Below are 115343 nucleotides of genomic sequence, written 5' to 3'. Positions count from 1 at the left end.
CGCGACTGCTGATAACCGGCAGGCGATCCGGTTTTCGGTGGGGGAGGCGACCGAAAGATTCGAGCTGGACCTCTTCGAGCTGGAGCGTGCCGTAGGAAAAAAGCAGGATGTTTCTCGATTCAGACATGATTCTCCCGAGCGTCTAGGCGGTGCACTGGCCGGTGTCTTGCTCCAGTGTAGGGGCGCCGGGTTTCAGTGCTGAATCCGGCAAGAGAGAGGGGGAATCGCTTGCGAGAAAACGCGCCAGTTCGTTCTCCGCGGAGATGATCGCGTGTGCGGGGGCGGCCCCTATCTGCTGATCATGCAGCGAGAGGATGCGCTCGAAGGGCGGATAACCTTCATCGTCAAGCATCCACCTCCTGGTCTCCATGCCACGCAGGTCGGCTTTTTCCGCCTGCTGCTCAGCCGTGTGGTAATCAGACAGTTCGAGGCTTCCGTAGCCGGCACGCTGGAGGAACCAGACGATGTACATCAGGTTCGCAAGATGGACGAGGTGCTCTGGTGCCCCGAATCCCATCTGCATTGCTGTCAGGCTGGAGTGGAATCTCAGCGAGCGATTGCACACCGATGCGGGCGGCAGCGGAAGCAGCATCTGACGGGAGAAGTGCGGCCGGGAATGACGATGGCGTGGCGAGCGGGGCATATGGTAGATAGTGGGGACGCAGTGGCGAGAAAAGTAGAATTCAACGTTCGATCTGGGATGCAAAATTGAGGCGATATTGCTGTGGTGTCACACCCCGCCTGCGTTTGAACGCCATACGCAGATGATCCGTGTCTCGCAGGCCGCATCGATAGGCGACGGTCTTGAGCGGGATCGTGCTGTTTTCCAGCATGACTCTGGCTGCATCGATGCGTGCGCTTTCCACAAATTCTGCCGGCGTGATGTGGGTATCCCGGACAAAGGTGCGTGAAAAGTTGCGCTTGCTCATCCTGGCCACCGCCGCCAGCGTCTCGATACTGAGGTCATCGCCTATGTGTCCGAGTACGTATTGCTGTATCTGCGCGATGGGGGATGATGCTTCGGCATAGGGCGTCAGGTAGGGACTGAACTGTGACTGGCCGCCTGCGCGCTGGAGGAACACGACCAGCCGTTTTGCGACGTTCAGCGCGATCTCCGGGCCGTGGTCCTGGGCGAGCAGGTATAGCGAAAGATCGATGCCGGCCGTCACGCCGGCCGAGGTGTAGAGATTGCCATCCTGGATGAAGATCCGGTCGGACTCGACCCGGGCTGTCGGACACAGTGCGGCCAGTACTGCCGCGTCGTTCCAGTGTGTGGTGACGACGCGGCCGTCGAGGAGTCCAGCCCGCGCGAGTGTCAGCGCGCCATTACAGATTGATCCGAAGCGTCGCGCGCGACGGCTCGCTTCCCTGAGCCACGCATGCACGGCCTCGTCGAGGGCTTCCTGCACGAGGGCCGGCCCGCCCATGACGAGCAGCAGGTCATATTCGTCCTCCACGTCGCCGAAATATCGGTCGGGGTGAATCCGCAGGCCGTTGGAGCAGCGCAGTACCTCTCGTTCCGTGGAGATCAATTCGAGCTGGTAGTGCGCATCGGGCAGAAGAAAGCGGTTCGCCTCGGCGAAGACATCCGAAGGGCCGAACACGTCGAGTGCCTGGACGCCAGGAAAAACGAGTAGGGCAACGTTGTACATCGGTCAAGAAGGGAGACATAGTCGTTGACGCTGGATGCGTATCTATAACACGCGCGGCGGATGTCGCCGTGCATCGGTTGTTGATGCACGTTTCCGCTCAGGCATGTGCCGGTTGTACGCTGATCTGCTTGAGCAACGCCTGGGCACGCGCCGATGACGACGTCCCGCTGAGCGAGAATCCGGAGATGCTGCCCTCGTTGTTCCAGAAGACGAGATGGCTGTTCTCGCCATCGGACTCGGAGATCCAGGCGCCGACTATTCCGGCCTCGGGAGGCAGGGCGACCACAGGATGGAGCGGCGTTTTTACGGTAACCGGTAGCGTGGGAAGGACGATGGGCGTCGGCGTGTCAAGGAGCGTGGCCGCCATGGCCTTCGCTGCAACCAGGATGGGACGCACGAACGGATGGAGTCCATCAGGGTACTCCGCACAGTCTCCAATGGCATAGATATCCGGATGACTGCTGCAACCGTAATTGTCCACGACAATGCCGCGATTGACGCGCAGGCCGGCGGCCCGGGCGAGTTGAGTCCGTGGTCGCAGGCCGATGGCAGACAGGACTGCATCGACCTTGACGATTTCTCCGTTGTCGAGGGTCACTGCATAACCAGGATTTGCTGCCGTGATCGATTGCACCGTCTTTCCGAAGTGCCACTGGACACCGCCGGCTTCGAGCGCACGCTGTAGTGCGAGGCCAGTCTCGGAGGGGACGAGCGAAGCCAGCGGACGAGGGCCGGGATCGACGACAATGGGCGTGATATTGGCGTGGAGCAGATCGTTGGCGAATTCGCAGCCGATCAAGCCTGCACCGATCAGCAGAACGCGCTGCGCACCTTCGACAACTTCACGGAAGCGGGTGTAGTCGTCGAGGTCGTTGACGACCAGTACATCCTGAGCGGCGTCGCCGGCAACGGGCGGTCTGGCCGGTTCGGCACCGGTCGCAAGGACAAGCGCGTCGTAGTCGAGATGGGCCGCCGATGTTTCGACACGCCGGTTCGCGACATCAATGGAGACGACCTGTTCCCGGCTCTTCAAGGTCAGGTTCAGACGTGCTGCCATCGCCTCGGATGAGGATGTGATCCATTGCGCGGCCGGTCGCTGCTGTGCGATCGCATTCGACAGCATGGGCTTCGAATAGCTGGCGCCGGCTTCTCCGGTGACAAGGACGATGTTCAGGTTGTCGTCCCGCTTTCGCAGTTCCTGAGCGATGGAATAACCGCCCAGTCCACTGCCGACAATGACAATCCGCCTGTTTTTCATAAGACCGTGACTTTCCTTGCTGGAATGGGGTGAAAGAACTGCGGTGCCTGCCTTCGTACTGGACCGGTACTGGCAGGCGCTGCTGTCTGGTCGTGCTGCCTAGCTGTAGAACTCGTCGTCGAGCAGCATGTCTTCGAAGAAAGCACCGAACCGCTTCTGCGGATCACGGAGATGAATCTCCAGAATCCAGCGCATGGCAGACGGCGTAGCGTCGAGGTCTGCGAGCGATCCGGTATAGATCGTGGCATGCGGGAAATCCGATACCCGGTGGCCTGGCAGATCGAAGTTCAGTTCCCAACCCATCGAGCGTGCCGTCTCGTCGGCATAGGCGTACAGTGCCTGGCCGGTCAGCTTCTTGTTTTCCCAGACACCACGAACTTCATGGAACAGGCGCTCCGCATCACGCGCACAGCGCTCATAGGTCTCGTTGTGCCCGATGACGAACGATGCGCCGCCGTCGCCTTCCCAGGACTCGACGCGGGGGGCGATATCGACGAAGAAGATATCGTTTTCCTGGAGGACGACACCGGGAACTGACGCCTGCTTCATCGGCTTGATCGTGTTGCTGCCGAAGCGCACACGAGTCGGATGCCAGCTCAGGGCCAGGCCGGACCCGACGAGAACACTCTTGGCCATTTCCACTGCATCTTCCTCGACCATGCCGGGCTTGACGTTTGCCGCGATCTGGCGAATGGCTTCGCGGGTCTTCTGGCGTGCCAGCAGCATGCCATCGACGGAAAACGCTGGGCCGACACGCTCGGCCGATGCAAGAATTTCGCTCATCTTCGAACTCTCCGTTGCATACGTGGGCGGAAGTGCCTCACGACTGACGAAATTCTGAATGCCTGACGTCGATGAGGAAATGATTTCGAGACGCGGCTGACGGACAGATTGACGTGTTTTCGTGCCATCCGCAGGACGATAAGGTCTATAAGGTCTGTTCACCACGATCGGGTTCGCGCACGAGTCGTCGTAGTTGCAGGATCCCGTGCTTGAGTCGCTAAGGGCGGTCTTCACGCAGGCGTTTCTGGAAATCCACCGTTGCGACGGGCGGATTTCAGGGTTGCCGCCACGCGCATCGCCGGGTGAACTCAGGCAGCTATGGATGAATGCAGGCAGGGTGTCCGTTGTGGGCGCATGTATTTCAGCATCATCACTGGCCGGTTGGGCAGATATTCCCCGTAGCAGAATCCGTCATGGATGCAGCGAACAGGCCGGCGTGTGTCCCGATGCTGTGGCGATGGCTAAAGTGGGTTGTGTCCATCGGGCATATCCGGCTTTCCGCGACAGGTTAACTTTTCAATTCCGCGATGGCCCAAATGTCGTCGCGACGTGGCCCAAAATTAAGCGAAGAAAAAAATAAGACGCAGGACAATCGTTGCTTCCAATAAATGCAGACCGTCAGAAAAGGGGACAACCATGCGTCGACGTGTTTTATTCAAATGTGCAGTTGCAGCAGCGCTGCTTACTTCTATCTCTCCCTCTGTCTTCGCGCAGCAAGACGAAGTGGTTGTCGGCTGCAACACTTCGTTTCTTCCGTTTGAATTCAAACAGGGCAATCAGTATGTCGGTTTTGACATCGATCTGTGGACCGAGATAGCCAGGGGACTCGGTATCAAGTGGCGGTTGCAGCCCATGGACTTCAGCGGTTTGATCCCGGCACTCGAAACCCGAAACGTCGATGTCGTGCTGGCCGGGCTGTATATCCGGGACGAACGGAAGAAGGTGATCGACTTCTCGGATCCCTATTACCAGAGCGGATACAGCGCGGTTGTGCGTGTCGATACCAGGGGCCTCAATACTGCGGCTGATCTTCAGGGGAAATCCGTCGGTGCCGAGACCGGTACAGCTACCGTCGACTATCTCGAGCACTCGCTCAAGAACGTCGACATCCACCAGTATCCGAACATTGTCAATGCGCTGCTCGAACTGCAGACGGGCCGGGTCGATGCCGTGGTGCATGACACACCGAACCTGCTTTACTACGCCAACACGGAAGGCAAGGGAAAGGTCCGTCTGATCGAGCCACCGCTCGAGAATGGTTACGCATACGGTATCGGTTTTCAGAAGGGCAGCAAGCTTGTGGCCCCCGTCGACGCGGAGCTCGCAAGGATGAAGGCTGATGGCCGGTATAAACAGATTTACAGGAAGTGGTTCGGCAAGGATCCCTCGTGAGTCTGGCCCAACCCATATCAAGCATGGAGAAGACACTATGAACTTTGACTGGGGCGCGGTCGCGTCTGCTCTGCCCGATCTGGGCGGTGGTCTGAAATTGACCATTCTGATTGCCCTGTGCGGCATCTGTGGTGGTCTGGTTATCGGTGCGGTAGCCGGTGCGGTGTTGAGCTATAGCCGTTTCCTCACTCCGGTAGCCAATGCCTATGTCGGGTTGATCCGCGGCACGCCAATTGTTGTGCAGGTGATGTTCATTTACTTTGCCTTGCCGATGATGGCCGACATCAAGATGAGCGGATTCGCTGCTGCCAGCCTGACGATAGCTGTGAATTCAGGCGCCTTTTTTGCCGAGATATTCCGGGGCGCCCTGCAGAGCGTGCCCCGCGGCATGTACGAGGCAGCACTTGCAATGGGCCTGCCGTTCTGGCGCATCCTGACCTACGTCCTCGCGCCGCTTGCGCTTCGTCGCGCAATTCCGCCACTCGGCAACCAGGTGATCGCGAGCGTCAAGGACACCTCGATATTTCTCGTGATTGGCGTGGCTGAACTGACCCGCGAAGGGCAGGCGATTATGGCCTCCAATTTCAAGGCAATTGAGATCTGGAGTACGGTCGCCGTTATCTATCTACTGCTGATCACCTGTATCGCTGCGATGCTGCGTCTGGTTGAGAGAGGTATTGCCACGCCATGATTTCGTTTCAGAAAACAGTTAAGCGATTTGGAGACGTCACGATTCTTGATCGTATCGATCTGCAGATCGGGCAAGGGGAGGTTGCGGTCGTGATCGGGCCATCCGGCTCGGGCAAGTCGACCATGCTCAGATGCATCAACGGACTGGAGCAGATATCCGACGGCGACCTGTTCGTGGACGGGCTGAGTGTGCGAGGTTCGTCGCGCGACTTGCGGCAGATACGCCTTGAAGCAGGCATGGTCTTTCAGCAGTTCAATCTTTTTCCGCATATGACGGCGCTGGAGAATGTCATGTTCGGTCCGATTCGTGCGCGAGGCCAGTCGAAGGCTGAAGCTGCCGAAATTGCCGGGCACCTGCTCGAGAAAGTAGGCATGAGCCAGCGCCGCGATCACTATCCGTCCCAGTTGTCGGGTGGACAGCAGCAGCGTGTCGCTATCGCGCGTTCGCTGGCAGTGCAGCCGAAGTTGATGCTCTTCGACGAGCCGACCTCGGCACTTGATCCTGAGTTGCGTCACGAGGTACTGCGCGTTATGCAGGCACTGGCTGCGGACGGCATGACGATGGTCGTGGTAACGCACGAAATCGAATTTGCACGGCGCGTCGGCACACGGCTGCTGTTTACCGACGCGGGACGAATTGCTCACGATGGCACGCCCGAATTGCTTTCTCATCCGCCGAGCCAGCGGTTCAAGGATTTTCTGCGACACATTCATTGACTGATCCGTTTGTCAGGTGGCAATCCGGTATTCAAACCGCGAGCGACCGCCGGATCCATCCCTGTACGAAGTGATTCTGGAGTAAAGAGCATGAAAGCATGGGCTGTATGCGAATGCGGGCAACCGCTACGTTCGATCACGATGCCGACCCCTGAGCCGACGGGAACACAGGTGTTGCTGGAAGTGACACATTGTGGTGTCTGCCACTCGGATTTACATATCTGGGAAGGCTATTACGACCTTGGCGGCGGCAAGCGTCTGAGCATGGTGGAACGTGGCATGACGCTGCCGCTCGCCATGGGGCATGAGATCGTCGGGCGCGTGGTTAAACTTGGCCCGGAAGCGGAAGGTGTCGAGGTCGGTGACACCCGGATTGTCTACCCTTGGGTCGGGTGTGGCTTATGCGAGGCATGTACCTCGGAGCACGACAACATGTGCCAGACGCCTCGCAGCATCGGGGTTTATCAGCATGGGGGCTATGGTTCTCACGTCGTTGCACCGCACCCGCGCCATCTGGTCGATCCCGGTTCGCTCGATCCAGCTGTCGCCGCGACCTATGCCTGTTCGGGCATTACGGTTTACTCGGCGGCAAGCAAGGTCATGCCGATGTCGCCTGACGCACCGCTGGTGCTGGTGGGTGCGGGTGGGCTGGGCCTGAACGCGATTGCGGTATTGCGCGCGATGGGTCATCGCAATCTGGTGGTCGCAGACATCTCCGCAGAAAAGCGGGCAGCCGCGCTCGAGGCCGGTGCAACCACAGTGGTGGACAGCTCCGGCGAGAAGGTGGCGCAGCGCATCATCGAGGCTTGTGGTGGCCCGGTCGCTGCGGTTATCGATTTCGTCAACGGATCGGCTACTGCGCGTTTTTCGTTCGATGCCCTGCGCAAGGGTGGCAAACTGATCCAGGTGGGTCTGTTTGGCGGTGAAATCACGCTCGCGCTTCCGGTGATGGCGACGCGTGCGATGACCGTGCAGGGAAGTTTCGTGGGCTCTCCGGACGATTTGCGCGCGCTGGTGGCACTTGCTCAAGCCGGCAAACTCGCGCCGATTCCGATCGAACTGGTACCTCAGGACGAAGCCAATGCTGCGCTGATGCGCCTGCGCGACGGCAAGGTTACAGGACGTCTGGTGCTCAGGACGGACGCGGCCTGAACGACGCGCGTTCATTGTTTCGAATGAGGTCGGCGTGCATCAGTGCGCCGACCGCGTAATGCATCCCTCCGCGGGAATCAGGAAGGTAATCCATGAACTATCCCAATACGCAGCTTTACATCGACGGCCATTGGCGAGCTGGCTCGACAGGTGCCACGTTGCCTGTCACGAATCCCGCAACGGGTGTGGTGATCGGCACCGTTTCGAGTGCGACCACGACGGATCTCGAAGACGCGCTGAGTGCCGCCGAGCGGGGTTTTGACATCTGGCGTCGCACGCCCGCACGTGAGCGTGCGCGGATCATGTATACGGTTGCTGGACTGCTGCGCGAGCGTATCGAGGCAATTGCAACGCTGATGACGCTCGAGCAGGGAAAACCCTTGACGGAATCGCGTCTGGAAACACTGGTGGCTGCCGATGTTGTCGAATGGTTTGCGGGAGAAGCGATGCGCGCATATGGCCGCGTGATTCCTCCGAGATCAACCTTCGTCTCACAAAATGTACTGCGTGAGCCGGTCGGTGTGGTGGCGGCATTTTCGCCCTGGAATTTCCCGATCAATCAGCTGGTCCGGAAAATCTCGGCCGCACTGGCTGCAGGATGTTCGATTATCGCCAAAGGGCCGGAAGAAACACCTGCCTCGCCGGCCGCGCTGGTACAGGCATTTGCCGATGGCGGTGTGCCGCCAGGCGTGATCGCGCTGGTGTTCGGCGATCCGGCACAGATGTCCACGCATCTTATTGCGCATCCTGTGGTGCGCAAGATCACGTTTACGGGCTCCACCGCTGTCGGCAAGCAGCTCGCTGCCCAGGCGGGTGCGCATATGAAGCGTATGACGATGGAACTGGGTGGCCACGCTCCGGTCCTCGTATGTGAGGACGCCGACATCAGCAACGCGGCGCGTATATTGGCCGCAGGCAAGTTCCGCAATGCCGGCCAGGTTTGCATATCGCCGACCCGCTTTCTGGTGCATGAACGTGTCTACGCGCAGTTCGTCGAGGAGTTTTCTGTGGTTGCCAGGGCACTTCGCGTAGGCGATGGACTTGACGAGACTACGGGCATGGGCCCGCTTGCGAATCGTCGGCGCGTGGATGCGATGGAGCGCCTGCTGGCGGATGCGCTTGCACGGGGTGCGCGACTTGTGACAGGCGGTACGCAGATCGACCGGGCGGGGTATTTTTTCACACCGACGGTAATTGGCGAAGTACCGGTTGAAGCGCAGGTAATGAATGAAGAGCCGTTCGGGCCGATCGCACCGATACTGCCGTTCTCCGATCTGGACGCCGCGATAAAGGAAGCGAACCGTCTCCCTGTGGGTCTCGCTGCGTACGCGTTTACGCGTTCCCTCGCTTCGGCCCACCGGATCTCGAACGGGCTGGAGAGCGGCATGATCTCGATCAATCATGCTGGTCTGGCTCTGCCCGAGACACCCAATGGCGGCTTGAAGGAATCTGGTTACGGCGCGGAGGGCGGCTCCGAAGCGATCGAAAGCTATCTGGTCACGAAGTTCGTTACTCAGATGAATGTCTGACGCCCAGAGTGAACAGGTTGATCCCATGGGCCACGCTACACCCGAATCACGGCTGGAGGCCGCGGGGTTTCGGCTGCCTGGTGCGCCGAAACCCAAAGGGACTTACGCACCTTATTGCACCGCTCGAATAGGTGAGTCCCAATTCATTTCGGTCAGCGGTCAGACATGCCGCGTAGATGGCGTCGCATGGGCCGGTATCTGCACACGGGAAACCGGGCTGGATGTACCGCGTGACGCCGCCCGCATCGCGATACTTAACAGCCTGGCAGCGCTACGGGATGCCTGTGGCGGAAATCTGCAGGCGGTGGCGCAGGTGACCCGGTTACGGGGTTTCGTGCGATCAACCGACGACTTCGGATCGCATACAGCAGTACTGGATGCGGCTTCGGAATTGCTACGAATTGCTTTTCCGGATCATCGATTACCTGCGCGTTCGGCTATCGGGGTGAACAGCCTGCCGGATGGCGCGTGGGTGGAAATCGAGCTGGACGCGGTCGTCCGGTGAGGGTGGGGCGGACAGAAGGTTACGTGCTCCGCCCCAACGACCTGATTTCCAGCACGCTTCGGGTTTACGCGTGATCCAGCGTCGTCAGTTCGACCGGACCGCTCATCCAGCATCCCGCGCGGACATTGCGTGGTTCACGGAATGAGACAGAAATACGCGAAGGCCTGCCCATGGCGAATCCCTGGTAAACCGTAATGCCCGTGGCCTCGGGTGACAGCAGGTCATAATATTTCGCGCCATACAGTAGCGCAGCCGCAGCGATGCCCGTTGCGGCATCTTCCGGATATCCGGAGGAACGGGGAAACTGCCGGGCGTGCAGGGATAGCGGACGTTCGCTGTCGAGCGCAAATGGATAAAGCCCGGTCGAATCGAGCGCTTCGCAAAGATGCTGTACTGCTTCAAGCCTTGGCCGGATTGTGTTCAGGCGCTCGGCCGACTTGACCGCAACAAGTGTCTTTGCCCGACTGGTCGTGGCGTTGACGATGACAGGATGCAGCAGATCCCGGTGTTCCAGTCCGAGGACGTCGAGGGCTGCCTCGACGAGCGAGGGGTTGTCGACGGTCCTGATAATGCCGTTGGGTTGGCTGACTGCGATGACCTGTGTTGTTTGATCGAAGCGGGCCTCAACAAGGCCGCTCTTGGTCTCGATGATCGCCTGACCGGAGGTCCATCGGCCCAGGCGACGAAGCAGCCACAGCGCCCCCAGCGTGGCATGCCCGCACATCTCCATTTCGTGATTGGGTACAAAAAACCGGAAACAAAAGGTGTGGCTGGGGTCAACCGGCTCGGACACGAAAGCGCTCTCGTGCCCATATTTCTGGGCAATTGACTTCATGTCTACATCCGAAAGAGCATCGGCATGAAGCACGATGGGTGCCGGGTTTCCGCCTTGCGGTCCCGCAGCAAAGACGTTGACGAAGTAGAGTTCATTGCTTTTCATTGCGTTTGCGTTCATGTAATCGTGCAGGTCAATAGAACCGTCGCTGTAGTCGAATAATGGAAAGGCCGACGTGGTCGAGAGGCGTGATTGCGAGTCCCGGCGAAGCCGAGTCACAAGCATGCCGTCATCGATGTTTTTTTTCGCTTTCGATTGGGCCGGGTGACAAGTACGATCGGGTCATGTAGTTGTGCGACTGGGAATGCGTGGGCAGCGAACCGGTATTCCTGTGGCGCTTGTCCGAAAATGGTGCCGAAATCATGAAAAGCTATCCGACGAAATCTACCCATGTTCCCGCTGATCGGGTATCGACCGTCCGGCGCGTATCCATCTCCGATTACAGCACGCGCATGCATGAACATGAGGAATACATGTTTTTGCTGCCGCGCGTGGGGCTGCTCATGCTCGACATCGAAACCCATGGCAGGTCAATCAGGATTGCACCGTGGTCCTTTACTGCCATTCCGCCAAACCGCATGCATCAGACGCATGCAGGTCACGGGGCGCAGGAGCACATCGCGGTCTATGTCGAGAGCGATTTCGTCACCTTCTGTGAAAAGAAGGCACGCAGAAGGATGGTGACGGACCGGGTTACCGTGTCGCCGGCGCCGGGGTCTTTACTGAGTGCAGTTCGCCTCAGATATCTGGAAAGGGCCAATCCTGATGGCGATCTCGCGAGCTATCGGGTTGATCTGCTGGATCGTGTGGTGGCAACCGCCTGTATCGAAGCGACCTTGCGCGAGCAGGAGGGCCGGCGACCCCGTGCCGATGTGCGACGCAATCTGGTTGCCGATATCAAGGAGTTTCTCGACGCGACTCTCTCGGAACGTATTGATATTGACCGTGTTGCCTGTGAGTTCGGCGTCTCGAGACGTCACCTCACCCGGATTTTTCGGGACACGGTTGGGGAGTCCATAGTCGAATATCGGTCACGACAACGTGTACTTCGCGCCGCCTCGCTATTGGAATTGCCTGGCATGACGGTGATTGGTGCTGCAACCGCGGTCGGCATTGACTCACCCTCTTATCTGGCCCGACTCTTCGATAAGTACGGGAAACCATTGCCAGGTACGTTCAAGAGATAGTTGTGCGTATGTGTCCGTCCGACCGGTCCTTCATGAGTGCATTATCGGCGCGGGTCGTCTGATTCTGGCTATGCCGGTCAAGCAGGCTGCCCGTCGCGAACCTTGCCAGCTACTCCACCTGTGCCATGTGTCGTTTCCGGTACTCCGCGGGGGTCACCCCCACGTGTTTCTGGAAGGTTCGACGCAGCGTATCGACGTTGGAAAACCCGCATTTGGCGGCCACCAGCTTGGGGGTGTCGTGTCCATTTTCCAGTAGATTGCGGGCAGCAGCTACACGTGCCGCTTCGACCCAGGCTGCCGGCGTAATGCCCACTTCCGCATGGAACAGGCGTGCAAAATGCCGGGGACTGAGTCCCGCGTGCTCTGCCATGCCGGTTATGCTGTGATCGAGTTCGGGGTGGGCGGCGACCCAGCGCTGAACCTCCTGCAGGGCCGCTCGCCCCACCGGACGCGTTTCCCCTTTGCGGCTGAACTGCAATTGTCCGCCTGGTCGCTTGAAATACATGACCAGTTGCCCGGCGACGCGCCTTGCTATGTCGCGGCCCAGATCTTCCTCGACCAGCGCCAGGGCAAGATCCAGTCCCGCCGTCACACCTGCGGCGGTCCGCAACTTTCCGTCGCGTACGTAGAGGGCGTCTTCGTCGATTCGTAGCGATGGATAGGTATGGGCCAAGGCATCGACTGCGGCCCAATGGGTGGTGATATGGCGGCCATCGAGTAATCCCGTTGCTGCAAGGATAAATGCTCCCGTGCAAACCGAGCCATAACGTCGGCTACGGGTGGCCGTTGTCCGGAGCCACTTCAGGATCCTTGGTGGGAGATCGATCTTTCCTGCGTTGGGCGCACCTGCCACCAGCAACGTGTCCAGACGCGTGCCCCCTTCAGGGGCGACTGTATCGGGTAGCAGTCGCGCACCCGAGGAACTGCGGATAGGACCGGCTTCGCAGGCGATGATCCGCAGTGTGTAGATCTCTTTGCCTGCTTCGACGTTCGCCTGGGCGAACACATCGAGCGGGCCCGAAACGTCCAGTAACTGCACACCCGGAAGGGCCAGCACACCGATTACCCGGCTCATTTCAACAATACTCCTTGTGCGTACACGCGCGACGCAGATATTTTTCTGTTACCTGACTGAGCGATAGGTTTCGTTACGCTGAGCGTGGGTCAGCACGAGTTGCCAGAGCTGACCTTGCCGGGACCGGAAAAATCCGGCGCAGCACAGCAGATAATATTTCCACATGAGGTAGAAGCGCCTGCTGTAGCTTGACGCGAGGCGCGGCCATGCCTGGTTGAAGCGATCCCACCATGCCATCAAGGTACGATCGTAATCCTGACCAAAGTTATGCCAGTCCTCGATGATGAAACGCCCTTCAACGGCGTCGGTAATCTCGCGGGCTGAAGGAAGCTTTCCATTCGGGAAGATGTACTTGTCGATCCACGGATCGGTTCCCTGGCTGCTCGAGGCGAGGCCGATCGAATGGAGCAGGAACAGACCGTCCGGTGCCAGCAGACGCTTGACGGTATCGAAATAGGTCTCGTAATTCCTGGGCCCGACATGCTCGAACATGCCAACGGAAACGATCTTGTCGAATCGCCCCTGCAGATCGCGATAATCCTGAAGGATCAGGTTGACTGGCCATCCTTTGCAACGTTCCCGGGCCAGCACCAGTTGTTCCTTCGAGACCGTGACGCCAGTGACCTTGACGCCGTATCGTTCAGCGGCGAACCTGGCAAGTCCGCCCCAGCCACAGCCGATGTCCAGGAGCGTTTCTCCGGCGTGAAGTTCCAGCTTGCGACAGATCATGTCCAGCTTGTCGAACTGCGCCTGCTCCAGATCCGTTGCATTTGCCCAGTAGCCGCATGAATAGATCATGCGACTGTCCAGCATGGCCTCGAATACGTCATTGCCTGCGTCGTAGTGTTGCTCGCCTACCTGGAATGCGCGGTCTTTCGATTGAAGATTAAACCAGCGGTGGCGGATGTGCTCGTAGGCGAGCCGGAACTTCGCGGTCCCGACAGCGGCTGAGTCGATATCGGTGCGGAGCAACCTCGTGAACAGCTCGTCGAGTTGTTCGCAATCCCACTGGCCATCCACATATGATTCGCCAAGGCCAAGCGACCAGCTCGAGAAGACTTGTTTATAGACATCCCGATTGAAAACCCGGATGTCCCAGGCGTTGTCACCATTGATTGTTACGCCTGCCTTCCCGAGCAGTGTCGTCAGAATCGCTGGTGCGTGATCGGCCTGGTTGGAAATGTCATATTCAGTCGGGTTAGCGGGGCGTTGTTCACGCTTCATATTTGTTCCAGTCACACGGGTAGTGCCTGCCGTTAGAGCCTTTGGTCGGCGACCGGCTTTGGGGTCGGACTATGGCCGAAACTACCGTACTTGTGAAATTTAATATTCACATTGATTCAATAGCCTCAGTCCAGATAATGCCCCTTGCACTGTTGCTCCCAGGGAGCCGTGTGTGAGTGTGCCATCAAGAATGTCTCCGACGTTTCCGAACATTGGCGTTGTGTCCGTGAATCGCGCGAAATGGCGGGATTTGTCGCATCACGTCTATTGAAGACAGCTATCGGATCAAGCAGAATTGATGGTGTTGTCAATGGAGGTCAATCATGACTATGAATGTTGCCGGAATCGCCGTCCCCGATAGCCAACTCGCACGCGAAGTCACGGAACTGGTCCGTGATACCGAGTCGCCTCTCCTGTTCCATCATTCCAGCCGCGTGTATTACTTCGGTGCACTGGCAGGCAAGCACCGTGGCCTGAAATTCGATCCCGAGCTGCTCTATTGTGGTTGCATGTTCCACGACATGGGCCTGACCCACAAGCACAGCAGCGCATGCGAGCGCTTCGAGGTGGACGGCGCCAATGCCGCCCGCGATTTCCTGAAGAGCCACGGAATCAGCCGGCAGGACATCGATACCGTGTGGACGGCGATCGCGCTGCATACCACGCCGGGTATTCCGCAGCACATGCATCCCGTCGTCGCGCTCGTCACCGCAGGCGTGGAAATGGACGTGCTGGGTCTGACCTATCCCGAGTACAGCGATGTCGAACGAGAGGCTGTCGTCCAGGCGCATCCGCGCGGCGACAATTTCAAGGAGAACATCATCCAGACGTTCTACGAAGGCATCAAGCACAAGCCGGATACCACCTTCGGCAACGTCAAGGCCGACGTGATCGCTGACAAGGATCCGCACTTCCACGCCGGCAATTTCTGCAGCGTGATCCGCGGCTCGGCCTGGGCCGCCTGAGCGGTTTCTACACCAATGCAGTCAGCCTGGGCCAGATGCCTCTGGCCAGGCTCCGTGACTAACCCTTCAGGAGCACAACTATGACCGGGAAGTCGAATCCGCCGAGTCTGACGCATGCAACCGGCGCGCCGGTCAGCGACAACGTGAACATCCAGACCGCGGGGCCGCGCGGCCCCGCTCTGCTACAGGACGTATGGCTGATCGAGAAACTGGCGCACTTCGGCCGCGAGGTGATTCCCGAGCGCCGTATGCATGCCAAGGGCGCCGGCGCGCACGGGACGTTCACTGTGACCCATGACATCACGCGCTACACGAAGGCGAAGATCTTCTCCGAGATCGGCAAGCAGACGCCGATGTTCGCGCGCTTCTCATCGGTTGCGGGCGAGCGCGGCGCGGCCGACGCCGAGCGCGACATCCGCGGTTTCGCGTTGAAGTTCTATACGGAGGAGGGTAACTGGGATGTGGTGGGGAACAATACCCCCGTCTTCTTCTTCCGCGACCCACTTCGGTTCCCCGATCTGAATCATGCGATCAAGCGCGATCCGCGCACCGGCATGCGCAGCGCCGACAGCAACTGGGACTTCTGGTCGTTGCTGCCCGAAGCGCTGCATCAGGTCACGATCGTTATGAGCGAGCGCGGGATTCCGCGCACGTTCCGTCACATGCATGGTTTCGGGAGCCACACCTACAGTTTTCTGAATGCGGCGAACGAGCGAACCTGGGTGAAGTTCCATTTCCGCACGCAGCAGGGTATCGAGAACCTGTCGGATGCCGAGGCCGAGGCGCTGGTCGGCAAGGACCGCGAGACCCATCATCGCGATCTTTACGACAGCATCGAGGCGGGTCATTTCCCGCGCTGGACGCTGTTCATTCAGGTCATGGCGGATGCGCAGGCCAAGGCCTTTCCGTTCAATCCGTTCGACCTGACCAAGATTTGGCCGAAGGCGGATTTCCCGCTGATCGAGGTCGGCTATTTCGAGCTGAACCGGAATCCGGAGAACTTCTTTGCGGAAACCGAGCAGGCGGCTTTCTCGCCGGCCAACATCGTGCCCGGGATCAGCTATTCGCCGGACAAGATGCTGCAGGCGCGGCTGTTCTCCTATGCCGACGCGCAGCGCTACCGCCTTGGTGTGAACTTCAACCATATTCCGGTCAACGCGCCGAAGTGCCCATTCCACAGCTATCACCGCGACGGTGCGATGCGCACGGACGGCAACCTGGGCGGCACGCCGTCCTACTGGCCGAATAGCAAGGGCGTCTGGACCGATCAGCCTGAGCTTAACGAGCCGCCGCTGGAAATCGACGGTGCTGCGGCCCACTGGGATCATCGTGTCGACGACGATCACTACCAGCAGCCGGGCAATCTGTTCCGGAAGATGAGTGCGGCACAGCGTCAGACGCTCTTCGACAACACGGCGCGCGCGATGGGCGATGCCAGGGCTGAAGTAAAGCAGCGTCACATTGACAACTGCGCGAAGGCTGATCCCGAGTATGGCGCAGGTGTTGCCGCTGCATTGGCGCGGTTGGCGGCTGGTTCGCTGTAGAGCAGGGACTGCAGGGCAGGAAGGGGAGCCGCCACGCCGGCGCGGCTCCTGTCTGAATGAACGGTGAAGGAGCATGTTTTGATACCCGAGGCTGCAACCACGGAGGCGGTGGATACCGTTCTGCGTGAGATCCGTATCGGAAAGATCGCCAGGCTCGGCAGTAGCGATATCCTGTCGGGCATGGCGAAATCGCCTTGCGTGGGCACCGTTCATATTGCCCGGGAACGTATCGCGGACGACGAATACGGTGCGCCCCACCTCCATGGCGGGGTAGAGCAGGTGATACTGCAATACCCGGAAGAACACTATGCGCTGTGGCGGGACGAGTTTCCGCAAAGTGCGGAGCGTTTCTGTGCCGGGGGCTTCGGCGAAAACTTTGTTGCTACCGGATTCAACGAATCCAATATATGCATTGGCGATGTCGTCGAGGTGGGCGAGGCACGGCTTCAGGTTTCCATGCCCAGGCAACCCTGCTTTCGCCTGAACCATCGTTTTGACCAACCCGGGATGGCGCAGCGTGTCCAGCAGACACGCCGCACGGGCTGGTATTACAGGGTACTGCGGCCAGGGAACGTGCAGGCGGGCGATACCTTGCGCGTCGTCGAACGTCCGCACCGTGACTGGACGATCTCCTGGATTCAGCATTTCCTGTACGTTGAAACGGGCAATCGGGATGCCATGGCAGAGATTGTGGCGCTCGATGCATTGGCGCCACTTATCCGCGATCTCTTCAGGAAACGGCTGCAATCGCCGGGTGTCGAAGACTGGAGTTCAAGACTGGTTGAGTCGTCTGCCACGCCTTCGTCATCGGCGGAAACCACATCCGCCGACGATGGCTGGATGCGCCTGCGTGTCAGAAGCGTCACCCTGGAATCGAGCCGGGTACGGTCGTTTATTCTCGCTCCGGAGAAAGGCAGTCGATTACCGGTTTCGCAGCCCGGTGCACATGTCAGACTGAAATTGCCGAACGGATTGGAACGCCAATACTCCCTGTGCGAAAACTCGGACGGCCGGTACTACAAGATCGCGGTCGCCCTGGATCAGAACAGTCGCGGTGGTTCCCGCTGGATGCATACGGAGCCCGGGCTGGGCGACATCCTGTTGGTCTCGCCACCATCGAACAGTTTTTCCGTCGTGCCGGACGCCGATCATCACCTCATGATTGCCGGTGGGATCGGCATCACGCCGTTCCTGTCGATGATTCAGCACTTTCGCGCGATCGGCGCACGCTTCAGGCTCGTCTATCTCGGGCGCTCGGAAACGGACGCGCCGTTTGTCGAGGAACTGGGAAACCTGCGCGCGAGCGAAGTCCGCTTCCATTTCAATGATGGTGACGCGACTCGTCGCTTCGATCTGCAGGGGCTGCTTGAATCGCTCGACGAATCGACTCATGTGTATTGCTGCGGTCCGAACGCCTTGATGGATGCGGTCAGGCACGCAAAGACGAAGCTGCCAGCGTCTCACTTCCATTTCGAAGCCTTCGCGTCGACGGCGGAACCCGGTAGCGCGCAGCCGTTTATCGCGCACCTTGCGAAATCGGGCCGGTCGATTGCCGCTCCGGCCAACCAGACCTTGCTGGAAGCACTTCGCAAGAATGGTGTCGAGGTGCCTTCGTCCTGCGAGACCGGGTCTTGCGGCACATGCGTCATTGGCTACAGCAAGGGGCGCGTCGAGCATAACGACATCTGCCTGCATCAGAGCTCGCGAGATAGCCTGTTGGCAGTCTGTGTGTCGCGCGCGACGTCTGGAGAAATCACGCTCGATCTCTGAAGGATCGAGTGCTGGCTCGACGGAGATTTATCCCCTACCTAATTCGCGAGGCACGAATTTCCGTCTGCAATCTCGCGAATCCTTCGCTCAGATAATCGGCCAGGGGGCGCTTGCCTTTGCCCTCGCGCCAGTCTTCCATGGCCAGCCGCATCGTCCCGATGGCTACCATCGCAACTGTACGCAGTGCCGCCCGACGTTCCTGGTCTGGCCACATCTCGCACAAGGCCTCGAATACGGTCGTTTCCATCTCGACAAAGATCGCCTGCTTGCGGGCGCGCAGTGTTTCCGTCGAGCGCATGAGATTGTCCACGACGATGGACCGCTTGTTCTCGTGGCGAGAGACTAATTCGATCAGGCAATGACGTACGGCGGTGAGCGGCACCTGCCTGGGAGAAATGGCTAGCAGGGACGGGCGCAGCGCTTCGAGGAAGCCGTCGCCCTGCCAGTACCTCAGAATGTCTTCCTTGCTCTTGAAGTAGTAGAAGAACGTCCGCGCGGAGATACCGGCCTCGGCCGCGATGGCCTCCAGTGTCGTGCCGTCGTAGCCATTTTCCACGAATAGCCGCAGGCCGGTTTCAGCGATACGTTCCAGCGTTTCGCGCCGCTTGCGTTCGCGCAGTCCTTCTTTCTTCTCTTCCTTATCCGTCACGGATGGCACTTCCAGTCGAAATCAGTGCTTGCAATTTTACAGTAAATGCGATAATTTATTTTTACAGTAACTGTAAATTTATGAGGAAGCCATGAGAGCAATCGTTATCGGGAGCGGTACGGTCGGCGCCGCCGTGAAGGCCGCGCTGCAGGAAAAGGGTCACGAGGTCGTGTCTGTCTCTCGTTCTTCCGGGGATTTCCGGGCAGACCTTTCGGATATGGCCAGCCTGAAAACCCTCTTCAGCACGGTCGGTCATTTCGATGCGGTGGCGTGCGCGGCGGGGGACGTTTTCCCTGCGCCGCTTGAACTGACGACGGACGAGCAATGGGCCGATTCGATCAAGGCGAAGGGCATGGGGCAGATCAATCTGGTACGGGCGGCGCTTCCGTATATCGCGGACAAGGGTTCATTCACGCTGATTTCGGGCGTGCTGACGGATGAATATCTGGCCGGCGGTTCTATCGGTACCGTTGTCAATCACATGGTCGAGGGCTTCACGAAGTCGGCTGCCGTCGAACTACCGCGCGGTGTTCGGATCAACTGCGTGAGTCCCACCGTGCTGACGGAGTCTGTTGCCTATCATCCGTATTTCCCGGGTTTCATTCCTGTTGACGCCTGGCAGGTCGGGCAAGCCTATCTTCGTGCGATGTCCAATCCGTTTACCGGGCGCGTTCTCAAGCTCTACAAGACGGATTGCTGAGTCGGACAGCCTCGAATCGGACGGCTGAGGATTTCGCTGTCGCAGCCATGTCGGCGCGCCGGGAATGACTCAACTGAGGTGACGGCAATTGCGATTGCAGGCGCGATGCAGACGAAAAAGACCAGTCCGATTGGTAACGGCGAGTGCCGGGTACGGGACAGCTATATCCTAAACTCTGACCCTATGAAGCCGTAAACAAATGGAGTGGTTCTCGGTGTGAAGATCGCATACGAGAGTACTGCGCCTGTATCCAGCATCCCTATCGGAGAGTATTCATGGCCTTGTCGTCCATTGGTTCCAATCCCGGAGAAAACGTTTATTCCCAGGCGGGAAAGGGGCAGTCGTCTCCTGCGGCATCGTCGGCACTCGACGCGAGCGCGGGCGTTGCCGCCGCTTCATCGCAGGCTTCGCCCGCGGATGCGGCCCCTCAGCCGTCGACGCAGGTCACGCTTAGTCCGGAAGCAAAATCACTTGCAGCACTCTCGTCAGACGATGTCACGATGACTCAGGGCAGCATCGCCGGACTGGGTCTGCCGTCGTTCTCGTCGGTACGGGATAACCCGGCAGATCTCGCCAGCTATTTTCGAACGCTCAACTCGGAAACCGTCGCACCTCCGACCAACGCTGAAGGTAAGCAGGACGGGCAGATCAGCGAGGCGGCGTTCGAACAGGTCGTCGAGCAGTTCGGTGGCAGTAAGACTCAGGCCGACCAGCTTTTCGGCGCGCTTGGCGTGGACGACAGCAATCCCCTTACGAATACCGAACTGCTGCAGGGACTTGCGGCGACGGCCACGGACAGCAGTAGCGCCAGCTCGCAATCGCTGCTGACGTTGATGGATCAGAACGGCGACGGAAGCGTGAGCCAGACGGAATTTCTCACGCTTGAAACGGCGCTTGTGGCAGCGGAAAAGGCACCCAAGTCGTCGTCCTGATCGCCGGCGCGTGGAGAGCCGCTCAAAGCCGAGGGAAACATCCTCGCGACCCGAATGACCAATTCCGTTACGGGGCGAATCGGTCATTCACAATCTCTTCGCCGTTTGCGGGATTCAGTCACGCATCCAGCGCGTAGCCTGCCCGATTTGCACTTCGTCTGGAATCAGGGCACCAGGGCGCCTATCTGGTGCCCTGGTGCCCGAGTACCACGCGTCGATGCTGGATGCAGCCTGGCGGCACTTCAGCTTTCAGAGCATGGCTTTATTCCCGGACGTAGCACGGGTATTCCAGCTTTCGCTGGCGGGTCTCGGCCAGATCAATGGTGGCGATGACCAACGGGTCGTCGTCAGAGGTTTGATGCAGTGGTCGACCATCCGGCGAAATTGCAAACCCGACTCCCCCAAACTCCTGCCCCGATGCGCTCGCACCGCGGCGATTCGCACTGGTGAAGTAGGCCCCGGAAACTGTGGCTGCCATTGCACCTGCGGTCTTCCAGTGCTGTGTTGATGTGCCTGCTGCTCTGGGAGTGACTATAACGTCTGCGCCATCACGACCGTAACGCCGTGCATACTCGTTGAAGAAAAGTTCTGTGCAGAGTAGGACACCAACCTTGACCGGGCCAATCTGATGGCACTCGAATCCGTCGCGACCTCGGACAAACCACGTTTCCTCGAAAAAACCCGCTTCCTGCGGGAAGTACTTCTTGTGATGAATGTAGCGATATTCGCCGTTTTCCAGCACAAATGCCTCGTTGACCAACCGGTTCCCCAGTATCGCGGGGCGCGATGAGATGACCGCACCGGCCTGCAGTGAGGCGAGCGCATCCAGCGCTTCTTCATGCAACTCCGCACTACGCTTCGCGCTGTCTTCTTCGAACTCGGGACTTTCCGCGAGCCACGGACCAAAGGGCATTTCGTTCGTCACCAGAATGTCGGCTCGTGCTGCATCTACGGTCCGGCAAATTCCTCCCATGCAGCACCCTTCGGTGTCAGGGCATGGGGCCATTGAACGTAAGCAATTCTGACGGTATCCATAATCATTCGGCGGGAGGTAAGGTGCCGGAGCATTCGGGTCAGTTCACTGTCCGGACAGGATGCACGCGGGCAGTATGTAACGAACTAGTGGGCGTTGGCAACGGCTACCGGGCACGGGTTCGCTCGGACAGAAAAAATCGCCGACGTGGTCGTCGTGCGTCCGTAGCCCTGGTTGCGGGCCGATAATTATCCGGCATATCGACAGGATGTTGTATCCGACTTAGGACGACGCTCCTGATGTCGACGGTATTGTTGTGCGCGCTCCTGATCTGAATACCGCAGTACATGGGCTGATGGCGCCCGCGAGTCGTGACTGGTAGGGCGCCGTAGAGGGAGAGCGTCATTACGACATCAGACGGGAGCTTTCTGCATGGCTTCCACCGCTGCTTTACTCGTCATATTCACGGCTGCGTTTGGCGCAATACGCCCCAGCAGCTTGAGTACGTTGGCGAGGCCTGGCCTGATTTCCGTCTGACCGTTTTCCATGCCGCGAATGGCTTTCTCGACCATCGTTTCGACTGACATCGGTTTGACACCGCCTGTATCTACCTTGTTGAAATCGCCGTAAAAAAGCGGGGTATCGGTAGCCGGCGGCGCCAGCTCGACCACGCGGATGCGCGTGTTCTTCAGTTGTAGCCGAAGGCTTTGCGTATAGGCATGCAATCCGGCCTTGGCTGCGGAATAGATCGGCGCAACGGCCATCGGCACGAACGCGAGGCCGGACGAAACGTTCACGAGCATAGCTTCGGGCATCGCCCGCAGATGATCGAGGAAAGCCAGGTTTGTCCAGATCGTGCCGTTGAGATTCGTCTCAATCTCGCGTGTCACGTCGAGGAAGTCCGTGGTCTTCCGCAGATCCAGTTTGCGCATGAGGCCGGCGCACTGAATGACAACGTCGAGAGCCGGATGATCACGCAACACGGTTTCGCGTAGCGCCCGGATTGCATCGGGGTTCGATGAATCACTGCTGACGGTCTGCAAGCCGGAAAGCTTCGAGCGTGCCTCAGCGAGCGCTGTCTCGCGACGGCCTGTAACGATGACGGTATTTCCCCGGGCCAGCAACTGGCGGGCAAATTCAAGACCAATTCCCGAACTGCCGCCGGTAATGAGTATGGTTCGACCATTCATCTTCATCGTAGTGTCCTTGACGGTGGGTAGTTTTACACTGGCGTTGCATCATGCCGGTATGACATATTTATCGAAAGTGTCAATATGTATAGTGCTATGATTGACACTCCATGTCAATGTGTAAATCATGGCTACTGCACTATCGAATGGCGCTGACGCATCTTCCCGGCGGCAGCGCATTGTCCAGGCCGCGTCGGAAACGTTCCTGCGTTATGGCTATGCACGCACGACCATGGCCGATCTGGCGAGAGCGGCGGGCGTCTCCCGTCCGCTGCTGTATCTGGAGTTTCAGGACAAGGCGGATGTGTTCCGGGCGGTCACTGAGCAGGTGGCGCAACGGCTCGAAAACCGGATCAGGGCGGAACTGGACGCATTGCCCGATCTGCGCGCACAACTGAATCTGGCGTGTGAAGTGTGGATCGGAGAAACGTTCGATCTGATCGACACGCATCCCGACGCGCGGGATTTTTTCGATCTCGGGCCGGAACTGCTGGGCCAGAGTTACGACGCCTTCGAGGTTTTGATTTCCGATATCCTGAACCAGGCCGGTGCAAAGCAGACGCGCGCGCTTGCGAGACTGCTGGCCAATGCGTCAAAGGGTTTCAAGGCGTCGGCGAGCGATGGCAAGGATCTGCGCAAGCTGTTAAGGCTGCAGGTTGACGTGCTTGTCTGCTACGTGAAGCACGGCCCACATTCACAGACAACAACAGTGTCAGTGCGCAATCGTGGCTAACGCTGATGGATCACCGCGGTGACGGAAGCGCGAGTCAGACGGAATTTCTCAAACTTGAGACTGCATCTGTTGCAGTGGAAAAGGCCATCGAGTCGTCGTGGATGATGTGTACGCGGTTGGCGGTCCCGAGTCGATTCGGCTATGGCCACAATCGTTTGTTCATATTCGCGACGCAGACGAGCATCTGGCGGTAATCCTTGCGTTCGACGGGGTGCGGAGGTGGCCTGCGTCCGACGTTGGTGCCTGGCAGGTACAGGCGGTAGTGCTCAGGCTGGCGAGGCGAGGTTGGGTCCAAGCGCGACGGCAAGTTCGCGTGCTGAGGACACGGTTTGCACGGCAGGATGGAAGCGGCGTGCGGCGTCTTCGCTCGCCGGTTCGGCGGGCCAGCCGAGCACGCGCATTCCGGCCGCGATAGCGGCGCTTGCGCCAGTCGGGCTGTCTTCCACAACGATCGCTTCGTGTGCAGCGATGCCCAGTAGGTAGGCTGCGCGCTCGTACGCCTCAGGGTCAGGCTTGCCCCGACGCACGTCGTTGGCGCTGATCGAAACCAGTTGCGGTTCCTGCAGGCTCAGGGCTCGGAGATTGGCCTCGAGCAGCATCCGCGACGCATTCGAGACGATGGCCTGAGGCATGCCTCTTGCCTGAACCATTCGATATACCTCGAGCGCACCGGGGCGGGCTTGAATATCGGGTGCTTCGCCCAGATAGCGGTGCGCACGATATTTCGCCCATGTCGAATAGTCGGTCTCGATGCCGAACCGATCGCGGCATATTGCGTAAACCTCGCGGCCGGTCTTGCCGAAGATCAGTGGATGCAGTTCTTCACCAGCAGTGATGCCGTGATGCTCCAGGGCTGCCAGCAAGGTCCTGAGATGAAGCATTTCGCTGTCTGCCAGCGTGCCGTCCATATCCCAGAGGACGGCTTTGATGGGATGGGTCAATTGTGCTCTCCGGTGCGATCCACGGTCTTATCAGGCGCTCGCAGGCGCGTTCTCGTAAAAGACGTGACGCACGTTGGCCCTGCAACAGGCGGTTTCGGCATTGCAGACACGCCGCTTGACAGGGCATTCGAAAGGCGTCACGATTTGTCCATATTATAGTAATTAAGTCCATAATATGGACAATAGAGATGGAATGCAAGCCTCTGCTGCTGACGCTCTGACGCCTTATCAACTCCCCAATCCTCCGGAAGCGCTGCGCGACATTGTGATTGAATCCGCAATTCCGCAGGACGAACGGCTCTGGGTGCCTCAAGCTGAAAACGTCTGGTTCCGGCCCCTGTGCCTGAATGTTTCGACGGGATACTGGATGAATCTGCTGCGCGTGCGTCGGTCGGGCGTGCTGAGTCGACACCGGCATCCGGGTGCCGTACATGGGATGGTGCTGAAGGGGTGCTGGCGCTATCTTGAACATGACTGGATCGCCACGCAGGGCAGTTATGTCTTCGAGCCGCCGGGTGAAACGCACACGCTGTACGTCCCGGAAGACGTCGAGGAAATGATTACGTATTTCCAGGTGAACGGCGTGATGTACTACTGCGATCCGTATGGCAATCACATTGGCTATGAGGACGTCTTCACCAAGCTGGACATGTGCCGCAGGCACTTCGGGCAGGTGGGTCTTGGGGTCGATTACGTCGATCAGTTCGTTCGCTAGTCCGTGCTACGTCCGGCTTCCGGTTGCTGTGATTCGTCTCTTTCCGATCGGTCCAACATGACTTTTCAACCTGATCTCCTGAAAGGAAAAACTGCCGTCGTAACTGGTGGCACACAGGGCATCGGCGCCGGCATAGTGCGACAGCTGGCGGTGCTTGGCGCCCGTGTGCTGGCTGCGGGTTTGGCGCCGACGGACGGTCAGCGTCGCGAATTGGCTGGCATCGAAGTGGTCGATCTCGATGTCAGCCAGAATGACAGCGTCGTAGGTCTTTTCGCGCCATTAGCATCTCTGGATGTGCTGGTGAACTGCGCCGGCATGATCCGGCGGGGCGCGGAACACGAGCTGGACGTATTCGCGCGGGTGATCGACGTCAACCTGACTGGTACGATGCGGGCGTGTTCGGCCGCAAGGCCGCTGCTGCGGGCGAGCGGCGGTGCGATCGTCAATACCGCGTCGATGCTGAGCTTCTTTGGCGGCGGGTTGGTGCCGGCGTACAGCGCGAGCAAGGGCGGCGTGGCCCAGTTAACGAAGTCGCTGGCTATCGCGTACGCAGGGGACGGGATTCGGGTGAATGCGGTCGCGCCAGGCTGGATCGCGACGCCGCTTACCCGCGCCTTGCAGGAAGACGACAAGCGGTCGGGCGCCATCCTGGAGCGCACGCCGCTCGGGCGTTGGGGCACTCCCGAGGATGTCGCGCAGGCTGTCGCATTTCTCTGTTCGCCGGGCGCTTCGTTTATCACGGGCTGCATCGTGCCGGTCGATGGCGGTTATCTCGTCGCCTGAGAGAGGATGAGGGGCGGCAGGGCAGGTCACTATAATTGCGACGTGCATACCGTGACGGTCCGGATTTGGCAGAGGCGCTTTTTGCCGAACGAGAAGGACGTTACCCGAGGCAACCCTTTTACCTTTCCCGCTGATGTCCAAGTCCAACTTTTCTGATGCCGCTGAGGCTGCAAAGGCTTCCGGAACTGCCGCGTTTTCTAAGTTTATCGTCGTAATGCAGTTGATTGGCGACGCCGACGAGCCATTGAGCGCGACGCAACTGGCCGCACAGTGCGGATATCCGAGACCGACGGTATACCGGATTATCGGGGCCCTGCTTGCGGAGGGGCTGGTAGTCGAAAGCTTGCGCGGAGGCGCTTACCAGTTGGGTCCGAGGTTGATGTCGCTGGCCAGTCGCAGCTGGGAGCGTTCGGATCTACGCGTTGTGGCAATCGATTCCTTGCAATCACTGCGCGATGCCACGCAGGAGACCGTTCACCTGGCCGTGCGCAGCGGGACGGAGATGGTTTATATCGACAAGCTGGAAAGCCCGCATGCAGTGCGGATGGCGTCGCGCATCGGTACTCGCGTCACACTGTATTCGAGTTCGGTTGGTAAAGCGTATCTGGCCGCGCTCGATCCGACCGCGCGCGATGCGCTACTGCGCGGTGTGCGCTTCGAACGGCTTACACCCAATACGATCGTCGAACGCCATGCATTGCTTGATGAACTCGCTGCGACGCAGAAGCGTGGCTATGCAGACGATCGTGAAGAGAACGAGCCGCAGATTTTCTGCTATGGAAGTGCCATCACAGGTCCTGATGGCCAGCCGGTCGCATGCATCAGCATCAGCATTCCGCTTTTCCGGAAAAGCAAGGAGGCCCGGGAAATGTACATCGAGCCCCTGAAGGCGGCTTGCCAGGCGATCGCTGAAAAAATTGGACCCACTCCGCGCAATGCGTGATAGCCATCGGTACGATGCGTTGTCGAATTTCGCTTCATGTATGGCCGGCATCTATCGGCGTTCCATCATGCTCGCCAGCAGGCGTTACGCGATGTTCGATGACGGCGTGGGCTTCTCGCCGGTGCCATGGAAGCCGGTGATCGAGCAGGGACTGGCGCAGCATGTCGTCGCGACGATGGTGTGTCGTGGGATGCGGCTGGAAGGCAACGCGGCCCGCAACTTTAGCCCTCTATTGCTCTGGGACGGGTGTCAGCTTTTCTCGATATTCACGAGGCGAGCATTTCATGCTGCTCCAGCGATAGCGACCGGCCGCCAACCGAGTCATGCCTGCTTCGCGCGCGTTTTTGCGTTCGCAGAAACTTGGTGCGTCGCGTGTAGTGGGCACGGTGCGCACGAGCAAGCTCAATGCGGCGGCGAACACGAAGCTGCCGTATGACCGGATCGTCGATTCCAACGAATTGCCAGGAATTTTCGGCGACGAGAAATTCGACGTCGTCATCGACCCTGTCGGCGGCACCGTCCGCAGCCACAGCTTCGCGTTGATGAAGCCAGGCAGTCGACTCATCGTCGCCGGTAATGCCAGCGGTGATTGGGAACATCAGGTAAAGACCAACGACCTCTGGCTGGGCAACGCAACCGTGTCCGGGTTCAATGCCGGCGCCTAAGCGCGCAGTCGTCCCTCGGCGAGGTCGCGTTCCGCTGTCACGAGGCGCAGGGAGCTGCGTAACTCCTTGCGCTCCGACTGAAGGGCGTTGTGCTCCTCACGGATCGCGAGGAGCACTTTGAGTTCGTCGGGTCGATGGTCACGCTGATCGGCACACCGCACATCCCGACGCGAGGGATTTTTTCGATCTCGGCTCGGAACTGCCGGGCCAAAGCTACGGCGCCTTCGAGGTTCTGATCTCCGACGTTCTGAACCAAGGCTGGTGCAAAGCAGCCGCGCGCGCTTGCGAGACTGCTGGCCAGTGTTTCCAAGGGTTTCAAGGCGTCGGCGAGCGATGGCAAGGATCTGCGCAAGCTGTTAAGGCTGCAGGTCGACACGCTTGTCCGCTACGTCGAACATGATGCACACACCGCGGCTGAGGTCGATGAGGCGGGTGTGAGGAAGGCCGGGCGTCGATAGCAGGCTGTGCGGAGAGGATATCCGTCTGTCGGGCAGGAGGCGTCGTGGTCTCTCTTTCAGGCTCGACGGCTGGGGGTCTGGGGCTCGCTGCCGCGAGTCTGCGGTATCCGCCGGCCTGTGACGATGTCAGAACTCCGTGTGCAAGCCAATCCGTACAACACTCTGTGCGTCGTTGCCCGACGCGTCGCCCGGATCGTTAAGGCCGTTGATCTGTGCGTCGGCGCCCGCGTTTGCACGCTGGTAAAGCCCGAGCAGATAGACCTGCGTCCGTTTCGACAACGCATACGTCACGTTTGCAGCGACCTGATTCGCATGGTTGTTGTTCAGTACCGCATTGCCCTTCATATACATGTATGCGGCACCGCTACTCAGTGCTGGCGTAATCTGATAATGCGCTCCGATGGAGCCCTCATAGACAGACGCACCGTTCAACGAATTGTGAACCGTGGTAAAGAGCACCGCCGCAGCCCATCTGTTTTCCTGATAATGTGCACCGATGCCCCAGTTCCGAATGCTTACGTCGGGACTCCCGGCCTCCACATACTTGAGATTCGTATAGGCCGCGTTTGCGCCAAAATTCTTTTGCGCGTAGTTCAAGGCGTAACTCACGCCGTTTCCTTCTCCGGCTGATCCCGCGATACCACCGAAGCGATACATTGCACCCGCACTGAACCCGCCTGCTATCGGGGTGACATACTTCACCGAATTACTGACGACTTCACCCGCCATCCGGTCCCAGTCGAATGCGCCAGTCGGATTGTTGGGAATATCGAGTTTCTGGAAAGGCCCCGCCCGGAACGCGTACAGATGGCCCGACAGGTCGGCTGGATCGTCGCCGCCGAAGAACAGTGCGTCCGTCATAAAGTCATACTGGTTACCGAATTTGAGCGTGCCCAAATTTTCGCTTGTCAGGCCCACTGTCGACGTTCGACTAAACAAACTCTCGTTCGGCATGAAGCTGCCAGAATCCAGTTCAAACTGATCGACCAGCTCAAACGTGGCATAGGTTCCGCCACCCAAATCCTCCTTGCCGCTCAACCCCCATATATTAGGCTCGTCGATCCCGTCGTCCATCTTGACGTTGTGTTTCCCGGATTCGTTGCTCACGTACGAGATTCCGGTATCTATCAAACCCCAGAGCGTGACACTGCTTTGCGCGAAAACCGGGGAAAAACTTGCCATCCCCGCTACCAATGCCAGAACATTGATATAGCGTTTTATGCTCTTCATGATTCCGCCTCCTACTTATATATTTATCAATTAACATACTAATACTTAGTAAAACTAATTATTTTAAATGAATCATCTGTATATTTATTTCGCCTCCATCGTCCCTAAGGATGATTGGCAGAAGTCATTCTGCCAATCGTCAGATCCCTTACACCGGCTCCATCCCGAATGCCCGCTTCACTTCGCTGGTCGCCTCCGATGCCAGAAAAGAAAGAAGGTCCTGGGCGGCGTCAACTCGCCTGGAAACCGTGCAGATCGCGGCAGAAAAAACCGTGGTCAATTGGACATCTTCCGGCAGCGGACCCAGTACCACGATATCCGGGAGATTTATCAGTTCAGTCATCTGCTGAAAACCCAGCGCAACCTTGCCTTCGGCAATCAGCCGACCGACAGGCACGCCGGGCGGAGCCTGAACGAGTCGCGCGACCATTTTTTCTGCGATGCCCCAATCGGCAAACAGCTTCATCAGGTGGTCACCACTCGGGCCAGTCGAATAGCCAATCCGCGAGGCTCCCAGCACAGCTTCGCGTAGCGCAGCCGACGAGGTGATGTCCGGACGCGGCCCGTCGTTCGCCACCGCAACGGCCATCCTCGATCGCGCAACATCCGTCCGACCGGCCACGAGATGCCCAGTCTCGATCAGGCGGTCAATCGCGCCGGACGCCAGAACTGCGAAGTCGAATGCTTCACCTGTCTGTACGCGCCTGGCTGCCTCGATGCCGCCGATCGACGTCATACTTACGTGGCAGCCCAGCTCACGCTGATACCGCTCAGCCAGCTGTGCCAGCAGTTGCCGCGTCGCCATCGAGCCAATGCCGGCCACTTCAATACCGACGTACCGTTCGCCTGACATTGCCGGTATCTCGTCAGTCGATGTAACGCAGCCCGGCCTGGCGCAGTGGCTCGCGCATGTTGTACATGTCGAGTCCCAGCACACCCGAAGCAAGCCTGGCACGCTTCTCCGTCTCGTTGTGCTCACGCGCCTTGGCCTTCTCAAGCACCTGCTCCGCGACCGCCGCCGGAACGACGGCCACACCGTCCGAGTCAGCCACGATCACATCGCCGGGATGGACCAGTTCTCCCGCGCAAACGACCGGGATATTGACGGAGCCCAGCGTCGCCTTGATGGTTCCCTTCGACGAAATCGCCTTGCTCCACACCGGGAAATGCATGGCTTCGAGCACCTCGACATCACGCGCGCCAGCGTCGATGATCAAGGCATGTGCGCCACGCGCCTTGAAGCTCGTGGCCAGCAGATCGCCGAAGTATCCGTCAGTGCATTCCGCCGTCACTGCGGCTACCACCACGTCACCCGGCTGAAGCTGCTCGGCGGCCACGTGCATCATCCAGTTGTCGCCGGGATGCAGCAACACGGTCACAGCTGTGCCGGATGCACGCGCATGCGGATAGATCGGCCGTATATAAGGTTTGAGCAGTCCACTTCGGCCCATTGCTTCGTGCACGGTCGCCGAACCCAATTCGCCAAGCTGCGCGGCAACGTCCTTGTCCGCACGTTTGATATTGCGATACACCACCCCCATTTCGTACATGGTCAGAGTCCTTTGGCGTTGAGTTGCGCATCGAGGCGCGGATAGACACGGCGAGCATTGCCCTCGTAGATCCTGTCGCGATCCTCTTCCGCGATGTCGGCGGCTTCGATATAGCGTTTCGTGTCGTCGAAGTAATGTCCCGTTTCGAGATCGATACCACGCACCGCACCGATCATTTCGCTCGCAAACAGGATGTTGTCTACGGGAATCACACGCGTGAGTAGATCGATGCCGGGCTGGTGATAGACGCAGGTATCGAAGAACACGTTGTTCAGCAGATGGTCCTTCAGCAGCGGTTTTTTCAGCTCCTGCGCCAAGCCGCGGAAGCGGCCCCAGTGATAGGGCACAGCACCGCCGCCGTGCGGAATCACAAAACGCAGTGTCGGGAAGTCCTTGAACAGATCCGACGTCAGGCACTGCATGAACGCTGTCGTGTCCGCGTTCAGGTAATGCGCACCCGTCGTATGGAAGCAGCCGTTACAACTCGTGCTCACATGGATCATGGCGGGGATGTCGTACTCCACCATCTTTTCGTAGACCGGATACCAGTGGCGATCCGACAACGGCGGGCTGGTCCAATGCCCGCCCGATGGATCGGGATTCAGGTTGATCGCGACGTTGCCGTATTGCTCGACGCACTTGACCAGCTCCGGAATGCAGGTCGCCGGATCGACGCCGGGGTTCTGTGGCAGCATCGCAGCCGGCACAAAATTGTGCGGAAACAACTGGCCGACCCGATAGCAGAGTTCGTTGCAGATCGCAGCCCACGTGCTTGACACCTGGAAATCGCCAATGTGATGCGCCATGAAACTCGCACGCGGGCTGAAGATCGTGAGATCAAGGCCGCGCTCACGCATCAGCTTCAACTGGTTTAGCTCGATCGACTCGCGCAACTCATCGTCGCTGATCTGCAGCCCGGATGCCTTCGGCATCTCCGACGGGCTGTTGATGGCTGCGACCTGACGGTTGCGCCACGCCTCCAGCGCCTTGGGCGCCGTAGTGTAGTGACCGTGAATATCGATAATCATTGACTCTCCTGCTCTTGATAAGTCACCTGGGGCACGGCAGTGCCTGCCCGCCGGGTGGTGAAGATTGCTGCTGCTGCGAGTACGGCGGGCAAGGCGAGCATCGACAGAATCGCCCCGAACCTCCAGCCAAGTCCGAGCAATGCGCCACCGATCGCCGATCCGAAAATGCTGCCGAAGCGCCCCATACCGAGCATCCAGCTCACACCCGTCGCACGCGCCGCCGTCGGATAGCGGCCCGGCGCATAGGCATTGAGCCCCGTCTGCGCGCCGCTCATACAAAAACCCACGGCAAAGACCAGCCAGGTCAACACCGAGGAGAGCGCCCCCGCCCAGGCCAGCAATGCCACACACAGCGCGCCGCACAGATAGGCGATAGCAATCACGGGCGCCGGCCGCACACGATCCATGATCCAGCCGACGACGATGGCCCCGATCGTTCCACCGACCTGGAACATCGCGGTCACCTCGGCCGCGGTGCTCACAGACAGGCCTGCATCCTTGATCAGGGTCGGTAACCAGCCGGTCAGCAGATAGATGACAAGCAGGCCCATGAAATACGTCACCCACAACGCCACGGTCACCTGTCCGTATCCTTGCGAGAACAGCACGCCGATGGGCTTGCTCGTCGGCAACGGCGGTTCGTTAGAGACGAATGTCTCCTCGCCCGAGAAGGCCGTGCTGCATACCCGGTTCAGCAAGGCGCCGATGCGGGCCGGCGATGCACGGCGCACGGCCAGCAGGCGTGCCGATTCAGGCAGCAGCCATAGCTGTAGCGGAATCAACACGAGTGGCAGTGCCCCGCCGAACAGCAACACGGCACGCCAGCCATGGACTGGAATCAGCCAGGCCGCGACGAAGCCGATCAACGCGGAACCAAGATTGAAGCCCGTGAACATGATCGTGATCATCAGCGCACGCATGCGCTGCGGCGCATATTCCGAAAGCAGCGTCGTGGTGTTTGGCATCGCGGCGCCCAGACCGATACCCGTCAACAGGCGCAGCACCGCCATTTCCACCGGGGAACCCGTCTGCGATGTGAGAATCGTAAAAATCCCAAACAGGAAAACCGACGTAATCAACACCTTCTTGCGACCAAAACGGTCGGCACTGGGGCCGGCCACCAAAGCGCCAATCACCAGCCCGATTGGTGCCGCACTCATCACGAGCCCGAAGGCCGGGCGCGAAATCGTCCACTCATGAATGATCGACGGCGCCACGAACCCCATGATCGCGACATCCATACCGTCCGCTACTACAATCAGGCAGCAGAGCACCACCAACAACCACTGATAGGGCGACACCGGCCGCGCGTCGATCAGCGCCTTGATGTCAATCGCCTTGCTTCCCACCAGACTTCTCCTGTGTCTCCGGATAACATTCAATTAGTTATCCTTTTTATATGATGTCAATCCAGATTCTCATTGCGACGTAGCGGTACCAGCCCGGCTTACCGCGTGCGTCAGCCTTGATGTTTACTTAGCCTGTGCGGCGTCTGCCTTCCTGTCCCAGGCCAGCGCGTTGGTATCCTTACCCGCGACCGAATACAGTGCGCCGGGCGCGTTACGTGTGCGCTGGAAATCCTCCAGTGTCTGACCGCGCATTGCCGCATAGATATGCAGGTTCGATACGCCCGTGACGGCACCCAGTTTTTCGAGCAGGAAAAAGATGACGCCGTAGCGCAACAGGCCAGGCCAGTCGCGGCGGTGGATCAGATTACGCTCCTCGCTGCTGAGTCCGGCGGCCTCGAAACTCGTTTCCGGATCGCTCAGGAACCGCGCCCGGTGTCCGGGCTCAACCATCCTGTGCAGATAATCGTTGATCCGATAGGCCTTAACTGCCGCCCTGATCGAGAACGGGTAGGTTCCCTGCAGCTTTTCCACGCCGGCCAGTTGTTCTGCCATGCGCGCCCGGTGCCGTTCGACCACTGCAGGATTCGGTACATCGTCCGTTGCACTCTCGTAGATTGCGGTAGCGATACCCGTCATCGACGGCAGATAGTAACTACGATGCTTGCAGACGATATTCGACGGCAACGCGCCACGCATCGCGAGCCACATGATGACTTCGGCCCCCTCGAAGCCGCCGAGCGTCGCGTATTCCGCGATCGTCATTTCTGCCAGTTGCTCAGGATCGTTCTGGAACAGATCGAGGAAACGCTGATCCCATTCTGGATTGTTGAAACCGGAACGTTCGCCATGTACCTGATGTGACAGGCCGCCGGTTGCCACGATGGCAACACGCAGGTCTTCTGGATAGCTCTCGATGGCGCGGCGCAGCGCCTGACCGAGTCGATAGAAGCGGCGGGCGCTGGGAATCGGCATCTGCAGCACGCCCATTTGCAGCGGGATCAGCCTCGTCGGCCATGCGGGCTCGTGGGGGCACAGCACCGACAGCGGCGAGAAGCAGCCATGGTCGAGCGGCTTGTTTTGAAAGAACGACAGATCGAACTCGTCGGTCATCAATGACTGGCCGATATGCTCAGCGAGTTGCGGGTGACCGTCGATCGGAGGCAAGTCACGCGCGCCGCCGCCTTCGTCGGCCGGTTGCCATTGCTTCCCCACCCCGAGCGAAAACGCCGAATAGTGATCAAAGAAAAACGACGTGACGTGATCGTTGAAGATGTAGAGCAGCACATCCGGGCGCTTCTCGGCAAGCCATGCTGACAGCGGTGCGAAATTCTCGAAGATCGGTGCCCATACCGGATCGTCCTGCTTGTTCTTGTCGACGGCGAAGCCGATCGTGGGTGTGTGGGAGGCTGCAATCCCCCCGATGATGCGTGCCATGCAATGCCTCCTTTGATGCCCGGAAATCCCGCGCCACGTGATAAATGCACACGGTTTTCGTCGCTCGCGTGCCGCTGCCGGATCTGGTTCGATTTGACGATACGAATACCGTACCTTTGAGCAGTAGTTAGGGCTATCCCCTGGACATCGTGGAAAATGCTCGGGCTTGAGGATTACATGCTTGCGTCAACTGCCCGAGAGCCTGCCAGATTCCTTTGTCTGTAAGGCTTTGCGGCCAACCGAACGAAAAGGTCGGCCTCAATTCTGACCTTTTCCATTTACAATCCATATAAATAAAACAGATGGCTGGAAAAGCACGAAGCAAACCATTCCATGAAATCATAGCCATCTCTGGACACAACCGCACATGGAAACCACCGAATACCTCAGCCTCTCGAACCTCTACGCCGTTCAGCGCGTCGCGGAATCGGGTAGCGTGAGCCGCGCAGCCAAGGCCCTGTTTCGCGCACAGTCGGCTGTTACACGCGCCGTACAGGAAGTCGAAAGTGCATTGGGTGAGATGCTCTTCGAACGCAAATCGTCCGGCATGCTGCCAACGCAGGCCGGACACACCGTGCTCAAGCGCGGCGAGCGCGTCTGTGCGGAACTCAGCGAACTCGCGCGCTGGTGCTCGCTACGCCAGGGCCGGCGACATTTGCTGACCGACGCCGGGCTGCCAGCGTATCTGCTCAACACGCGACGTCTCCGGTTATTCACGATACTAGCCCACCGCCGTCATATGGCGAGTGCCGCGCATAGCCTAGGTATCACTCAGCCCGCTGTCAGCAGCGCGATCCGGATACTCGAGAACGGTGCCGGGTTTGCGCTGTTCCATCGCGATCCACGCGGCCTGCAACTGACTACCGATGGCGAGAGCTTTCTGCTGCATGTGCGCCGCGCACTTAACGAACTGCGCCATATTTCCGATGACATTGCCGCGCTGCGCGGCAGCATCCAGGGAACGGTGACCGTGGGGGCGTTGCCTCTCGGACGCACGCTGATCCTGCCCACCGCCGTTGCGCGTGTGGTCACCCGGTATCCGAAAGTCCGCGTCATCACCGACGAAAGCGCGTACGAACTGCTCGTCGCCGGCGTACGGGCCGGTGACATCGACTTCGTGCTCGGCGCGCTTCGCCCCGACGACGCGGCCACCGGCCTCTATAGCGAACGGCTCATCACCGAAGACCTGGCCATCCTGGCACGGCGCGACCATCCGCTAGCCGCCCGGCGTGAACTCGCGCTCAAGGATCTTGCCGGCATGCAATGGATTCTGCCGCGCGCTCACTCCCCATCTCGCGCGCGGCTCGATGCCCTGTTTCGCCGCAAGAGGCTCAAGCCGCCTCAGCCGACTGTCGAAACAGCCGATCTAGCCGTCATCCGCGGCCTGCTGCTGCGCACTGACATGATCGCGCTGCTGTCCCTGCAGCAGCTGCACTACGAGCGCGGCTCTGGCGCACTGACCGAACTCGATGTATCCGTTCCCGGCACGCGACGCGACATCGGACTAACGCTGCGGGCCGGCAGCCCTCCATCACCAGCAGCTCGCGAGCTCATCGACGCAATCCGGCTCGTCACCACAGAAATGACGCACAGGGAAAGCCGTGGCAGGACACCTAGTGGCTGTTCCGCTGTGTAGAGACCTCGCATACGCGAATGTTTCAACCGATGGTCAACCTCATCGGGGCAGGGATGTCGAGCGGTGCGCGCCGTTGATCCTGTCGATAGTGACGGGTCTCTGGGTCTACCGCTTCATACTGCCGTTGAAAACGATGAAGGCCCCGGTCGATTTGCATACCAGCCGTCAGGTAGCTGTCCGGACTCAACTACTGAGCTCGGAAGTTGCTCGGTGGAGCGAGGCCTCCGTCAGCGATGCCTGTTACCCAGAAACGTGCCAGAAATTCCCTGAAACGTGCATTAAGCGAGCCATCGCGTCCTTCTATACTGGACCGAACGCAGAGATGCCGGACATATCGTGTGCTTGCACTCTGCAAATAGATTCATAACACGGAGACAGTTCGATGTTGCACGCGTCACTACTCATTGAAAACCACGACCGCCAAGCATCCGATGGGGCCGTCTTTGAGCGAAGTAATCCGATTACCGGTGAGGTGTGTACGCGGGCGGCCGCCGCGACCCTCGCAGACGCGCTGGACGCCGCGAACAGCGCGGCTGCGGCGTTTACGTCGTGGTCGGCGAGCACGCCTGCTGTTCGGCGTGCGATCTTCAACCGGGCGGCCGACCTTATCATCGAATGGCGCGACCGGTTTGCCGAAGCGATGGCCGCCGAAACCGGAGCGGCTGCCAGCTGGGTCCATTTCAACTGCCGCATCGCGGCGGACATGTTGCGCGAAGCCGCGTCGATGACTACCCAGATTACGGGTGAAGTCATTCCCTCGAACCAGATCGGCACCACCTCGATGGCGGTCCGGCAGGCGGCTGGTGTTGTGCTTAGCATCGCGCCGTGGAATGCGCCGGTCATCCTGGGTATCCGCGCATTGGCGATGCCGCTTGCGTGCGGCAATACCGTGGTTTTGAAGGGCTCGGAGTTGTGTCCGATGACTCACCGTCTGCTTGGCGACGTGCTCCGCGAAGCGGGGCTTCCGGCTGGCGCGCTCAATGTCATTTTCAACGCGCCGGAAGCAGCGGCGGATGTCGTGCAGGCGCTGATCGCGCATCGGGCGGTACGGCGCATCAATTTCACCGGTTCGACGCGCATCGGCAAGCTGATTGCCGAGACCGGTGCCCGTCACCTCAAACCCTGTCTGCTCGAACTGGGCGGTAAGGCGCCGTTCGTCGTACTGGACGATGCGGATCTCGACGAAGCGGTGAAAGCGGCAGCGTTCGGCGCGTTCTTCAATCAGGGGCAGATCTGCATGTCGACGGAGCGCATCGTCGTGGACGAGACAGTTGCCAATCTCTTCGTCGACAAGCTCGGCGCAAAGGCCGCGTCGCTGAAAGCGGGATTGCCCGGGGACGAACGCTTCGCGCTGGGATCGATGATCGGTGCCGACGCCGCAGCTCGCGTGAAGGTGCTCGTCGATGACGCGGTAGCGAAGGGCGCGGTACTCGTCGCGGGCGGTAGTGTGAACGGTAGCATCATGCAGCCGACTGTCGTCGACCGGGTGACGCCGGCGATGCGTCTGTACAGCGAAGAGTCCTTTGGCCCTGTCGCCGCGATCATCCGCTTTTCCGACCTGGAGGAGGCCGTCTCTATCGCGAACGACTCGGAGTATGGCTTGTCGGCTGCCGTTTTTGGACGCGATGTCCAGCGGGCACTGGCCGTTGCGGGTCGCATCGAATCGGGCATTTGCCACATCAACGGCGCAACGGTTCACGACGAACCGCAAATGCCGTTCGGTGGAGTGAAGGCAAGTGGTTACGGCCGGTTTGGCGGTAAAGCCGCCATCAACGAGTTCACCGAACTGCGCTGGATCACGATCCAGTCTGTTCCGCAGCAATACCCGATCTGACGTAATCGCTCCAGTTGAATCATTGAGGTACCCGAGATGGTACCTCTGATCCTGATTGATAAGGATCACAAAATAAAAAACATGAAATTACTCAAAAAAATGGAGACAAACGATGACCGAATGGCATCTCGAACACGATACCGCGTATGAACGTAAGACCTTGATCCTGCTTTCACTGGGATTCGGTCTTGTCGGACTCGATCGCTGGATTATCGCGCCGCTCTTTCCCTTCATGATGCGCGATCTGCGTCTCGGCTATCAGGAACTGGGAACGCTGATCGGCGTGCTCGGACTCGCGTGGGGCGTGTGCTCGATTGTGATGGGGCGTCTCGCGGACCGTATCGGCCACAAGCGGATCCTGGTCGGCGCAATGGTCGCGTTTTCGTTGCTGTCCAGCTTTTCCGGCCTCGCCAGCGGTTTTGGATCTCTGCTGGTGATTCGGGCGGTGATGGGATTCGCTGAGGGCGCGTTTACGCCGACCAGCGTCGCGGCGGTCGGCGAGGCGTCTTACCCGACCCGGCGCGGTTTGAACCAGGGAATCCAGCTCAGCATGTTCTCGCTGATGGGACTCGGTTTCGCGCCGATTCTCGTTACGCAACTGCTACGGGTTGTGCCGTCGTGGCACTGGATCTTCGCGTTGTCGGCGATTCCGGGGCTCGTCATCGCGTGGCTCATTGTCGTTTTTCTGCGAGACACGGAGCGGACGGCTAGCGCCAGCGCGGCGGACGTCGTGGCCGCTGATCCGACGCGTTGGGCCGATCTGTTCAAGTCCCGGAACGTCGTATTGGCGATGGTCGCCGCACTATGCTCAATGGCCGGCATCTTCGTGGTCAGCGCAATGGTACCGAACTATCTGATCGACTTCCTGCATCTGGCACCGCAGGACATGGGATTTGTCATGTCGGCAATCGGTTTTGGCGGCGTATCAGGCGCGATTTTCCTGTCGGGAATTTCCGACTTCATTGGTCGGCGGCCCGTCGCCGTGAGCGCTTTCGTCGTCGCCACCGCCGCGCTCTACCTGTTTTCGATAACGGGACCTTCGCCGATACGGCTTTTCGTGTTGTTGTTCATCGTTGCTTTTTTCTCGCTCGGGGTGCTGGGTCTGCTCACCGGTCCTGTTGCCACCGAAGCCGCGCCTGATGGTTTCGTTGCATCGGCCGTGGGCCTCGTGTCGGGAGCCGGCGAGGTGTTCGGCGGCGGATTCGCGCCCGTCATCGCTGGCGCGATCGCTCAGCGGTTCGGCATTGAATCCACGCTACTGTTTGCGATGACGGGTTTGGTGACCGGCGCGCTCGTGACATTGACACTGATCGAAACTGCACCGAGGGTGCGGCGAAGTCCGTGCAGCGTACGGTCTGACGGCGAAAGTGTCGTCATTGATTGCTGCGTTCAGCCGCGAAAACAATAAACGAAGGGGACAACCATGAAGCCCTCCATCTGGCCGGCGGCGGTCGCTGCTGCGGTTTGCGTTGCCACGCTCACGCAACCGGCGCATGCAGCCGACACTGGCAGTGTGCAGCTAATTGCATGTGTCGGCCTGTGGACGCCGTTTTGAGTGCGGTAGAAACGCGAAAGATCGGGAGCGCCGCTGCTAGCCCGTCGATCCAGTCATGGCCAGTCCGCGAATGAGCGCGACGGGCCGGGACCGGTCGGTGTGTCGCGTACCTCCTTTCGGTAGCCGGCCGGCGTCAGGCCGGTTTTGCTGCGAAAGAGTTTGGTGAAATGCGTCACGGATTTGAATCCCAGGCTGTACGCGACCTGTTCGATGGTCAGGCCCGAGCGGGCGAGATGCATCTGCGCTTCATGTACCAGGCGTTCGTGCAGCAATTCACGCGGAGTTTTTTCTAGCGCTCGCGTGCAGAGGTCGTGCAGCCGGTCGGGTGAAATGCCGAGATGGCTTGCGTATTGCGCGACAGTCCAGTGCGCGCGGAAATGGAGTTCGACGAGGTACCTGAAGCGCTGCAGCAGCGACGCGCTCGCGCCTTGGCCGCGGTGGCTTAGGTCCTCGCCACCGGTCAGCCGCCAGCAATGAATCAGGATCAACGCGATATGCGCGGATAGATAATTCCACGAGCCACGCTCCGCCCGCTGTACCTCGCGCAGTGCTGCATGGAACGAGTAGCTCAGATCGTCGAGCGCTTCGCCTGATACGATGCCGTCGACTATCACGAGGCGGTCCACCAGGTATCGGAGGTGGACCGCCTCGGCATTTTTACCGATCGCTTCGCGGGCGAGTTCGCTCGATAGTGTGAGCAGCACGCACGACGCGCCGGGGCTCGCACGGAGATAGTCATTGATGCCCACGGGTATCCAAAGCAGCGCAGGTGCCTCGACTTCGTGTTCGCTATGACGGGTCGAGAGATTTGCGTGGCCACTCAGCAGTAGCACAGCGACCCGGTCAAGCCGGTCGTGTTCACGCGACAACGAATGGCGGCGTGGATGTAGCGCGGGTTCTAGCAGACGCGCGCTGGCGTTCTCATGCAACCGGCCGCGCAATGGTGCGTGTGCGTCCTTCGCGGTCATTCGAACTGCGTATCCGCGCTGAGCGTCGTTTCGACATTCATATTGCGTTGCTTTCCCTGGCCGCTGCCGTTATCTGCTTGCGCTTTGTTGATGACCTGCGCTAGCAGCTCTAAGAGGCGATGTCGACTGGTCACTCTGCGCCTCCGCGTCCGCGATCACTCGACGCAACGACTGCAACATCTTGTCACGATAAGCCTACCATCAAATTAGGGCGTCCGAGGCCGGCCTCTTGTCTGCTGAGCGTGACGGCCGGATTCTCCAGCACTTATTTTCTCGAAATCGATATCGCGCCCGTCCTGGCGTCGGTTGGACTAGCGGGCGACAACCGAGTCATGCCTGCTTCGCGCGCGTTTTTGTGTTCGCAGAGCGCGGGGCAACTGTTCCAGCAAGGCCTACAGCAATGGCTTGAAGCAGATGACGGAGGCGAGGGCCGAAGTCGAGTGCAACGTGTCCCCATTCCGGTACTTGTTCGTATAGCTGGGCGAGCGTCGGCGTCGGATGTGATACCTGCCAGAAGCCGGCGGCCAGCATGATCGTGGCCGCTAGCAGGCTCTGGATCTTTTCGACGGTCATGCTGCTGGCCTGAACCAGCGCGGCCACGATGACATCGTGGGCGGCGAACGAGTTGGCCTTGTAGCGGCGCGCGCGCTCCATGTCCACGCTCCCCTCCAGACTCAGCGTCACATGGGTTAAGAGGTCACAGAAGACCGGGAGAGAGATGATGGTGTCAGCAACGATCCCTGCAACATCCTTTGGCTCCAAGCCTGTCTGATCACCAAGCGCGGCCCTGATCGCATCGCGCCACTGGCCCCAGCCGCGCTCCGCCAGTTCGAGGAACAGTTCCTCCTTGTTGGCGTAATAGCGACGCACGCCCGTTCGGTGCAAGCCTGCGTGGTCGGTAACCGCCGCTACCGTCACGAAACGCACGCCCCCCAGTGCAAGGGCAAGGGATTCGGCTGCGTCGAGCAAATCTTCGGAACGCTGCTGTTTGTCTTCGACTGAACGGGCTCTCTCTCTCATGTCCTGATTTTAACGCATCCCGACGTGCGTTATACGAGGAGTTGTGCTATCTTTCAGTTAACGCATCATTGGGTGCGTTAAACATTGACGCAGGTTCGCACAAACCGCATCACAAAGGAATTTCCCATGAAGGCCGTTCAAGCCACCCAGTTCGGAGCCCCCACCGTCCTCGCCGTTACGGAGTTGCCTGATCCGACACCCGGTCCGGGTGAAATCGCCATCAACGTCACCCATGCCGCGGTCGGGCTTGTTGATGTCTTCTTCCGCCAGGGACTCTTCAAGGACGTACCGGGCATGGCCCAGCCGCCCTTCATTCCTGGTCTTGAAGTGGCTGGTACGGTGCGTGCTCTTGGCGAGGGCGTAAACGGGTTCGCGATCGGCGAACAGGTCGTCTCGATGTCGGCGGGTGCCGGCACCGGCGGTTATGCCTCCGTGTACATCGCTCCGGTGCGTGGCGTCGTCTCGATCGAAGGCTCCGGTATCGACCCGGCGCTCGCTGTCTCGGTCATACCCAATGCGGCGATGGCGCATGTCGCCCTGACCCAGGTTGCGCATCTGTCCGAAGGCGAGAGCGTCCTCATTCATGGGGCGCTCGGTGGCTTTTCCGCGGGATTTCCGGGTATTGCAAAACAACTTGGTGCATCGCGTGTGGTGGGTACGGTGCGCACGAGCAAGCTGAATGCCGCGGGGAACACGAAGCTGCCGTATGACCGGATCGTCGATTCCAACGAATTGCCAGGAATTCTCGGCGACGAGAAATTCGACGTCATCATCGACCCTGTCGGCGGCACTGTCCGCAGCCACAGCTTCGCGTTGATGAAGCCAGGCAGTCGACTCATCGTCGCCGGTAATGCCAGCGGTGATTGGGAACATCAGGTAAAGACCAACGACCTCTGGCTGGGCAACGCAACCGTGTCCGGGTTCAATGCCGGCGCCTACCTTCCTGCACATCCGCATGTGATCCGTCCTGCGCTTGAAGCTGCGCTGAAAGCGGTTGTTGCGGGTCTGGGCGAGGTAGCGATCGACGTGCTCCCGTTCGACAAGGCTGCTATCGCACATGAACGGATGGAAAGTCGTGCGCTCGACGGTCGCATCGTTCTTACGCCGTAGGCCGCATCTTCGTTTCAAGTGCGGAACAAATCCGAAGGGTGAGCAAATTAATGGAATTTCGGCAACTTCGCTGCTTCATGGCTGGAGATCGCAACGTTGCTGAAGTGCTGGCCTGACGCAAGATGGGCAGAGGCCGCAGTCGCGTCATTGAACAGGAAATCCTTGCCGGTTAACGCTTGTCCCGGGTTGAGATCAATACCGCGCAGGGAGACCGTTCAATCACCTCTCCGGCAGTCGATGGATTTGCCCAACGGCGTAGCCTGGACAGATGATGATGCCCCATGACAATGACATCGGCAGCCAGACGACGGGCCTGTTCGATGATGATTTCGGCCGGATGTCCCGCGTAAAGATGCTGCTCTACCTTGAGACCCTGGCCTGCAAGGTGTGCGGTTGCTTTATCCAGGGCGGATCGTGCCAGTGATGTTTCTATTTGTGCGGGAGGGTATGTTAGTCCGTCGGATGCGATGCCGCCTTCGTCACTTGAACACAGCGCGTACGATGGGTCAACGACGCATAGAAGGTGTACCGTCGCAGTACCTCGCGCTGCCACACCGCTGGCCAGATCGATGACGTGGTCGCTCTGGAGGGTGCCGTCCAGAGGGACGAGAAGGGTGTTGAACATGATAGAGGGCCTTCCTGCAGGTTGATGTCACGAATACGGGAATGCGCTTCGGGTCGGAAAATGGGTTGTGCCGCGGCGCGGAATCCCTGTGCCGCTCCCACTGTCCTATGCCGCTTTCCAAGGGTATTCCTCTGGTCGCGACGAGGTAGTTACCCTTCGTGGAGTTGACCACAAAACCGAAGGCTGTCGGTCGATATCGCGCAGGCGAAAATCGGGCACTACGCACTGCATTCGGACCGATGCAATTCGGTCATACCGGCTTCATCCAATAACGACCGCAGCATTTCCCTGAGCAGCATAGTGCGATGGGGGGCTATACGCCGCTGTTGACCACCCGGCTGGGTCAGCGTGCGGCGAGTGGGGTTTCGCCAGCGCTTTCCCAGCCACCGCCAAGCGCCTTGTATAGGCGTATCGCGCTCAGCGACACGTCCGCGTTGCTGCGTATCCATTCGAGTTGTGCCGCGAGCAGGGTTCGTTGTGCCGCGCGCACGTCGAGTTGTGTGCCGGCGCCCGCCTCGTAGCGCGACATCGCCAGCTGCCAGGCATGGCGGCTCTGCGCCACGTTTGCCACCAGGCTCGTGTGCCGCTGCTGCTCCGTCGAGAGCGACGACAGCGTGTCGTCGATCTCGTTCCAGGCACCCAACACCGTATGCTGATACGCGAGCGCGGCTTCCTGCTGCTGCGCCTCACGCAGATTCAGCTGGGCGCGCAGTTTCCCCCCTTCGAAAATCGGCAGGCTGAGCGTGGGACCGATCGCAAACTGGCGTGCAGCCCACGTGCCGACCGATGCGAACGACATCGACTGCATCCCGAAGCTGCCCGACAGCGTGACGCTCGGATAGAAATCCGCTTTGGCCACGCCGATGCTGGCCGTCGCCGCGTGCAGCAGCGCATCCGCTCGGCGGATGTCGGGGCGTCGCCGCGCGAGGACGGAGGGCACTTCGACAGGAATGGCGGCAGGCACCGGCGGCACCGGCTGCGCGGTGTCGAGTTCCTGCGCGAGCGCGCCGGGTGGCTGGGCGAGCAGCAGACCGAGTGCGTTGATCAACTGCGCGTTCTGCTGGCGCAGCGGCGGCAGCGCGGCGTCGAGCGACGACACCAGCGTCTGGGCGCTGGTCACGTCCAGGTCGGTCGCAGCGCCGTCCGCGCGACGGCGCTGCGTCAGTTCGAGCGAAAGGCGCGCCAGGTCGAGCATCTGCGTGGCGGTGTTGAGCGAGGCCTGACTCGCGCGCAGTTGCACATAGTCGGCTGCGGTTTCGGCGACGACGGCGAGGATGGTCTCGTGACGCGTTTCATCGCTCGCCTGCGCGAGCGCATCGGCCGCCTCGACCTGCCGGCGCGTGCGGCCCCACAGGTCGAGTTCCCACGACGCGTCGAAGCCGTACTGGTACAGGTTGAACGGTTCGCTCACGTCGTTGCCCTCTATGCCCGAGTTGCCGTAGCCGGTGCCATTTGCCATCTGCGAAGCGGGTGGGTTCGACACACCGAGCAGGCTCATCAGGCCGGTCGAGCTTGCGCCGGTACGCTGGTAGTTCGCGTTCGCGCCGACGGAGGGCAGCGCCTGCGCGCCGACGATCCGGCGCGCCGTGCGACTTTGCTGCAGCCGGCTGGCGGCGACCTGGATGTCGAGGTTGCCCGTGACGGCGCGCTGCTCCAGCGCATCGAGTTCAGGGTCGTTGAACTGCTTCCACCATTGCGGATCGGCGGCCTCTCCGGCAGGCAGCGCGACCGGATGGCTGGGGTTGCCGGGCTGGTCGTGCATGTCCCATGTCTGGGGAAGCTGCGGTTCGGGCTTCACGTAATCCGGGCCGACCGCGCACGCGCCGAGCAGCACGGTGGCCGCGACGGCGACGAGTGCGGACGCGTACCGACGCCGCGGTGCAGAGTGAGGGTTTTGCATGGTGGCTTACTCCTTCGGGTCCGCACGCGTGTCGATGCGCGGAATTACCGACATGCCGACGCGCAGACGGTCCATCTGCGGCTGACCGGCGTCGAGCAAGATCTTGACGGGCAGTCGCTGGACGACCTTGGTGAAGTTGCCCGTGGCGTTGTCTGGCGCGATCGGCGCGAAGGTCAACCCGGTGGCCGGCGCGATGCTGTCCACTTGGCCGCGGAACGTGGCGCCGGGCAGTCCGTCGACGGTGATGCGTGCCGGTTGCCCGGCGCGTACCTGCGCAAGCTGCGTTTCGCGGTAGTTCGCGACCACATAGATCTGCTGCAGCGGGACGATGGCGAGCAGCATCGTGCCGGCGTCGACGTATGCGCCGACGCGCACCGAGCGCTGGCCGACGACACCGTCAACGGGGGCGACGATCTTCGTGTACGACAGGTTCAGTCGCGCCTGCTCGAGCGCGTGCTGCGCACGTTCCATGGCGGCGGCGGCCTCGTTGCGCTGGGCGGCGAGTACGGTCAGTTGTTGCCGGTTGGTATCGAGTGCGGCCGAGTCGCGCTCGCGCAGTGCCGTTTGCTGGTTCAGCGTGGCGTCGTTGCGTTGCTGGTCCTCGATGGTGCCGGTGCCGTCGGCGGCCAGCCGGCGGTAACGCGCCGCGTTCTGCTGCGCGAACGACACCGACGCCTGATCGGCCGTCACGGTTGCAGTGGCCTGGCGGATCACGTCCTGCTGACGCTGCAATTGCGCATCGAGCGTGGCCTGGCGGGCCTGCGCGGCGGCGAGATCCGCTGCCGCGCCTTGCAGCGCGGTCTGGTAGTCGCGGTCGTCGATGACGGCCAGCAGGTCGCCAGCCTTGACGGACTGGTTGTCTTCGACGAGGACCTGGGCGATCTGGCCGCGCACGCGAGGCGCGACGAGAGTGTAATCGGCCGCGAGCGTCGCGTCATCGGTCGACTGTTCACTGCCCGTGGACGGCTGTGCGAAGTGGAATACGGCAAGCCCGATGAAGACGATGACGGCCAGCGCCACCGCTGCACGAAGTATGGGATTTTTCATGACGGGACTCGGTGTTAATGGGACGGCTGACGTGGCAGCGCGCCGGGGGGCCAGGCCCGGACGGGCAGGAGCAGCATCACGACGATCAGTACAAGTGCGACACCGGCGAGGATCAGGTACAGGTCGGCGATGCTCATCGTCAGCACCTGGCCGTGAATTTGCGCGCTGAATACGGCGAGCGCGCCTGAGTCCGCGGTGGACGCGATGCCTGAAAACGGTACGGCATGATGGCCAATGCTGGCCGGCGCCTGATGCAGCAGGGCGGTGCGGTTGCCGACGTTGTCGAGCAGCATGGCCGAGTGGAACCGGTCGCGATGCGCGATAACCGTTTCGACGAGTGCCGAGCCGACCACCGTGGCGAGCCCGCGGACCGTGTTGAACATCGCCGACGCAAAGGGTCCTTCGGGCGGCAGCACGGTGCTGGTTGCGCCCATCAGGATTGGTACGACTGAGAGCGGCTGGCCAAGCGCCTGCAGGGCCTGGATCAGATAAAAGTTGTTGGATGACCATGCGGACGTGAGCAGCGAACCGGCGACACAGGATGCGGCGAGCAGGACAAGCCCCGAACCGAGCACGAAGCGGCTGTCGAGACGTGCGATGTTGCATAGCGTCGCGGCGGCGGGCGCGGCAATGAGTTGCGGAATCGCGATGCACAGCGCGAGCGGCCCGATTTGCAGCGGGCGCAGGTCCCGGACGTCGGAGAGGAACTCCGCAGGCAGTGCCGAGCCGGCCATGAACAGGATCAGCAGGCCCGACAGCGTGATGAGTCCGTGGGAGAAATTGCGGCGCCCGAGAATCTGTAGCTTGAAAAGCGGAAGCCGGTGATGCCATTCGTTGACGCCGAACAGGATCAGCGCCACGGCGCTTGAGGCAAGCAGCGCGCAGATCAGCGGCGAATCGAACCAGTCGAGGCGCTCGCCCTGGGTCAGTGCGACGACCAGCACTGCGACACCGCTACAGCCGGTCACGACACCGACCCAGTTGAACTGCCGGAAGCGTTCGAGACGCAGCGGATCCTGCGGCAGTCCGTACGCGATCATCGCGGCGGCAGCCGCGCACAGCGGAATGACCTGCCAGTACACGTAGCGCCAGCCGACCAGGTCGGTCCACAGGCCGGCGAGCGGCATCGCGAGGTTCGGCCCGAAGGTCGCGGTCAGGGCATAGGCGCTGAGCCCGTAGAGTCTCACCGGCGGCGGCAGGAAGCGCAGCGCGACGGTCATCAGCAGCGGCGGCAGCATGCCGCCGAGCAGCCCCTGCACGATGCGCATCGCGATCAGTGCCGGATAGGTGTGGACGAGCGGAAACACGCTGCCCGCGAGCGCGAACAGCAGCACGACCGCGATCGCGAAGCGCCGGATCGAGAGAGTGACGGCGAACCAGGCGGACAGCATCATCGCCGAGACCTCGGCAGCTTCATACGCGCTGCTGAACCAGCTGCCGGCATCGTGATCGATACCGAGCACACCGCGCACGTCGACGAGGGCGATGTCGGTCACGCGGTCATTCAGCCCGGAGGTAAGCGCGGCGATCAGCACGCCGACAAGACCCATTGCCAGTCGGGCGGAGAACGGTTGCGCGGCAGGAGGCGGTGGCGCGAGCGGTGATGGGGTGGTCGTAGTCATCGGTGGCATGTCGGACGTGAACCGTTATGTGGTTCAATGTTCCGTATTGCGGTACAAAACTCGATTTTGGTGAATTCTACTATGCGATTCAATGTATTGCATAGTGGTTATGGCGTGGTATTATCGAGTCACACTTCTAATGCGGTGTGGGGGCGGCAGTGATGGATGATGATCTGGCAGGCGAGCGCGGGCAGGGCATTCAGGTCATCGCGCGCGCGGCACGCGTGCTTGACGTGCTGGGTGGGCGTCCGGAGGGTATGAGCCTCGGTGGGATCGCGAAGGCGGTCGATCTGCCGCGTTCCACGGTCCAGCGCATCGTGAAGGCGCTGGCCGATGAGGAACTCGTGCGCACCGGGCGCGCCGACGGGGTGCGGCTCGGGCCGGCCTTTCTGCGGCTGGTCGGCAAGTTGCACACCGATGTGGTTGCCGTGGCGGCACCGCATTTGCAGTCGCTGAGCGACGATATTGGCGAAACGGTGACGCTTGGCCGGATCAGCAGCCACGAACTGGCGTTCATTCACGTTGTGGTTGCCGAGCGAGAGTTGCGGGTGGTGTCTCGCGTGGGGGCAAATTTGCCGCTGGCGACCACGGCGGGAGGCCGGGCGCTCCTGGCGCTTGGCTCGGACGAGGAGGCGCTGGCGCTGCTTCAATTGCCCGACGCCGGAGGGGCGAACGGCAACGAACTGCTGAAAGAATTGAAGCGTGTCAGGCGAACGGGATATGCAGTGGACGATAACGAAACGACGCCCGGCATTGTGTCCCTTGCAGTCGGCGTTGACACGATTCTCGGACGCTTTGCAATATCGATTCCGGCTCCGGCAGTCCGTGTTGCATCGGTCGGACGACCACGGATTGTGGAGCAGCTGCTGGCGTGCCGGGATGTCCTGCTGGGTGAGATCGGACGGAGTCGCCCTGATGAGTGAAACACGATGGGCATGGGGAAACGGAATGCGACTCCTGCAGTGATGCTTTGCACGCCGGCGGGTGTGGTAACACGGTGTCTCTGGGTTGTTCGCCGAATTCCCCGATCACAAATGCACTGGGCGCCTAAAACCGGCGCTAGCCTATCCTGCAATAGATCAGAAACGAGTTGTTCATGCAGGTAGTGGGGCTAGTCGCGGGGCTTGCGGGTGATACCGAGTGGCTCGGGCAGGTCGATCGTCGACCGGAGTGACTTGGTGTCAAACAAGGCGATGGCGGGCGATCTGCCAGGCTGGGCTTTTACCGGCCCTGCTGTGCCTCCGTGGGAGGCGTCGTGCATAAGGAAAGGCGGGATTCGGTTGTGTCGACACAACGCGCGCAGTGACCAGGAGCGGTTGCCGTTGGAGGCTATCCCGTTGGCCTTGTGTCAAACAAAGCAGGCCTGTAATAGACCAGAACCGAGTTGCTTATTCAGGTGGTGGGACCGGGCGAGGGGCTCACGGGGGATACCGAGTGGTCCCCGGCACGTCGATGGTTGACCGGGCTGGTTTGTGTCAAAACAAAGTGACTGCGGCCGATCTGGCAAGCGTGGTCCGGCCCTGCTGTGCGACGTGAGAGGCGGTGCGCGGACGTAAACCGGCGAAGCGGTTGTCTCGACACAACGCGCGGTGACCATGAGCGTTTGCCGCCGGAGACTATCGCATTGGCCTTGTGTCAAAACAAAGACGGGTGCGTGGATGTCGCTTGGGGGTCACTTGTGTGAAAACAAGGAACGGCGTGCCGGGCCGCATGCGACGGGGCAGGCGGCGTCTTCACAAGCCGGATGATGCGCGGCATGCGAGAGTACCCATGGATACAGCGCCGGTGCCGTTGCAGCACGGGGGCGATATCGTGAGCGACAAGGGGCCAGCGCAAAGGCGGATCGTCACGCATGGGGTTGTTGTGTCAAACAAAGATAGGGTCCCTGGGCCGCTGCCCGGTCCGTTTGTGTCAAAACAAGGGACGGCGTTGCCGCGTTCGCGTGCGACGTGTCCGTCTACGCACGCAGATACATGAGCCATGTGAAGGAGGTCATAAGGGAAAAACGGCACCGGCGACGTTCCGGCACAGATCGCATGGTGACCGTGACGGGCGGGGGCGAATCGCGGATCATCGCGCCTCGCTTTGTGTCAAAACAAGGGAGCGAATGCCGGGCCGATTGTATTAAAACAAAGGTTGTCGGTGCGGGTTGGCACACGCTGCTTCACGCGTCGCATGCGGGTTGCGGCGGCATGGGCGGTTGGGATGTGCGATGTCGTGCGAGCGGGAATGCGGCGGGTCGATTATTTCAACACAACCCGCATGACGATGGGCAACGGTATCGAAAAATTGCCGGTTGCGCCGCACCGGATTGTGTCAAACTGTAGTGGTCAAGTTATTTCGGACAGGCCGATAGGTTCTTTCACTGTCGGTTTCGCCTCGTAGGCGACGGGCGACAGATAGCCCAAAGTCGAATGTAAGCGTACAGCGTTGTAGAAACCGACGATGTACTGGTTGATGTCGCGCCGTGCCTCGTCGTGGTTGGCGTATCGACGCTGCCACACGCGCTCCATTTTCAGGTTCAGGAAGAACCGCTCCATCACCGAATTGACGCTCCTATGTCAAGCAGCAGCCGTCGAATCGGCGAGATCGGCGAGGATGAGCGGGTACAGCTCCCTCACGATATAGCGCTTCAGGCAGCGGTGAATTTCCTTGTTGGACATACCCTCCTTCGTCCGGCGCTCGACGTAAGCCCGGGTCCGGGGATCGCTTCTCATGCGGACCATCGCGATGGTCCACAAGGCATTGTTTGCGGACCGGTCGCCGCCCCTGTTCAAACGATGCCGGACCGTCTTGCCGGACGACGCCTGCAACGGACTTGTGCCGCAGAGTGCAGCCAGCGCAGCTTCGTTTTTCAGGCGTTCGGGATTGTCTCCCGCCACAGCAACCAATACCGCAGCGGTCTGAGGGCCGACGCCGAATCTTTCGCGAACCCGCCTAGCATGCTGACTGGTGAGGCTGTCAAGCATGGCATCGAGTGCTTTGAGCTCTTCTGCGAGCGTCAGCCAACGCTTCGCCAGCAAACGCAGTGTGGTCGTGAGCGTTTGCAACATTGGCGTCTTGCCCAACGAGCGAAGACGGGCGCAACCCTCAACGCATTCCGCCGTCTTCGCTTTCAGAAGACGCTCACGGATTTCCTGGGGAGCGCTCACGAGCAAAGCCCGTAATTGATTGATAGCCTGCGTCTTTGCCTTGACTGCACTGCGCCTGGCAACGGAGACAGCGCGCATCGCCTCGGCGGCGCCAGACTGTTCCTTAGGAATAGCAGTGGCCCTTCCGGCAAGGACCGCACGTGCGGCGTTTTCGGCGTCAGTGGGATCGGACTTCCCTTTGGATCGGCGCATCGCGCGATCGGGACGATTGACTTCAAGCACCTCGATCCCATGATCGCGCAGCACGCGAGCCAAACCCGCTCCGTAGGTGCCGGTCCCTTCAACCCCGGCGCGGCGTAACGGGCCGAACGAATTCGCCCATGTCAGCAGGTCGAGATATCCTGCCGTGTTGGTTGTTACCGATAGAGTTCCGAGAAGCCTGCCCGTGTCGCTGATTACAGCCCCGACATGCGTATCCAGGTGCGTGTCAACGCCCAGAATCAGTTCGTTTTGTTCCATGCGTATATCCGTTGTAGTGGGCGCATCGCCAACCCCACTCGCAGGACAGGACACTCACGGTGCAGTACAAAGCTCCTATCAGGTCACAGACGGTGAGCCCGGCAACGCTCGGGGAACGCCGGAACCGATCGACAGGTCAATGCCAAGGCAGCTCGGCCAATCCCAGCACGGGTCAGATCGGTACGACGTTCAGAAGCGATCTTAGACTGAGTGTCCTCCTATCGACCTGTCCGAGGAAATTAGACCATCACAGCGCAGCACCGGATTGTGTCAAACAAAGCCGCCGCAAGGCCAACGGTCGGGAGGGCAGTTTTGTGTCAAAACAAAGGAACCTGACTGCAGGATCAGGCTGCGAGGTCGGCTGTTCCATAGTCGAGGTCGGCACCGGGAGGTCATGCGTTGGTTACCTGTGCAACGAGGGCGGGGTGATTGGGGGTAGGCCCTGGAACCGGATGCGGCGGGCTGTGGCCGGGGTCAGAATTTCTGAACGGTCCCGGCGTGCCCTGCCGGGACCGATACTGCTGTCAGTGCCGTTACTGCTTTGTCTCGATGATCCACCATACCGAGCGAGTTAGTTGCTGCCCGCTGATCGGATGGATATCGCTCAGGTCGGCGACTGCCGTCCAGCCGCGAGGCGGACGATATCCGCGCACGTCACCGTCGCCATGCCAGCGCCATGCGCGGACCGTGCCGGGTGCATAGGTCGCCGCCCTGCGCGGGCGGCGCTGTATGGCTCCTGCGGTCACGCTCGGGCTACCGGCTTGCCAGAGGCTATGGCGGCGGTCGGGAACGGCCATGCGGGTTCTGCGCCGTTTGGCGTCGTTCCCGGTGCGGCGGCGCTGGTATCGTCGCCATCGGCACCGCGCCCCGTTGCATCGCCGTTGAGCGTCGCTGCCTCTGCGGTGGCGTGACTGCCGTCCGGCTCGCTGTCCGTGCCGCTTGCGCCCGCGCCGGTGTCGTCATCCTCGGGCGATTCGTTCTGCGTGTCGCCTTCGTCGCTTTCGTCGCCATCGTCGTCATCGGGATCGTAGTGATTGATGACGGGCGGAGCCTGAGAGGTGAGGATTTCCGGGACCCATTTCACCTTTGCGAGACGCAGTTCGGCTGCGGCTGCGGCGTCGCCTTTTTTCATCTTCTCAAGATCGGCGGCGGCCTTGGGCGAGACGGCGCTGGCGACCACGTCGATGATGCGGGCCTTGCTGACGTGGTCGAAGTACGACGCGCGCGTCGGGGTCCAGTAGCGCGTCATGTCCAGTTCCAGTACCTGAGTCAGGGCATTGACCGTGTGCGGTGCCCCGGTGCCGGTAATGCCGTCGATCAGGGAAGCCGTGCAGAACGCCAGCAGGTCCAGCAGGGTCGTGCCGGGGTCCTGATCGATGAGCCACGGCAGCAGGTCGGCGCGTCGCGCGGGCAGGGTGGCGGTCCACTGCTGGCGCTGTGCGTCAATAGCTGTCCATGCGACGCTGGCGGGCATGTCGTCGGCGGCTTTCAGCAGCTTGTCGTGGCTGCTGGTCGCGTTCAGTTCGAGGTAGGACGCGTCCCACCCTGAACGATAGCGCTCGGCAAAGGCAACCGGCACGAGCCGGTGCAGCAGGACAGCGAGCGCCATGGACGGGCGTTTGGTGAGTTCAGCCTGTACAGCGGCGGTGCGGTGCGCGGTGAGGCGCTGGCAGAGCGCCGCGCTGTGGACGGGCCTTTCTTTCGGGGCGGCCTTTCCGCTGCCGGTGGATGTGTCGCTCATGTCCGTGTCGGCCAGACCGGTGACGACTGCGCCGTCACTTTCGAGCAGGGCGAGGTCGTCCAGCTTCACGAGTCCACGGTCGATCATCAGTTCGCCATTCGGCCCGACCGTGACGAATGCCCCCGCCTGCGCGATCTGTGCGGCGTCCCACACCTGCGCGCGCTGCGCGAATGTCCCGATTGCCCGTTCCATCGCGTCCATCGCTGCTTCGAGGTTTTCGGCTTCCTCGTACGCGTTCTCGTCGCCTTCCTCAAGGGCGTCGAACTTCGCGACGAATTCGTCGTGCTGTGCTTTCAGCGCGTCAAGCTCGCGCTGCTCGTCGTCCGTATAGGGCCGGTGTACCGGCTGAAGCCTGCCGAAGCTGTTCATTTCGCTGTGATCGCGCTCGATGCGAGTTTCGACCCAGCCGAACCCTTCCGCACGCACCGCTTCTGCGGCGGCTTCGAGTTTTTCGCCAACGAGCCGTTGCAGCAGGTCGGCATCCGCGACATACCCCGCGTTCTGTTCATCGCTGAACAGATCGCGCCTCACGTAGCCGCCAGCTGCCTCATAGGCGTCGAGGCCGACGAACTTCACCAGACGGCTGCGGCTTGCGTCGATTTCGGCTCGGGTGATGGCTTGTCGCAGATAATGCGCCGCGCGTTGATAGTCATTGGGCGCGTCGAACCAGAGCCGTTCCTGCGTTTCCTGGTCATCCACGAGGGCGAGTGCGGCAAGCTGGTCAATGCTGATGGCGTCCTCGCGCAGGAGGGCGAGCAGCTTCGGGGAGACGTGCGCGAGTTTCAGGCGGCGTTTCACGGTGAGCGGCGAGACGTCGAACAAAGCGGCGATATAACCGATACTGCGCCGCTCGTCGGTCAGGCGTTTGAAGGCAAGCACGGTATCGAAAACGTCGAGATTTTCCCGCTGGCTGTTTTCGATCAGGCTCGCGGCGAATGCGTCGGCTTCGCTGACGATCCGTACGGGCACCGGATAGTCGGCGGGAATGCGGCCATCCCTGTGCAGCAGGTCGAGGGCGGCGAGTCGCCGCTGACCGGCGCACACGCCGAGCTTGGGCTGTTTGCTGCGGGAACCCTTGATGAAATGGACCACAAGGTTTTGCAGCAGTCCTTTTGCCGCGATGTTATCCGCCAGTCCGGCGATTCCCGAAAGGGGTTTGGTGCGGACATTGAGCGGTGAGAGACGAAGGCGCGAATACGGGACGTGTTCGACCGGCTGCTCCTTGCCGAAATCGGTTTCCAATACGGCGGTGGCTTCGCTGGTGCGGGCGTCGGTATCGGTTGCGCCCGATAGTTCAGGGGTTGATGCGATGACTTGCGATTGCATGACAGACTCCAAAAGAGAAAAGAAAGGTCCCGGGTCCGGTTTGTTGCGAAACATCATGAGTCCCGAATCCGGGTAGGAGTCCTCATGATGGGATGCGCGGTGAGGGCCGGAACGGACCGGCCCTGACGGTCTTACGCCTTCATCGTTCGCATCGCCTCCGCGAGCATCCAGAGGGCGCGGTTCAGTTTCACGTTCTGGTCGATGCCGGTCACCGGGCGCGTGGACATGGAGCGCCCGCTGCGGGAGCGCCCATGCAGGCCGCCCTTGGTCAAGTTCTCTTGCACTTTGTTAAAAACCGTCCAAAGGTCGTCGCGGCGATCCTCGAAACGGCGTGGGGCGAGCAACTGGCTTTCGGTGATCGGGGCAGGGGCCTCGGCGTCAGTCGGGTCATAGCGCAGCGCAAGCGCGGAGCGGGCAAAGGCGTGCTGTTCGTCGCGATCGAGCGTGAGGGCGCGCATGCCGTCCTTCTGCTCGCGGATCAGGTCGAATCCGTCGAGTACGTCGAAAGCACCGTTGATCACGTTCTGCACCACGTTGCCTTTGTGATGCACACGGATATCGCGCACGGTGTCCCCGGCGACCATGCCGTTGTGGCAAACAAATCTGAAGGCACCAGCCAGTAATTGAAAACTGCTCGAGCCGTCGTGCGAATTGAGGAGGATGATTTCGTTGACGTCCTCACCCGTGATTTCAGTGGCGGGGCGAAGGCGCAGCATGTGTTTCGTGTGATCGCGCTTGTCCAGGTCGCGCACGCGCGTCTGGCACACCATGAAGGGCTGGAAGCCTTCATTGCGCAAACCCCTAAGTACGTCGATGGTCGGAATGTAGGTGTAGCGCTCCGAACGGCTTTGGTGCTTGCCATCGGCAAAGATGGACGGGGCGACGCGGTGGATCTGGTCGTCCGACAAAGGGGAGTCGGAGCGGAGCATCGGGGAGCCGGAACGGAAAGAGGAAGCGAGTTGCATGTCAGTCTCCAGAAAGAGAACCATCAAAAAGGGTTGATCGGTGTTGCGCTGACCGGGCTCCAAGATTCGCCCCCGCCGTAGGGGTTGGTTTCATCCTGGTCGAAGCCAGGGGTTGGCTTTGCTGCCGCCAGTCTCCTGAGTTCGCGCCCGTGCGACTCAAGGAGCCGGCGCCGGGTGGGTGTCAAGGAAAGAAGTGAGGGGTTGGTGCGGGACGCAGCGAAGCGGAGGACTCGGCCCCGAACGCCTTGACACCCACCCGGCGTCGGCTACTGTCGCGGGTTAGGGCGGGAACGGTGGAGACTGGTGGATGCGAAGCACTTCGCTGTTCGAGCAGGATGAAACGCCGCGCGGCGAGCGCGAATGTGGAGGCCGCTCGCGGCCTTCACCTGACTGGGCCTTCAAGGGTTTGAGGGGTTAAGGTGTTGCGCAAGGGATTGAAGCCCGGGAGGGTCGAGACGCGTACGCGGCTCGATGCGCAAGCACGAAAGCCCGGTCACGGAGCGCTTGCGGAGGGATGCGCCCATGCCGTTGACGTCAAGCATGACGGAGCAGACAGCAGGTCCTGGTACCAGCGTTGCAGATGGTCGTTGCTGCTGTGACAGGAGCACTGGCGACGCGGCCACTGCCACGGGATGCGGGGCACGCAAGGCGCCCTCACGGAAAACCGGCACTGATATGCCAGGACCAAGGAGCGCAAGCCGCAAGCATCGTATTCCGAGGAGTACCAGGACCGGGCCCCCGGGACGCTGCAGGCTGGCGAGTTGCGCGAAACGTCATATCCCCGCCTGCGTGATCGTGGCCTGCTGGTGCAAAAGAACTGTACCCGATCGTTTAAAAAATTAGGATTACAGAATAATTGGTGCGAAGCAGTCTTGGAGTCTGTGCCCGCCCATGGGCGCATCGAGGATCTCGTGCGCGACGCAGTCCGGCGCACCTCAAGGACGAGTGCGTGTGGACAAGTGTGTGTTGCGGCAGGCCCCACACCCTGATAAGGTCACGGCGGATCCAGGCGCGAGCCCGATGCAGGCAGCGCATAGTCCTTGTCGACCACGCCCCGCTCACTACCCGGATTAACGAGGCTCGCCCGCACCCAGGTGGTTTTATCCCGGAGCCGCCGGATATGGCCCCGGCGCAGATGGGCACGGGGACTGGCATGCATTCCGCCGGCCGGGTGAGCGGCCGGCGCCTCGACCTTTAGCTGCAGCACCTTGTAAGTGTAGAACGGTGTCTGGTTTCTCGCCGTGCGAACTGCATTGCTGGCCCTGCCGGGCGGCACATCGACGGTCTGGACATTTGTGCAGTTCAGGACGGTGCAGGCCTGGACCACCATGCCGACTTCGTCATGCGCGTCGACGATCACCTGCGACAACGCCAGCGCTTGGTCCCCGTTGAATCTGGCAACGGTCTCGGCGAACAGATCCGGAATTAACGCGAACGGTTCGGCCCGGAACCGGTAGCCCTTGCCCTTCAAGCGGCCGGCGCTACGCAAGGCCTGGTGCGCGAGTGTCGTGGCCGGCGTGTCCGCCAAATGCCCGTCAACCCTGCTGTCATGGGGAACGAAGAGTCCTCCCACCCCGGGAGACCAGCTCCTGAGGGCATCGAGGTAATACACGGGGAAGATGAATACCCCGCCTTCCGGGAACATCTGGCGGTATTGGGTGTTCAGCCCGGCAAAGGGTTCGATATCGTCAGAACGCTCCCAGCAGAGTGCGATCCGTCTGCTCGAGCGGGACTGAGGGGCACCGTTCAGCCATGGGTCGACCGGCCGGTGCAGCTCCCACGGCGCTTCAAATATGGTGACCGGGTAGGGCAGGCGCAGCAGCTCCAGGTGTGCCTCGCCGATGGATTTTTCGTCAATCAGCTCGGCGCAGTTGGGAAGGAGAAACTTCACGCCCCGTCGCATCAGGTCGACAAGGCTCTCGATCTGCCGGGCGCTTTGCGGCCGCGCTGCTTTCCACTGTTTCCCGAGGAACAGCAGGTCATCAATCGCAAAGGACGTGTAGTGGGTGATCTCGATCGGTTTGTCCATGTCCGGCCTTCCGCGGTTGCCTCATATGTCTGACGATATGATAGTTCTGAACCGGTAGTCGTGCGCAGGCGGGCGTTTGCCGTTACCAACGGATGCCGAACTTGCAGTCTGGGCATGGATCGTCCGAATGTCGGTTGGGTCCGGTGCGAAACGTCAGCCAATGCGTTCACAAGCGGCCCTTGCGGTATCGGGCCGGGACTCGGGACGAATAGCGACGGATGTGAAGCGAGGCTCGGTACGGTTCTGTCGGCGATCATTTGTTGCTACAGTAGGGATTTCTGGCGCGTGTCGGCTCGCCGGCCCGAACGGCCAGCCACAGTGTGTCCGTGACGGGCCAGCCGATGTGTCCTCTTCGACCGGCTGCCGCCGCGGGAAGACCGTACCCATCCTTGCTGCCCTGAAATTCATGGTTCGTACGCACCGCTTCGCCACAAATGCGCGCAGAAAGCCGCTCACAAGGGAGATGCTGTTACCCCTGCCGGTGGCCAGGGTCCGGGCAATAGCGCTTGAGAATCATCTCGCCCTGGCCACCCTGCGTAGTGGCCACGGCAGTAGCCAGCAGATGCTCTGCCTGTTGAAGGTGGTATATCTCGCGTATTTTCTGCGTGATAAGGAATCACAAGGCAGCGAGATCGAGCTGTTCCGTGCAGCCGAAATAGCGCTTCAGCAGAGCATCAGCTGTGCGGAGAACGGCAGGGAGTGGTCGCTCTCTGATGTTGGCCTGAAGGCGCTGGAGTCGATCCTGGCGATCCATGACCAGCAACTCGGGACGGTGGCGGCATATGTGTATGAGGCGGCCTGGGAGCGGCTTCAGCGCTTCGTGCAGAGCGACGCGAGATCGCCGATACAGGCTGCCGCGACCGGTCAGCCTGCATCGGGAGAGAACGGATAGCAGGGTCCCCGGTTGATGTTCCTGACCCATGCGGCATCGCATGAATAGCGCGTTCTGTGCGTCCGCTGGGCATTGACGTATACCGCTTGAAGAGGTGGACGAATTCTTTTATAACGGCGGTCGTAGTCTGGACGTGGTTGTGATGTGCAACAACGAATGAAGGAGAACAGGGATGAACAAGCAGGAATTGATTGAGGCGGTAGCCACCTCGACAGGCGCGAGCAAGTCTAAGGCTGGCGAGACGATTGACGCATTGATCGACACGATTAGCGGCGCCGTCGCAGACGGTGCGGACGTGCAACTGACCGGGTTCGGCTCATTCACGCAAGGCAAACGTGCCGCACGTGTCGGACGTAACCCGCGAACGGGCGAGGAGATTCGTATCCCGGCCGCGAAAACGGTGAAGTTTACGGCCGGTAAAGCATTCAAGGACGCGGTGAACGGTCACCGGAAGTGACGAAAATAAAGGGCCGCCGCGGGTTAAACGAATCTCGAACATCTGTCGCGGATACGTGCGCCTGCGGACAGGAGCCAGGATATGCGACTGGCGCTCGGTCATGCGCTAGTCCCTGATCCTCGGAATGACCGGGCGACGCGAGTGTTGCAAGGCGTCATCCGCTGTTTGAGCGATCGACCTTTGGGCGACAGCAGGGATGATTCGACACGCATCAAGTCCAGGATCCCTGCTATGCGGCTTTATCTAGCCGCTCAGAAATGAGTCGAAAAGATACTGCGCAAACGCCGTTTTAAACTGTCGACGTTCGATGAGCTGAACGACCCGTTCGAGCTTTTCGACGCGTCCATTGGATTGGAGAGAGGCGGGCCGGGCAACCCTTCAGGATTGTCCAGGAACACTGGACCAGGACGTACCCCGGACGTGTAATGGCGTCACTTGCTATGGTGCATAGGATCGCCAGGCGGCATGTTGACGTTTTCCACCTGCGATATCTGTGCATCGGACTGCGGTTCATCCAATGGTTGCGCTTTGATCCGCTCTACATAACCCCAGAACGGTTCGCCGGCAGCAGTCGTGCATGTTAGTCGGTAAAATATTTCGCGGTGGTCAAAGCCACTGAGCATTTCTTTGACGACATACGTGTCACCTTCGGCGAGGGACCCTATCACCTTGCTATCCCGTGCCGGGCGTTCGAACAGGGATTGCCCGACATAAGCTGCCGGGGTTTCATAAGGATTGCTTTCGTTTGCGGTACGTGCGGCCCGGATGTGCTCATGCTTTCTGCGGATTGCCTCGATGGTCAGGTCTAGGCATCCGGACGCATTCTCACGGTTTGCACTGTTTGCCGCGTATGCGGCCGGAAGCCGAATATACCAGGCCCCATCTACTTCCAACCGGATAACCTGGGGAGTCAGGCGGCGGATGTTGTTGAGGGTTTGTGTGTTGATTCCCCACTCCATCGCATCTATTCGCCAGGTCTCGTGATTGATTTGGACGTAATCGAAAGGAGTTTTTACGTTGTCACGAATCCATTCGGCGTTGCGGGTCCAGTAATGCGCTTTCCAGCCAGAGCCCAACATGGCGAGACCTATAAGGCCGCCGGACATAGGCTCGTTAGCTGATCTATGTCGGTAGGGGTAAATACAGTATTCGTGCTCGAACTCCAGAAAGAATGCTTTGCGCGCAGCGATCAATGCTCGCGCATACTCGCCATCGGCCAAGGCAGACGCCGCGTCATCCAGGAAAGGCCGGGATACCGTGTTGCCGATGAGTTCGGTGAGGAAGATCTCTCTCAGCGGCTTGCCGACAGCTGAATTCAACACTGCGTCCATGGCGACCTTGGCCGCATTCAAATGACTCTGGACCGTCAGGGGTTCCATCACCTGACCGTAATGCTTCGCGGTCACCCTCAGCTTGTTCATAGCCTTGAGGGTGCCGGATTTTGGCACCTTGATCCCTAGCTGACCGATCGCCGAAATCATCTCGTCGAAAGTGAGCTTTTCGATTGCGCGTTCTTCGTCCAACTGTTTCTCGATCAGGACGGCGAGAAAAACCAGTTCAACAGCATCCTGAAGGACGATCAGTGCTGCGGTTGCCAGATAACGGTCGCCAAGCCCGGCTTGCCGCTCCGCTTGCTCGAGCAGCGCGCGCGCTGTGATGAGAGTCTGAAGCGTGGCTTCTTTCATGACGGGCTTTAGTGGTCCGAAGATACGCAGGATGCCACAGGCGCAACGCGAATGGCGGCATAGAACGCATTGAAGATGTCACCGTTGCAACTATAAATGGTTGTCAACTTGGTACATCGTAGCACCCCGATCGCGTGGCGAGCCATACTGAGTACGCATTCGCCCGATGCCAAATAGAATTGTCACTTCGCATCCTAAGATGCGACCTACGACGCTCGGCAACCGACAGTGACCGAGGAACGCCGCTGGCCGATATATGTCCGAACGCATCGGGCAGCACGCGGCCACGAAGCGTCGTTCACCGTATCGTGACGGAAGGCCGAAGTTCAGTCGCTACCGGCCGTTCGACAACTTCGCGCTTACGTGGAGCTTGCCTCCTCGCGCTTTATGCGGAGGTGCGACGATGCGTTCGCAAACCATCGGGCCGCGGACTCTGCCCGGGCGTTGGACCGGGCAAAGTAGGGTGTTCATATTCTGCGACCCAAGGCATCTTTATCCGTAAGGAGCGCGTTCCTGAAAGTCTCTTCAAACCTCTATGTGCGTCCGCTTGCAGGTTGCGGTGCCTTGAGCACCGATTGATGCAACTCCACTTCACAATTTCGATAGACCAAAGTCTTGGGCGATTGTGACCGCCGACGCGAGCGCTCATTCCAATCCCCACTCCGTGAATCGTGGAAAGCAGAGCTGTTGTGAAATCCGTCGCAGTTGAGATCAGCGCGCAGCTTTTGATGCGCTTTCGATGATAGCGACCAGCCACCGAGAGTGGTCGGCCAGTCAAACCGAAAATTTTTTTGGTTCTGAACGCTACAGCATCACCTGTGACGCCAGGGCGGTGTGCTGCATATTCGTCTCCAACAGCCGCCGGGTATCCCGAATACGCCTAGCGGCTAATCCGGTTGAGCGACTGAGCAAATAACATTGCCGGAAAAGTATGTCAAACCGCTTCCAGCTTGAGGGGCGGCATACCTTAGTCGAACGCGCAAACGCGACGATAAATCAGGAGACAACGATGTCCTCACATCCCGCAATGTCGGTGGATGCTAATCGCACCCCCGCGGATGCTACATTCCGAAAAGCCGCGTGGCGATTCATGCCCCTTTTGTTCGTTTGTTACGTGGTCGCCTACCTCGACCGCGTGAATGTTGGGTTCGCTAAGCTATCCAGTCCATGCCGGCCAGCAGGACTGCGGATAAAACAAACGTCATATGGACAGCGATGCCCCACATGATCGTCTGAAGGCCAACTTTTTCGATAGACAGGAAGCTCCGCAATACTTCGATCGCCGATATCGCCACGATCGACGCCATCAGTTTCAGCTTGATATCGGAAAAGCCGACGTGGCCGATCCACTCGGGCGTGTCTTCATGCCCCCCCGAGTTCCAGTCTGGATACAAAATTCTGGTAGCTGCCGAATATGATCATCAGTAGCAGGTTGGCCATCAGGGAGAGGTCGAAGAGCGACAACACGCCGAGGATGACATCCTCCACATCGCTGTCGAGCAGCGTCGCAGCCAGGTGCCAGAACTCCTAGCAGAACTTGACCAGCAGCATGACCATTCCGAGCGCCAGGCCCGCATAGATCGGCGCCAACACCCATCGGCTCGCGAAGAGTCCATGTTCAAACAGCCTCTCCGCCGCATTCGACGCGTGCCCTTCCGTTTTTTCCGTTGGTCGCATAGCTTCCTTTTTACTTCTCCAATCCATCGTATCGGGACGCCGAGTCTTGCCGACCCGTTCGCGTGCGAATCACGCGCCAGCCAGCGGAGTTCTGCGCTTCACCGGGATCCGTATTTTACGCATACGCCACCCAGCGTCTCGATGTGCGCTGGCATTCGATTTACTGATGCGCGCCCGATATGAAGCCGGTCCAGAAAAACTGGAAGCTCACGTTTCGTAACATCGGGAATGGAGGCATGGATGAATCGGAATCCAGCAGCGGTCTGTACAAAGGATCGCCGGGACGACGCGCTCAAGCTGGCGAGACTGAAGGTGCCCATCGTCTCCCGCGCATTCTGATAGGCGACTACGCCGGTGCGAGTCCCCTCACATCGCCAATGACCCTCTGAGTCCGCGCGCGTGCGTCACGATGGCCCACTGTCTTTGAAAGCCCGACGCTGCTGCCGTCAATGCGTCGCCATGTCGCCAAGATCCCTGCGTCGCTCGGTCCGAAATTTCGATCAAAATTTCTCCGTCGATGATAAATGGTGTGAAGGATGAACCGACTGGGGCCATGTTGCCCACGCAACACGTCAAAACGGCGGCATTTACGTTGTTCTTGACAAACGATATTGGCCAAAAAAGAATGGCGAACATCAAATGATAATTTGATCAAATAATGAAAGCCGGCAGACTTCGAGCCGGATTCCCTTGTCGACTTCTCTACAAAGCCTTCAGATCATGACCAGACGCCCGAATTCTCGCCGCTTACCCTCGCTGCTGCTGACAGGCGCGGCCATCGCCTCCATGCTTGCATTCAGCGGGGCCGCGAATGCTCAAAGTTCTGTCACCTTGTACGGCATCGTTGACGCGGGCGTGGGCTACGTCAGCAATATCGGAGGCAAGAGTGAATTCATGCAAAGCACCTCGGTGATGCAGGCCGACCGGCTTGGCTTCAAGGGTGTCGAGAATCTGGGCGGCGGCACAAGCGCGATCTTCGTGCTCGAGAACGGGTTCAGCACGAGCACAGGAGCGCTAGGGCAGGGCGGCAAACTATTCGGACGGCAGGCCTTTGTCGGTTTGAAAGACGACCGCTACGGCACGCTGACAATGGGGAATCAGTACGACTACATGGGCGCAACGCTGGGCATGTACGAAACCTCGACCTGGCTGCTGGGCCAGTATTCCGATCACCCGTTCGCCAACGATCGCGCGAACTCGTTGCGGCTGGCGAATTCGGTTCAGTACATGACGCCCGTCTGGTCCGGTTTCCAGTTCGGAGCGATGTATGGCTTTTCGAATCTCGCCGGCGACATCAACGGAGAAGGTCGCGCATACAGTTATTCGGCAACTTATAACGCCGGGCCCTGGAATGTGGCGGCCGCATATACCGAGGTATCAGGCTCGGCGTCGTCGCTCGATGTTTCGTCGCTGACAGGATTGCCGACCGGCAGTGTCGTGGTCGGCGGCAGTTATTTGCGCACGATGGGTATTGCGACGAGCTACAAGTTCAGTCGCGCGTTCGTGTATGCGATGTACACCCAGGCGCTGTACGCCGGTACTCGCGGCAAGGACATCGAGAACGTGATGTTCCGCAACGGCGAAGTTGGCTTCACTTACTTTCTGACGCCCGCACTGCAGGCGGCGGCGGGATACACCATGACCGCCGTGGGTGCGACCAAATTGCACCAGGTCAGCACGACGCTGGATTACGCGCTCTCGAAACGCACCGACGTCTATGGGATGGTTCTGGTCGAGCATGCGCAAGGCGACAACGCGCGGGCTGCGATCATTGGAATCGGTACGTCGTCGAATGCGAACCAGGTCGTCGCCGACATTGGTATCCGTCATAAATTCTGACGGCACTTGAGAGGGCGCGGACACGCGCTCTCTGAAATCGCGACTGCGGCCTGATGCTGTAGCAGGCTGAAGTAGCAGACATTCGAGCGACCTGGTCAGGCGATTCGTCGACCAGCGTCGCTCGCGAAATTAGCCGCTCCATGCGGCTAATTTGCGTGAAAGCTCATGCCGTCACGCTGGTATCGCGTCGGTGCAGAATGTCGAGCAGGAACTCGAACGACGAGCGAATATCTTTCTCCATCGCGGCGCGTGCCGACGCGGCGTCGCGCTTTTCGAATCCTTCTATCACGATGTGATGGTAGTTCGTGCCGGCCGTGTTGTACGGCACTTCCTGATTGCGTTCGACTTCTTCAGTGATGACCCGCATGTACGGCCCGCACTGCAGCCACACCGTCTCGATCAACTGAGGCAGTACGGTTGAGCCGGAGAGGCGATAAATCAGGAAATGAAACTCCTGATTCTTGACGAGGCTCTCGTGAATGCCGTCGTGTTTAATAGCAAGTTCGTGTTCGGCGATCAGCCGCTTGAGCTTACGAACGGCCGCCTCGTCTGCATGCGCGCAGGCCATTTCAGTGGCCAGGCCCTCGAGCGCAATGCGCGCGTCGCACAGGTCCTGCAAATGCTTCGCGGTCACCTCGGGCACCTGGATCGTTCCGTTCGGCAAAGCCACCAGGCCATTCTCCACGACGAGTTGCCGCAGCGCTTCGCGCACGGGCATGGCGCTCGAGCCGAAACCCTCGGCGAGCGTGGCGACGGTCAACTGCGTACCGGGTTCGAAGCGCCCTTGCATGAGCGAGGTGCGCAACTGCGTATAAATCGACTCCTGCATCGTCGACCGCTTTACGACGCGCTGGATCTGGTCAGCCATGATTGCTCCGTGATCGTTAGATCAAAACTCCGTGAATTTTATCATTTTGATTGCGGATCCGGTGCTCCAGACTCCCTCCCGTTCCATCCGAAAGTATCGTTCGCCAAAAAAATGGTGCGCAATAATTTGTTTTGATCAGTTTATAACCGCCAGATTCGATGCGGAACCAGCCCTGAAGTCAAACGGCGCGGCACGGCCAGGACGGGCGCCGGCATCGCAGCGAGCAAAAAAAAAGCCGGTCAGAGAAAAATCTCTGACCGGCGAAGATAGCAACAACAAACATCACGAGGGAAATATTAATGGCGGCCAGAAAACCTCACAGCGTGTCGAAGAACGCCTTCAGACGCGTCATCGCTTCAATGAGCCGCTCCTTCGATACCGAGCCGAAACACACGCGCAGGTGGCCTTCGCCGGCGCCGCCGTAAAAGCTGCCGGCTTCCACGACCACCCGCGCCTCGACCAAAATACGATCCGCGCATTCCTGCGCGCTCAGTCCGGTCGCGCCGATGTCCGCGAATGCGTAAATCGTGCCTTCAGGACGCGCGCACTTGACGTTGCGCATCGCATTGAGCGCATCCACGACGATGTCGCGCTTGGCCTTGTCGTCGTTGACCAGTTGCGCGAGCATGGCGCGCTCGCCCGTCACGGCGGCGAGCGCGCCCGCCTGAATGAACGTGTTGACGTGCGTGACGTCGTTGGCCGTGATCTTCAGCAGGCCGGGCATTACGTCGGCGGGGGCGGTCATGAAGCCGATGCGCCAGCCGTCCATCGCGAAGGACTTGGTGAACGCGAACATCGAGATCGTGCGCTCCTTCATGCCCGGAATCGAGCCGATGCTGATGTGCTTCGCGTCGTCGTAGACAATCTCTTCGTAGACCTCGTCGGACAGCACCACCAGATCATGACGAATGGCGAGATTCGCCAGCGCCTGCAATTCGTCCCGGCTATACACGCGGCCGGTCGGATTGGCGGGATTGACGATCACGATCGCCCTGGTGCGCGGCGTGATCGCGGCTTCGATGGCGGCGGTGTCGATGGAGAAGTTGTTTGCGCGGTCCAGATCGACGATTACCGGTTTGCCGCCCGCCAGTTCGATTTTGCCGATGTGCTGCGGGTAATACGGAGCCAGAAGAATGACCTCGTCGCCCTGATCGATCAACGCGAAGAAGGCCGCGAACGAGGCGTGCGTGAGGCCGTTGGTGACCAGAATGTCGTCGGCCGTTACGTCGAGGCGATTGAATTCGCGCAGCTTCGCCGCCAGCGCTTCGCGCAATGCCGGAAGCCCGCGCATGTCGCTGTAGTGGACTTCGCCTCGCATCAGCGCATCCACGGTCGCCTGCTTGACCGGTAGCGGTGTGTCGGCGTGCGGGCAGCCGAGTTCGAGATGAATCAGGTCGGCGTTATCGCCCGGCAGGTTGCGGGCTTTTTCGTACATGCCATACGATTTTTTCGACGTTTCGGTGATGCGTTTAGCGAGTTTCATGTGTCGGTTCCAGGGTGCCGCTGCCCGCCGTCACAGAAGACGCGGGTGCGGACCGGGTTGGTAAAGGTGCGCAGCAATGTTCGCGGCGACGGTTCAGACCGGCTTGCCTTCGCTGCTTGCCCAGTTGGGCATCAACGTATTGGTCGGCAGGCTCTCGTCGATCATCTTGCGGGCGGTTTCGATTCCGGCAACGGGCAGGCCCGCCGGATCGAGCGCACCGATCTGCACGAGCACCGACGCCTGGTCCCAGTAGATGTGCTCGTTGTAGAGCTTGTCGCCGCGAAAACACACGACCGCCAGCATCGGAATCTCGAAGTACTTGCCGGTGGGTGCGAGGCCGGGCAGCAGCCAGTCGATCTCGCGATCATGCGTCGCACAGAACACGAATTCGTCGACGATGCGATCGGTGCCGATCGTGCGCGAAATGGGAATCAGCCTCGTGTCGGCGGGATTCGCATCGACGAAGTGATATTTGTAGAAACGCTTGAGCTGGTCATGGCCGACGCCGCCCGTCATGGTGGGCACATGGTTGACGTAGGGTTCGGCCACCATGGTCGGCATGATCGCGTTCACGTCGCGCGTGGCGAACTCGTAGTAGCAGTGCTTTTCCCAGAGAGCGTCGAGGTCGTGAACCGGGCCGAGCACTTTGCGCAATACGGCGAGCGTTCTCGAGTACGCCATCAGCGTGGCCGGTTTGTTGAAGTGCTCGCGCTCCGGTGTGGCGAATGCGTGGTCGCAACCCGGATAGACGTATTGTTCGATCTGTGGCTGGTTTGCCAGTGCGCGCATGATCGTCTCGCGCGTGTCGAGCGGGCAGAATGCGTCGTCGCCGGCGAAGTGGAACACCATCGGGCACTGGATGTGCGGTACTTCGTCGAGAAATGCATCGAGCCCGACGCCGTAGTAGCTCACCGCGCAGTCGATCGATGTGCGTGCCGCCGCCAGCATGGCGAGCTTGCCGCCGAGGCAATAGCCGATCGCCCCGATCTTGCCCGCGTGTTCGGGCTGCGTGCGCAAAGCCTGCATGGACGATTCGATATCGCGTACGGCGAGGTCGAGATCGATTTTGTCGTTGAATTTCAGGGCTTTTGCGAAATCCTGCTCGCCGTAACCCAGCACGACGCCAGGCTCCATGCGCCAGAACAGATCCGGCACCAGCACCACATAACCTTCTTCCGCGAAACGGTCGGCCATCGACTTCATGTAGTCGTTGATGCCGAAGATTTCCTGCAACAGAATCAGGCCCGGTCCCGAACCTTGCGCGGGGGTGGCCTTGTAGGCGGCAAACGATTTGCCGTCGTGACTCGTTACCTCGATGAAGCGTCCCATTCGTTCCTCGTCAATTCGCTTGAATGCCTGTGGTGGTCGCGCGTGGTCGTCAACCGGCAGAGGCGGCGCGTGCGCCGACGATCTGCGTCTGAATCGTCGCGCGATCTGCGGCCAGCATGCGGGCCACGTCGATCGCCATCTGACCGACATAGACTTCGCGCTCGCCGCCGTCGAGCGCGGCCAGCGTTGCGTGGACGACCGCGTCGGTCGACAGCTTGTCGCCTTCGTAATTGCGGCTCATGTCGGTGTCGATCGCGCCCGGCATCACCGCAAACACGCGCACGCCGTGCGGCGCGAGTTCGGCGTCGAGTCCTTCGGACAAACGCAAGGCTGCTGCTTTCGACGCGCACAGCGACGTCATGGGTGCGAGCGTGATGCGCGCGAGGATCGAGAGGATGTTGACCATTGCGCCGCGCGCTGCGATCAGTTGCGGCGAGAAGGCCTGCGCCATCGACAGCGTGGCGAAATAGTTGACCTCCATTTCGCGGCGCGCGGAGCCGGGCTGACTCGCCGACAGCGCGCCCGCCTGAAAGTTGACGCCTGCGTTGTTGATCAGCAGCGTGACATCCGTGGCGATGCGCGTGGCGGCTTCGACCTGGCTCGCATCGGTGACGTCGAGTTGCAGCGGCACCACGCGGCTGTCTGCCGGATACGCAGGGTTTTCAGCCGGCCGGCGCATGGCCGCATAGATTTTTCCGGCGCCCTGCGCGAGCAGGACTTCCACGAATTTCGCGCCGAGGCCACGGTCGGCGCCGGTGACCAGCGCGACGGTATGTTGATCGATCGTCATCGGAAAGAGGGCGGTTAAGGTAGGCGGGCGGCGCGGAATGACGGAGGCGCCGGTCGTGCTGCGTGTCAGATGATGTGGAAGACCTCAGGGCTGTCGGCGAGCTTCGCGCAGAGGCGCTCGACATCCTCGGGCAGCATCCAGCGCTTGTCGGCCAGTTGCGAGGCCGCGGCGACCAGCGCTTCGCGCCAGGCCTGTTCGTTGCCATAGCGCACTTCGAACGAGGCGCGGCGATCACGCGGAACAGCCGCCGCGACGCCGCCGCGTGCAAACGGAATGTACGAGCCATACACGCTATACAGGCCGCCCGGCGCATAGCCCGGAGCACGCAAAGCCCATCCCGCATGGGTTCCCAACGGAACTTCGACGAATGGATGGCGAATGCCGGCTGTGCCGTTGCCGTCCTGATCGACGGCGGGCACGAAGACCGGATAACGTTCGCCTTCGCGCGGCGGCACCGAGTTGTGATCGAGCAGCCGCAGTTCGTTGATCACGCGCGGTCCTTCGAGCCCCGTCGCGCCTTCGAAACGTTCGACGAATTGCGCGAGCGTCCACCAACCGCCATTCGCATGTGACGGAAACGCGCTGGCAGGCGGCTCGATTCCCTCATCGACCCAGCGACGCATGGCGACCAGCAAAGCGCGCAGCGTCGCGCCGTAGGTGAGCGGGTTGCTCGCGTACAGCACCACCGGCGAGTTCGGCAGCGGATAGTCGCCATGCGCGATACCGGTGACGAGATAAAGGCGCACATCGGGATCGTCGGGCAGGTCGCGTCCTTCGCAATCTGTCGCGACCAGCGACGCTCGGGCGGACCAGACTTCGGAGTCCGTATCCATATGCATCAGCTTTGGCGCGGTGCCTGAAGCACGAGCCTTCGCGAGGATGCCGTCGGTTTTACCGCTGATCGGGTCGCTCAGCGTTTGATAGGCGAACGGGAATTGATCGCCCGGAAAGCTGTGGTCTTCATGCTGACGCGAATAACGGCCGGGTTGCGAAAACGGCGCGTTGACCCACGCGCGGCGCGAACCGGAAATGATCGGCACGGCGCCGTCGAAGACGATTTGCGAGTCGAGGCTCTCGTTGAAGCCCTGATAGATGAAGTCGCGCAGTACGCGTCCGCTTTGCGACAGACCGAAGCCGAGCGCGCGCGTCGGCTGACCGTTCGTGGGCGCGAGCGGATTCGGCGTGCCCTCGCTGTCTTGCGTTTCGTACTTCAGAAACGCCATGACGTCGCGCACGCTTGCATAGCCGAGGCCCATCACGACCGGGTCTTGCGCGTCGTAAATGAATTCGAAGATTGCGCCACGGTCGAGCTTGCAAACGGGCAGACGGTCGATCTGAATCCGGTTCCGGTCGAGAAAGCGCCACTCGATTCCAGCCGCGGCCACGCGCGGATCGCGCTCGTTTTGCCGCGCGGTAAGGCTGGCGCTCGAGGTGTCCAGCCTGGCGGCCGGATACGACAGAGTGAGCACATAGCTCTCGTTGCTGAGTTCCTGAAGAATCGCTCCGCGAATGGAGTCCGGCGCGTCGAGCACGAACTCTTCCCACCCTTTGCCGACGATAGGCTGACCGTCGCGCGTAGCCACGGGAAACTGCGCGAGCATGCGGCCACCGCCCGGCTCGACATTGCCTTGCCACGCGGTCCAGACGATCGAATAGCCCTCATGCATCAGGAAACCGTTGCCGATGTCCTCCGGCTGCGTCGGCAATGCGACTACGGGTGCATTGTTGATGCGCACCACGCCTCGCTGGGTGCCGCGATTGAGCCACTCGTAAAACAGCCAGCCGTTGCCGCGAGCGAGATCGACGGGCTTGTAGATATGAAAGTCGACGCTGTATTCGACCATGCCGTTCGACGCGCGCGGCGCATGCGCGAGGTTCGCGATGTCGCGGTTCAGCGGCGCGTCGGGGTCGATTTCGCAATGAGCGCGCCCCGACACCAGTTCATAGCTGCCGACACATCCGTCCTTGCCGAATACGACGCCTTCGAATACCGGCTGACGCGACAGGATTTCCAGTTTTTTGACGCCTAGCATGTATTGGCTCCGGCCTTCAGGGTTGCACGACGGGTTGCGCCACGATACGCAGATAAGGGCGCAGCACCTGCACGCCAGCGGGATACATCTGCTCGGCTTTGTCCTGCGCGAGCGACGGCGGCAGCATTACCGGGTCGCCTTCGGTCCACGTCGACGAGGTCGCGACCCGCTTGCTCGCGGTGAGTTGCGCCGCTTTGAGGGTACGCAGAATCTCGCTGAAATTGCGGCCGTTCGTGACCGGATAGGTGAGCGTCATCGCGATCCGGCGGTCCGGCGCGATCAGATAAGCCGAGCGCAGCAGCGACGGCGACGACGCGGTCGGGTCTAGCAAGCCGAGCAGCGCAGGCACGTCGCCCGCTGGATCGTTGATCAGCGCAAACGACGGCGTGCATTCGAGCATCTCGCGCAGATCCTCGAGCCAGGCCGACACCATGTCCTGCGGATCGACCGACATGCCCAGCACGCGCGCGCCGCAGCGCTCGAATTCGGCGTGCAGTTGTTCGAGCGCGACAAATTCGGTGCTGCAGGTCGGCGACATTGATTTGAACGCGAAAACGAGCGCCCAGCCGTCGCCGAGCCAGTCGGCGAAATTCATCGGGCCCTGGCTCGACACGGCTTCGAATTCAGGCAGCAAGGTTCCAACAGAGAGCGTCATGCGATTAGTCCTGTCCAGTCGTTAGGGCGGTTCAAGTGTCGTGAGTCAGGCCAAGGCCGCCCGTCGCTCGGAGAAAAAAAGTTGATCAAATGATCGTTGTGACGAGTTTCGCTGGGTAAAAAAGCCATGTCAAGGCTTTTGTTCCCGATCAAGCCTCAACGTTGGCTCGGTCAATTCGCGAAATTTTTGCTAGTTGCACAATCTATTATTATTTGATCAAATGATTTCGACGTGAACGGGGTGCGGTCGAACCGGCCGCCGGGACACGAGAAATTGAGTGGAGAAATCATGAGTTCCAAAAGCATTGTCGTGTCGGAAGCGCGCAGCGGGTTGCAGATCCGTTTCCAGTTGCTGGAGCAGCAGGCGGCGGAAAGCACTGAATTCCTGTGGGATCTGCTGGCGACGCCGCGCGAGATGCCGGCGATTCATGCCATGTGGACGGGCCCGGAGATTTCCTGCCCGATTCCGACCGGGATGATCGATCCGCAACGCAATGCTCGTGCGTTGGCGCCGGAAAACGCGACGGTCACGCCGCAGCCCGGCGACCTAGTGCTCGCCTATGTGCCCGCGAAAATGTGGGGCGGCAATCCGCAGCCGGTATTCGACCTCGGCTTCTTCTATGGTCCAGGAGGCCGGATGCTGTTCCCGATCGGCTGGCTCGCCGGAAACGTGGTGGCGCGCGCCGATCGCGACGATCTCGACGCGCTCGCGAAAGGCTGCGGCGCGATTCGCCGTGCCGGTGCGTGCACGCTCAGCCTGTCGAGGGCGTAAATGGCTCCGCAAGCTCCACGGCGCGCGCTCCGGCAAAACTACTGGCCCACCGCGGCCGGTGCGGCGATCTCTTTTCCCCGGCTCGACGCCGATATCGACTGCGATGTGGTCGTGATCGGCGCAGGCATCATGGGACTCAACGCTGCCCTCGAATTGGCCGGTCGCGGGGTCAGCGTGGCGGTGGTCGAGGCGGAACATCCGGCTGCGGCGGCGTCGGGCCGCAATGGCGGTCTCGTGGTGCCGAGCCTGCCGCGTGTGGGTCCGCTCGATGTCGTGCGGCTGCTAGGCGATCGCTACGGAGCGGAGTTGGTGCGGCTCGTCGCGGACGGCGCGCAAACGGTGTTCAGCACGATTGAGCGTTATCAGTTGAAGTGCGATGCGGTGCAGGGCGGCTGGATCAATCCCGCGCACGCCGGCGAACTGGTGGAAGGCTTGCAGGCGCGTGTTTCGGCATGGCAGCGCGCGGGCTCGCGGGCGACCTGGCTCAATGCCGCAGCGGCCAGAGAACGGATCGGCAGCGACACGTTTCATGGCGCACTGTACGACCCGAGCGGCGGCCATCTCAATCCGTACGCCTATACGCAGGAACTGGCGCGCGTGGCGTCGGAAAAAGGTGTGCGGATTTTCTGCGAGTCGCCTGTGTTGCGCGTCGGGTCCGGCGGAGGCCGCTATGTCTTACACACGCCGGCCGGCTCTGTCGTGGCCAACACCATCCTGCAATGCACGAATGCGATGCAGGGCGGCCCGCAGTCGCTCGCTCCGGCGGTCGCGCGCAGCTTTGTGCCGTTGACCGTGTTCCAGCTGGCGACGCAGGTGATTCCCGCAGACGTGCGCCATTCGATCCTCAAGGGAAACGAGGCTTTGTCCGACACCCGCAACAATCTGTTCGCGTTGCGTTTCACGGCGGACGGCCGGATCGTGACGGGTGGCATGGCACCACTGTCGCAATGGATGGCGGAGCCGCGCTTGCTGCGCTCGCTCGCGCGGCGCATGGAGCGGATTTTCCCGCAACTCCATGAGGTGACATTCGACTTCATCTGGAGCGGCGGCGCGGCGTTGACGCCGGACTTCCTGCCCCGGCTTTTCGAGGTCGGCAAAAACTGGTTCGCGCCGCTCGGATGCAATGGTCGCGGCATCGCAATGACGACCTCGTTAGGACAGCGCCTCGCTTCTTACGTGGTGGATCGCGACGCGGACGTGCTGCCGTTACCCATTACTTGCGCAGCGCCGATCAAGGCTCACACGTTCGCCCGTTATGTACCGCAGCTTCTGCTGCCGGTGGGCATCCTTCAGGATGCGATGCGTCGCTAGTCACCTGGTAATCCGTATCAATCGACGCGCGGCTGTGCTCTCGTTGTGACCGGGCCGCTCGCGTATTTTGTGGAGAATGAAAGATGGAAGCGATCGAATCTCCGATCACGCTCGTGAAGCAGATGGATTCCGATCTCGTCGTGTTTCCGCACGACGACGGCTCGCGGGTTCCGTACAAGGTGTTCAGCTCGCAAGCCGTGTACGAGCGCGAGCAGGAACGCATCTATCGCGGGCCGACGTGGAATTTTGTCGCACTCGAAGCCGAAATTCCGAATGCCGGCGACTACAAAAGCACCTTCGTCGGCGACACGCCGGTGGTCGTCACGCGGCTGGAGGACGGCTCGCTATCGGCGTGGGTAAATCGCTGCGCGCATCGCGGCGCGTCGGTGTGCCGCAAGGCGCGCGGCAACGCGACATCGCATACCTGTGTGTACCACCAGTGGAGCTTCGACAACAGCGGCAACCTGCTGGGCGTGCCGTTCCGTCGCGGTCAGAAAGGCATGACGGGCATGCCCGCCGACTTCGATCCGAAGAATCACAGCTTGCGCAAACTGCGCGTGGACAGCTACAAGGGTTTGGTGTTCGCATCGTTCAGCGATGAAGTCGCGCCGCTGCCCGAGTATCTCGGCGCGGAAATGCGGCCGTGGATCGACCGCATTTTTCACAAGCCGATCGAATATCTCGGCTGCACGCGGCAGTATTCGAAGTCGAACTGGAAGCTGTACTTCGAGAACGTGAAGGACCCGTATCACGCGAGCATGCTGCATCTGTTCCATACGACGTTCAACATCTTCCGCGTCGGCATGAAAGCGCGTTCGATACCGGATGCGACTCACGGTCTGCATAGCATCATCACGGTCACGAAAACGGGCGAGGACACGTCGGCCGCCTACAAGCAGCAGAACATCCGCTCGATGGACGAAGGCTTTTCACTCGAAGACGACACCGTTCTCGGTCACATCTCCGAGTACGACGAAGACACGACCAATCACATCCAGCCGATTTTCCCGCAACTGGTGGTCCAGCAGATTCACAATACGCTGGTCGCGCGTCAGTTATTGCCGAAAGGCCCGAACAATTTCGAACTGGTTTTCCATTTCTTCGGCTACACGGACGACACGCCCGAGTTGCGCGAACTGCGCATCAAGCAGGCGAATCTCGTCGGTCCCGCAGGTTATATCTCGATGGAAGACACCGAAGCCACCGAACTTGTCCAGCGCGGCACGATTCGCGATGGCGATGCGACCTCGGTGATCGAAATGTCGCGCGGCAATCCGGATCAGCAGGACACGGTGATTACCGAAAGCCTGATCCGCCGCTTCTGGGTCGGTTATCAGAAATTGATGGGCTATTGAAAGGGCACGCAGATGGAAGCGATGAAGCTGTGGTTCGAATTGCACATGCTGCAGAACCAGTACATCAGTCACCTCGACAACGATCGGCTCGAAGCATGGCCGACGTTATTCACCGAGGACTGCACCTACGAGATCGTGCCGAAGGAAAACGCCGATATGGGCTTGCCGATCGGCATTATCTATTGCACGAACCAGCGCATGCTGCGCGATCGCGTGGTGTCGCTGCGCAACGCGAACATCTATGAAGACCACACGTACCGGCATATGACGTCGGGGCTCGTCGTCACCGGTGAAGAGAACGGCGTGATCGAAACGGAGAGTAGTTACGTCGTGGTGCAGACGCGTTCGAATGGCGAATCCGACGTGTACCAGGCGGGCAAGTACTACGACCGCGTGGTGCGTACGCCGGATGGTCTGCGCTATCTGGGCAAGCGCGTGGTGTACGACACGTCGCGAGTGCAAACGCTGCTCGCCACCCCGATCTGAAGGAGAGCATATGGAACAGACACTCGAAAACTGGCAACCCATTGGTGTGCTGGACGATTTCACCGAAGGCGAACCCGCCGCGATTTTTGCGGGCGACCGGCAGATTGCGGTGTTCCGCCTCGGCGAGGAAGTGTTTGCGTTGAACGACCTCTGCACGCATGGTCATGCGCGTCTGTCGGACGGCTATGTGGAAGACGGTTGCGTCGAATGTCCGCTGCATCAAGGTCTGATCGACATTCGTACGGGCGCGCCGCGTTGCGCGCCGATCACCGAAGCCGTGCGTGCGTTTCCAATCCGTATTGTCGACTCGCGGGTTGAGATTCATGTCGACTGAGCGGCATGTGATCGTCGGAGCAGGACATGCCGCGCGGCGCGCGGCGGAAACGCTGCGCGCACGCGATCCCGGCTCGCACATCGTGATGATCGGCGCGGAGCCCCATGCGCCGTACGATCGGCCGATCCTGTCGAAAGACGCGTTGCTCATGGAAGGCGGCGAACAGAAGGCGTTCATTCGCGACGCTGCCTGGTACGGCGCGCAGGATATCGCGTTGCGCCTTGCCACGAGCGTCGAGGCGATCGACCGTGAACGTGCCGTCGTTCATCTGCACGATGGTGGTGAAGTGGCCTACGACAGGCTGCTGCTCGCCACCGGATCGCGCGTGCGATCGTTCGATGGACCGGTCGACCCGCGCGTGCGGTTGCACTACGTACGCACGCTGGCCGATTCGCTCGCGTTGCGTGCCGCGCTCGCGCCGGGCAAACAGGTGGCCATTCTGGGCGGTGGCTTTATCGGACTCGAAGTCGCTGCTGCGCTCACGCAGGCCGGTTGCACGGCGTCCGTGATCGAACCGGCAAGCGTTTTGCTGCGGCGCTCCCTGCCTCACGCGGCAAGCCAGTTCGTGGCCGCGTTACACGCGCGTCGCGGCGTGAATCTATGGCTCGATACGACGCCTTTCGCGATTGGCTATCGCAACGGACGCGCGCTGATCGAGACCAGTCGCGGCGAACTCGAGGCGGACATCGTGGTAATCGGAATCGGCGTGTTGCCGAATATCGAACTTGCGCAGGCTGCCGGTCTCGATGTGAATAACGGCATCGTGGTCGACGAGCAATGCCGTACCGCCGATCCCGCCATCTTCGCGGCGGGCGAGGTGACGCAGCACTTCAATCCGCTACTGGCACGCAGCGTACGCATCGAATCGTGGCAGGTCGCGGAAAATCAGCCGGCGGTCGCGGCGGCGAACATGCTCGGCGACAGCCAGGTCTATGCCGAGTGGCCGTGGCTTTGGTCGGATCAGTTTGACTGCAATATCCAGACGCTTGGCATGATCGAAGCAGGGCACCAGCCGATAACGCGCGGCAACGCCGAAGAAGGGCCGTTCTGCGTGATGGCGCTCGACGAGCACAGGTGCTTGCGCGCGGTCGTCGCGATCAATGCGGGGCGTGAGATGGGCGCGTGCAAGCGACTCATTGCGGCGGATCGTCCGCTCGACCCCGCAGGATTGGCCGATCCAGCGGTGCCACTCCGATCAATGTTGATCAATTAGCCTGAAAAATTGCTGGCGCTTGCGAACAGCCGTCTCCCAAACCTCGGTTTCGGCGACGGCTGCTTGTCGTCCCCATCGCGCGAAAAACCGCTAGACGAAGGCTTTTATGTGTCTCGTCGTAATTCGCTTGACAGCCGATTTTTGCCGACAAAAAATCAACCTCGATCAGATAATTATTTGATCACATATTTTCGCGAGGCGGATCGAACAAAGAACTCGATCTGACGTCGTCGGGCTCGGAATCTGGAAAAGGGGAGTGTCGTGTCAAGTACCAATGAATTCAAGACAGGGTGGGGCATCATTCTTGCCGCGACGATCGGCATCGGCACCAGCCTGACGACGATGGCCTCATACAGCGCGGGTGTCTTTCTGCCGTCGCTCACCAAGACCTTCGGTTGGGCCGATTCTCAAGTCATGCTCACGTTCATGATCCTGTTCTTTGGATCAAGCCTGATGGGACCGTACATCGGCACGCTGGCCGATCGTGTCGGCCCGCGCAAGATCGTGCTGGCGTCGGTGATCGGTCTCGCGATCGGATGGATGCTGCTGGCGTTCTCCAACGGTTCGATCGCGATGTTCTATCTGACGTATGCGGTCATCACGCTGCTGGGTGCAGGCACGCTGCCGGTGACGTGGACCAAGAGTGTCGTCGTGCATTTCAAACAGCATCGCGGCATTGCGCTTGGAATCTGCCTCGTCGGTACCGGCATCTTCGGCGCGCTGATCAAGCTCTACACTTTCCATATGATGGCGCTGGTGGGATGGCGGCTCGCGTATGTCGGGCTAGGCGCTTTCCTGCTGGTGATCACGCTGCCTATCGCGTTCATCTTCTTCCGCGAGCCGAAAGTCGATGCCGCCAGCGCCGCCGTTACAACCAGGGACGAATCTGCCGCAATTCCCGGCCTCGCATTCGCGCAGGCCTTGAAGACGCCCGCGTTCTGGCTGCTGACCGCAAGCTTCTTTCTGTTGTCGCTCGCGCTCGCCGGTATTGCGCCCAATCTCGAACGCTTCTGGACCCGCTCGGGATTCGGCATGAGCGACGCGGTGAGCATCGCATCGTGGTATGGCATCGGCATCGTTATTGGACGGCTGCTGACGGGCTGGTTTCTCGACCGCATCTGGGCACCGGTCGTCGTCTTCTGCATGCTGTTGCCGTGTGCGTTGTCGTTCGTGCTGCTGGCGCATGGTGTGACGAGCTTCTGGGTCGCTTCTTTGCTCGTGTTGATCGTGGGGACGTCCTCGGGCGTCGAATATGACGCGCTCGCGTATCTGGTGTCGCGTTACTTCGGCATGCGTGCGTACAGCGCGATTTATGGCGGCGTGTTCATCGGTTTCGCGGTTGGTGCGGGTCTGGGGCCGTATTCGTTCAGCAAACTGCTGACCTTACTCAACGGCTACGACGCAGTCCTGTTGATCAATGCGGTGGTGGTCGTCGCGGGCGCGGGTGTGCTCCTTCTGCTCGGTGCGTATCCCCGCTTTGCCGGCACAGGCGATGAAACGAGGCCCGCTCCCACGCGGCCGTTTCAAGCCAACATTTCAGGCGAAGTGAAGTAAGGCTCGCCAGTTTTCCGTAATAGGAGTTTCTGTGGCACACACGATCGAATCTGTACCCATTCTTTCATCCAGCCCCGGCACCCAGCGCTCGCTGAAGGTGCATCGCATCGGTCAGGCCGGCGCGCGTCCGAAAGCGTACTTTCAGGCCGCACTGCATGCAAACGAGACGCCGGGACTGCTGATCGGTCATCATCTGCTCGACCTCGCGCTGGCTGCCGACCGGGCAGGCAAGTTCAAGGGTGAACTGGTGATCGTGCCGTTCGCGAATCCGATCGGTTTGTCGGATAACGTTCTGGGTAATCAGATCGGTCGGGAAGCACTCGATGGTGGCGGCAATTACAACCGTGGCTGGCCGAGTCTGAGCAGCGGCGTGGCGGCGTGTGTCGAAGGCAAACTCGGCGCCGATGCCGATACGAACAAGGCCGTCATTCGCGCGGCGTTGAAGGACACGCTCGACGCACTCAAACCGGCCAACGAAGTGCAATCGCTTCAGACCGCGTTGCTCAAGCTCGCCATCGACGCGGATTTCGTGATCGACTCGCACACGGAACTCGTTGCGATCGCCGGGATGGTCGTGGCGCCCTGGTGCGAAGCGATGCTCGATCCGTTCGTCGCCGAGATCGATCCGGGTCTGGTCCATGTCACGGATACACCGGTGCTGTTCGACGGTACTTGCAGCAAGCCATGGCACGACGTGGCGCAGCAGTTCGGCGAGCGCTTTCCTATTCCGCAGGGCAACGTCAGCGTGACGATCGAAATGCGCGGTACGGCGGATGTGTCGGATGAACTCGCGCGCGCGGATGCAGAGGCGATCTTCCGGCATCTGGCGCGAATCGGCGTAGTGGACGGCGAGTTCGACCCGAATGCAAAGTGGGCTGGCGAGAAAACCCCGCACGAGGCGATCTCGATGATGCGCACGCCGGTGGGCGGCGTGATCGTCTATCCGTTTCCGCTCGGCACCGACGTGAAAGCGGGCGATGTGATCGCCGAGGTCATCGACCCTGCCGCCGACGATCCCGCGCAGGCGCGCACGCAGATTCGTGCTTTGCGTCCGGGGCGGCTTTATGCCTGCGTGTCGAACCGGCTGGTGCGCCCGAACGACATCGTGATCAAGATCGCGGCAAACGACTTTGCACGTGGCTGATTGACGCCAGGTCGGCGCAGAAGGCGGTCTGGGCTGTGCCGGTGCGGCACTGAACGGTGTGAGGCGGGCAGGCCTGCATGGCCCGTGCGCGGTTGATCCGGCGCCGAACGAAATTGGCTGACTGTCGAACCGTATTACGTGCGGTTCGCGGCATTCACCGGAACGCGGAGATTATGCGCGTCCAGAAGCCGCCGCGCAGGCGGGCGGTGGGGCGCCCGGATTCAGTGTCGGCCTGGTGATCGAGCGGGGCGCCGCATTCCATCGAGTGCTTGAGCACGATGAGTTCAGGCGTGATGTGCGGGAGCAGGTACATGATCGACGTCCGGCAATAACAGATGCCGGAATTCACGCAAGAACGGCGCCATGGGCGGGGTCGCGGGCAATCGGGTCACCATGTCGGCGCTTCAAGCGCATTGAGAGGCGCGGGGCTGTGCTGGAGCGGCGGCGCGCCTGGGCACTGGCAAAGTCGCGAGCGTCTTTCTTCCGGCCGATGCGGTCGTTTTTCAGCCTACCCTCCGCACGCGCGAACCTTGCGTGCACCAGAAGCGGCGCCATTTCACGAAAGCGGGGCATTCGTTGGCAAGCAGCCGTTCTGCCTGCAGGTTCACGGGCGGTGCGTCACAATGCCGGAATCGTCGGGCATCTCCCGACGCCACCTTCCCGCAACAGAACGCCTCAAACACGCAATGACCGCTCGCACCCTGAAAGCCATCCACCGCGCGTACCGCGATGACATTGCCGATCTGACCACCCGGCGCCCTTTGCCGGGCCCCGACGTACCGCACCTCAATCCGTTTCTGTTCCTGAACCATCACGGCCCGCAGATCTACCCGCCGCACAACCACGGCCTGCCGTTCGGCCCGCATCCGCACCGGGGTTTCGAGACCGTAACCTTCGTGCTCGACGGCAATCTCGCGCACTCCGACACCGGTGGTCACGAGAGCGTGATCGACGCGGGCGGCATTCAATGGATGACCGCGGGCAGCGGCCTGATCCATGCAGAATTGTCGCCGCGATCGTTCATGGAGCAGGGCGGCGATCTGGAGATTCTGCAGTTGTGGTTGAACCTGCCTTCGCACCTGAAGATGACGGCGCCGCGCTATGTAGGGCTTCAGGAGCCGGACATTCCGGTCGTGACGTCGGCGGACGGGACCACGCGCGTCCAGTTGATCGCGGGTGAGCGGAACGGCGTGCGCGGCCCGATCGATTCGCTGACCGGCGCGTTCATGAGCGTCGTGCGAATGTCGGAAGGCAGCCGCGCGACCTTCGACGCTCTGGCGGGTCGTGTGCTCTTTCTCTACGTTGTGCGTGGGAGCGTTGTCGTCGGCGGGCGGCGCATCGAACAGTTTCATCTCGCGGAGTTCGCCGAAGAGGGCGACGTGTTGACAATCGACGCAGCGCAGCCCGCCGTTCTGCTGTTCGGACATGCAGCGCCCATTCATGAGCCGATTGCGGCTCGAGGCCCGTTTGTTATGAATACGCAGGCGGAACTGAATCAGGCGGTAGTCGATTATCACGCCGGCAAGTTCCATGTCGCGCCTGCATGAGTGCTGCATGTGTGCTGGTTGGGTGCCGCTTGAGGCTTGCTTGAGTCTGATATGGGCGCCATGTGCGCCCTATGTAAGCCCAAGCGGGCCGGCTTAATGCTGACCCGCATTCACCAGTAGCCAGACTCGCCCTTCAGGCGGTCCGCCGAGAATGCGGGCGAACGCGGCGCGGCGTATCGACGTCATAGCCGAGCGTGACCAGAATGTCGCGCAGATTCTGGCCGTGCCACGCCGGCGGCCACGCGGCGATCGCGCGCTCGCGGATGGTCAGCGTGTCGTCGGGCACCATCGACTTCTCAGTCACTTCATACACGCGCCCCAGATCAGGGCAAGTAAAGCACGATGAATTCGTGAATACTTGCTTCGAGCGGCAACCTAATTTCCAAACCGTCGACAAGGTCAGACACTGCACCCCAGAGCCGGACCGCTTATGCAATTGCGTCGAAGTGTCACGCGGCATGCCGCTGACCGCTCACGACTCGACATGATACGACTGCATCGGCATCCGTCAGGGGACGAAACCCATGGTGAGTGGCGTCTGACTTCCGGTAGGGCGCTTCGCCGAGCGAGCGCTGACACTGCCACGACACCGCCTGACCAATCGGCTCGCCGTGTGCATCCCACAGCACGACCGCCAAAAACGGAAGCCGTGCGGATCAGCGGCACGCTGACAACGAACGATGGTGAAATCGCGGTGAAGCGGGCGCCAGAAGGACACGGAATCTTGACTCGGGCCGAGTGGGACCTAACACAGTGTCTGGCCGATGGTTCACTGGTCCTGGTGCTGCCTGACCATGACACTCCGAACGCTGATATTTTCGCGGTCTATTCGCAACAACAGATGTCTAACCGCTCTGTGCGTTCGTTGACTTCATAGCGCTCGATCTTGGAAGTGGGGCGATCGAGGTCGCCTAGGCAGCCGAAAGCGGACCGCCGCCATTTCTCGACGGGGGGCCGTTGTGGGTCGGCTACGGCCAACCCCGTCGGGCGGTAGGCGGCCGAGGCCGTGTAAAAACGCAGGTGATCATCTAGACTGGATCGCTCATCAGAACCCCAAGAGTGGGACACTGCCGCATGCGGTGCCTCGACGAAGGACCGCAACGGGTGTGCGGCGTGAAAAGGTGGCGCTTTCCAGTGGGTGCAAGTCCCGCCCGGCATAAGGCATATGTGGGTGGCGGGGTTCAACAGCAGGGCAAGACTGAAGGCGTAAAGGAGCAGCAGCCCCCGGGGATCATCCGCCGGTTGTGCCGGCGCCGCACGGTACCGCATGCATTGGCACCGCCGACGGGTTACCGCTCACGCTTCGGCCGGAATCTGATCGGCGGTGCTGGCATCGTCAGGTGACTCTGCTTTCTTGTCGACGCCGCCGACGAAGTCGGCCCATGCCTGCATCATCGGCCTACGCAGGTTGAGGAGGTCAGTGCGATGGTAGGCGGCCTCGGTATCGTCCTCAACCGCATGCGCGAGCGCACGCTCAGCGAGGTCACGTGCGTAGCCATGCTCGCTTGCCCAGTCGCGGAAAGAGGAACGGAAGCCATGCGCCGTTGCGACACGCCCGGGTTCATCGCTGACCGCCTTGGCCCGGCGCAAAAGAGCCGTCAACGTCATGTCACTGAGCATTTTCGTGCGGGGCGAAGGGAAAACAAGGTCGGCGTGTCGCCGGTTCTCATGTTGTTGCTTCACGATGGCGGCGGCGCGATCGGACAGGGGCACGCGGTGCGGCCGGTCCATCTTCATCCGCTCGGCGGGAATCGTCCAGAGCATCCAGTCAGGCGAGAACTCCGACCAGCAGGCGCCCCGGATCTCGCCACTGCGTGCGGCGGTAAGGATGGCGAATTCGAGGGCAGCCTTCGTGTCGTCGACCATTCCCCGGTCTGCAAGCTCGTCGGCCACAAAGCGCGGAATGAGCTGCCAGGGCATGGCGGGATGGTGCCTGGTCTTCGGAGTGCGTTTCGGCAGGAGACGATGGGCCACGGAGACCGGATTGCCCTTGACATAGCCCTGCGCCCAGGCCCATTCAAAGACGGCGTACATGCGTTGTTTTGTGCGGCTGGCGGTTTCCGCCTTGCTGATCCAGATCTTGCGTAATGCGTCGGCGCAGTCCTTCGGCGTGATATCAGCGAGCAGTTTGTTACCTAGCGTCGGGAACGCATGGGTCTCGAGTGTCGAAATCCATTGATCGGCGTGTTTGGCGTTCCTCCAAGCGGGTTTCAGATCGCCATGAACCTCGCGGGCCGCTTTCTCGAAGGTCATAGCCGACTCCTGGCGTTTCTCGATAAGCGCCATTTGTTCGTCCCGCTGGCGCTCGTCAATGGGATCGCGGCCCGATTCGACCAGTTTGCGGGCGGCGCGAGCTTTGTCTCGTGCCTCGGCAATCGAGACGCCGTCCTCCTTGCCGGTGTAGCTACCCAGGCCCATGTCACGGCGCTTTCTCCTCACCGGGCTAACGTACCGGAATATCCATCTGCCGCGGCCGTTCGCCGTCGGTACGATTAGCAGGCCCGGCGTTGCCGGGTCGAATCGGGGCTGATCGCCCTTGCGCATTGCAGTCAGGCTGGTCGTTGTAAGGATCTTCGGCTTGGCTGTCGTCATTTTCCACCCATCACGCCACCCATCACGAAGGGTAGGCTCGCTTATGAATAATGGGGAATATTATAGACGGCATGACTTTATAAGTGCATGATTTTAAAAAGAAAAGTGAGAGCAAATGGGAATATTCGGGAACTGGGTATCGCAGCCTCCGTCTCCGCCAGCAATGGCGGCGGAACCCCAAGAGATCGCGGTCTCTTGGGGTTTTGTTTTTTCCGGGTCAGATTTTGAATTTCGCCGCGGGTAAAGCATCCTCACGGGCCTGGACGAATATGCTTCGGATGCCGAAGCAATCTTCGCGGCGCGCCATTTGATGCGCAAAACCCACACGCAATTATTACGACCGAAGCGGCTTTTCACCGAATTTTCGTGCCTTGTAACGAGAAGTAACGTAGCGCTTCAGAGTACGACGTTATGCATCAGTTCTTACAAGTTTGAAATACGCGGATCATCACCTTGCGCTATATTTCAGCCCAACAACACACACTTGTTAAAGGTGAATTCCATGAAGTCCGCTCGTCTTGTTCCGCTTCTGGTCGGGGTGCTTGCGCTGGGTGCGTCAGGTATAGCAATGGCCCACGTGAGCGTGGGTGTCAATATCGGTATTCCGGCGCCGGTGTATGTCGCGCCGGCTCCGGTTTATGCACCGCCGCCGCCCCCGCCGCCCGTCGTTTATCAACCGGCTCCCGTGTACTACGGCGGCCCGTCCATCGTGATCGGCTGGCATGGCGACCGCTACTGGGACGGCCATCGTTACTGGGCGCGTGACGACTGGAACCGTTATCACGGCGGTGGCTACCATGGTGGCGGCTACCACGGCGGATATCACGATCACCGCAATTGAGCCGCGCAGATTCATCGCGCTGACGTAAAAAACCGCCCTTCGGGCGGTTTTTTTATTGCTGGGCGCGCGCCGCCGCGTGGTGCCGCGTTACTCCGCAACGCCGGCCATGCCGCCCACCACGGAGTTGAAGCCGCTGTCGACATGCAGAATCTCTGCCGTCACGCCAGCCGCCAGATCCGACAGCAGGAAAGCCGCCGAATTGCCGACCTGTTCGATCGTCACATTGCGCTTGAGCGGCGCGTTGTCTTCGACGAAATCGAGAATCTTGCCGAAGCCCTTGATGCCGCTAGCCGCCAGCGTCTTGATCGGACCGGCTGAGATACCGTTGACGCGTACACCTCTCGCGCCGAGCGAAACGGCCAGATAGCGCACGCTGGCTTCGAGCGACGCTTTGGCGAGACCCATTGTGTTGTAGTTCGGAATCGCGCGTTCGGCGCCGAGGTAGCTCAGCGTGAGGAGCGCAGCGTCCTGCGACAGCATCGGCAGCGCGGCCTTGGCGAGCGCGGGGAAGCTGTAGGCGGAGATGTCGTGCGCGATGCGGAAATTCTCGCGCGTCATGCCGTCGAGGAAGTCGCCGGCAATCGCTTCGCGCGGCGCAAAACCAATGGAGTGGACGAGGCCGTCGAGGCTGTCCCAGCGTTCCTGCAACGACGTGAAGAGCGCTTCGATTTGCGCGTCGTCAGCCACGTCGCAGGGGAACACCAGATCGCTGCCGAATTCCGTTGCGAACTCGGTGATGCGATCCTTGAAGCGGTCGCCGACATATGTAAACGCCAGTTCCGCGCCTTCGCGCTTGCAGGCCTGCGCAATGCCATATGCAATCGAACGGTTCGACAGCAGGCCGGTCAGCAGGATTCGTTTACCAGCGAGGAAACCCATGAATTCTCCTAATGAAGTCAACGCGCCGCGGGCTCGGATGTGCGGGATCGCGCGGGATAATTGGGTAGAATTCTCTCACATTGCAATCGACCACCGACCAACAAGGCCCCCATGACAACTGGTTTGCGACGGGTAGACGCGCTTCGTGCAGGCTGGCGTGCGGCGATGAAAAAGCTCGCGCGGGACCCTTCGCAGACGGTGCCGGCCTGGTTGGCGGCAATGCTGATGCTGTCCGGCGCGGCCGGCGCATCGTTGCTGGCGGCGCGGCCCGCGCACGCGGCGTATGCGATTGCGCAATACGGCGATCCGAAATATCCGCCCGGTTTCAAACATTTCGACTACGTCAATCCGGACGCGCCGAAGGGCGGCACGCTGGTTCTGGCCAACCCGAACCGGCAAACGAGCTTCGACAAATTCAATCCGTTCACGCTGCGCGGCAACGCGGCGCCGGGCATGGACTTTCTGTTCGAGAGTCTCGCCACCGGCAGTTCCGACGAAGTCGCCACCGAGTACGGTCTGCTGGCCGACGACATCCGCATCGCGCCGGATGGATTGTCGACCACCTTCCACCTCAATCCGCACGCGCATTTTTCCAACGGCGATCCGGTGACCGCCGCCGACGTCAAGTTCTCCTTCGACACGCTCAAAAGCCCGCAAGCTGCGCCCGCCTACGCGTCGTATTTCGCGGCGATCACGCGCGCGGTAGTGGTCGATCCACAGACCATCCGCTTCGAGTTCAACGCGCACAACCGCGAACTGCCGCTGCTGGCGGGCGGCATTCCGGTGTTCTCGCACAAGTGGGGCGTGAAGCCGGACGGCACACGCATTCCGTTCGATCAGCTCACGTTCGAAAAACCGATCGGCAGTGGGCCGTATCTGATCGAGAGTTATAACAACGGCCGCACGATCACGTACCGGCGCGATCCGAACTACTGGGGCGCAGCGCTGCCGGTGCGGGTGGGCACCAATAACTTCGATCGCATTACCTACAAGCTGTATTCCGACGACACCGCGCGCCGCGAGGCCTTCAAGGCCGGCGAATACGACGCCACGGTGGAAATGGTGGCGCGCAACTGGGTGCGGCGCGACGTCGGCAAGCCGTTCGATAACGGCGAGTTGATCAAGCGTGAATTTCCGCAGCACAACGGCAATGGCATGCAGGGTTTCGTGCTGAACCTGCGCCGGCCGATCTTCCAGGACGTGCGCGTGCGCCGCGCGCTCGACCTCGCGCTCGACTTCCAGTGGCTCGACCGGCAGCTGTTTTATAACCAGTACACCCGCATCGACAGTTACTTCGTCAACACGCAGTGGCAGGCAACCGGCACGCCGAGCGCGGGAGAACTGGCCTTGCTGGAACCCTGGCGCAAGCAGCTCGATCCGGCCGTGTTCGGTCCGCTGCCGAAGCAGCCCGACACCGATCCGCCCGGCTCGCTGCGCGCGAATCTTCTGCAGGCGCGCGCATTGCTCGCCGAAGCCGGCTGGGTCTATCGCGACGGCGCGCTGCGCAACGCGAAGGGCGACAAGTTCGAGTTCGAGATGCTGGACGACTCGTCGGGCGCCGCCGTATGGCCGCCGGTGATGGCGACGTATCAGCGCAACCTCGCGAAGCTCGGCATCACGCTGAACTATCGCACCACCGATTTCGCGGTGTACCAGAAGCGTCTCGACGCGTTCGAGTTCGACGCGACCATCATCAAGGTACCCGACTCGCAGGTGCCGGGCACCGATGAGCAGGAACAGTTCGGCAGCAAGGCCGCGGACATTCCCGGTTCGGCCAACCTGGGCGGCATCCGCTCGCCGGCCATCGACGCCATCCTGCACGCGCTCGTCGGTGCGCAGACGCTCGAGCAGTTGACCGACGCGACCCACGCGCTCGACCGGGTGCTGATGCATGGCTATTATGTGGTCCCGCAGTGGTATAGCCCGGTGTGGCGGGTGGCGTTCAAGCGCGGCATGGCCTGGGCGCAGACCCTGCCGCTGTACTATGACCCCAACGGCTGGATTCCATCGAGCTGGTGGTTCGTGCCGCAGACATCACAGACGCCGCAGACACCGAAATCGTGACGGCCATGCCGCCGCGGCATTTCGCCTGTCTCGTTCATCGCTTCAACGTTTAGCCTTCGTGCACCGGAAACGCCGCCATGTGGAGCTACATCCTCAAACGCCTGCTGTTGATGATTCCGACCCTGCTCGGCGTCCTGACGCTGACCTTCGCGGTGATCCAGTTCGTGCCTGGCGGTCCGGTCGAGCAGATGGCGCACGAGTTGCGCCGCGGCTCTGAAAACGGTGCGTCGTTCGGACTGCGCGCGCATACCGGGGTCGACGCGCAGCAGATCGCGCAACTCAAGGCGCTGTACGGCTTCGACAAACCGCCGCTCGAACGCTATGGGCTGATGCTCAAACGTTTCGCCACCTTCGATCTCGGCCAGAGCTATTTCCGTCATCAAAGCGTGTGGTCGCTGGTGGTGTCGAAGCTGCCGGTGTCGATCAGTATCGGCATGTGGACCTTCTTCCTCACGTATCTGATCTCCGTGCCGCTCGGCATCGCCAAGGCGATCCGCAACGGCTCGCACTTCGATTTCGTCACCAGTCTGATCGTGCTGATCGGCTATGCGATTCCGGGTTTCGTGCTCGGCGTGCTGCTGCTCGTGCTGTTCGGCGGCGGCTCGTTTCTGCAACTGTTTCCGCTGCGCGGCCTCACCTCGGACAACTGGGCCCAGCTAAGCCTGGGCGCGAAGCTACTCGACTACCTATGGCATATCACCTTGCCGATCATCGCCTCGGTGGTGGGCAGCTTCGCGGTCATCACGATGCTGACCAAAAACGCTTTCCTCGACGAGATCCGCAAGCAGTATGTGCTGACCGCGCGCGCCAAGGGACTTTCCGAGCGGCGCGTGCTATGGAAGCATGTGTTTCGCAATGCCTCGCTGCCCTTGATCGTCGGTTTTCCGGGCGCGTTTATCGGCGCGTTTTTCACCGGCAGCCTGTTGATCGAGACGCTGTTTTCGCTCGACGGTCTCGGCCTGCTGTCGTATCAGTCGGTGATGCAGCGCGACTATCCGGTCGTGCTCGGCACGCTGTATCTGTTCACGCTGATCGGCCTCGTCACCAAGCTGATCTCCGACCTCTGCTACGTGTGGGTCGATCCCCGCATTCAATTCGAACAACTGGAGCGCTGATTTGAGTCGAGCCCGCACCCGAGCCGATCTGACGCCGCGCACCGAACCGATCCGCGCGTTTGTTTCGCCATCGCCCGCTCGCCGCGTCTGGCAGCGGTTTCGCAAGCAACGGATCGGCTACTGGAGCCTGATCGTGTTTATCGTCGCGTTCGCCGCGAGTGTGGCGGCGCCGCTGTGGTCGAACGACAAACCGGTGGTGGTCCGTTACGAAGGGCATCTGTATTTCCCGTTGTTCAAGGACTACGCGGAGACCACCTTCGGCGGCGACTTCCCGACTCCCGCCGATTATCTCGACCCCTACGTGCGCGACCGTTTTAGCCAGCCGGGCAATTTCGCGCTGTATCCGCCTAATCCGTACTACTACGACACGCTCAACTACTTTTCGAAGCAGCCGAACCCCGCGCCGCCTTCGCGCGATAACTGGCTTGGCACCGACGACCGCGGCCGCGACCTGTTCGCGCGGCTCGTGTACGGCTTTCGCGTCTCGGTGGAGTTCGCGCTGGTGCTGACGTTGATCGGCACGGTGCTCGGCATTCTGGCGGGCGCGGTGCAGGGCTTCTTCGGCGGCAGGACGGACATCGTCGGCCAGCGTTTGATCGAGATATGGAGCGCGATGCCGGAGTTGTATCTGCTGATCATCTTTGCGGCCATCTTCGAACCGGGCTTCATCCTGCTGATCGTGCTGTTGTCGCTATTCGGCTGGATCGGCCTGTCCGACTACGTGCGCGCGGAGTTTCTGCGCAACCGTACCCAGGACTATGTCAGGGCGGCGCGCGCCATGGGACTGTCGAACTGGCAGATCATGTGGCGCCATGTCCTGCCCAACAGCCTGACGCCCGTTATCACGTTTCTGCCGTTCCGCATGAGCGGGGCGATCCTCGCGCTCACGAGTCTCGACTTTCTCGGTCTGGGCGTGCCGTCGCCTACACCTAGCCTCGGTGAATTGCTGTCGCAAGGTAAGGACAACCTCGACGCGTGGTGGATCTCGCTGTTTACGTTCGGCGTGCTGGTCGCCTTGCTGTTGCTGCTGACCTTCATGGGCGACGCGCTGCGCAATGCACTCGACACACGCATCTCCGATGCCATGCGAGCCGGAGGCAATCAATGAGCGAGCCGGTGCAAGACACCCGACAGGCGGTCGCAGGGCCGCTGCTGGAACTCGATCGCTTGCGGGTCACGTTCGGCGACACGGTGGCGGTGAAGGACGTCACGCTCGCGATTCAACGCGGCGAACGCGTGGCGCTGGTGGGCGAATCCGGCTCGGGCAAGAGCGTGACCGCGCTGTCCATCCTGCGTCTGTTGAGCGACGCCGAGGTGAGCGGGGCGATCCGCTTCAACGGCGAGGACCTGCTCACCCGGAGCGAGCGCGAGATGCGCGGTCTGCGCGGCTCGGCGATTGCGATGATCTTCCAGGAGCCGATGACGGCCCTCAATCCGCTCTACACGGTGGGCGAACAGATCGCGGAAACGATTGTCGTGCATGACGGCGTGCCGGCCAGGGAAGCGCGCAAGCGGGCCGTCGCGCTGCTGGCGCGCACGGGCATCACGGAGCCAGGCAAGCGCGTCAATAGCTACCCGCATCAGCTCTCCGGCGGCCAACGGCAACGCACGATGATTGCCATGGCGCTCGCCTGCCGTCCGCGTCTGCTGCTGGCCGACGAACCGACCACCGCGCTCGACGTGACGATCCGCGCGCAGATCGTCGAGCTGCTGCTCGAACTGCAACGCGACGAAGCGGAAAAGCGCGGCATGGCCGTGCTGCTGATCACCCACGACCTGAACCTCGTGCGGCACTTCGCGCAGCGTGTCGCGGTGATGGAGCGTGGCGAGCTGGTCGAGAGTGGCACTGTCGAGCAGGTGTTCACGTCGCCGCAGCATCCCTACACGCAGCGTCTGCTACAAAGCCGCCCTGTGCGTACAGTGGTGCCGGTGCTGCCCATCTCGCCGGTGTTGCTCGAAGCGCGCGACGTCTCGGTCGAATTCAAAACGAAGCTGCCGGGTTTTGCCGGCTGGTTCCGCTCGGGACGGTTTCGCGCGGTCGACGCGGCGAGCGTGTCGGTGCGACAGGGCGAGACCTTGGGCATCGTCGGCGAGTCGGGCTCGGGTAAATCGACGCTCGCCATGGCGCTGCTCGGCCTGCAGCGTACCGCGCGCGGCGAGATCGAATTTCAGGGCAGGGCGCTTGGCAGTTATCGCGGCCGTGAACAGACCGTGCTGCGCTCGAATATGCAGGTCGTGTTTCAGGATCCGTTCAGCTCGCTGTCGCCGCGCCAGACCATTGAGCGGATCGTCGGCGAGGGGCTCGCGCTGCATCGTCCGCAGCTGGATGCCGAGGCGCGGCGCGAGAAGGTGATTACGGTGCTGCGCGAAGTGGGCCTCGACCGCACGGTGCTATACCGCTATCCGCACGAATTTTCCGGCGGACAGCGCCAGCGGATCGCGATTGCCCGCGCTCTGGTTCTCGAGCCGCGCGTCCTGATTCTCGACGAGCCGACCAGCGCGCTCGACGTCTCCATCCAGCAGCAGGTGCTCAAGCTGCTGGCCGGTTTGCAGCACAAGTACAACCTGGGCTTCGTCTTCATCAGCCACGACCTCGCCGTGATCGGCGCGATGGCGCATCGGGTGGCGGTCATGCAGAACGGTTCGATCGTGGAAAGCGGCGAAGTCGAGCAGATTTTTGCCGCGCCGGCCCATCCTTACACTCGAAAGCTGCTGAAAGCCGCACTGCCGGACTGAAATTCACCAATTGGGTGCGTGTCTCGATTGTATTTTTCTATTTGTTTTGACACGTGAATACTTACTGGCTAGTATCGACCAAACTTTTTTCCGTATCCCACTGATTTTTAGGCAAAAACTACCGACCAATGCAGCACCGAAACTTAACCCAGGCTTGTACGCGCGTCGTCGCCGGGATGTTCATTGGCGTACTGATGGCAGCAGCTCCCGGCGCGTTCGCCGACGAAGTCAGCAGTTTTAATCAGAATGCCTCATTTTCGACCCAGGACGGGTCGACTCCGCTGTCCGTATCCACTCCGCAAACCACCAGCGCCGCAGCCGATGCAGGCAGCAGCGCGCGTTCGTTTTTGTCCGGCATGGCCGGCAAAGCGGGTGACGTGGTGGTGGGCGCGCTCAATATGATCGGGGTGCGTTATCGCTGGGGCGGCGATACGCCGGACTCGGGGCTGGATTGCAGCGGTTTCGTCCGCTACGTCTTCCAGGACACGCTGGGCATGGCCCTGCCGCGCCGCGCCGAAGAAATGAGCCGGGTTGGCGAGAAGGTCAGCATGAGCAACCTGAAGCCAGGCGATCTGGTGTTCTTCAATACGATGCGCCGCACGTTCTCGCACGTCGGCATCTATATTGGGGACAACAAGTTCGTGCATTCGCCGTCTACCGGCAGCACGATTCGCGTCGACGATCTGGATGACGGCTACTGGGAAAAGCGTTTCACGGGCGCACGCCGGATCGAAACGTCGTACCAGGGCTCGCAGGATCTGAAGCAGCGTGTGAATGCTGCAATTGGCGGCAACGCAAATTAAGCGTTTGGGTTTCCAGAGCGCCTTTTCGTCCGCGCGTATAAAAAAGCCTGCTTCATGCGAAGCAGGCTTTTTGCATTTTGGGGATTTGAAACGGACCCCTTATACGGGCAATGGCGCCCGAATTATGCCGCTACGCGGCTCGCTGCCAGCTTGCGCTGCAACTCCGGCATGATTTTCGCGGCCGCCTCCTCGCCGGCGAGAATCGCCGCGTTGCGCTGTGAGAAGTCGCTGCCGCTCATGGCCGCCAGATTCGGCCGGATCACCACGTCCGCGTATTTGTCGAGTTCATAGGCCTTGATGGTCTGGCCCATGATCGTGAAGGTCTGCAGCAGCACGTCGAACGAACTGGAGGTGACGCCCACCTCGGGCCGCTGCGAGATATCCACCGCGATCACGAAATCGGCACCCATCTTGCGCGCGAAGGAGGCCGGCACCGGGCTCACCAGGCCGCCGTCCACGTACTCGTGGCCGCCAATCTTCACCGGTTCGAAAATCGACGGCACGCTGCATGACGCGCGCACGGCGACACCGGTATTGCCGCGCTGGAACAGGATCGGCTGGCCGCTGTTCAGATCCGTGGCGACCACGCCGAGCGGCTTGGCCATCTTTTCGATCGGACGATTGTTCAGTGTCGTATTCAGGTAGTTCTGCAGCGCGATGCCTTGCAGGAACCCGCGCGCGCGAAACGGCATGGCCCAGTCGCTGATCGACGCTTCGTCCATGTTCAGGGCCAGCTTGTTGAGCGCGAAACCATTCATGCCCGAGGCATAGAGCGCGCCGACCACCGAGCCCGCGCTGGTGCCGGCGACCAGATCCACCTGGATGTTGCGCGCTTCGAGCGCCTTGATGACGCCGATATGCGCAAAGCCGCGCGCGGCGCCGCCGCCCAGCGCGAGGCCGACGCGAATCGGGCGCTGCGGCTTGTCGAGCGGCGGTGTCGTGGTTGCCGGCGGCGTGATGAGTGGCGTGGTGGACGCGATGTCAGCGGGGCGCGAGCCGCGATCCGACTGGCTGCCGGTGGTCGTGCAGGCCGTGAGAACGGCGGACGCGGCGGCCAGCGAGAAGGCGCGGCGGCTCAGGCGTGAGGGGGGCTGTGTCAACGATTTCTCCAACAACGGCGCGGGTTCCAGCAAGGCTGGCGGGACGGCCGCGAGCAAGCGGGCAGAAGCGGGCAGGATCGCCGGCGGCGATCCGACTGCGCCGCGGTGAGGCGCAGCGGCGGCGCGCGCACATCATAAATCAAAGGCCGGGTGGGGCGGGGCGCGCGTCAGGAAACGTTACAGATGCATCGCAGCCGTGCGGTGGCGTGAGAAGGGTCCGTGAGCTAAGGCGCCGTGCGCGACGGTCTTTTCCGGTCCGCTAAACCGCTGGCGACGCCAGGCGGCAGGGCAAGGCAAGACGCTGTCGGCGGGTATAATTCGACTCTCGCATTTTCCATTCGCATTCATGCATGGCGACTCTCGCCGCATGAGCGCGTTCCGCTGCCGCGCTGGCTGGCGTTCGATTGCCGCGCCGGCGCCTGTCTTCGAGTAACCGTTTATGACCACCTCCGTTCGCACCCGTTTCGCACCGAGCCCCACCGGCTTCATCCATCTCGGCAACATCCGTTCTGCGCTGTATCCGTGGGCGTTCGCGCGCAAGATGAAGGGCACGTTCGTGCTGCGGATCGAGGACACCGACCTGGAGCGGTCCACCTCGCAATCCGTCGACGCGATTCTGGAAGGCATGAGCTGGCTCGGTCTCGATTACGACGAAGGCCCGTTTTACCAGATGCAGCGCATGGACCGGTACCGCGAAGTGCTCAGGCAGATGCAGGAGCAGGGACTGGTGTACCCATGCTATATGTCGACGGAAGAACTCGACGCGCTGCGCGAACGTCAACGCGAAGCCGGTGAAAAGCCGCGCTACGACGGCACCTGGCGCCCGGAACCCGGCAAGGTGCTGCCGACACCGCCCGCCGGCGTGCAGCCCGTCACGCGCTTTCGCAATCCGCTCTCGGGCGTGGTGGCGTGGGACGACGCCGTGAAAGGCCGGATCGAGATCTCGAACGAAGAACTCGACGACCTCGTGATCGCGCGTCCGGACGGCACGCCGACCTACAACTTCTGCGTGGTGGTCGACGACCTCGACATGCGCATCACCCACGTGATTCGCGGCGACGACCACGTCAACAACACCCCGCGCCAGATCAACATTCTGCGCGCGCTGGGCGGCGAGCCGCCGGTCTACGCCCACTTGCCGACCGTGCTCAACGAGCAGGGCGAGAAGATGAGCAAGCGTCATGGCGCGATGAGCGTGACGGGCTATCGCGACGCGGGCTTTCTGCCGGAAGCGGTGCTCAACTATCTCGCGCGTCTGGGCTGGTCGCATGGCGACGCGGAAATTTTCTCGCGCGAACAGTTTGTCGAATGGTTCGACCTGGAGCATCTCGGCAAGTCGCCGGCTCAGTACGATCCCGACAAGCTGACGTGGCTGAACGCGCACTACATCAAGGAAGCGGACAACGCGCGCCTCGCGGAACTGGCACGGCCGTTTTTCGCCGAACTGGACATCGACGAAGCCATGCTCGCGCAGGGCCCAGACCTGGTGGCGGTAGTGGGGCTGCTGAAGGATCGCGCCTCGACGGTGAAGGAGATCGCAGAGAACGCCGCGATGTTCTACCGCACGCCCGCGCCGGGCGCGGATGCGCTCGCCCAGCACGTGACGGACGCGGTACGCCCGGCCATCGCCGATCTCGCGGCTGCGTTGAAGGGCGTGGAGTGGAGCAAGGAGAGCATCGCCGCCGCCTTGAAGGCCACACTCGGCGCGCACAAGCTGAAGATGCCGCAACTCGCGATGCCGGTGCGGCTGCTGGTGGCGGGCACGACGCACACGCCTTCCATCGACGCCGTGCTGATGCTGTTCGGCCGCGACGTGGTGGTGAGCCGCCTTGAGAAGGCGCTCGCGTAAGACGTATGAGAGGGTTTGCATGCGGCTCGCAAAAAAAGTCGCATGTAATCACTCAAAGGGTATTTACAAAGCGGGATTTGCTCCTTAAAATCTCGTTTCTGTTCTGCAAGGGGGGTATAGCTCAGCTGGGAGAGCGCTTGCATGGCATGCAAGAGGTCAGCGGTTCGATCCCGCTTACCTCCACCATCAGAGCAGAATGAAGTCTTACCGATGTCTGGATGTTGTAGTAAAAAAGACTTCACAAGCAGTAACAATGTAGTTAGAATATTGGTCTTCGCTGCTAATGAAACGAAATTAGCGTCAGTTAGCAGCAAGATAAAGACAGATCTGAAAAGATTATGTCCCCTTCGTCTAGAGGCCTAGGACATCACCCTTTCACGGTGAGTACAGGGGTTCGAATCCCCTAGGGGACGCCAAACATCAGCGTCGCTTTAGTTTTCGAAAGAAGCAGTTCGAAGAACAAATAAAGTAGCGCAGCTTGCAGAGAAAAAACCGACGCTCGCAAGCCAGGGTGTAAAGACTGGAGTGGTAGTTCAGTCGGTTAGAATACCGGCCTGTCACGCCGGGGGTCGCGGGTTCGAGTCCCGTCCACTCCGCCAGACAAAGCCCGTTCATATGAACTTGAACGGGCTTTTTCATTAAAGGTGTAAGCGTACGTTGTCCCCTTCGTCTAGAGGCCTAGGACATCACCCTTTCACGGTGAGTACAGGGGTTCGAATCCCCTAGGGGACGCCAGGACATCGGCATCGCTCGGTCAGCAGTTGAGTCGATGCAGTTTGTGACTTGTGAGAGCAATTAGCGCTCGCAAGTCAGCAGTGCAGAAAATCTGGAGCGGTAGTTCAGTTGGTTAGAATACCGGCCTGTCACGCCGGGGGTCGCGGGTTCGAGTCCCGTCCGCTCCGCCAGATTTGAAAGAAGAACCCCGTAGGCTTAATCGCTTACGGGGTTTTTGCTTTTCTGGCACTCATCCAGCTCAGCCTTCGTTTTCCTTCAGCACATCCGTCGCTGCTTCGCACGCACCGCGCAACTGGTCGCGCATCAGGTCCTGAACAATCGGATCGCCGGAGATGATCGCGTTCTTGATTTTCACCGCTTGCTCGCATGACACACGCATGCGGCCGCCGCGCGACATCGCGATGCGCCGCAGGCGCCGCACCGGCCCGATCAGACTCGCATGCGTCGCCTGCAGCGTGCGGTTATCCGCGAGTGTCATCACGATGGCGTAGAAGCGGTCGAGTCCATCGACGTAACCCGCGGGGTCGTTGGCCGCGAGGCTTGCCTGCATGGCGTCGGTCACGTCCTCGAGTTGCGCGCGGCCAAGCGCGGTGATGCGGTCCGCCGCCAACTGCACCGCGAGACATTCGAGCGCCATGCGTACCCTGTAGATCTCCGCGACGTCGCGCAAGGTCACCGAGCGCACGAACGCGCCGACCCGCGCCACCACCGTCACCAATCCTTCGCGTTCGAGTTGCGCGAACGCCTCGCGCATCGGCGTGCGGCTCACATTGAGCTGCCTGGCGATCTGCACTTCGGAGAGCCGGCTGCCCGGCGGCAGCACGCCCTCGACGATCGCATCGCGCAGCGCCGGCACCACCACGCCGTCGCTCAGCGAGTCGCTCGGGGCGTCCACGGTGCGCATGCGCGCATGATATTTGCGGCCGATAGCATCGAGCGTCTGCTCCGACGAATCCATCGTTGATTCCTGCAATTGAGTTTTTGTCGACGAAGTCATTGACATCCCGGTATATGCTGAATACGCTGTATACAGATTATACAGCAGCGAAAGCGCTCGCACCAGGAGGCCATTTGGATAATGCAACTCTCCCGCAACCGGTCCTGATCGACCGGACGGATGCGGTTCTGACGTTTACGCTCAACCACGCGGAAGCGGGCAACGAAGTCACCGCGCCGATGTTCGACGCGATGATCGCCGCCCTGCGCGCCGAGGCGGTCATGCCGACTGCCCGCGTCCTGCGCATCCGCGCGAGGGGCAAGGTGTTCTGCACCGGCCGCGAGCGCGCCGGCCACGACGCGGCGTCGATCCATCAGGAAGTCGCGCGGCTGATCGAATTGAAGCGCCTCGTGCGCGCCACCTCGCTGATCACGATTGCCGAAGTGCATGGCAACGCTTTCGGCTTTGGCCTCGGCCTCGCCATCCTGTGCGATTTCACGCTGGTCGCGAGCAACGCGGGCCTCGCGTTCCCGGAGATGCGAAAGGGCCTGCCGCCCGCCGCGATCATGGCGTACCTCGGCCGCTACGCACTGCCCAAGCACGTTTTCCCGATGGTGCTGTTCGGTGACGAATTCACACCCGAAGCCGCCCTGGCCGCGGGGCTCGTCAGCCGCGTGATTGCGCCCGAGCGCTTGCCGGCAGAAGCGGATGCGCTCACCGAACGTATCCTCGCGCTCGACGAAACCGGCACCCGCCAGTGCAAGAGTTTCTTCCAGTTCGCCGAGGAGAGTCCGCTCGAACACAACTTCCGCTGCGCCACCGAAACGCTGACGGTCACCGCGCTTCGTCTGCAGGGCAAGTGAACCATTAAGTTCTACTAAATCGACAGACCATCACAGGTTTGCAGGAGACGCAAATGAGTGTGAACGCAGGGGCACGGCTCGATCGCTTGCCCATGTCCGGGTTTCATCGGCGCATCATGTGGCTGATCGGCATCGGCATGTTTTTCGACGGCTTCGATATTTACGTGGCGTCGACGGTGCTCGGCGCCACGCTGAAAAGCGGCTTCTCGACGCTCGGACAAAACGCGCTGTTCGTGTCGCTGACCTTTCTCGGCATGATGCTCGGCTCATTGGCGACGGGTTTTCTAGGCGACCGTTATGGCCGGCGCTTCACTTATCAGACCAACCTGATGCTGTTCGGCGTGGCGTCGCTCGGCGCCGCGCTCGCGCCGAACATGGCCGTGCTGATTGCCTGCCGCTTCGTGATGGGTCTCGGTCTCGGCGCGGAGAACGTGGTGGGTTATTCGACGCTTACGGAATTCGCACCGCCTGCGTCGCGCGGCAAGCTGCAAGGTCTGATGGCGGTGTTCGTGGTGTCGGGATTGCCGGTCGCGGGGCTGATCGGCCTGTTGCTGATTCCGGTGCTGGGCTGGCGTGGCATGTTCGTGCTGGGCGGCCTGGGTGCGATCGGCGTCTGGTATGCGCGTAAGTCGTTGCCCGAGTCGCCGCGCTGGCTGGAGTCCGCTGGACATGATAAGGAAGCCGAAACAATTCTCTCGGCCATCGAGGGCGAGGTGCGCGCCGAGCACGGCAACGCGCCGTTGCCCACGCCGGCGGTCAAGCCGCTGATCGCACCGTCGCGCGAGCTTGGCTCGCTGTTTGCGGGAGCCATGCTGCCGCGGATGATCGTCGGCTGCGTCACGCTGATTGTGATCAACACGCTGCTGTACGGTTTTGTCACCTGGCTGCCGACTTTCTTCGTGCACCAAGGCTTCAGCATTGCCAAGTCGTTCGGCTTTGCGCTCGTGATGTCGTTCGGTGCGCCGCTCGGTTCCGGATTCGGCGCGCTGACCGCCGATCGCCTGGGCCGCAAGACCACCATCATTGGCGCGTCGTTGCTGGCCATCGTGTTCGGCTCGATCTATCCGTTCGTCAGCAACGAAGTGCTGTTGCCCATCGTCGGATTGCTGCTGGTGATTCCTATCTATGTGCTGGTCGCGCTGCTGTTCGCCATCTACGTGCCGGAACTCTTCCCGACCGAAGTGCGGCTGCGCGCGTCCGGCATCTGCAACACCCTCGGCCGTGGCGCGACTATCGTCACGCCGTTCATCGTGGTTGCGCTATTTGGGCACTATGGGGTGATCGGCGTACTGGCCTTGATGATCGGCCTGCTGGCCATTCAGATCGTGGTGGTGGCGGCGCTCGGCGTGGAATCGACCGGCCAGCGCCTCGAAGATATTCAGCCGACGGACGCGAGCGTGCGCCGCGAGGTCGGAACCGATGCGCGGGTGTCCCCGCTTAAGTAAATAGGGAGAATGTGAATGGATGCAGTGAACCAGCAATATCTGAACGCGAAACTGTTCATTGACGGCAAGTTCGTCGATGCGGCTTCCAGCAAGACCATGGACATCATCAACCCGGCCAACGGTGCGGTGATCGGGCAACTTGCAGCGGCGGCGGCCGACGACGTCGATCGCGCGGTGCAGGGCGCGCACGCGGCTTTCGAGAGCGGCGTATGGCGCGACATGCCGATCCAGCAGCGCGCCCGCGTGCTGAACCGTTTCGCCGATCTGTTCGAGGCGGATCTGGAGAGCTTCTACAAGCTCGAAACGCTCAACAACGGCCGGCCGCTCACGGAAACGCGCGCGCAGATTTCGCGTCTGCCGCAGTTCTACCGCTATTTCGCCGCGCTCGCGCTGACGCGCCGCAGCGACGTGATCCCCATCGAAGGGCCGTACCTCTGCTACACCCAGCGCGTGCCGCTCGGCGTGTGTGCACTGATGACGTCGTTCAACCATCCGTTGATGATTCTGTCGAAGAGTCTCGCGCCGGCGCTCGCGACCGGCAATAGCGTGGTCATCAAGGCGTCCGAGCAGACGCCGCTCACCACCGTGCGGCTCGTCGAACTGCTGCAGCAGGCGGGTGTGCCCGACGGCGTGGTCAACGTCATCAACGGCGAGGGCAAGGAAGCGGGCGCGGCGCTCGCGCGTCATCCGCTGATCGCCAAGGTCGTGTTCACCGGCGGCACGGAAGTGGGGCGCTCCATCGGCGAAGCGGCCGCGCAGACTTTCGCGCTGACGACGCTCGAACTGGGCGGCAAGGGCGCGGTGATCCTGTTCGACGACATGGACCTCGAACGCGCCGTGAATGGCGCCGCGTTTGCGGCCTTTATCGGCGCGGGTCAGACCTGCGTGTGCGGCGCGCGCATTCTGGTGCAGGAATCGATCTATCCGGCCTTCCTCGAAAAATTCAAGGCGAAGGTCGCGGCGATTCGTGTCGGCGATCCGGCTGACGTGCGCACCCAACTCGGGCCGGTGATTTCCGCGCGCTCGCGCGCCCGCATCCTCGCCATGCTCGAACGGGGCATTACGCAAGGCGCGAAGGTGCTGAGCGGCGGCGGTATTCCGGAGCATCTGCGCGACGAAGGCTTTTACCTCGAACCCACTGCGTTCTACGACGTCGACCCGAAGTCCGAACTCGGCCAGGACGAAGTGTTCGGACCGGTCACGGTCATCATGCCGTTCAAGGACGAAGCGGACGCGCTGCGCATCGCCAACGACACGCAGTTCGGCCTCGCCGCCTCGGTATGGACCCAGGATGTGGCGCGCGCCCATCGCGTGGCGGGCAAGCTCATCTTCGGCATGGTGTGGATCAACGATCATCACCGTCTCGACCCGGCTTCGCCGTGGGGCGGCTTCAAGAACAGCGGTGTCGGTCGCGAGACCGGTATTGAATCGTTCGATCAGTTCAGTGAACCGCGTGCCGTGACGGTGAATACCAGCGGCACCACGGTCGACTGGTACGCCGACGACGGTCAACTGAAGCGGCTCAACTAAAGCCGACTAAAGTTGCCTTCAGCAAACTGAAGAAAAAACTGAAGCGGCCTGACTGAGGCGCGGCCCGGCAACACGCGGCCGCGCCTTAGTCGTAAACGTTTTTTTCGTGAAACTTCGGGACAGGGGCGATTTCCTTACCTAGACTGGTTACGGTCATTTAAGGAGGGATCCACCATGTCCAAGGTAGCGACGACCGAGGCGGCCACGGCCGTCATCGAGACTTCCCGGTCCGGTTACGAATTGCTTGCCACTCCGTTGCTGAACAAAGGCACTGCGTTCACCGAGTCGGAGCGCGATGCGTTCGATCTGCACGGCCTCTTGCCGCCCACGATCGGCACGCTGGAGGAACAGGTGTCGCGCCGTCTGCAGGCGCTGCGCAGCTTCGCGACGGACCTCGAACGCTACGCCTTTTTGCGCGATCTGCAGGATACCAACGAGACGCTGTTCTTTTCGCTGCTGGTACAGAATCTCGAAGAATTGTTGCCCATCGTTTATACACCGACGGTGGGCGCCGGCTGCCAGCAGTTCAGCCGCCTGTTTCGCAAGCCGCGCGGCCTGTTTTTGAGCCTGCCGCACAAGAAGCGCATTGCCTCCATCCTGGCGCATCCTTCGTTCGACAAGGTCGAAGCCATCGTCGTGACGGACGGCGAGCGTATCCTCGGTCTCGGCGACCAGGGCGCGGGCGGTATGGGCATCCCGATCGGCAAGCTGGCGCTCTATACCGGTTGCGGCGGGCTGCATCCCGCGACCACGCTGCCTATCCTGCTGGATGTCGGCACCGACAATCCCGATTGTCTGAACGATCCGCTGTATATCGGCTGGCGTCATGAACGCGTGCGTGGCGAAGAGTACGACGATTTCATCGAAACCTTCGTGAGCGCGGTGGCGAAGCGCTGGCCGCACGTGTTGCTGCAGTGGGAAGATTTCGCCAAGAACAACGCCACGCGCATGCTCGAAAAGTATCGCGACCGTCTATGCACATTCAACGACGACGTGCAGGGCACCGCCGCCGTGGCGACCGGCACGCTGCTGTCGGCCATCAACGTGACGGGCGTGCCGCTTACGGAGCAGCGCATTGCCGTGATGGGCGCGGGTTCGGCCGGGTGCGGCATTGCGAGCCTGATCCGCAAGGCGATGACCGATGCGGGGCTGTCCGATAGCGAGGCAGGCAAGCGCTTTTTCATGGTCGACCGCGACGGCCTGCTGGTGGAGGGCATGGACGGCATCGCTTCGTTTCAGCAGCCGTTCCTGCAGGACAAGGCGGCGCTCGCTAACTGGAAGCTCGATCACCCGGACCGGGTCGCGCTGCTCGACGTCGTGCGCAATGCGAAACCGACGGTGCTGATCGGCGTGTCGGGCCAGGCCGGCGCCTTCTCCGAACCGGTGGTACGAGCGATGGCCGAGCACAACGCGCGGCCGGTGATCTTCCCGCTTTCCAATCCGACGTCTCGTGCGGAAGCGACGCCTGGCGATCTGGAAGCCTGGAGCGAGGGCCGGGCGGTGATCGGCACGGGGAGTCCGTTCCCGGCGCTCGAGCGCAAGGGCGCGAAGTTCAAGGTCGATCAGACCAATAACTCATACATTTTCCCGGGCGTAGGTCTCGGCGCGATCGCAGTCAAGGCGAGCCGCGTCACCGACCAGATGTTCATGGCCGCCGCGAAGGCGCTTGCCGCGGCCTCGCCCGCGCGCAGCGATCCCGGCAAGAACCTGCTGCCGCCGGTCACCTCGTTGCGCGATGTGTCGATCACGGTGGCTCTCGCGGTCGCGCTGCAGGCACACAAGGAAGGCCTGACCCAGGGAGTGAGCACGGACCAGATAGAAGGCCTGATTCGCAGCAAGGTCTGGACGCCGCACTACGTGCCCTATCAGCGGGTTAAGAGCGGCAGCGCGTGATCTGGTTTAGCATGGCCGGCGCGTGCATCAATGCGCGGGTTGATCCACGGATCGATCCGCGCATTGATGCCGGCAGCAGGCTCGACGGTTGATCAATGAGCCGATCCATAAAAAGAACCGGAGTTTTTCAGTGCTCAACACCATCCTCAACGGGCTGTTGCCGGTCGCGTTCGTCATCATGCTCGGCTGGTTCTCGGGCCGCATCGGCCTGCTGAAGCACGACGATGCCGGCGTGCTGGCTACCCTGGTGATCCGTTTCGCGCTGCCCTTTGCGCTGTTCGAAGGGGCGGTGAAGACCTCGCCGGACAAGCTGCATAACCTGGGCTTTGCGGCGTGCCTGACGCTCGGCTTGATGGGGACCTACCTGCTCGCGCTCGCGCTCGGCCGCTTCGTGTTCCGGCACGATCTGCGCACCGCCACCATGCAGGCGCTGGTGTGCGCGTTTCCGGATATGGCGTACTTCGGTGCGCCCATTCTTGCCTCGGTATTCGGCCCTGAGGGATTTCTCGCCGTGCTGGTCGGCAATCTCATCACCAGTATCTTCATGCTGCCGTTGACCATTGTGCTGACGAATCTCGGCGGCACAGGCGAGGCGGGCGGCGAGAAGCCGGACATCCTGCGGATTTTCGGGCAGAGCGTGGCGCGCGCGGTGATCAATCCGATTGTCTGGCTGCCGATCTCCGGCATGGTGCTTAGCTTTGCGCACGTCACGCTGCCCGAGCCGGTGCTGACGTCCGTGGATCTGATCGCCAAGGCCGCGGGCGGCACCTCGCTGTTCGCGCTCGGACTCATGCTGTACGGCGAACGTTTCATGATCAACGCGAACGTGTTGACCAATCTGGCGATCAAGAACTTCTTCCAGCCGGGACTCATGGCGGTGGGCGCGGTTCTGTTCGGTGTGGTGGGCGCGCCTGCACACCAGGCCGTGATTACCGGCGCGGTGCCGACGGCCACCGCGGCCGCCATGTTCGCGCTCAAATCGAGGACCTACACGGCCGACGCGACCGCCACCATTTTGATCAGCACGATTTGGGCGTGATTACCGAAGGACTCCTGATTGCCTATTTTTTCTAGCTGATTTTATTGAGGGGGCGGCCATTAACTCCGGCGCGGCTTCCTCAGCACGATGGTTTCGAATAGCTCGTAGTTCGCGGTGGGCGTCTGATCCGCGCCGGGCGCGTGATAGTAGTTCATCGTGATGGTCGTGTGAGCGCCGGGCTGGCCCGGATCGTGGTCGAACACGGCGATGCCATAACCGGTGCCGGTATCGCGTTTCGCCGACCAGATCGCGTCTTCCAGTGCATCGGCAGGATTCCGAACGAATGTGTTCGCTGCACTGCCGGGTATCGGCCGATTCGGTTTGGTGAATACTTTGGCCTGCGGCAAGCCGTCGGCCTCGTCCTCGCCGTAGACGTCGAGTGGCGCATTCGTGCCGCCGCCGCCGAGGATCAGATGGATGGTGCCGTGGCGGGTATCGAAGGTGGTGCTGTCGGGGTCCGCCGCCAACACCGGACGCGGTTGCAGCGTATCCACGGCGGCGCCCGTCGTCGCATCCTTGCCCGCGTTGTGGTTGCAGCCGCGCACCGGATGGCTGCGCTCGTAGTCGTGATCGTGCCCGCAGACGACCAGGTCGACGCCGTAGCGGTCGAAAAGCGGCAGCCACGCCTCGCGAATCCCCTTGTCCGATCCGTTGCCGGTCTTCGACGACGTCAGCGCGTCCTGGTGCATCTGCACCACGATCCAGTCGATCTCATGATCTTCCGACGCGCGCCGCAAGGTCTGTTCGAGCCAGCGCGTTTGCAGGCCGTGACTGTAGCCGCGCACATAGAACGACGTACCCGGTTCGATCGGCGCATGGCCGGTGCTGGCGACTGGCACGAGCGGATTCGGCCCAGCTACGAAGGCTGCGGCGTCCTGGTAGATGACGTCGTCGGAGTCGAGCGAAATGAACAGGATCGAACTCACGCGAAAGCTATACCACTGACCGGAAAAGTGCGTGCCGTTTTCCGGCAGCGTGTAGCGCGTGAGATACGAAGCGAGACCTTGCGGTCCATTGTTGAATTCGATTTCGTGGTTGCCCGGACACGGCATCCACGGACGGTTCGCCGCCGAGTTCTGCACGTTGTTGCCGAAATCACGCCACACGTCGGGCTGATGCGCCGGGTTCAGATTGGCGTAGCACAGGTCGCCGTTCAACAGATGAAACAGCGGCTCGAAGCGCTCGACGGCCTGCACGGCAAAGCGGCTTTGCGGATACGAGAGCGCCCACTCGGTGTTGGGCGTGGCGAGATCGCCATAGGTGGTCCAGCGAAACGGCGCGCGGCCGCGCGGTGCGGTCTGGAAGCTGGCGGTGAAGGGTTGCGCGGCGTTGCTGTCGTTGTCGGCCGTGACCGTGTACTGATAGGTGTTGGCCGGTTGCAGGCCGTGCAGTCGTGCGTGATAGGTGAACACGGTGGCGCCGTTGAGGCCATCGGTATAGATGCGTTGCACGCCGTGCACGGTCCGCGCCTGCTCGCCTGCATTGCCGAACTGCACACGCGGATTGACAGCAGAGGCGAGCGAAGCCCATGAGATCACCACCTCACTGGTGGGATCGTTACCCCATGTCATGTGGATCTGTTCGGGCCTGCCGTCCGGGCTGCGGGTGGCTGCCTGGCTCGTGGCCGCGAGACTGCCGGCGGCGCCCGCCAGGCCCGACACGCCGGCGAGCTTCAGGAAACCGCGCCGCGAGACGGCGGCAAGAACCTCGGCGGGGCGGGAGCCTGACGCGGGCGTGTTCCTGTTCGACATGGCGGGGTTCCTGGCCGGAAGGTGGAGTAACGGGCGCGGCCACGCGTCACGCGCGCAGCCGCGCACATATTATTCGCACAACTGTCTTTCCGTACTGTGACAGGCGCCTGGGTCTGGCAATCTCGCCGCAACCAGACGGTCATCACAGCGCAACCGCGTGACACCGCGCGCCCCGGCCCGCAGTGCCATGCTGTCCAGATCCGACCCACCGGTGTTTAGTTGGCGTTGGCCTGCTTGCTGCCGAAGGTCACCGTGATGGACGGCGCATATTGCGGCACCGTGATCGTGGCGTTTTCATCGTCGTCACCGCTGCCGCCTGCTGCGAAGTGGAACTCAGGACGCGGAATTTCTGTCTTCGATGCCTTGATCGTCGCCGTGACCGCGTCATAGCCGGCCTTCTCGCACTTGATCTGCAGGTCCGAATCCGAGCGGCGTACTTCAATGCTGTCGGGTGCCGTCACCGACCAGTCGCCCTTGGAATTGGTCAACACGCATTTGGCATCGGCAACCGGGCCGTTGCTGTCGACGGCGGCGATCGCGAGCGTTTCGCGGTCTTTCTTTGCGCCACCGTTGTTCGCATTCGAGCCGCCCGTGACCATGACGGCGTTGGCGGATTGCAAGGGTGACAAAGAATTCGCGGCATTGCCGGCGAATGCGTGGATCGACGTCAGCGAGAGTGTCGCGGCAATAATAACTGTCAGCTTGTTGTTAATTTTGATTCTCCTTTGGCTTACACAACGACGGAATGGAGTCGTTGCCCCGTTGCTGCTTTGCAGCGGCAAGGCAGGACTCTATCACGCCGTTTTGTGCCTGAAATCAGGTACCCAACAGAGAATGTTGCTTTGATGCGCATTGGCTGAAAACGCAGCCTTATGATGGAATTTCGCGCCTGCCGCTTCAACTCTGCAGCATGCGCGAAGAGGATGCTCAAACGCCGGTGCGTACCCCGACGCGATACTGCGTGACTTGCCGATATTCCTCACCGGGCCGCAGAATGACCTGCGCGGGGTTGGCCATGTTGATCTGGTTTGGAAAACCTCCCGCCTCGAGACAAAGGCCGGCGTATTTCGAATAAGTGTGGCCGCCACGGCCTTTTTCGCCTTCGAGATGGTTTCCCGTGTAGAACTGCAGGCCCCATTGATCGGTGCGCACGCTCAGTTCGCGCCCGCTGCCGGGCTCGTAGACACGCGCCACTTCGCGCACCGGCTGCGGGCGTGACGCGGCCGCTGCGGCTGCTGCGAGTTCCGGCAGTACGTAGCAGTGATCGAAGCCGCTTGCGAGTGCAAGCTGCGCATTCGGCCAGTCCAGACGCGCGCCGAGCGGGGCGCTCTGCCGGAAGTCGAACGCATTGCCGGCAACCTCCGCGCGCCGGGTGGGAATCATGCCGGCGTCGACTTCGAAATAGGCTTCGGCGTCGATCGACACCACGTGGCCGCGCACGTCGCCCGTCGCCTCCCCGCTGAGATTGAAGTAGGCGTGGCTCGTGAGATTGAGCGGCGTCGGTGCATCGGTGATGGCTTCGTATGCGATGGTCAGGGCGCCGTCGTCATCGAGCGTGTAGCGGACCTGCACGGTTACGTGGCCTGGAAAACCCGCATCGCCTTCAGGCGACTCCAGACGCAGCACGAGCGAGCCGTTGTCTTCTTCCGCCTCCCAGGGCAACCGGTTGAAACCGGCACTGCCGCCATGCAGCAGATTGTCGCCTTCGTTGCGATCGAGCGTGTACTCGATGCCGTCGAGCGTGAAGCGCGCCCCGGCGATGCGATTCGCCCAGCGTCCGATCAGGCCGCCCATATAGGTGGTGGACGCGAGGTATTCGGCCGGCGTGTCGTGGCCAAGCAGAATGTCGCCGAGCCGGCCGGCGCGATCCGGCGCATGCCACGACACCAGCGTGGCGCCGAGATCGCTGATGCTGACCTTCATGCCATGCGCGTTGCGCAACGTGAAAAGCTGGACCGGATCGCCACCGGGGGCGGCGCCCCAGGGCTCGGAAGAAAATTGCGCGTGACTGATCATATCGGCAGGAGAGTAAAGGATTCCCAAAGCGCATCGAGGATACGCCGGATTTGAGTCGTGCCGGTATCCGGCTAGCCGGACGCGGTCGTGGGCCGGGTGCGTTCCTGAAATTCGCGCGGCGTGCAGCCGAGCTCGCGGCGAAACACTGCATACATGTACTGCAAGGACGTGAAGCCGCAGCGGATGGCGACTTCCGCGCTCGACGCGTCGCGTTTGATGAGCAGCGCCTTCGCGGCATCGAGCTTGTGACGCAGGATCTCCTGATGCACCGTACATTGCAACTCGCGCCGAAAATATTCCTCCAGCGATGAGCGCGACACGCCGACGTAATCCGCCACCTGTTCGGTGCGGATGCCCTGGCAGGCGTACTGGCGAATGAAGTGGCGGGCACGCATCACATAGGGGCTGGCAAGCGGCTGGTGGCGCGTCGATTCGAGCACGTTGATGCCGACCGGCGGCACGCGAATGCGCCGCCCCGGAAAACGCGCCCCGTGCAGCATCTGATGCAGCAGGTGGGCAGCGGTGCGGCCCATTTCTTCGGTACCCTGAATAACCGAGGAGATCGGGATGCGCGTAAGGGTGCGCGTCAACGGATCGTTGTCGATGCCGATGATCGAGACCTGCTCGGGCACCGCAATGCCGGCGATCAGACAGGCTTGCAGCAGATGCCGCGCCCGCGCATCGGTGACGGCGATGATGCCGACCGGTTTGGGCAGCTTTTCGAGCCAGCCGGTGAGTTGCTCGGTGGCCTGGTTCCATGCGGGCGCGCTGGTCGACAGGCCACGATAAATTTCGGCGTCGATCTCCTCGGCGCTGCGGCCTTCGGCGGCGCGCAAAGCGGCGAAGGCCTGCTCGCGTTGCTGGGCCCAGCGGTTCTCGGGCGCCTGCGGCAGGCTATACAGCGCGAAGTGCGGTAAACCCGCACCGATCAGATGCGTGTACGCGAGCGACACCAGCTTGGCGTTATCGGTGGCGATATACGGCAGATCGGCCGGGTAGTGCGCTTCGTCCTCGTATGACGAACCCACCGCCACCACCGGCAGCTTGCAGCCGCGCAAGGCTTCGCTGACGGCCGGATCGTCGAAGTCCGCGATGATGCCGTCGCCGTCGAAACGTTCGATGCCCGTCAGGCGGCAGCGAAAATCTTCTTCGAGAAACAGGTCCCATGCAACACGGGTGGAAAGCAGGTAATTGCCGATGCCGGCGATGATCTCGCGGTCGTACACCTTGTTCGCGTTGAACAGCAGGGCGATCCGATGCGGCGTCTGCGGTGTCTGGGGTCGGGTCATGACGGTGGATGGCACGCGAGCTTCTTCAAGCCGGCGGGCCACTGTCTCCATTGTCGACCGGAGTGAGCGCTTTAGCGCTTCCTCCGGTTCCGTGCAACGTAGTTGCGAAGGGTGCTGTCGTCGCACCGGTTTTTTAAGCGTCCGGTTATTTTAGGCCGGGATTGCGCCGCGTGCTCGCTTCACAAGCCCCAAGCGGTGAGAAACATTAGCCAGGCTGTGCAATTTCGCAATTGCGGGCACAGGGCGCGCGCTGGCAGCATGGCGTCACCTTGTCGTACCCGGCGCCACGCCGCCCGGGTTGCATTGCAACATAAAACGGAGACACGTATGGCCTACTTCGAACACATCCCCAAGATCGGCTACGAAGGTCCGCAATCGGACAACCCACTGGCCTTTCATCATTACGACCGCAGCAAGCGCGTGCTGGGCAAGACGCTCGAAGAGCATCTGCGCATCGCCGTATGCTACTGGCATACCTTCGTGTGGCCGGGCGTCGACATCTTCGGGCAGGGCACGTTCCACCGTCCGTGGCAGCAGCCGGGCGACGCGATGGAACGCGCACATCAGAAGGCCGACGAGGCATTCGCGTTTTTCTCAAAGCTCGGGACACCTTACTATACGTTCCACGACACCGACGTCGCGCCCGAAGGCGACAGCCTGAAGTCGTACAGCGAGAACTTCGCCCGCATCAGCGACTATCTGGCGCGCAAGCAGCAGGACAGCGGCGTCAAGCTGCTGTGGGGCACGGCGAACCTGTTTTCGCATCCGCGTTATGCAGGCGGCGCCGCAACGAGTCCCGATCCTGAAGTGTTCGCCTTCGCCGCGACGCAGGTTCAGCATGCCCTCGATGCGACTCATCGTCTGGGCGGCGAGAACTACGTGCTGTGGGGCGGCCGCGAAGGCTACGACACGCTGCTCAATACCGACCTTGGCCGTGAGCGCGAACAGTTCGCGCGCTTTCTCAACATGGTGGTCGAGCACAAGCACAAGATCGGTTTCAAGGGCGCGCTGCTGATCGAGCCGAAGCCGCAGGAGCCGACCAAGCATCAATACGATTACGACGTCGCCGCCGTGCACGGTTTTCTTACGCAATACGGCTTGCAGAACGAGATCCGCGTCAACATCGAAGCCAATCATGCGACGCTCGCGGGACACTCGTTCCATCACGAGATTGCCACGGCGTTTGCGCTTGGTATCTTCGGCAGTGTCGACGCCAATCGCGGCGATCCGCAAAACGGCTGGGACACCGACCAGTTCCCGAATAGCGTCGAGGAACTGACGCTCGCGCTCTACGAAATCATCAGGCACGGCGGCTTCACGACCGGCGGCATGAACTTCGACTCGAAGGTGCGCCGTCAGAGCGTCGACGCGGAAGACCTGTTCTACGGCCATATCGGCGCAATCGATAACCTCGCGCTGGCTGTCGAACGCGCTGCGGTGCTGATCGAAAACGACCGGCTCGAACAGTTCAAGCGTCAGCGTTACGCCGGCTGGGAGACGGAATTCGGCCGCAAGATTCTCGCGGGCGGATTTTCGCTTTCGACGCTGGCCGGCGACGCGCTGGGCCGCGGCCTGAATCCGCAGCACGCGAGCGGCCAGCAGGAACGGCTCGAAAGCGTGGTGAACCAGGCCATCTACGGTCTGCGCTAAGCCATGCCGGGCGGAACGCCTGGCCGGTGCCGGTCAGCGCCGGGCAGGCGTGGAAGGAAGTGAGTACGACTGGCCAGTTTCGCAATCGCAGACAATTCCCGGCGATTGCAGACGGGCGAGCGAAGCGCGCACAAGCGCAGAACGAGGATGGAGACATGTTCATCGGTATCGACCTCGGCACGTCGGGCGTCAAAGCGGTGCTACTCGACCGCGACGGCCGCGTGCGTTTCACGGCCACGCATGCGCTCACGGTTAGCCGGCCGCAACCGCGCTGGTCGGAACAGGCGCCGCAAGACTGGTGGCGCGCCACCAAAGCAGCCATCGCCGATCTGCTGGGCGAAGCCCGCGCGGCCGGCATTGGCGCGACGCAGATCGAAGCACTCGGCCTGACCGGCCAGATGCACGGCGCGACCCTGCTCGACGCGCGGGGCGAAGTCTTGCGACCGGCGATCCTGTGGAACGACGGCCGCTCGGATGTGGAGTGCCGCGAACTGGAAGCGGCGGTGCCGCAGTTGCGCGAGATCGCGGGCAACATGGCCATGCCGGGCTTCACCGCGCCCAAGCTGTTATGGGTGCGCAAGCATGAGCCGGAAATCTTCGCACGCATCGCGCATGTGCTGCTGCCGAAGGATTATTTGCGTTATCTGCTGACGGGCGATTTCGCCACCGACCCATCGGACGCCGCCGGCACGCTCTGGCTCGACGTGGCGCAGCGCGATTACAGCGCGACCTTGCTGGAGGCGTGCGGTTTGTCGCGCGAGCAGATGCCGCGCGTGTTCGAAGGCAATCGCGTCACGGGCACACTCAAAGCCGAACTCGCGCGCGAGTGGGGCCTCGGCGAAATTCCGGTGGTGGCGGGCGGCGGTGACAACGCGGCGGGCGCGGTGGGCGTGGGCATCGTCAAGCCGAAGCAGGCGATGCTCTCGCTTGGCACCTCGGGTGTTTATTTCGCCGTCTCGGACGGTTTTCTTGCCAATCCCGCCTCGGCCGTGCACAGCTTTTGTCATGCGCTGCCGGACACCTGGCATCTGATGTCGGTGATGCTCAATGCCGCCGGTTGCCTCGATTTCACAGCACAACTAACGGGTTACGCGGATGTCGCCGCGCTGCTCGCCGATGCGCAAGCCGAAGCGCGCGATCGCCGGCCGTGGTTCCTGCCGTATCTGTCGGGCGAGCGCACGCCGCACAACAACGTCAACGCGAAGGGCGTGTTTTACGGCCTGACGCCGCAAACCGATCGCGCCGACATGGCCAACGCCACGCTCGAAGGCGTGGGCTTCTGCCTGCTCGACGGCATGGATGCACTGCACGCGGCCGGCCTCGTGCCCGATGAGATTTCCGTGATCGGCGGCGGCTCGCGCAGCGCCTACTGGACCCAGATGCTGGCGGACATCGCCGGGCGTCCACTGACCTTGCGCGCCGGCGGCGAAGTCGGCCCGGCGCTGGGCGCGGCACGGCTTGCGCATCTGGCGCTGGAACCGAATGCGCCGCTCGACGCAATCTGTCCCACGCCGGAGATCCTCGCTGTGCGTGAGCCCGATATGGCGCGCCACGCGTGGTACGGCAATGAACGGCGTCCCACGTTTCAGGCGCTGTATCGCGCGCTCGAACCGGTGTTTGCCGGGCACGCCTAGTGTCGTCGTCAGAGTAATCGCATCGCGCGGCTGTTCTGGCCGCGCTGCAACAGGGGTAGTCCAGGGTTGTCAATCAGTCGACCGCGCGCGTCGCCGCGCCGGCCGCTCATCCGGCATTGCCGGCTATAACAGAAGAGGAGTGAGACATGAAATTCGCAACGCGTCGTTCCGTCCTGAGTTCGCTCGTGTGTGGAGCGGTGCTCGCCAGCCTGTCGCTCGCCGCGCCGCTTGCGCACGCGAGCAAGGATCATCCGGAAATCGGTTTCTGTATCGACGATCTGCGCGTCGAGCGCTGGTCGCGCGATCGCGACTATTTTGTCGCCGCCGCGGAAAAACTCGGTGCCAAGGTGTCCGTGCAATCGGCCGATGCCAGCGAAGAGCGGCAGATTTCGCAGATCGAAAACCTGATCTCGCGCGGGGTCGACGTCATCGTGATCGTGCCGTTCAATTCGAAGACGCTCGGCAACGTGGTGGCCGAAGCGCACAAGGCGGGCATCAAGGTCGTCTCGTATGACCGCCTGATTCTGGATGCCGATGTCGACGCCTACATCTCGTTCGACAACGAAAAGGTCGGCGAACTGCAGGCGCAAGGCGTCTATAACGTGCAGCCGAAGGGCAACTACTTCCTGCTCGGCGGCGCGCCGACCGACAACAACGCGAAGATGCTGCGCGCGGGCCAGCTCAAGGTGCTGCAGCCGGCCATCGACAAGGGCGACATCAAGGTGGTCGGCCAGCAATGGGTGCCGGAGTGGAGCGCTTCCACGGCCCTGCGCATCATGGAAGACGCGTTGACGGCGAACAACAACAGGATCGATGCGGTGGTGGCCTCGAACGACGGCACCGCGGGCGGCGCAATTCAGGCGCTGGCGGCGCAGCATATGGCCGGCAAGGTACCCATCTCGGGTCAGGACGCCGACCTCGCTGCCGTCAAGCGCGTGGTGGCCGGTACACAGACCATGACGGTCTACAAGCCGCTCAAGCTGATCGCGGGCGAAGCGGCCAAGCTCGCCGTGCAACTGGCGAAGGGCGAGAAGCCGGGCTTTAACGCGCAGTACGACAACGGCAAGAAGAAGGTCGACACCGTCCTGCTGCAACCGACGCTGCTGACCAAAAGCAACGTGGACGTCGTCGTGAAAGACGGTTTTTACACCCAGGCTCAGCTCGCCAGCCAATAAGCGGAAGTTTTGCGCGGTGGCAGGCTGTTGCGTGGTGTGGGCAGCCGCGCCGCCGCGTTCCTTGCAGCGAGGCAAAAGCGAATGACGCAACCTTTACTGGCGATGCATGACATCGTCAAGGCGTTTTCCGGTGTGAAGGCGCTCGACGGCATCGACCTCTCGGTGTCGCCCGGCGAGTGCGTCGGCTTGTGCGGCGAGAACGGCGCCGGCAAATCGACGCTGATGAAAGTGCTGTCCGGCGTCTATCCATACGGCACGTGGGACGGCGAGATCCTTTGGGAAGGCGCGCCGCTGAGGGCGGCCAACGTGCGCGACACGGAGCGTGCCGGTATCGTCATCATCCACCAGGAGTTGATGCTGGTGCCGGAGTTGTCGGTGGCCGAAAACATTTTTCTCGGCAACGAAATCACCCAGCCCGGCGGTCGCATGAACTACGCCGCGATGTTCCAGCGCGCCGACGAACTGCTGCGCGAACTCGGCATCGAGGGTATCAACGTCGCGCAGCCGGTGATGAACTATGGCGGCGGCCATCAGCAACTGATCGAGATTGCCAAGGCGCTCAACAAGCGCGCGAAGCTGCTGATTCTCGACGAGCCGTCGTCCTCGCTCACCAGTTCGGAGACGCAGATTCTGCTCAACATCGTGCGCGATCTGAAGCGGCGCGGGGTGGCGTGCGTGTACATCTCGCACAAGCTCGACGAGGTCGAAGCGGTTTGCGACACGATTACCGTGATCCGCGATGGACGGCATGTCGCCACCGAACCGATGCACGCGCTGACCACCGACCGCATCATCTCCCTGATGGTGGGCCGCGAGATCACCAATCTGTTTCCGCGCGAGCCGCGTCCGCTGGGCGAGGTGATCTTCGAAGCGCGTCACGTGACCTGTTTCGACGTCACCAACCCGCGCCGCAAGCGGGTCGACGATGTCTCATTCAGCTTGAGACGCGGTGAAATTCTCGGCGTCGCGGGACTCGTGGGCGCAGGGCGCACGGAGTTGATGCAGGCGATCTTCGGCGCGTATGCGGGCGTGTGCGAGGCGACGGTGCTGCTCGAAGGCCGGCCGTTGAAGATTCGCGCCCCGGCCGATGCGATTCGCGCCGGCATCGGCATGGTGCCGGAGGATCGCAAGCGTCACGGCATCGTGCCGCATCTGAGTGTCGGCCACAACATCACGCTGTCGGTGTTGCAACGCTTTGCCAAAGGCGCGCGCATCGACTCCGCGGCCGAACTCGACACCATCAACACCGAGATGAAACGGCTCTCGGTGCGCGCGGCGCATCCGATGCTATCGATCGCGAGTCTGTCCGGCGGCAATCAGCAAAAGGCGGTGCTGACGCGCATGCTGCTGACCGACCCGAAGGTGCTGATCCTCGACGAACCCACGCGTGGGGTCGATGTCGGCGCCAAATACGAAATCTACAAACTGATCGTGCAGCTCGCGCAGCGCGGCATGTCGATCGTGATGGTGTCGTCGGAAATGCCCGAGGTGCTCGGCATCAGCGATCGCGTGCTGGTGATCGGCGAGGGCGAATTGCGCGGCGACTTCATCAACGAGGGCCTCACTCAGGAAGACATCCTGACGGCCGCCATCCGCCCGGCCCAACGAGCCACGAACCTAACCGGAGCGAGCGCAGCATGACTCCCGACGTCACTTCCCCCAATCCGAAAGATGCCGCGCCGCGCGGCTCGTTCGGCGGCACGCAACGCCTGCAGCAACTGTTCGCGCGCTACAAGATTCTCGCGCTGCTGATCGCGGTCGCGGTCATCTGGACATTCTTTTCGTTTCTCACCGACGGCGCCTTCATTACGCCGCGCAATCTGTCGAACCTGCTGCGGCAGATGTCGGTCACCGGCATGCTGGCGTGCGGCATGGTGTTCGTCATCATCGCGGGCGAAATCGATCTGTCGGTCGGCTCGCTGCTGGGCTTGCTCGGCGGCGTGGCGGCGATACTCGACGTCAACCGTCACTGGCCGATCGGCGTCACCGTGCCGGTCGTGATGGTGCTCGGCGTGCTGGTAGGCGTGTTCAACGGCTGGTGGTCGACCTACCGGCGCGTGCCGTCGTTTATCGTCGGGCTCGGCGGCATGCTGGCGTATCGCGGCATTCTGCTCGGCGTGACGGGCGGTTCGACCATCGCACCGGTGTCCGACAGTTTTGTCTTTCTCGGCCAGGGATATTTGCCGCGCTACGCCGGCGATACGCTCGCCGTGGTGCTGTTCGTGTTGCTGGCGCTGCTGACCGTGCGGCAGCGGCGTAACCGGCAACGCTATCAACTCAACGTGGTGCCGGTCTGGCAGGACGTGGCGAAAATCGTCGGCGCGGGCGTGATTCTGTTCGGCTTCGTGGCGACGCTCGACCGTTACGGCGGCATTCCGGTGCCGGTGCTGTTGCTGCTCGCCTTGCTCGGCATCTTCACGTGGATCGCCACGCAGACCGTGTTC

98 protein-coding genes, 5 tRNA genes and 6 pseudogenes (1 of these 109 only partly in view) are annotated in these 115343 nt (G+C 61.2%); 60 read left to right on the top strand and 49 right to left on the bottom strand.

Annotated features, from left to right (window positions below; genetic code table 11):
• Nucleotides 1-142 precede the first annotated feature (142 nt).
• From FQ755_RS33200 to FQ755_RS33185, 4 genes are all read right to left on the bottom strand, one after another.
• Entirely contained in the window at nucleotides 143-592 is a 450-nt protein-coding gene (locus FQ755_RS33200) for a hypothetical protein (protein ID WP_144161381.1), read from the bottom strand.
• Nucleotides 593-683: 91 nt separating this feature from the next.
• Nucleotides 684-1652 (bottom strand): GlxA family transcriptional regulator, encoded by a 969-nt coding sequence (locus FQ755_RS33195; RefSeq protein WP_144161378.1) that lies wholly within the window; start codon nucleotides 1650-1652, stop codon nucleotides 684-686.
• Between the two features lie 97 nt (nucleotides 1653-1749).
• The gene (locus tag FQ755_RS33190; RefSeq protein WP_144161375.1) at nucleotides 1750-2910 is read right to left on the bottom strand and encodes an NAD(P)/FAD-dependent oxidoreductase; all 1161 of its coding nucleotides are present in this window, start codon (nucleotides 2908-2910) and stop codon (nucleotides 1750-1752) included.
• Between the two features lie 99 nt (nucleotides 2911-3009).
• Nucleotides 3010-3693: a M24 family metallopeptidase gene (locus FQ755_RS33185; RefSeq protein ID WP_144161372.1), complete on the bottom strand. Its 684-nt coding sequence runs from the start codon at nucleotides 3691-3693 to the stop codon at nucleotides 3010-3012.
• A gap of 636 nt (nucleotides 3694-4329) precedes the next feature.
• On the opposite strand from FQ755_RS33185, the gene glnH reads away from it, so the two are divergent.
• The 6 genes from glnH (at nucleotide 4330) to FQ755_RS33155 (ending at nucleotide 9678) form a co-directional block, all read left to right on the top strand.
• Entirely contained in the window at nucleotides 4330-5085 is a 756-nt protein-coding gene (gene glnH, locus FQ755_RS33180; RefSeq protein WP_144161369.1) for a glutamine ABC transporter substrate-binding protein GlnH, read from the top strand.
• Nucleotides 5086-5122: 37 nt separating this feature from the next.
• The gene (locus FQ755_RS33175) at nucleotides 5123-5776 is read left to right on the top strand and encodes an ABC transporter permease subunit (protein ID WP_144161366.1); all 654 of its coding nucleotides are present in this window, start codon (nucleotides 5123-5125) and stop codon (nucleotides 5774-5776) included.
• Nucleotides 5773-6492 carry a glutamine ABC transporter ATP-binding protein GlnQ gene (glnQ, locus tag FQ755_RS33170; RefSeq protein ID WP_144161363.1) on the top strand — a complete coding sequence of 240 codons (720 nt, stop codon included), beginning with the start codon at nucleotides 5773-5775 and terminating at the stop codon, nucleotides 6490-6492. The genes FQ755_RS33175 and glnQ overlap by 4 nt, the downstream gene beginning before the upstream one ends.
• A gap of 90 nt (nucleotides 6493-6582) precedes the next feature.
• Nucleotides 6583-7644, top strand: a complete 1062-nt coding sequence (locus FQ755_RS33165) for an alcohol dehydrogenase (protein ID WP_144161361.1) — start codon at nucleotides 6583-6585, stop codon at nucleotides 7642-7644.
• A gap of 92 nt (nucleotides 7645-7736) precedes the next feature.
• Nucleotides 7737-9173 (top strand): NAD-dependent succinate-semialdehyde dehydrogenase, encoded by a 1437-nt coding sequence (locus tag FQ755_RS33160; RefSeq protein WP_144161359.1) that lies wholly within the window; start codon nucleotides 7737-7739, stop codon nucleotides 9171-9173.
• 25 nt (nucleotides 9174-9198) lie between these two features.
• Nucleotides 9199-9678, top strand: coding sequence for a RidA family protein (locus tag FQ755_RS33155; RefSeq protein ID WP_144161357.1), 480 nt, complete (start codon nucleotides 9199-9201; stop codon nucleotides 9676-9678).
• A gap of 64 nt (nucleotides 9679-9742) precedes the next feature.
• Here FQ755_RS33155 and FQ755_RS33150 read toward each other — a convergent pair whose 3' ends face one another.
• A complete protein-coding gene (locus FQ755_RS33150) occupies nucleotides 9743-10618 on the bottom strand; it encodes a PhzF family phenazine biosynthesis protein (protein WP_144161355.1) in 876 nt (291 codons plus the stop codon).
• Between the two features lie 257 nt (nucleotides 10619-10875).
• Between FQ755_RS33150 and FQ755_RS33145 the strand changes: the two genes are divergently transcribed.
• Nucleotides 10876-11700, top strand: a complete 825-nt coding sequence (locus tag FQ755_RS33145; protein WP_144161353.1) for a helix-turn-helix transcriptional regulator — start codon at nucleotides 10876-10878, stop codon at nucleotides 11698-11700.
• 109 nt (nucleotides 11701-11809) lie between these two features.
• Here the strand turns inward: FQ755_RS33145 and FQ755_RS33140 are convergent, their stop codons facing one another.
• Nucleotides 11810-12775 carry a GlxA family transcriptional regulator gene (locus FQ755_RS33140; RefSeq protein WP_144161351.1) on the bottom strand — a complete coding sequence of 322 codons (966 nt, stop codon included), beginning with the start codon at nucleotides 12773-12775 and terminating at the stop codon, nucleotides 11810-11812.
• Between the two features lie 48 nt (nucleotides 12776-12823).
• Nucleotides 12824-13999 carry a cyclopropane fatty acyl phospholipid synthase gene (gene cfa, locus FQ755_RS33135; protein ID WP_144161349.1) on the bottom strand — a complete coding sequence of 392 codons (1176 nt, stop codon included), beginning with the start codon at nucleotides 13997-13999 and terminating at the stop codon, nucleotides 12824-12826.
• Between the two features lie 323 nt (nucleotides 14000-14322).
• Here cfa and FQ755_RS33130 point away from each other — a divergent pair, with 323 nt between their 5' ends.
• From FQ755_RS33130 to FQ755_RS33120, 3 genes are all read left to right on the top strand, one after another.
• Nucleotides 14323-14964 carry an HD domain-containing protein gene (locus tag FQ755_RS33130; RefSeq protein ID WP_144161346.1) on the top strand — a complete coding sequence of 214 codons (642 nt, stop codon included), beginning with the start codon at nucleotides 14323-14325 and terminating at the stop codon, nucleotides 14962-14964.
• An 80-nt stretch (nucleotides 14965-15044) separates the two neighbouring features.
• Nucleotides 15045-16508, top strand: a complete 1464-nt coding sequence (locus FQ755_RS33125; RefSeq protein ID WP_144161343.1) for a catalase — start codon at nucleotides 15045-15047, stop codon at nucleotides 16506-16508.
• Between the two features lie 108 nt (nucleotides 16509-16616).
• A complete protein-coding gene (locus FQ755_RS33120; protein ID WP_144161340.1) occupies nucleotides 16617-18278 on the top strand; it encodes an MOSC domain-containing protein in 1662 nt (553 codons plus the stop codon).
• Nucleotides 18279-18312: 34 nt separating this feature from the next.
• On the opposite strand, the gene FQ755_RS33115 is transcribed toward FQ755_RS33120, so the two are convergent.
• The gene (locus FQ755_RS33115) at nucleotides 18313-18927 is read right to left on the bottom strand and encodes a TetR/AcrR family transcriptional regulator (RefSeq protein WP_186308729.1); all 615 of its coding nucleotides are present in this window, start codon (nucleotides 18925-18927) and stop codon (nucleotides 18313-18315) included.
• Nucleotides 18928-19018: 91 nt separating this feature from the next.
• Between FQ755_RS33115 and FQ755_RS33110 the strand changes: the two genes are divergently transcribed.
• Nucleotides 19019-19627: a short chain dehydrogenase gene (locus FQ755_RS33110; RefSeq protein WP_144161334.1), complete on the top strand. Its 609-nt coding sequence runs from the start codon at nucleotides 19019-19021 to the stop codon at nucleotides 19625-19627.
• 275 nt (nucleotides 19628-19902) lie between these two features.
• Nucleotides 19903-20559, top strand: a complete 657-nt coding sequence (locus FQ755_RS33105) for a hypothetical protein (RefSeq protein WP_144161332.1) — start codon at nucleotides 19903-19905, stop codon at nucleotides 20557-20559.
• Nucleotides 20560-20821: 262 nt separating this feature from the next.
• On the opposite strand, the gene FQ755_RS33100 is transcribed toward FQ755_RS33105, so the two are convergent.
• Nucleotides 20822-21484 carry a carbon-nitrogen hydrolase family protein gene (locus FQ755_RS33100; protein ID WP_260858992.1) on the bottom strand — a complete coding sequence of 221 codons (663 nt, stop codon included), beginning with the start codon at nucleotides 21482-21484 and terminating at the stop codon, nucleotides 20822-20824.
• A 461-nt stretch (nucleotides 21485-21945) separates the two neighbouring features.
• Nucleotides 21946-22728, bottom strand: a complete 783-nt coding sequence (locus FQ755_RS33095) for an SDR family oxidoreductase (RefSeq protein WP_144161329.1) — start codon at nucleotides 22726-22728, stop codon at nucleotides 21946-21948.
• A 121-nt stretch (nucleotides 22729-22849) separates the two neighbouring features.
• Between FQ755_RS33095 and FQ755_RS33090 the strand changes: the two genes are divergently transcribed.
• A complete protein-coding gene (locus tag FQ755_RS33090) occupies nucleotides 22850-23455 on the top strand; it encodes a TetR/AcrR family transcriptional regulator (protein ID WP_144161325.1) in 606 nt (201 codons plus the stop codon).
• A gap of 266 nt (nucleotides 23456-23721) precedes the next feature.
• Here FQ755_RS33090 and FQ755_RS33085 read toward each other — a convergent pair whose 3' ends face one another.
• Nucleotides 23722-24396, bottom strand: coding sequence for an HAD family hydrolase (locus FQ755_RS33085; RefSeq protein WP_409937796.1), 675 nt, complete (start codon nucleotides 24394-24396; stop codon nucleotides 23722-23724).
• A 193-nt stretch (nucleotides 24397-24589) separates the two neighbouring features.
• Between FQ755_RS33085 and FQ755_RS33080 the strand changes: the two genes are divergently transcribed.
• The 5 genes and pseudogenes from FQ755_RS33080 to FQ755_RS33060 all read left to right on the top strand — a co-directional run bounded on the left by FQ755_RS33080 (nucleotide 24590) and on the right by FQ755_RS33060 (nucleotide 27502).
• Nucleotides 24590-25111 carry a 2,4'-dihydroxyacetophenone dioxygenase family protein gene (locus FQ755_RS33080; RefSeq protein ID WP_144161319.1) on the top strand — a complete coding sequence of 174 codons (522 nt, stop codon included), beginning with the start codon at nucleotides 24590-24592 and terminating at the stop codon, nucleotides 25109-25111.
• Nucleotides 25112-25168: 57 nt separating this feature from the next.
• The gene (locus tag FQ755_RS33075; protein WP_144161316.1) at nucleotides 25169-25894 is read left to right on the top strand and encodes an SDR family NAD(P)-dependent oxidoreductase; all 726 of its coding nucleotides are present in this window, start codon (nucleotides 25169-25171) and stop codon (nucleotides 25892-25894) included.
• Nucleotides 25895-26027: 133 nt separating this feature from the next.
• Entirely contained in the window at nucleotides 26028-26837 is an 810-nt protein-coding gene (locus FQ755_RS33070) for an IclR family transcriptional regulator (RefSeq protein ID WP_144161312.1), read from the top strand.
• Nucleotides 26812-27015 (top strand): annotated as a pseudogene (locus tag FQ755_RS38485) (DUF3363 domain-containing protein); the annotation flags it as partial. The gene FQ755_RS33070 and the pseudogene FQ755_RS38485, both read left to right, overlap by 26 nt.
• A 145-nt stretch (nucleotides 27016-27160) precedes the next feature.
• A complete protein-coding gene (locus FQ755_RS33060) occupies nucleotides 27161-27502 on the top strand; it encodes a zinc-binding dehydrogenase (RefSeq protein ID WP_260858991.1) in 342 nt (113 codons plus the stop codon).
• Here the strand turns inward: FQ755_RS33060 and FQ755_RS38830 are convergent.
• The 7 genes and pseudogenes from FQ755_RS38830 to FQ755_RS33025 form a co-directional block, all read right to left on the bottom strand.
• Nucleotides 27502-27656 (bottom strand): annotated as a pseudogene (locus tag FQ755_RS38830) (IS66 family transposase); the annotation flags it as partial. The gene FQ755_RS33060 and the pseudogene FQ755_RS38830 overlap by 1 nt on opposite strands.
• A 430-nt stretch (nucleotides 27657-28086) precedes the next feature.
• Nucleotides 28087-29181: a porin gene (locus FQ755_RS33050; protein WP_409937799.1), complete on the bottom strand. Its 1095-nt coding sequence runs from the start codon at nucleotides 29179-29181 to the stop codon at nucleotides 28087-28089.
• Nucleotides 29182-29338: 157 nt separating this feature from the next.
• A complete protein-coding gene (locus FQ755_RS33045) occupies nucleotides 29339-30043 on the bottom strand; it encodes a substrate-binding domain-containing protein (RefSeq protein ID WP_144161306.1) in 705 nt (234 codons plus the stop codon).
• Between the two features lie 13 nt (nucleotides 30044-30056).
• Nucleotides 30057-30740, bottom strand: a complete 684-nt coding sequence (ligK, locus tag FQ755_RS33040) for a 4-carboxy-4-hydroxy-2-oxoadipate aldolase/oxaloacetate decarboxylase (RefSeq protein ID WP_144161303.1) — start codon at nucleotides 30738-30740, stop codon at nucleotides 30057-30059.
• Between the two features lie 2 nt (nucleotides 30741-30742).
• Nucleotides 30743-31768: an amidohydrolase family protein gene (locus FQ755_RS33035; RefSeq protein ID WP_144161300.1), complete on the bottom strand. Its 1026-nt coding sequence runs from the start codon at nucleotides 31766-31768 to the stop codon at nucleotides 30743-30745.
• Nucleotides 31765-33120 (bottom strand): MFS transporter, encoded by a 1356-nt coding sequence (locus tag FQ755_RS33030; RefSeq protein ID WP_144161485.1) that lies wholly within the window; start codon nucleotides 33118-33120, stop codon nucleotides 31765-31767. Before FQ755_RS33030 ends, FQ755_RS33035 begins: the two co-directional genes overlap by 4 nt.
• Before the next feature lie 120 nt (nucleotides 33121-33240).
• A complete protein-coding gene (locus FQ755_RS33025) occupies nucleotides 33241-34551 on the bottom strand; it encodes a gallate dioxygenase (RefSeq protein ID WP_144161297.1) in 1311 nt (436 codons plus the stop codon).
• A 367-nt stretch (nucleotides 34552-34918) separates the two neighbouring features.
• On the opposite strand from FQ755_RS33025, the gene FQ755_RS33020 reads away from it, so the two are divergent.
• From FQ755_RS33020 to FQ755_RS38480, 4 genes are all read left to right on the top strand, one after another.
• Nucleotides 34919-36187: a LysR family transcriptional regulator gene (locus FQ755_RS33020; RefSeq protein WP_144161294.1), complete on the top strand. Its 1269-nt coding sequence runs from the start codon at nucleotides 34919-34921 to the stop codon at nucleotides 36185-36187.
• Between the two features lie 382 nt (nucleotides 36188-36569).
• Entirely contained in the window at nucleotides 36570-38021 is a 1452-nt protein-coding gene (locus tag FQ755_RS33015) for an aldehyde dehydrogenase (protein WP_144161291.1), read from the top strand.
• A 112-nt stretch (nucleotides 38022-38133) separates the two neighbouring features.
• Nucleotides 38134-39429 (top strand): MFS transporter, encoded by a 1296-nt coding sequence (locus FQ755_RS33010; RefSeq protein WP_144161288.1) that lies wholly within the window; start codon nucleotides 38134-38136, stop codon nucleotides 39427-39429.
• Between the two features lie 15 nt (nucleotides 39430-39444).
• Nucleotides 39445-39576, top strand: coding sequence for a hypothetical protein (locus tag FQ755_RS38480; protein WP_260858990.1), 132 nt, complete (start codon nucleotides 39445-39447; stop codon nucleotides 39574-39576).
• 53 nt (nucleotides 39577-39629) lie between these two features.
• Here FQ755_RS38480 and FQ755_RS33005 read toward each other — a convergent pair whose 3' ends face one another.
• Nucleotides 39630-40544: a helix-turn-helix transcriptional regulator gene (locus FQ755_RS33005; RefSeq protein ID WP_144161285.1), complete on the bottom strand. Its 915-nt coding sequence runs from the start codon at nucleotides 40542-40544 to the stop codon at nucleotides 39630-39632.
• Nucleotides 40545-40546: 2 nt separating this feature from the next.
• Between FQ755_RS33005 and FQ755_RS33000 the strand changes: the two are divergent.
• A pseudogene (locus tag FQ755_RS33000) lies at nucleotides 40547-40648 on the top strand (IS5/IS1182 family transposase); the annotation flags it as partial.
• Nucleotides 40649-40874: 226 nt separating this feature from the next.
• Here the strand turns inward: FQ755_RS33000 and FQ755_RS32995 are convergent.
• The gene (locus FQ755_RS32995; RefSeq protein ID WP_144161282.1) at nucleotides 40875-41564 is read right to left on the bottom strand and encodes a TetR family transcriptional regulator; all 690 of its coding nucleotides are present in this window, start codon (nucleotides 41562-41564) and stop codon (nucleotides 40875-40877) included.
• Between the two features lie 126 nt (nucleotides 41565-41690).
• Here FQ755_RS32995 and FQ755_RS32990 point away from each other — a divergent pair, with 126 nt between their 5' ends.
• Nucleotides 41691-42674 carry a zinc-binding alcohol dehydrogenase family protein gene (locus FQ755_RS32990; RefSeq protein ID WP_144161279.1) on the top strand — a complete coding sequence of 328 codons (984 nt, stop codon included), beginning with the start codon at nucleotides 41691-41693 and terminating at the stop codon, nucleotides 42672-42674.
• 169 nt (nucleotides 42675-42843) lie between these two features.
• On the opposite strand, the gene FQ755_RS32985 is transcribed toward FQ755_RS32990, so the two are convergent.
• The 4 genes from FQ755_RS32985 to FQ755_RS32970 form a co-directional block, all read right to left on the bottom strand.
• On the bottom strand, nucleotides 42844-43299 hold the full coding sequence (locus tag FQ755_RS32985; protein WP_144161276.1) for a universal stress protein: 456 nt from the start codon (nucleotides 43297-43299) through the stop codon (nucleotides 42844-42846).
• Between the two features lie 343 nt (nucleotides 43300-43642).
• A complete protein-coding gene (locus FQ755_RS32980) occupies nucleotides 43643-45199 on the bottom strand; it encodes an efflux transporter outer membrane subunit (protein ID WP_144161273.1) in 1557 nt (518 codons plus the stop codon).
• Nucleotides 45200-45205: 6 nt separating this feature from the next.
• Complete coding sequence (locus FQ755_RS32975) at nucleotides 45206-46246, bottom strand: HlyD family secretion protein (RefSeq protein WP_144161270.1); 1041 nt, start codon at nucleotides 46244-46246, stop codon at nucleotides 45206-45208.
• Nucleotides 46247-46260: 14 nt separating this feature from the next.
• Complete coding sequence (locus FQ755_RS32970; RefSeq protein WP_186308727.1) at nucleotides 46261-47868, bottom strand: MFS transporter; 1608 nt, start codon at nucleotides 47866-47868, stop codon at nucleotides 46261-46263.
• A gap of 161 nt (nucleotides 47869-48029) precedes the next feature.
• On the opposite strand from FQ755_RS32970, the gene FQ755_RS32965 reads away from it, so the two are divergent.
• The gene (locus tag FQ755_RS32965; RefSeq protein WP_144161264.1) at nucleotides 48030-48791 is read left to right on the top strand and encodes an IclR family transcriptional regulator; all 762 of its coding nucleotides are present in this window, start codon (nucleotides 48030-48032) and stop codon (nucleotides 48789-48791) included.
• Nucleotides 48792-50198: 1407 nt separating this feature from the next.
• On the opposite strand, the pseudogene FQ755_RS38825 reads toward FQ755_RS32965, so the two are convergent.
• The 6 genes and pseudogenes from FQ755_RS38825 to FQ755_RS32930 form a co-directional block, all read right to left on the bottom strand.
• A pseudogene (locus FQ755_RS38825) lies at nucleotides 50199-50417 on the bottom strand (IS3 family transposase); the annotation flags it as partial.
• A gap of 12 nt (nucleotides 50418-50429) precedes the next feature.
• Entirely contained in the window at nucleotides 50430-51479 is a 1050-nt protein-coding gene (locus FQ755_RS32955) for an IS110 family transposase (protein ID WP_144161261.1), read from the bottom strand.
• A gap of 533 nt (nucleotides 51480-52012) precedes the next feature.
• Complete coding sequence (locus tag FQ755_RS32945) at nucleotides 52013-52225, bottom strand: hypothetical protein (RefSeq protein ID WP_260858989.1); 213 nt, start codon at nucleotides 52223-52225, stop codon at nucleotides 52013-52015.
• On the bottom strand, nucleotides 52222-54546 hold the full coding sequence (locus FQ755_RS32940) for a ParB/RepB/Spo0J family partition protein (RefSeq protein ID WP_144161255.1): 2325 nt from the start codon (nucleotides 54544-54546) through the stop codon (nucleotides 52222-52224). Before FQ755_RS32940 ends, FQ755_RS32945 begins: the two co-directional genes overlap by 4 nt.
• A gap of 131 nt (nucleotides 54547-54677) precedes the next feature.
• Nucleotides 54678-55511 carry a DUF932 domain-containing protein gene (locus FQ755_RS32935; RefSeq protein ID WP_144161252.1) on the bottom strand — a complete coding sequence of 278 codons (834 nt, stop codon included), beginning with the start codon at nucleotides 55509-55511 and terminating at the stop codon, nucleotides 54678-54680.
• A 994-nt stretch (nucleotides 55512-56505) separates the two neighbouring features.
• The gene (locus FQ755_RS32930) at nucleotides 56506-57540 is read right to left on the bottom strand and encodes a hypothetical protein (protein ID WP_144161249.1); all 1035 of its coding nucleotides are present in this window, start codon (nucleotides 57538-57540) and stop codon (nucleotides 56506-56508) included.
• 343 nt (nucleotides 57541-57883) lie between these two features.
• Here FQ755_RS32930 and FQ755_RS32925 point away from each other — a divergent pair, with 343 nt between their 5' ends.
• Complete coding sequence (locus FQ755_RS32925; protein WP_260858988.1) at nucleotides 57884-58432, top strand: hypothetical protein; 549 nt, start codon at nucleotides 57884-57886, stop codon at nucleotides 58430-58432.
• Nucleotides 58433-58604: 172 nt separating this feature from the next.
• Nucleotides 58605-58889, top strand: a complete 285-nt coding sequence (locus tag FQ755_RS32920; RefSeq protein ID WP_144161246.1) for an HU family DNA-binding protein — start codon at nucleotides 58605-58607, stop codon at nucleotides 58887-58889.
• A 431-nt stretch (nucleotides 58890-59320) separates the two neighbouring features.
• Here FQ755_RS32920 and FQ755_RS32915 read toward each other — a convergent pair whose 3' ends face one another.
• The 3 genes from FQ755_RS32915 to FQ755_RS38465 all read right to left on the bottom strand — a co-directional run bounded on the left by FQ755_RS32915 (nucleotide 59321) and on the right by FQ755_RS38465 (nucleotide 62041).
• A complete protein-coding gene (locus FQ755_RS32915) occupies nucleotides 59321-60574 on the bottom strand; it encodes a hypothetical protein (protein WP_144161243.1) in 1254 nt (417 codons plus the stop codon).
• A 1151-nt stretch (nucleotides 60575-61725) separates the two neighbouring features.
• The gene (locus FQ755_RS38470) at nucleotides 61726-61968 is read right to left on the bottom strand and encodes a YqhA family protein (protein ID WP_260858987.1); all 243 of its coding nucleotides are present in this window, start codon (nucleotides 61966-61968) and stop codon (nucleotides 61726-61728) included.
• Nucleotides 61937-62041 (bottom strand): YqhA family protein, encoded by a 105-nt coding sequence (locus tag FQ755_RS38465; RefSeq protein ID WP_260858997.1) that lies wholly within the window; start codon nucleotides 62039-62041, stop codon nucleotides 61937-61939. The genes FQ755_RS38470 and FQ755_RS38465 overlap by 32 nt, the downstream gene beginning before the upstream one ends.
• Nucleotides 62042-62971: 930 nt before the next feature.
• On the opposite strand from FQ755_RS38465, the gene FQ755_RS32900 reads away from it, so the two are divergent.
• The gene (locus FQ755_RS32900; protein WP_144161240.1) at nucleotides 62972-64090 is read left to right on the top strand and encodes a porin; all 1119 of its coding nucleotides are present in this window, start codon (nucleotides 62972-62974) and stop codon (nucleotides 64088-64090) included.
• A 163-nt stretch (nucleotides 64091-64253) separates the two neighbouring features.
• Here the strand turns inward: FQ755_RS32900 and FQ755_RS32895 are convergent, their stop codons facing one another.
• From FQ755_RS32895 to FQ755_RS32870, 6 genes are all read right to left on the bottom strand, one after another.
• Nucleotides 64254-64958: a GntR family transcriptional regulator gene (locus FQ755_RS32895; protein WP_144161237.1), complete on the bottom strand. Its 705-nt coding sequence runs from the start codon at nucleotides 64956-64958 to the stop codon at nucleotides 64254-64256.
• Between the two features lie 316 nt (nucleotides 64959-65274).
• Nucleotides 65275-66441 carry a pyridoxal phosphate-dependent aminotransferase gene (locus FQ755_RS32890; protein ID WP_222105814.1) on the bottom strand — a complete coding sequence of 389 codons (1167 nt, stop codon included), beginning with the start codon at nucleotides 66439-66441 and terminating at the stop codon, nucleotides 65275-65277.
• 93 nt (nucleotides 66442-66534) lie between these two features.
• Entirely contained in the window at nucleotides 66535-67770 is a 1236-nt protein-coding gene (locus FQ755_RS32885) for a dienelactone hydrolase family protein (RefSeq protein WP_144161234.1), read from the bottom strand.
• A 49-nt stretch (nucleotides 67771-67819) separates the two neighbouring features.
• A complete protein-coding gene (locus FQ755_RS32880) occupies nucleotides 67820-68560 on the bottom strand; it encodes an SDR family NAD(P)-dependent oxidoreductase (RefSeq protein WP_144161231.1) in 741 nt (246 codons plus the stop codon).
• A gap of 65 nt (nucleotides 68561-68625) precedes the next feature.
• Nucleotides 68626-70593 (bottom strand): alpha/beta hydrolase domain-containing protein, encoded by a 1968-nt coding sequence (locus FQ755_RS32875; RefSeq protein ID WP_144161228.1) that lies wholly within the window; start codon nucleotides 70591-70593, stop codon nucleotides 68626-68628.
• A 16-nt stretch (nucleotides 70594-70609) separates the two neighbouring features.
• Entirely contained in the window at nucleotides 70610-71248 is a 639-nt protein-coding gene (locus FQ755_RS32870; RefSeq protein WP_144161225.1) for a redoxin domain-containing protein, read from the bottom strand.
• A 288-nt stretch (nucleotides 71249-71536) separates the two neighbouring features.
• Here FQ755_RS32870 and FQ755_RS32865 point away from each other — a divergent pair, with 288 nt between their 5' ends.
• The 8 genes from FQ755_RS32865 to FQ755_RS32830 all read left to right on the top strand — a co-directional run bounded on the left by FQ755_RS32865 (nucleotide 71537) and on the right by FQ755_RS32830 (nucleotide 79416).
• Nucleotides 71537-72019 carry a DUF3830 family protein gene (locus FQ755_RS32865; protein ID WP_144161222.1) on the top strand — a complete coding sequence of 161 codons (483 nt, stop codon included), beginning with the start codon at nucleotides 71537-71539 and terminating at the stop codon, nucleotides 72017-72019.
• The gene (locus FQ755_RS32860; RefSeq protein ID WP_144161219.1) at nucleotides 72020-73330 is read left to right on the top strand and encodes an NAD(P)/FAD-dependent oxidoreductase; all 1311 of its coding nucleotides are present in this window, start codon (nucleotides 72020-72022) and stop codon (nucleotides 73328-73330) included.
• 83 nt (nucleotides 73331-73413) lie between these two features.
• Nucleotides 73414-74685, top strand: a complete 1272-nt coding sequence (gene andAc, locus FQ755_RS32855; protein ID WP_144161214.1) for an anthranilate 1,2-dioxygenase large subunit AndAc — start codon at nucleotides 73414-73416, stop codon at nucleotides 74683-74685.
• Between the two features lie 12 nt (nucleotides 74686-74697).
• Complete coding sequence (gene andAd / locus FQ755_RS32850) at nucleotides 74698-75171, top strand: anthranilate 1,2-dioxygenase small subunit AndAd (protein ID WP_074771494.1); 474 nt, start codon at nucleotides 74698-74700, stop codon at nucleotides 75169-75171.
• A gap of 10 nt (nucleotides 75172-75181) precedes the next feature.
• The gene (gene andAb, locus FQ755_RS32845) at nucleotides 75182-75505 is read left to right on the top strand and encodes an anthranilate 1,2-dioxygenase ferredoxin subunit AndAb (protein WP_144161209.1); all 324 of its coding nucleotides are present in this window, start codon (nucleotides 75182-75184) and stop codon (nucleotides 75503-75505) included.
• Nucleotides 75495-76718 carry an anthranilate 1,2-dioxygenase system ferredoxin--NAD(+) reductase gene (andAa, locus tag FQ755_RS32840; RefSeq protein WP_144161206.1) on the top strand — a complete coding sequence of 408 codons (1224 nt, stop codon included), beginning with the start codon at nucleotides 75495-75497 and terminating at the stop codon, nucleotides 76716-76718. Before andAb ends, andAa begins: the two co-directional genes overlap by 11 nt.
• A gap of 261 nt (nucleotides 76719-76979) precedes the next feature.
• The gene (locus tag FQ755_RS32835; RefSeq protein ID WP_144161203.1) at nucleotides 76980-78272 is read left to right on the top strand and encodes an MFS transporter; all 1293 of its coding nucleotides are present in this window, start codon (nucleotides 76980-76982) and stop codon (nucleotides 78270-78272) included.
• Nucleotides 78273-78303: 31 nt separating this feature from the next.
• The gene (locus FQ755_RS32830; protein ID WP_186308725.1) at nucleotides 78304-79416 is read left to right on the top strand and encodes a succinylglutamate desuccinylase/aspartoacylase family protein; all 1113 of its coding nucleotides are present in this window, start codon (nucleotides 78304-78306) and stop codon (nucleotides 79414-79416) included.
• Between the two features lie 154 nt (nucleotides 79417-79570).
• Here FQ755_RS32830 and FQ755_RS32825 read toward each other — a convergent pair whose 3' ends face one another.
• Nucleotides 79571-79765, bottom strand: coding sequence for a hypothetical protein (locus tag FQ755_RS32825; RefSeq protein ID WP_144161197.1), 195 nt, complete (start codon nucleotides 79763-79765; stop codon nucleotides 79571-79573).
• Between the two features lie 337 nt (nucleotides 79766-80102).
• On the opposite strand from FQ755_RS32825, the gene FQ755_RS32820 reads away from it, so the two are divergent.
• Entirely contained in the window at nucleotides 80103-80963 is an 861-nt protein-coding gene (locus FQ755_RS32820; RefSeq protein ID WP_144161194.1) for a pirin family protein, read from the top strand.
• Nucleotides 80964-81105: 142 nt separating this feature from the next.
• Here the strand turns inward: FQ755_RS32820 and FQ755_RS37680 are convergent.
• Nucleotides 81106-81306: pseudogene (locus tag FQ755_RS37680) on the bottom strand (hypothetical protein); the annotation flags it as partial.
• A 106-nt stretch (nucleotides 81307-81412) separates the two neighbouring features.
• On the opposite strand from FQ755_RS37680, the pseudogene FQ755_RS38460 reads away from it, so the two are divergent.
• Nucleotides 81413-81878 (top strand): annotated as a pseudogene (locus tag FQ755_RS38460) (LysR substrate-binding domain-containing protein); the annotation flags it as partial.
• 381 nt (nucleotides 81879-82259) lie between these two features.
• On the opposite strand, the gene FQ755_RS32805 reads toward FQ755_RS38460, so the two are convergent.
• Entirely contained in the window at nucleotides 82260-83555 is a 1296-nt protein-coding gene (locus tag FQ755_RS32805) for a tyrosine-type recombinase/integrase (protein WP_144161188.1), read from the bottom strand.
• Nucleotides 83556-84057: 502 nt separating this feature from the next.
• Between FQ755_RS32805 and FQ755_RS32800 the strand changes: the two genes are divergently transcribed.
• On the top strand, nucleotides 84058-84396 hold the full coding sequence (locus FQ755_RS32800) for a hypothetical protein (RefSeq protein ID WP_144161185.1): 339 nt from the start codon (nucleotides 84058-84060) through the stop codon (nucleotides 84394-84396).
• A gap of 87 nt (nucleotides 84397-84483) precedes the next feature.
• Here the strand turns inward: FQ755_RS32800 and fabI are convergent, their stop codons facing one another.
• A complete protein-coding gene (fabI, locus tag FQ755_RS32795) occupies nucleotides 84484-85275 on the bottom strand; it encodes an enoyl-ACP reductase FabI (protein ID WP_144161183.1) in 792 nt (263 codons plus the stop codon).
• Nucleotides 85276-85494: 219 nt separating this feature from the next.
• On the opposite strand from fabI, the gene FQ755_RS32790 reads away from it, so the two are divergent.
• The 5 genes from FQ755_RS32790 (at nucleotide 85495) to FQ755_RS32770 (ending at nucleotide 91993) form a co-directional block, all read left to right on the top strand.
• Nucleotides 85495-87339 carry an extracellular solute-binding protein gene (locus FQ755_RS32790; protein WP_409937798.1) on the top strand — a complete coding sequence of 615 codons (1845 nt, stop codon included), beginning with the start codon at nucleotides 85495-85497 and terminating at the stop codon, nucleotides 87337-87339.
• Between the two features lie 77 nt (nucleotides 87340-87416).
• Entirely contained in the window at nucleotides 87417-88454 is a 1038-nt protein-coding gene (locus FQ755_RS32785; protein ID WP_144161177.1) for a microcin C ABC transporter permease YejB, read from the top strand.
• A 1-nt stretch (nucleotide 88455) separates the two neighbouring features.
• Complete coding sequence (locus FQ755_RS32780) at nucleotides 88456-89562, top strand: ABC transporter permease (RefSeq protein WP_144161174.1); 1107 nt, start codon at nucleotides 88456-88458, stop codon at nucleotides 89560-89562.
• A complete protein-coding gene (locus FQ755_RS32775; protein WP_144161169.1) occupies nucleotides 89559-91190 on the top strand; it encodes an ABC transporter ATP-binding protein in 1632 nt (543 codons plus the stop codon). Before FQ755_RS32780 ends, FQ755_RS32775 begins: the two co-directional genes overlap by 4 nt.
• A gap of 128 nt (nucleotides 91191-91318) precedes the next feature.
• Nucleotides 91319-91993, top strand: coding sequence for a C40 family peptidase (locus FQ755_RS32770; protein WP_144161166.1), 675 nt, complete (start codon nucleotides 91319-91321; stop codon nucleotides 91991-91993).
• 122 nt (nucleotides 91994-92115) lie between these two features.
• On the opposite strand, the gene FQ755_RS32765 is transcribed toward FQ755_RS32770, so the two are convergent.
• Nucleotides 92116-93093: a patatin-like phospholipase family protein gene (locus FQ755_RS32765; RefSeq protein ID WP_409937795.1), complete on the bottom strand. Its 978-nt coding sequence runs from the start codon at nucleotides 93091-93093 to the stop codon at nucleotides 92116-92118.
• A 439-nt stretch (nucleotides 93094-93532) separates the two neighbouring features.
• Here FQ755_RS32765 and gltX point away from each other — a divergent pair, with 439 nt between their 5' ends.
• The 6 genes from gltX (at nucleotide 93533) to FQ755_RS32735 (ending at nucleotide 95847) form a co-directional block, all read left to right on the top strand.
• Nucleotides 93533-94942, top strand: a complete 1410-nt coding sequence (gene gltX / locus FQ755_RS32760; RefSeq protein ID WP_144161159.1) for a glutamate--tRNA ligase — start codon at nucleotides 93533-93535, stop codon at nucleotides 94940-94942.
• A gap of 110 nt (nucleotides 94943-95052) precedes the next feature.
• Nucleotides 95053-95128, top strand: a tRNA-Ala gene (locus FQ755_RS32755).
• Nucleotides 95129-95282: 154 nt separating this feature from the next.
• Nucleotides 95283-95358, top strand: a tRNA-Glu gene (locus FQ755_RS32750).
• Between the two features lie 106 nt (nucleotides 95359-95464).
• A tRNA-Asp gene (locus FQ755_RS32745) sits at nucleotides 95465-95541 on the top strand.
• Nucleotides 95542-95601: 60 nt separating this feature from the next.
• Nucleotides 95602-95677 (top strand) — tRNA-Glu (locus FQ755_RS32740).
• Between the two features lie 93 nt (nucleotides 95678-95770).
• Nucleotides 95771-95847, top strand: a tRNA-Asp gene (locus FQ755_RS32735).
• Nucleotides 95848-95915: 68 nt separating this feature from the next.
• Here the strand turns inward: FQ755_RS32735 and FQ755_RS32730 are convergent.
• Complete coding sequence (locus FQ755_RS32730) at nucleotides 95916-96635, bottom strand: GntR family transcriptional regulator (RefSeq protein ID WP_260858986.1); 720 nt, start codon at nucleotides 96633-96635, stop codon at nucleotides 95916-95918.
• A gap of 113 nt (nucleotides 96636-96748) precedes the next feature.
• Here FQ755_RS32730 and FQ755_RS32725 point away from each other — a divergent pair, with 113 nt between their 5' ends.
• The 5 genes from FQ755_RS32725 (at nucleotide 96749) to FQ755_RS32705 (ending at nucleotide 103384) form a co-directional block, all read left to right on the top strand.
• A complete protein-coding gene (locus FQ755_RS32725) occupies nucleotides 96749-97477 on the top strand; it encodes an enoyl-CoA hydratase/isomerase family protein (RefSeq protein WP_144161153.1) in 729 nt (242 codons plus the stop codon).
• A gap of 53 nt (nucleotides 97478-97530) precedes the next feature.
• Nucleotides 97531-98922 carry an MFS transporter gene (locus tag FQ755_RS32720; RefSeq protein ID WP_144161150.1) on the top strand — a complete coding sequence of 464 codons (1392 nt, stop codon included), beginning with the start codon at nucleotides 97531-97533 and terminating at the stop codon, nucleotides 98920-98922.
• A gap of 15 nt (nucleotides 98923-98937) precedes the next feature.
• A complete protein-coding gene (locus tag FQ755_RS32715; protein WP_144161148.1) occupies nucleotides 98938-100452 on the top strand; it encodes an aldehyde dehydrogenase in 1515 nt (504 codons plus the stop codon).
• Between the two features lie 174 nt (nucleotides 100453-100626).
• Entirely contained in the window at nucleotides 100627-102345 is a 1719-nt protein-coding gene (locus FQ755_RS32710; protein ID WP_144161145.1) for an NAD-dependent malic enzyme, read from the top strand.
• Nucleotides 102346-102475: 130 nt separating this feature from the next.
• Complete coding sequence (locus FQ755_RS32705; protein ID WP_260858985.1) at nucleotides 102476-103384, top strand: AEC family transporter; 909 nt, start codon at nucleotides 102476-102478, stop codon at nucleotides 103382-103384.
• Between the two features lie 59 nt (nucleotides 103385-103443).
• On the opposite strand, the gene FQ755_RS32700 is transcribed toward FQ755_RS32705, so the two are convergent.
• The 4 genes from FQ755_RS32700 to FQ755_RS32685 form a co-directional block, all read right to left on the bottom strand.
• The gene (locus tag FQ755_RS32700; RefSeq protein WP_144161142.1) at nucleotides 103444-105135 is read right to left on the bottom strand and encodes a purple acid phosphatase family protein; all 1692 of its coding nucleotides are present in this window, start codon (nucleotides 105133-105135) and stop codon (nucleotides 103444-103446) included.
• Between the two features lie 215 nt (nucleotides 105136-105350).
• Nucleotides 105351-105917, bottom strand: coding sequence for a hypothetical protein (locus FQ755_RS32695; RefSeq protein WP_144161138.1), 567 nt, complete (start codon nucleotides 105915-105917; stop codon nucleotides 105351-105353).
• A gap of 145 nt (nucleotides 105918-106062) precedes the next feature.
• A complete protein-coding gene (locus FQ755_RS32690; RefSeq protein ID WP_144161473.1) occupies nucleotides 106063-107151 on the bottom strand; it encodes an aldose epimerase family protein in 1089 nt (362 codons plus the stop codon).
• Nucleotides 107152-107222: 71 nt separating this feature from the next.
• Entirely contained in the window at nucleotides 107223-108440 is a 1218-nt protein-coding gene (locus tag FQ755_RS32685; protein ID WP_144161134.1) for a XylR family transcriptional regulator, read from the bottom strand.
• Between the two features lie 327 nt (nucleotides 108441-108767).
• Here FQ755_RS32685 and xylA point away from each other — a divergent pair, with 327 nt between their 5' ends.
• The 5 genes from xylA to FQ755_RS32660 form a co-directional block, all read left to right on the top strand.
• Nucleotides 108768-110090, top strand: a complete 1323-nt coding sequence (gene xylA / locus FQ755_RS32680) for a xylose isomerase (RefSeq protein ID WP_144161131.1) — start codon at nucleotides 108768-108770, stop codon at nucleotides 110088-110090.
• Between the two features lie 155 nt (nucleotides 110091-110245).
• The gene (xylB, locus tag FQ755_RS32675) at nucleotides 110246-111724 is read left to right on the top strand and encodes a xylulokinase (protein WP_144161128.1); all 1479 of its coding nucleotides are present in this window, start codon (nucleotides 110246-110248) and stop codon (nucleotides 111722-111724) included.
• 146 nt (nucleotides 111725-111870) lie between these two features.
• The gene (xylF, locus tag FQ755_RS32670) at nucleotides 111871-112899 is read left to right on the top strand and encodes a D-xylose ABC transporter substrate-binding protein (protein WP_144161125.1); all 1029 of its coding nucleotides are present in this window, start codon (nucleotides 111871-111873) and stop codon (nucleotides 112897-112899) included.
• Between the two features lie 81 nt (nucleotides 112900-112980).
• Nucleotides 112981-114540 (top strand): D-xylose ABC transporter ATP-binding protein, encoded by a 1560-nt coding sequence (gene xylG, locus FQ755_RS32665; protein WP_144161122.1) that lies wholly within the window; start codon nucleotides 112981-112983, stop codon nucleotides 114538-114540.
• Nucleotides 114537-115343 carry the 5' portion of a sugar ABC transporter permease gene (locus tag FQ755_RS32660; protein ID WP_144161119.1) on the top strand. It continues 393 nt past the right edge of the window, so only the first 807 of its 1200 coding nucleotides appear in the window; the start codon lies at nucleotides 114537-114539; its stop codon lies off the right edge, out of view. Before xylG ends, FQ755_RS32660 begins: the two co-directional genes overlap by 4 nt.

It is taken from the genome of Paraburkholderia sp. BCC1885, assembly GCF_900996235.1.
GTDB lineage: Bacteria > Pseudomonadota > Gammaproteobacteria > Burkholderiales > Burkholderiaceae > Paraburkholderia.
The sequence above is the reverse complement of the archived record's forward strand: the minus strand, read 5'-3'. Positions and strand labels throughout refer to the sequence as shown.

Coding starts and splice junctions, on each gene's coding strand:
- FQ755_RS33200 (WP_144161381.1), bottom strand. CDS start 592: ATGCTGCTTCCGCTGCCGCCCGCATCGGTGTGCAATCGCTCGCTGAGA.
- FQ755_RS33195 (WP_144161378.1), bottom strand. CDS start 1,652: ATGTACAACGTTGCCCTACTCGTTTTTCCTGGCGTCCAGGCACTCGAC.
- FQ755_RS33190 (WP_144161375.1), bottom strand. CDS start 2,910: ATGAAAAACAGGCGGATTGTCATTGTCGGCAGTGGACTGGGCGGTTAT.
- FQ755_RS33185 (WP_144161372.1), bottom strand. CDS start 3,693: ATGAGCGAAATTCTTGCATCGGCCGAGCGTGTCGGCCCAGCGTTTTCC.
- glnH (WP_144161369.1), top strand. CDS start 4,330: ATGCGTCGACGTGTTTTATTCAAATGTGCAGTTGCAGCAGCGCTGCTT.
- FQ755_RS33175 (WP_144161366.1), top strand. CDS start 5,123: ATGAACTTTGACTGGGGCGCGGTCGCGTCTGCTCTGCCCGATCTGGGC.
- glnQ (WP_144161363.1), top strand. CDS start 5,773: ATGATTTCGTTTCAGAAAACAGTTAAGCGATTTGGAGACGTCACGATT.
- FQ755_RS33165 (WP_144161361.1), top strand. CDS start 6,583: ATGAAAGCATGGGCTGTATGCGAATGCGGGCAACCGCTACGTTCGATC.
- FQ755_RS33160 (WP_144161359.1), top strand. CDS start 7,737: ATGAACTATCCCAATACGCAGCTTTACATCGACGGCCATTGGCGAGCT.
- FQ755_RS33155 (WP_144161357.1), top strand. CDS start 9,199: ATGGGCCACGCTACACCCGAATCACGGCTGGAGGCCGCGGGGTTTCGG.
- FQ755_RS33150 (WP_144161355.1), bottom strand. CDS start 10,618: ATGAAAAGCAATGAACTCTACTTCGTCAACGTCTTTGCTGCGGGACCG.
- FQ755_RS33145 (WP_144161353.1), top strand. CDS start 10,876: ATGAAAAGCTATCCGACGAAATCTACCCATGTTCCCGCTGATCGGGTA.
- FQ755_RS33140 (WP_144161351.1), bottom strand. CDS start 12,775: ATGAGCCGGGTAATCGGTGTGCTGGCCCTTCCGGGTGTGCAGTTACTG.
- cfa (WP_144161349.1), bottom strand. CDS start 13,999: ATGAAGCGTGAACAACGCCCCGCTAACCCGACTGAATATGACATTTCC.
- FQ755_RS33130 (WP_144161346.1), top strand. CDS start 14,323: ATGACTATGAATGTTGCCGGAATCGCCGTCCCCGATAGCCAACTCGCA.
- FQ755_RS33125 (WP_144161343.1), top strand. CDS start 15,045: ATGACCGGGAAGTCGAATCCGCCGAGTCTGACGCATGCAACCGGCGCG.
- FQ755_RS33110 (WP_144161334.1), top strand. CDS start 19,019: ATGAGAGCAATCGTTATCGGGAGCGGTACGGTCGGCGCCGCCGTGAAG.
- FQ755_RS33105 (WP_144161332.1), top strand. CDS start 19,903: ATGGCCTTGTCGTCCATTGGTTCCAATCCCGGAGAAAACGTTTATTCC.
- FQ755_RS33095 (WP_144161329.1), bottom strand. CDS start 22,728: ATGAAGATGAATGGTCGAACCATACTCATTACCGGCGGCAGTTCGGGA.
- FQ755_RS33090 (WP_144161325.1), top strand. CDS start 22,850: ATGGCTACTGCACTATCGAATGGCGCTGACGCATCTTCCCGGCGGCAG.
- FQ755_RS33080 (WP_144161319.1), top strand. CDS start 24,590: ATGCAAGCCTCTGCTGCTGACGCTCTGACGCCTTATCAACTCCCCAAT.
- FQ755_RS33075 (WP_144161316.1), top strand. CDS start 25,169: ATGACTTTTCAACCTGATCTCCTGAAAGGAAAAACTGCCGTCGTAACT.
- FQ755_RS33070 (WP_144161312.1), top strand. CDS start 26,028: ATGTCCAAGTCCAACTTTTCTGATGCCGCTGAGGCTGCAAAGGCTTCC.
- FQ755_RS33060 (WP_260858991.1), top strand. CDS start 27,161: ATGCCTGCTTCGCGCGCGTTTTTGCGTTCGCAGAAACTTGGTGCGTCG.
- FQ755_RS33045 (WP_144161306.1), bottom strand. CDS start 30,043: ATGTCAGGCGAACGGTACGTCGGTATTGAAGTGGCCGGCATTGGCTCG.
- ligK (WP_144161303.1), bottom strand. CDS start 30,740: ATGTACGAAATGGGGGTGGTGTATCGCAATATCAAACGTGCGGACAAG.
- FQ755_RS33035 (WP_144161300.1), bottom strand. CDS start 31,768: ATGATTATCGATATTCACGGTCACTACACTACGGCGCCCAAGGCGCTG.
- FQ755_RS33025 (WP_144161297.1), bottom strand. CDS start 34,551: ATGGCACGCATCATCGGGGGGATTGCAGCCTCCCACACACCCACGATC.
- FQ755_RS33020 (WP_144161294.1), top strand. CDS start 34,919: ATGGAAACCACCGAATACCTCAGCCTCTCGAACCTCTACGCCGTTCAG.
- FQ755_RS33015 (WP_144161291.1), top strand. CDS start 36,570: ATGTTGCACGCGTCACTACTCATTGAAAACCACGACCGCCAAGCATCC.
- FQ755_RS33010 (WP_144161288.1), top strand. CDS start 38,134: ATGACCGAATGGCATCTCGAACACGATACCGCGTATGAACGTAAGACC.
- FQ755_RS38480 (WP_260858990.1), top strand. CDS start 39,445: ATGAAGCCCTCCATCTGGCCGGCGGCGGTCGCTGCTGCGGTTTGCGTT.
- FQ755_RS33005 (WP_144161285.1), bottom strand. CDS start 40,544: ATGACCGCGAAGGACGCACACGCACCATTGCGCGGCCGGTTGCATGAG.
- FQ755_RS32995 (WP_144161282.1), bottom strand. CDS start 41,564: ATGAGAGAGAGAGCCCGTTCAGTCGAAGACAAACAGCAGCGTTCCGAA.
- FQ755_RS32990 (WP_144161279.1), top strand. CDS start 41,691: ATGAAGGCCGTTCAAGCCACCCAGTTCGGAGCCCCCACCGTCCTCGCC.
- FQ755_RS32985 (WP_144161276.1), bottom strand. CDS start 43,299: ATGTTCAACACCCTTCTCGTCCCTCTGGACGGCACCCTCCAGAGCGAC.
- FQ755_RS32980 (WP_144161273.1), bottom strand. CDS start 45,199: ATGCAAAACCCTCACTCTGCACCGCGGCGTCGGTACGCGTCCGCACTC.
- FQ755_RS32975 (WP_144161270.1), bottom strand. CDS start 46,246: ATGAAAAATCCCATACTTCGTGCAGCGGTGGCGCTGGCCGTCATCGTC.
- FQ755_RS32970 (WP_186308727.1), bottom strand. CDS start 47,868: ATGACTACGACCACCCCATCACCGCTCGCGCCACCGCCTCCTGCCGCG.
- FQ755_RS32965 (WP_144161264.1), top strand. CDS start 48,030: ATGGATGATGATCTGGCAGGCGAGCGCGGGCAGGGCATTCAGGTCATC.
- FQ755_RS32955 (WP_144161261.1), bottom strand. CDS start 51,479: ATGGAACAAAACGAACTGATTCTGGGCGTTGACACGCACCTGGATACG.
- FQ755_RS32940 (WP_144161255.1), bottom strand. CDS start 54,546: ATGCAATCGCAAGTCATCGCATCAACCCCTGAACTATCGGGCGCAACC.
- FQ755_RS32935 (WP_144161252.1), bottom strand. CDS start 55,511: ATGCAACTCGCTTCCTCTTTCCGTTCCGGCTCCCCGATGCTCCGCTCC.
- FQ755_RS32930 (WP_144161249.1), bottom strand. CDS start 57,540: ATGGACAAACCGATCGAGATCACCCACTACACGTCCTTTGCGATTGAT.
- FQ755_RS32920 (WP_144161246.1), top strand. CDS start 58,605: ATGAACAAGCAGGAATTGATTGAGGCGGTAGCCACCTCGACAGGCGCG.
- FQ755_RS32915 (WP_144161243.1), bottom strand. CDS start 60,574: ATGAAAGAAGCCACGCTTCAGACTCTCATCACAGCGCGCGCGCTGCTC.
- FQ755_RS32900 (WP_144161240.1), top strand. CDS start 62,972: ATGACCAGACGCCCGAATTCTCGCCGCTTACCCTCGCTGCTGCTGACA.
- FQ755_RS32895 (WP_144161237.1), bottom strand. CDS start 64,958: ATGGCTGACCAGATCCAGCGCGTCGTAAAGCGGTCGACGATGCAGGAG.
- FQ755_RS32890 (WP_222105814.1), bottom strand. CDS start 66,441: ATGAAACTCGCTAAACGCATCACCGAAACGTCGAAAAAATCGTATGGC.
- FQ755_RS32885 (WP_144161234.1), bottom strand. CDS start 67,770: ATGGGACGCTTCATCGAGGTAACGAGTCACGACGGCAAATCGTTTGCC.
- FQ755_RS32880 (WP_144161231.1), bottom strand. CDS start 68,560: ATGACGATCGATCAACATACCGTCGCGCTGGTCACCGGCGCCGACCGT.
- FQ755_RS32875 (WP_144161228.1), bottom strand. CDS start 70,593: ATGCTAGGCGTCAAAAAACTGGAAATCCTGTCGCGTCAGCCGGTATTC.
- FQ755_RS32870 (WP_144161225.1), bottom strand. CDS start 71,248: ATGACGCTCTCTGTTGGAACCTTGCTGCCTGAATTCGAAGCCGTGTCG.
- FQ755_RS32865 (WP_144161222.1), top strand. CDS start 71,537: ATGAGTTCCAAAAGCATTGTCGTGTCGGAAGCGCGCAGCGGGTTGCAG.
- FQ755_RS32860 (WP_144161219.1), top strand. CDS start 72,020: ATGGCTCCGCAAGCTCCACGGCGCGCGCTCCGGCAAAACTACTGGCCC.
- andAc (WP_144161214.1), top strand. CDS start 73,414: ATGGAAGCGATCGAATCTCCGATCACGCTCGTGAAGCAGATGGATTCC.
- andAd (WP_074771494.1), top strand. CDS start 74,698: ATGGAAGCGATGAAGCTGTGGTTCGAATTGCACATGCTGCAGAACCAG.
- andAb (WP_144161209.1), top strand. CDS start 75,182: ATGGAACAGACACTCGAAAACTGGCAACCCATTGGTGTGCTGGACGAT.
- andAa (WP_144161206.1), top strand. CDS start 75,495: ATGTCGACTGAGCGGCATGTGATCGTCGGAGCAGGACATGCCGCGCGG.
- FQ755_RS32820 (WP_144161194.1), top strand. CDS start 80,103: ATGACCGCTCGCACCCTGAAAGCCATCCACCGCGCGTACCGCGATGAC.
- FQ755_RS32805 (WP_144161188.1), bottom strand. CDS start 83,555: ATGACGACAGCCAAGCCGAAGATCCTTACAACGACCAGCCTGACTGCA.
- FQ755_RS32800 (WP_144161185.1), top strand. CDS start 84,058: ATGAAGTCCGCTCGTCTTGTTCCGCTTCTGGTCGGGGTGCTTGCGCTG.
- fabI (WP_144161183.1), bottom strand. CDS start 85,275: ATGGGTTTCCTCGCTGGTAAACGAATCCTGCTGACCGGCCTGCTGTCG.
- FQ755_RS32790 (WP_409937798.1), top strand. CDS start 85,495: ATGCTGATGCTGTCCGGCGCGGCCGGCGCATCGTTGCTGGCGGCGCGG.
- FQ755_RS32785 (WP_144161177.1), top strand. CDS start 87,417: ATGTGGAGCTACATCCTCAAACGCCTGCTGTTGATGATTCCGACCCTG.
- FQ755_RS32775 (WP_144161169.1), top strand. CDS start 89,559: ATGAGCGAGCCGGTGCAAGACACCCGACAGGCGGTCGCAGGGCCGCTG.
- FQ755_RS32770 (WP_144161166.1), top strand. CDS start 91,319: ATGCAGCACCGAAACTTAACCCAGGCTTGTACGCGCGTCGTCGCCGGG.
- gltX (WP_144161159.1), top strand. CDS start 93,533: ATGACCACCTCCGTTCGCACCCGTTTCGCACCGAGCCCCACCGGCTTC.
- FQ755_RS32730 (WP_260858986.1), bottom strand. CDS start 96,635: ATGGATTCGTCGGAGCAGACGCTCGATGCTATCGGCCGCAAATATCAT.
- FQ755_RS32720 (WP_144161150.1), top strand. CDS start 97,531: ATGAGTGTGAACGCAGGGGCACGGCTCGATCGCTTGCCCATGTCCGGG.
- FQ755_RS32715 (WP_144161148.1), top strand. CDS start 98,938: ATGGATGCAGTGAACCAGCAATATCTGAACGCGAAACTGTTCATTGAC.
- FQ755_RS32710 (WP_144161145.1), top strand. CDS start 100,627: ATGTCCAAGGTAGCGACGACCGAGGCGGCCACGGCCGTCATCGAGACT.
- FQ755_RS32700 (WP_144161142.1), bottom strand. CDS start 105,135: ATGTCGAACAGGAACACGCCCGCGTCAGGCTCCCGCCCCGCCGAGGTT.
- FQ755_RS32690 (WP_144161473.1), bottom strand. CDS start 107,151: ATGATCAGTCACGCGCAATTTTCTTCCGAGCCCTGGGGCGCCGCCCCC.
- FQ755_RS32685 (WP_144161134.1), bottom strand. CDS start 108,440: ATGACCCGACCCCAGACACCGCAGACGCCGCATCGGATCGCCCTGCTG.
- xylA (WP_144161131.1), top strand. CDS start 108,768: ATGGCCTACTTCGAACACATCCCCAAGATCGGCTACGAAGGTCCGCAA.
- xylB (WP_144161128.1), top strand. CDS start 110,246: ATGTTCATCGGTATCGACCTCGGCACGTCGGGCGTCAAAGCGGTGCTA.
- xylF (WP_144161125.1), top strand. CDS start 111,871: ATGAAATTCGCAACGCGTCGTTCCGTCCTGAGTTCGCTCGTGTGTGGA.
- xylG (WP_144161122.1), top strand. CDS start 112,981: ATGACGCAACCTTTACTGGCGATGCATGACATCGTCAAGGCGTTTTCC.